Source organism: Peteryoungia wuzhouensis (assembly GCF_003205195.1).
Classification (GTDB): Bacteria; Pseudomonadota; Alphaproteobacteria; order Rhizobiales; family Rhizobiaceae; genus Allorhizobium; species Allorhizobium wuzhouense.
The window spans coordinates 1-105,403 of the sequence record NZ_QJRY01000011.1 but is presented as its reverse complement, the minus strand read 5'-3'; the positions used below and the strand labels follow the sequence as shown (position 1 = coordinate 105,403).

Annotated in this window: 112 protein-coding genes, 2 tRNA genes and 1 other RNA gene; 53 read left to right on the top strand and 62 right to left on the bottom strand. The window is 62.8% G+C overall.

The window, feature by feature from the left end:
• The first annotated feature begins 151 nt into the window (after positions 1-151).
• Positions 152-1,645, top strand: coding sequence for a glycerol kinase GlpK (glpK, locus tag DMY87_RS22760; RefSeq protein WP_110793917.1), 1,494 nt, complete (start codon positions 152-154; stop codon positions 1,643-1,645).
• A gap of 21 nt (positions 1,646-1,666) precedes the next feature.
• Here the strand turns inward: glpK and DMY87_RS22755 are convergent, their stop codons facing one another.
• Genes DMY87_RS22755 through DMY87_RS22735 form a run of 5 tightly spaced genes read right to left on the bottom strand, consistent with a single transcriptional unit; the run spans position 1,667 to position 6,015 of the window.
• Positions 1,667-3,277, bottom strand: a complete 1,611-nt coding sequence (locus tag DMY87_RS22755) for a cisplatin damage response ATP-dependent DNA ligase (protein WP_110793916.1) — start codon at positions 3,275-3,277, stop codon at positions 1,667-1,669.
• Positions 3,278-3,280: 3 nt separating this feature from the next.
• On the bottom strand, positions 3,281-4,294 hold the full coding sequence (locus DMY87_RS22750) for a ligase-associated DNA damage response exonuclease (protein ID WP_165826427.1): 1,014 nt from the start codon (positions 4,292-4,294) through the stop codon (positions 3,281-3,283).
• Between the two features lie 39 nt (positions 4,295-4,333).
• Positions 4,334-4,735: a DUF2177 family protein gene (locus tag DMY87_RS22745; RefSeq protein ID WP_110793915.1), complete on the bottom strand. Its 402-nt coding sequence runs from the start codon at positions 4,733-4,735 to the stop codon at positions 4,334-4,336.
• 39 nt (positions 4,736-4,774) lie between these two features.
• A complete protein-coding gene (locus tag DMY87_RS22740; RefSeq protein ID WP_110793914.1) occupies positions 4,775-5,449 on the bottom strand; it encodes a ChrR family anti-sigma-E factor in 675 nt (224 codons plus the stop codon).
• Entirely contained in the window at positions 5,446-6,015 is a 570-nt protein-coding gene (locus DMY87_RS22735) for a sigma-70 family RNA polymerase sigma factor (protein WP_110793913.1), read from the bottom strand. The genes DMY87_RS22740 and DMY87_RS22735 overlap by 4 nt, the downstream gene beginning before the upstream one ends.
• Positions 6,016-6,254: 239 nt before the next feature.
• Here DMY87_RS22735 and DMY87_RS22730 point away from each other — a divergent pair, with 239 nt between their 5' ends.
• The 3 genes from DMY87_RS22730 to DMY87_RS22720 are packed head-to-tail and all read left to right on the top strand — an operon-like array spanning position 6,255 to position 9,615.
• The gene (locus tag DMY87_RS22730; RefSeq protein ID WP_110793912.1) at positions 6,255-7,613 is read left to right on the top strand and encodes an NAD(P)/FAD-dependent oxidoreductase; all 1,359 of its coding nucleotides are present in this window, start codon (positions 6,255-6,257) and stop codon (positions 7,611-7,613) included.
• Positions 7,610-8,401, top strand: a complete 792-nt coding sequence (locus DMY87_RS22725; RefSeq protein WP_110793911.1) for a DUF1365 domain-containing protein — start codon at positions 7,610-7,612, stop codon at positions 8,399-8,401. The genes DMY87_RS22730 and DMY87_RS22725 overlap by 4 nt, the downstream gene beginning before the upstream one ends.
• Positions 8,398-9,615 (top strand): SAM-dependent methyltransferase, encoded by a 1,218-nt coding sequence (locus tag DMY87_RS22720; protein WP_110793910.1) that lies wholly within the window; start codon positions 8,398-8,400, stop codon positions 9,613-9,615. The genes DMY87_RS22725 and DMY87_RS22720 overlap by 4 nt, the downstream gene beginning before the upstream one ends.
• 37 nt (positions 9,616-9,652) lie before the next feature.
• Here DMY87_RS22720 and DMY87_RS22715 read toward each other — a convergent pair whose 3' ends face one another.
• Together DMY87_RS22715 and DMY87_RS22710 are read right to left on the bottom strand one after the other, a co-directional pair.
• The gene (locus DMY87_RS22715; protein WP_110793909.1) at positions 9,653-10,399 is read right to left on the bottom strand and encodes an SDR family NAD(P)-dependent oxidoreductase; all 747 of its coding nucleotides are present in this window, start codon (positions 10,397-10,399) and stop codon (positions 9,653-9,655) included.
• Positions 10,400-10,451: 52 nt separating this feature from the next.
• Complete coding sequence (locus tag DMY87_RS22710) at positions 10,452-11,876, bottom strand: phosphomannomutase (RefSeq protein ID WP_110793908.1); 1,425 nt, start codon at positions 11,874-11,876, stop codon at positions 10,452-10,454.
• 572 nt (positions 11,877-12,448) lie between these two features.
• On the opposite strand from DMY87_RS22710, the gene DMY87_RS22700 reads away from it, so the two are divergent.
• Positions 12,449-13,072 (top strand): ribonuclease D, encoded by a 624-nt coding sequence (locus tag DMY87_RS22700; RefSeq protein WP_110793907.1) that lies wholly within the window; start codon positions 12,449-12,451, stop codon positions 13,070-13,072.
• 14 nt (positions 13,073-13,086) lie between these two features.
• Here DMY87_RS22700 and DMY87_RS22695 read toward each other — a convergent pair whose 3' ends face one another.
• The gene (locus DMY87_RS22695) at positions 13,087-13,410 is read right to left on the bottom strand and encodes a DUF6665 family protein (protein ID WP_110793906.1); all 324 of its coding nucleotides are present in this window, start codon (positions 13,408-13,410) and stop codon (positions 13,087-13,089) included.
• A 158-nt stretch (positions 13,411-13,568) separates the two neighbouring features.
• Between DMY87_RS22695 and DMY87_RS22690 the strand changes: the two genes are divergently transcribed.
• Complete coding sequence (locus DMY87_RS22690; RefSeq protein ID WP_110793905.1) at positions 13,569-13,820, top strand: hypothetical protein; 252 nt, start codon at positions 13,569-13,571, stop codon at positions 13,818-13,820.
• Positions 13,821-13,824: 4 nt separating this feature from the next.
• Here DMY87_RS22690 and DMY87_RS22685 read toward each other — a convergent pair whose 3' ends face one another.
• Positions 13,825-15,222, bottom strand: a complete 1,398-nt coding sequence (locus DMY87_RS22685) for a nicotinate phosphoribosyltransferase (RefSeq protein ID WP_110793933.1) — start codon at positions 15,220-15,222, stop codon at positions 13,825-13,827.
• A gap of 247 nt (positions 15,223-15,469) precedes the next feature.
• Between DMY87_RS22685 and DMY87_RS22680 the strand changes: the two genes are divergently transcribed.
• Positions 15,470-17,140, top strand: coding sequence for a hypothetical protein (locus DMY87_RS22680; protein WP_110793904.1), 1,671 nt, complete (start codon positions 15,470-15,472; stop codon positions 17,138-17,140).
• Between the two features lie 81 nt (positions 17,141-17,221).
• Here DMY87_RS22680 and rpsA read toward each other — a convergent pair whose 3' ends face one another.
• From rpsA to DMY87_RS24080, 3 genes are all read right to left on the bottom strand, one after another.
• Complete coding sequence (gene rpsA / locus DMY87_RS22675) at positions 17,222-18,925, bottom strand: 30S ribosomal protein S1 (RefSeq protein WP_110793903.1); 1,704 nt, start codon at positions 18,923-18,925, stop codon at positions 17,222-17,224.
• 153 nt (positions 18,926-19,078) lie between these two features.
• Positions 19,079-19,717: a (d)CMP kinase gene (gene cmk, locus DMY87_RS22670; protein ID WP_110793902.1), complete on the bottom strand. Its 639-nt coding sequence runs from the start codon at positions 19,715-19,717 to the stop codon at positions 19,079-19,081.
• A 185-nt stretch (positions 19,718-19,902) separates the two neighbouring features.
• The gene (locus tag DMY87_RS24080) at positions 19,903-20,253 is read right to left on the bottom strand and encodes a hypothetical protein (protein ID WP_133253051.1); all 351 of its coding nucleotides are present in this window, start codon (positions 20,251-20,253) and stop codon (positions 19,903-19,905) included.
• A gap of 216 nt (positions 20,254-20,469) precedes the next feature.
• On the opposite strand from DMY87_RS24080, the gene DMY87_RS22665 reads away from it, so the two are divergent.
• A complete protein-coding gene (locus tag DMY87_RS22665) occupies positions 20,470-20,853 on the top strand; it encodes a TIGR02300 family protein (protein ID WP_062277405.1) in 384 nt (127 codons plus the stop codon).
• 155 nt (positions 20,854-21,008) lie between these two features.
• Positions 21,009-21,084: transfer RNA gene (locus DMY87_RS22660), tRNA-Ala, on the top strand.
• Between the two features lie 107 nt (positions 21,085-21,191).
• Here DMY87_RS22660 and DMY87_RS22655 read toward each other — a convergent pair.
• Positions 21,192-21,389 (bottom strand): hypothetical protein, encoded by a 198-nt coding sequence (locus DMY87_RS22655; protein WP_110793901.1) that lies wholly within the window; start codon positions 21,387-21,389, stop codon positions 21,192-21,194.
• 142 nt (positions 21,390-21,531) lie between these two features.
• Between DMY87_RS22655 and DMY87_RS22650 the strand changes: the two genes are divergently transcribed.
• Complete coding sequence (locus tag DMY87_RS22650; protein WP_110793900.1) at positions 21,532-22,323, top strand: YdcF family protein; 792 nt, start codon at positions 21,532-21,534, stop codon at positions 22,321-22,323.
• A 6-nt stretch (positions 22,324-22,329) separates the two neighbouring features.
• Here the strand turns inward: DMY87_RS22650 and DMY87_RS22645 are convergent, their stop codons facing one another.
• The gene (locus DMY87_RS22645) at positions 22,330-22,785 is read right to left on the bottom strand and encodes a hypothetical protein (RefSeq protein ID WP_165826429.1); all 456 of its coding nucleotides are present in this window, start codon (positions 22,783-22,785) and stop codon (positions 22,330-22,332) included.
• 146 nt (positions 22,786-22,931) lie between these two features.
• On the opposite strand from DMY87_RS22645, the gene DMY87_RS22640 reads away from it, so the two are divergent.
• Complete coding sequence (locus DMY87_RS22640) at positions 22,932-23,567, top strand: trimeric intracellular cation channel family protein (protein WP_110793898.1); 636 nt, start codon at positions 22,932-22,934, stop codon at positions 23,565-23,567.
• A gap of 3 nt (positions 23,568-23,570) precedes the next feature.
• On the opposite strand, the gene irrA is transcribed toward DMY87_RS22640, so the two are convergent.
• Entirely contained in the window at positions 23,571-23,987 is a 417-nt protein-coding gene (gene irrA, locus DMY87_RS22635; protein WP_110793897.1) for an iron response transcriptional regulator IrrA, read from the bottom strand.
• 309 nt (positions 23,988-24,296) lie between these two features.
• On the opposite strand from irrA, the gene fabA reads away from it, so the two are divergent.
• Both fabA and fabB read left to right on the top strand, forming a co-directional pair.
• Positions 24,297-24,812, top strand: coding sequence for a 3-hydroxyacyl-[acyl-carrier-protein] dehydratase FabA (fabA, locus tag DMY87_RS22630; RefSeq protein ID WP_110793896.1), 516 nt, complete (start codon positions 24,297-24,299; stop codon positions 24,810-24,812).
• Between the two features lie 44 nt (positions 24,813-24,856).
• A complete protein-coding gene (gene fabB, locus DMY87_RS22625; RefSeq protein ID WP_110793895.1) occupies positions 24,857-26,080 on the top strand; it encodes a beta-ketoacyl-ACP synthase I in 1,224 nt (407 codons plus the stop codon).
• 154 nt (positions 26,081-26,234) lie between these two features.
• Here the strand turns inward: fabB and DMY87_RS22620 are convergent, their stop codons facing one another.
• The 11 genes from DMY87_RS22620 to rimP all read right to left on the bottom strand — a co-directional run bounded on the left by DMY87_RS22620 (position 26,235) and on the right by rimP (position 39,130).
• Complete coding sequence (locus DMY87_RS22620; protein ID WP_245409016.1) at positions 26,235-26,495, bottom strand: helix-turn-helix domain-containing protein; 261 nt, start codon at positions 26,493-26,495, stop codon at positions 26,235-26,237.
• 211 nt (positions 26,496-26,706) lie between these two features.
• Complete coding sequence (locus DMY87_RS22615; protein WP_110793894.1) at positions 26,707-27,735, bottom strand: AraC family transcriptional regulator; 1,029 nt, start codon at positions 27,733-27,735, stop codon at positions 26,707-26,709.
• Positions 27,736-27,851: 116 nt separating this feature from the next.
• Positions 27,852-28,868 carry a class I SAM-dependent methyltransferase gene (locus tag DMY87_RS22610; protein ID WP_110793893.1) on the bottom strand — a complete coding sequence of 339 codons (1,017 nt, stop codon included), beginning with the start codon at positions 28,866-28,868 and terminating at the stop codon, positions 27,852-27,854.
• Between the two features lie 101 nt (positions 28,869-28,969).
• Positions 28,970-31,111 carry a polyribonucleotide nucleotidyltransferase gene (gene pnp / locus DMY87_RS22605; protein ID WP_110793892.1) on the bottom strand — a complete coding sequence of 714 codons (2,142 nt, stop codon included), beginning with the start codon at positions 31,109-31,111 and terminating at the stop codon, positions 28,970-28,972.
• Between the two features lie 316 nt (positions 31,112-31,427).
• Complete coding sequence (gene rpsO, locus DMY87_RS22600) at positions 31,428-31,697, bottom strand: 30S ribosomal protein S15 (protein ID WP_110793891.1); 270 nt, start codon at positions 31,695-31,697, stop codon at positions 31,428-31,430.
• Between the two features lie 163 nt (positions 31,698-31,860).
• Entirely contained in the window at positions 31,861-32,790 is a 930-nt protein-coding gene (truB, locus tag DMY87_RS22595) for a tRNA pseudouridine(55) synthase TruB (protein ID WP_110793890.1), read from the bottom strand.
• A 12-nt stretch (positions 32,791-32,802) separates the two neighbouring features.
• Complete coding sequence (rbfA, locus tag DMY87_RS22590) at positions 32,803-33,207, bottom strand: 30S ribosome-binding factor RbfA (protein WP_110793931.1); 405 nt, start codon at positions 33,205-33,207, stop codon at positions 32,803-32,805.
• A gap of 168 nt (positions 33,208-33,375) precedes the next feature.
• A complete protein-coding gene (infB, locus tag DMY87_RS22585) occupies positions 33,376-36,078 on the bottom strand; it encodes a translation initiation factor IF-2 (protein ID WP_110793889.1) in 2,703 nt (900 codons plus the stop codon).
• A 101-nt stretch (positions 36,079-36,179) separates the two neighbouring features.
• On the bottom strand, positions 36,180-36,863 hold the full coding sequence (locus DMY87_RS22580; protein ID WP_110793888.1) for an RNA-binding protein: 684 nt from the start codon (positions 36,861-36,863) through the stop codon (positions 36,180-36,182).
• Positions 36,863-38,476 carry a transcription termination factor NusA gene (nusA, locus tag DMY87_RS22575; protein WP_110793887.1) on the bottom strand — a complete coding sequence of 538 codons (1,614 nt, stop codon included), beginning with the start codon at positions 38,474-38,476 and terminating at the stop codon, positions 36,863-36,865. The genes DMY87_RS22580 and nusA overlap by 1 nt, the downstream gene beginning before the upstream one ends.
• 57 nt (positions 38,477-38,533) lie before the next feature.
• Positions 38,534-39,130, bottom strand: a complete 597-nt coding sequence (rimP, locus tag DMY87_RS22570) for a ribosome maturation factor RimP (RefSeq protein WP_110793930.1) — start codon at positions 39,128-39,130, stop codon at positions 38,534-38,536.
• 239 nt (positions 39,131-39,369) lie between these two features.
• On the opposite strand from rimP, the gene DMY87_RS22565 reads away from it, so the two are divergent.
• Positions 39,370-40,998, top strand: a complete 1,629-nt coding sequence (locus DMY87_RS22565; protein ID WP_110793886.1) for an MFS transporter — start codon at positions 39,370-39,372, stop codon at positions 40,996-40,998.
• Positions 40,999-41,011: 13 nt separating this feature from the next.
• Here the strand turns inward: DMY87_RS22565 and DMY87_RS22560 are convergent, their stop codons facing one another.
• Positions 41,012-42,271 (bottom strand): lytic murein transglycosylase, encoded by a 1,260-nt coding sequence (locus DMY87_RS22560; protein ID WP_110793885.1) that lies wholly within the window; start codon positions 42,269-42,271, stop codon positions 41,012-41,014.
• A gap of 23 nt (positions 42,272-42,294) precedes the next feature.
• Positions 42,295-42,900: a recombination mediator RecR gene (gene recR / locus DMY87_RS22555; protein WP_110793884.1), complete on the bottom strand. Its 606-nt coding sequence runs from the start codon at positions 42,898-42,900 to the stop codon at positions 42,295-42,297.
• 57 nt (positions 42,901-42,957) lie between these two features.
• On the opposite strand from recR, the gene DMY87_RS22550 reads away from it, so the two are divergent.
• Positions 42,958-43,578 carry an MOSC domain-containing protein gene (locus DMY87_RS22550; RefSeq protein WP_110793883.1) on the top strand — a complete coding sequence of 207 codons (621 nt, stop codon included), beginning with the start codon at positions 42,958-42,960 and terminating at the stop codon, positions 43,576-43,578.
• Positions 43,579-43,587: 9 nt separating this feature from the next.
• On the opposite strand, the gene DMY87_RS22545 is transcribed toward DMY87_RS22550, so the two are convergent.
• On the bottom strand, positions 43,588-44,181 hold the full coding sequence (locus DMY87_RS22545; protein WP_110793882.1) for a TetR/AcrR family transcriptional regulator: 594 nt from the start codon (positions 44,179-44,181) through the stop codon (positions 43,588-43,590).
• Positions 44,182-44,260: 79 nt separating this feature from the next.
• Between DMY87_RS22545 and DMY87_RS22540 the strand changes: the two genes are divergently transcribed.
• Positions 44,261-45,148 (top strand): alpha/beta hydrolase family protein, encoded by an 888-nt coding sequence (locus DMY87_RS22540; protein ID WP_110793881.1) that lies wholly within the window; start codon positions 44,261-44,263, stop codon positions 45,146-45,148.
• Here the strand turns inward: DMY87_RS22540 and DMY87_RS22535 are convergent.
• From DMY87_RS22535 to ffs, 3 genes are all read right to left on the bottom strand, one after another.
• Positions 45,145-45,468, bottom strand: a complete 324-nt coding sequence (locus tag DMY87_RS22535; RefSeq protein ID WP_110793880.1) for a YbaB/EbfC family nucleoid-associated protein — start codon at positions 45,466-45,468, stop codon at positions 45,145-45,147. The two genes, DMY87_RS22540 and DMY87_RS22535, sit on opposite strands and share 4 nt — an antisense overlap.
• A 48-nt stretch (positions 45,469-45,516) precedes the next feature.
• The gene (locus DMY87_RS22530) at positions 45,517-47,394 is read right to left on the bottom strand and encodes a DNA polymerase III subunit gamma/tau (RefSeq protein ID WP_110793929.1); all 1,878 of its coding nucleotides are present in this window, start codon (positions 47,392-47,394) and stop codon (positions 45,517-45,519) included.
• A gap of 81 nt (positions 47,395-47,475) precedes the next feature.
• An RNA gene (ffs, locus tag DMY87_RS22525) (signal recognition particle sRNA small type) lies at positions 47,476-47,572 on the bottom strand.
• Between the two features lie 90 nt (positions 47,573-47,662).
• Between ffs and DMY87_RS22520 the strand changes: the two genes are divergently transcribed.
• Both DMY87_RS22520 and nudC read left to right on the top strand, forming a co-directional pair.
• Complete coding sequence (locus DMY87_RS22520; RefSeq protein ID WP_110793879.1) at positions 47,663-48,070, top strand: HIT family protein; 408 nt, start codon at positions 47,663-47,665, stop codon at positions 48,068-48,070.
• Complete coding sequence (gene nudC, locus DMY87_RS22515) at positions 48,067-49,026, top strand: NAD(+) diphosphatase (RefSeq protein ID WP_110793878.1); 960 nt, start codon at positions 48,067-48,069, stop codon at positions 49,024-49,026. The genes DMY87_RS22520 and nudC overlap by 4 nt, the downstream gene beginning before the upstream one ends.
• A gap of 81 nt (positions 49,027-49,107) precedes the next feature.
• Here nudC and DMY87_RS22510 read toward each other — a convergent pair whose 3' ends face one another.
• Together DMY87_RS22510 and DMY87_RS22505 are read right to left on the bottom strand one after the other, a co-directional pair.
• Complete coding sequence (locus tag DMY87_RS22510; protein ID WP_110793877.1) at positions 49,108-49,959, bottom strand: prephenate dehydratase; 852 nt, start codon at positions 49,957-49,959, stop codon at positions 49,108-49,110.
• Positions 49,960-49,972: 13 nt separating this feature from the next.
• Positions 49,973-50,728, bottom strand: coding sequence for a 3-deoxy-manno-octulosonate cytidylyltransferase (locus tag DMY87_RS22505; protein ID WP_110793876.1), 756 nt, complete (start codon positions 50,726-50,728; stop codon positions 49,973-49,975).
• A gap of 155 nt (positions 50,729-50,883) precedes the next feature.
• Between DMY87_RS22505 and DMY87_RS22500 the strand changes: the two genes are divergently transcribed.
• Positions 50,884-51,570, top strand: a complete 687-nt coding sequence (locus tag DMY87_RS22500; protein WP_110793875.1) for a c-type cytochrome — start codon at positions 50,884-50,886, stop codon at positions 51,568-51,570.
• Between the two features lie 82 nt (positions 51,571-51,652).
• Here DMY87_RS22500 and DMY87_RS22495 read toward each other — a convergent pair whose 3' ends face one another.
• Complete coding sequence (locus DMY87_RS22495) at positions 51,653-52,597, bottom strand: AEC family transporter (RefSeq protein WP_110793874.1); 945 nt, start codon at positions 52,595-52,597, stop codon at positions 51,653-51,655.
• Positions 52,598-52,973: 376 nt separating this feature from the next.
• On the opposite strand from DMY87_RS22495, the gene DMY87_RS22490 reads away from it, so the two are divergent.
• Positions 52,974-53,966 carry an adenosine kinase gene (locus tag DMY87_RS22490; protein WP_110793873.1) on the top strand — a complete coding sequence of 331 codons (993 nt, stop codon included), beginning with the start codon at positions 52,974-52,976 and terminating at the stop codon, positions 53,964-53,966.
• On the opposite strand, the gene DMY87_RS22485 is transcribed toward DMY87_RS22490, so the two are convergent.
• Positions 53,959-54,501 (bottom strand): SH3 domain-containing protein, encoded by a 543-nt coding sequence (locus DMY87_RS22485; protein WP_110793872.1) that lies wholly within the window; start codon positions 54,499-54,501, stop codon positions 53,959-53,961. The genes DMY87_RS22490 and DMY87_RS22485 overlap by 8 nt on opposite strands.
• A gap of 200 nt (positions 54,502-54,701) precedes the next feature.
• Here DMY87_RS22485 and DMY87_RS22480 point away from each other — a divergent pair, with 200 nt between their 5' ends.
• A complete protein-coding gene (locus DMY87_RS22480; RefSeq protein WP_110793871.1) occupies positions 54,702-55,706 on the top strand; it encodes a 2-hydroxyacid dehydrogenase in 1,005 nt (334 codons plus the stop codon).
• A 21-nt stretch (positions 55,707-55,727) separates the two neighbouring features.
• On the opposite strand, the gene DMY87_RS22475 is transcribed toward DMY87_RS22480, so the two are convergent.
• From DMY87_RS22475 to recF, 3 genes are read right to left on the bottom strand one after another with little or no spacing between them, the layout of a single operon-like run.
• Positions 55,728-56,204, bottom strand: coding sequence for a GNAT family N-acetyltransferase (locus DMY87_RS22475; RefSeq protein ID WP_110793870.1), 477 nt, complete (start codon positions 56,202-56,204; stop codon positions 55,728-55,730).
• Between the two features lie 7 nt (positions 56,205-56,211).
• A complete protein-coding gene (locus tag DMY87_RS22470; protein WP_110793928.1) occupies positions 56,212-56,964 on the bottom strand; it encodes a molybdopterin-synthase adenylyltransferase MoeB in 753 nt (250 codons plus the stop codon).
• Positions 56,965-57,006: 42 nt separating this feature from the next.
• Positions 57,007-58,134, bottom strand: coding sequence for a DNA replication/repair protein RecF (gene recF, locus DMY87_RS22465; RefSeq protein ID WP_110793927.1), 1,128 nt, complete (start codon positions 58,132-58,134; stop codon positions 57,007-57,009).
• 158 nt (positions 58,135-58,292) lie between these two features.
• Here recF and DMY87_RS22460 point away from each other — a divergent pair, with 158 nt between their 5' ends.
• Both DMY87_RS22460 and DMY87_RS22455 read left to right on the top strand, forming a co-directional pair.
• Positions 58,293-58,580, top strand: a complete 288-nt coding sequence (locus tag DMY87_RS22460; RefSeq protein ID WP_110793869.1) for a hypothetical protein — start codon at positions 58,293-58,295, stop codon at positions 58,578-58,580.
• An 85-nt stretch (positions 58,581-58,665) separates the two neighbouring features.
• Complete coding sequence (locus DMY87_RS22455) at positions 58,666-58,878, top strand: SlyX family protein (RefSeq protein WP_110793868.1); 213 nt, start codon at positions 58,666-58,668, stop codon at positions 58,876-58,878.
• Positions 58,879-58,899: 21 nt separating this feature from the next.
• Here the strand turns inward: DMY87_RS22455 and DMY87_RS22450 are convergent, their stop codons facing one another.
• The gene (locus DMY87_RS22450) at positions 58,900-59,490 is read right to left on the bottom strand and encodes a TetR/AcrR family transcriptional regulator (RefSeq protein ID WP_245409015.1); all 591 of its coding nucleotides are present in this window, start codon (positions 59,488-59,490) and stop codon (positions 58,900-58,902) included.
• A 112-nt stretch (positions 59,491-59,602) separates the two neighbouring features.
• Here DMY87_RS22450 and DMY87_RS22445 point away from each other — a divergent pair, with 112 nt between their 5' ends.
• From DMY87_RS22445 to DMY87_RS22410, 8 genes are all read left to right on the top strand, one after another.
• Complete coding sequence (locus tag DMY87_RS22445) at positions 59,603-59,863, top strand: putative antibiotic biosynthesis monooxygenase (protein WP_110793867.1); 261 nt, start codon at positions 59,603-59,605, stop codon at positions 59,861-59,863.
• 134 nt (positions 59,864-59,997) lie between these two features.
• Positions 59,998-60,351 carry a hypothetical protein gene (locus tag DMY87_RS22440; RefSeq protein ID WP_245409014.1) on the top strand — a complete coding sequence of 118 codons (354 nt, stop codon included), beginning with the start codon at positions 59,998-60,000 and terminating at the stop codon, positions 60,349-60,351.
• A gap of 95 nt (positions 60,352-60,446) precedes the next feature.
• Entirely contained in the window at positions 60,447-61,121 is a 675-nt protein-coding gene (locus DMY87_RS22435; RefSeq protein ID WP_110793865.1) for a helix-turn-helix domain-containing protein, read from the top strand.
• A gap of 34 nt (positions 61,122-61,155) precedes the next feature.
• Positions 61,156-62,568 carry a PepSY-associated TM helix domain-containing protein gene (locus DMY87_RS22430; protein ID WP_110793864.1) on the top strand — a complete coding sequence of 471 codons (1,413 nt, stop codon included), beginning with the start codon at positions 61,156-61,158 and terminating at the stop codon, positions 62,566-62,568.
• Positions 62,569-62,760: 192 nt separating this feature from the next.
• Complete coding sequence (locus tag DMY87_RS22425; protein ID WP_110793863.1) at positions 62,761-64,536, top strand: N-acetylglutaminylglutamine amidotransferase; 1,776 nt, start codon at positions 62,761-62,763, stop codon at positions 64,534-64,536.
• Between the two features lies 1 nt (position 64,537).
• Positions 64,538-66,346 (top strand): N-acetylglutaminylglutamine synthetase, encoded by a 1,809-nt coding sequence (ngg, locus tag DMY87_RS22420; RefSeq protein ID WP_110793862.1) that lies wholly within the window; start codon positions 64,538-64,540, stop codon positions 66,344-66,346.
• Between the two features lie 123 nt (positions 66,347-66,469).
• Positions 66,470-67,444, top strand: a complete 975-nt coding sequence (locus DMY87_RS22415) for a glutathione S-transferase family protein (protein ID WP_110793861.1) — start codon at positions 66,470-66,472, stop codon at positions 67,442-67,444.
• Positions 67,445-67,551: 107 nt separating this feature from the next.
• Complete coding sequence (locus tag DMY87_RS22410) at positions 67,552-67,992, top strand: hypothetical protein (RefSeq protein WP_110793860.1); 441 nt, start codon at positions 67,552-67,554, stop codon at positions 67,990-67,992.
• 119 nt (positions 67,993-68,111) lie between these two features.
• Here the strand turns inward: DMY87_RS22410 and DMY87_RS22405 are convergent, their stop codons facing one another.
• Positions 68,112-71,297, bottom strand: coding sequence for a DNA translocase FtsK (locus DMY87_RS22405; protein ID WP_205908209.1), 3,186 nt, complete (start codon positions 71,295-71,297; stop codon positions 68,112-68,114).
• Positions 71,298-71,552: 255 nt separating this feature from the next.
• Between DMY87_RS22405 and DMY87_RS22400 the strand changes: the two genes are divergently transcribed.
• Together DMY87_RS22400 and DMY87_RS22395 are read left to right on the top strand one after the other, a co-directional pair.
• Positions 71,553-71,978 carry a hypothetical protein gene (locus DMY87_RS22400; RefSeq protein ID WP_110793859.1) on the top strand — a complete coding sequence of 142 codons (426 nt, stop codon included), beginning with the start codon at positions 71,553-71,555 and terminating at the stop codon, positions 71,976-71,978.
• 10 nt (positions 71,979-71,988) lie between these two features.
• Complete coding sequence (locus DMY87_RS22395; RefSeq protein WP_110793858.1) at positions 71,989-72,579, top strand: IMPACT family protein; 591 nt, start codon at positions 71,989-71,991, stop codon at positions 72,577-72,579.
• Positions 72,580-72,608: 29 nt separating this feature from the next.
• Here DMY87_RS22395 and DMY87_RS22390 read toward each other — a convergent pair whose 3' ends face one another.
• Positions 72,609-73,433 carry a tetratricopeptide repeat protein gene (locus tag DMY87_RS22390; RefSeq protein WP_110793857.1) on the bottom strand — a complete coding sequence of 275 codons (825 nt, stop codon included), beginning with the start codon at positions 73,431-73,433 and terminating at the stop codon, positions 72,609-72,611.
• 131 nt (positions 73,434-73,564) lie between these two features.
• Here DMY87_RS22390 and DMY87_RS22385 point away from each other — a divergent pair, with 131 nt between their 5' ends.
• The 4 genes from DMY87_RS22385 to DMY87_RS22370 all read left to right on the top strand — a co-directional run bounded on the left by DMY87_RS22385 (position 73,565) and on the right by DMY87_RS22370 (position 76,728).
• Complete coding sequence (locus tag DMY87_RS22385) at positions 73,565-74,956, top strand: leucyl aminopeptidase family protein (protein ID WP_110793856.1); 1,392 nt, start codon at positions 73,565-73,567, stop codon at positions 74,954-74,956.
• Positions 74,957-75,044: 88 nt separating this feature from the next.
• Positions 75,045-75,392, top strand: coding sequence for a MarR family transcriptional regulator (locus DMY87_RS22380; protein ID WP_110793924.1), 348 nt, complete (start codon positions 75,045-75,047; stop codon positions 75,390-75,392).
• Positions 75,393-75,402: 10 nt separating this feature from the next.
• Positions 75,403-76,263, top strand: a complete 861-nt coding sequence (locus DMY87_RS22375) for a C40 family peptidase (RefSeq protein WP_110793855.1) — start codon at positions 75,403-75,405, stop codon at positions 76,261-76,263.
• A gap of 75 nt (positions 76,264-76,338) precedes the next feature.
• A complete protein-coding gene (locus tag DMY87_RS22370; protein WP_133253050.1) occupies positions 76,339-76,728 on the top strand; it encodes a hypothetical protein in 390 nt (129 codons plus the stop codon).
• 3 nt (positions 76,729-76,731) lie between these two features.
• Here DMY87_RS22370 and DMY87_RS22365 read toward each other — a convergent pair whose 3' ends face one another.
• Both DMY87_RS22365 and DMY87_RS22360 read right to left on the bottom strand, forming a co-directional pair.
• Positions 76,732-76,947 (bottom strand): hypothetical protein, encoded by a 216-nt coding sequence (locus tag DMY87_RS22365; RefSeq protein ID WP_110793853.1) that lies wholly within the window; start codon positions 76,945-76,947, stop codon positions 76,732-76,734.
• Between the two features lie 171 nt (positions 76,948-77,118).
• A tRNA-Leu gene (locus DMY87_RS22360) sits at positions 77,119-77,205 on the bottom strand.
• Positions 77,206-77,451: 246 nt separating this feature from the next.
• On the opposite strand from DMY87_RS22360, the gene DMY87_RS22355 reads away from it, so the two are divergent.
• The gene (locus DMY87_RS22355) at positions 77,452-77,913 is read left to right on the top strand and encodes a BA14K family protein (protein WP_110793923.1); all 462 of its coding nucleotides are present in this window, start codon (positions 77,452-77,454) and stop codon (positions 77,911-77,913) included.
• A 73-nt stretch (positions 77,914-77,986) separates the two neighbouring features.
• Here DMY87_RS22355 and DMY87_RS22350 read toward each other — a convergent pair whose 3' ends face one another.
• Entirely contained in the window at positions 77,987-78,289 is a 303-nt protein-coding gene (locus DMY87_RS22350; protein ID WP_110793852.1) for an Rdx family protein, read from the bottom strand.
• A gap of 121 nt (positions 78,290-78,410) precedes the next feature.
• On the opposite strand from DMY87_RS22350, the gene DMY87_RS22345 reads away from it, so the two are divergent.
• The 5 genes from DMY87_RS22345 (at position 78,411) to DMY87_RS22325 (ending at position 83,379) form a co-directional block, all read left to right on the top strand.
• Positions 78,411-78,851 (top strand): DoxX family protein, encoded by a 441-nt coding sequence (locus DMY87_RS22345; RefSeq protein ID WP_110793851.1) that lies wholly within the window; start codon positions 78,411-78,413, stop codon positions 78,849-78,851.
• 110 nt (positions 78,852-78,961) lie between these two features.
• On the top strand, positions 78,962-79,663 hold the full coding sequence (locus tag DMY87_RS22340) for a type 1 glutamine amidotransferase (protein WP_110793850.1): 702 nt from the start codon (positions 78,962-78,964) through the stop codon (positions 79,661-79,663).
• 80 nt (positions 79,664-79,743) lie between these two features.
• Positions 79,744-80,346, top strand: coding sequence for a hypothetical protein (locus tag DMY87_RS22335; RefSeq protein ID WP_245409013.1), 603 nt, complete (start codon positions 79,744-79,746; stop codon positions 80,344-80,346).
• 97 nt (positions 80,347-80,443) lie between these two features.
• Entirely contained in the window at positions 80,444-81,760 is a 1,317-nt protein-coding gene (locus DMY87_RS22330) for a vanadium-dependent haloperoxidase (RefSeq protein WP_110793849.1), read from the top strand.
• The gene (locus tag DMY87_RS22325; protein WP_110793848.1) at positions 81,757-83,379 is read left to right on the top strand and encodes a CRTAC1 family protein; all 1,623 of its coding nucleotides are present in this window, start codon (positions 81,757-81,759) and stop codon (positions 83,377-83,379) included. The genes DMY87_RS22330 and DMY87_RS22325 overlap by 4 nt, the downstream gene beginning before the upstream one ends.
• 1,248 nt (positions 83,380-84,627) lie before the next feature.
• Here the strand turns inward: DMY87_RS22325 and DMY87_RS24675 are convergent.
• The 6 genes from DMY87_RS24675 to DMY87_RS22295 form a co-directional block, all read right to left on the bottom strand.
• Positions 84,628-84,993, bottom strand: coding sequence for a YegP family protein (locus tag DMY87_RS24675; RefSeq protein ID WP_110793847.1), 366 nt, complete (start codon positions 84,991-84,993; stop codon positions 84,628-84,630).
• A gap of 81 nt (positions 84,994-85,074) precedes the next feature.
• Entirely contained in the window at positions 85,075-85,374 is a 300-nt protein-coding gene (locus tag DMY87_RS22315) for a CcdB family protein (protein WP_110793846.1), read from the bottom strand.
• Between the two features lie 2 nt (positions 85,375-85,376).
• Positions 85,377-85,607 carry a type II toxin-antitoxin system CcdA family antitoxin gene (locus tag DMY87_RS22310; RefSeq protein ID WP_110793845.1) on the bottom strand — a complete coding sequence of 77 codons (231 nt, stop codon included), beginning with the start codon at positions 85,605-85,607 and terminating at the stop codon, positions 85,377-85,379.
• A 91-nt stretch (positions 85,608-85,698) separates the two neighbouring features.
• Positions 85,699-85,923: a DUF2188 domain-containing protein gene (locus DMY87_RS22305; RefSeq protein ID WP_110793844.1), complete on the bottom strand. Its 225-nt coding sequence runs from the start codon at positions 85,921-85,923 to the stop codon at positions 85,699-85,701.
• 74 nt (positions 85,924-85,997) lie between these two features.
• Positions 85,998-86,213, bottom strand: coding sequence for a hypothetical protein (locus DMY87_RS22300; RefSeq protein ID WP_110793843.1), 216 nt, complete (start codon positions 86,211-86,213; stop codon positions 85,998-86,000).
• 10 nt (positions 86,214-86,223) lie between these two features.
• The gene (locus DMY87_RS22295; RefSeq protein WP_110793842.1) at positions 86,224-86,439 is read right to left on the bottom strand and encodes a hypothetical protein; all 216 of its coding nucleotides are present in this window, start codon (positions 86,437-86,439) and stop codon (positions 86,224-86,226) included.
• Between the two features lie 397 nt (positions 86,440-86,836).
• Between DMY87_RS22295 and DMY87_RS22285 the strand changes: the two genes are divergently transcribed.
• Together DMY87_RS22285 and DMY87_RS22280 are read left to right on the top strand one after the other, a co-directional pair.
• A complete protein-coding gene (locus DMY87_RS22285; RefSeq protein WP_110793841.1) occupies positions 86,837-87,148 on the top strand; it encodes a helix-turn-helix domain-containing protein in 312 nt (103 codons plus the stop codon).
• A 1-nt stretch (position 87,149) separates the two neighbouring features.
• The gene (locus DMY87_RS22280; protein ID WP_110793840.1) at positions 87,150-87,686 is read left to right on the top strand and encodes an ImmA/IrrE family metallo-endopeptidase; all 537 of its coding nucleotides are present in this window, start codon (positions 87,150-87,152) and stop codon (positions 87,684-87,686) included.
• Between the two features lie 33 nt (positions 87,687-87,719).
• On the opposite strand, the gene lepA is transcribed toward DMY87_RS22280, so the two are convergent.
• The 3 genes from lepA to DMY87_RS22265 form a co-directional block, all read right to left on the bottom strand.
• Complete coding sequence (gene lepA / locus DMY87_RS22275; protein WP_110793839.1) at positions 87,720-89,540, bottom strand: translation elongation factor 4; 1,821 nt, start codon at positions 89,538-89,540, stop codon at positions 87,720-87,722.
• Positions 89,541-89,614: 74 nt separating this feature from the next.
• Positions 89,615-90,490 carry a carbon-nitrogen hydrolase family protein gene (locus DMY87_RS22270; RefSeq protein ID WP_110793838.1) on the bottom strand — a complete coding sequence of 292 codons (876 nt, stop codon included), beginning with the start codon at positions 90,488-90,490 and terminating at the stop codon, positions 89,615-89,617.
• Positions 90,487-91,080 (bottom strand): GNAT family N-acetyltransferase, encoded by a 594-nt coding sequence (locus DMY87_RS22265; protein ID WP_110793837.1) that lies wholly within the window; start codon positions 91,078-91,080, stop codon positions 90,487-90,489. The genes DMY87_RS22270 and DMY87_RS22265 overlap by 4 nt, the downstream gene beginning before the upstream one ends.
• An 81-nt stretch (positions 91,081-91,161) precedes the next feature.
• Between DMY87_RS22265 and DMY87_RS22260 the strand changes: the two genes are divergently transcribed.
• Positions 91,162-91,563 (top strand): ketosteroid isomerase-related protein, encoded by a 402-nt coding sequence (locus tag DMY87_RS22260; RefSeq protein WP_110793836.1) that lies wholly within the window; start codon positions 91,162-91,164, stop codon positions 91,561-91,563.
• A gap of 84 nt (positions 91,564-91,647) precedes the next feature.
• Here DMY87_RS22260 and DMY87_RS22255 read toward each other — a convergent pair whose 3' ends face one another.
• Positions 91,648-91,878: a DUF2171 domain-containing protein gene (locus DMY87_RS22255; protein ID WP_110793835.1), complete on the bottom strand. Its 231-nt coding sequence runs from the start codon at positions 91,876-91,878 to the stop codon at positions 91,648-91,650.
• Between the two features lie 168 nt (positions 91,879-92,046).
• Between DMY87_RS22255 and DMY87_RS22250 the strand changes: the two genes are divergently transcribed.
• Positions 92,047-93,744: an FAD/NAD(P)-binding protein gene (locus DMY87_RS22250; RefSeq protein ID WP_110793920.1), complete on the top strand. Its 1,698-nt coding sequence runs from the start codon at positions 92,047-92,049 to the stop codon at positions 93,742-93,744.
• Here DMY87_RS22250 and DMY87_RS22245 read toward each other — a convergent pair.
• On the bottom strand, positions 93,729-94,472 hold the full coding sequence (locus DMY87_RS22245; protein WP_110793834.1) for an MOSC domain-containing protein: 744 nt from the start codon (positions 94,470-94,472) through the stop codon (positions 93,729-93,731). The two genes, DMY87_RS22250 and DMY87_RS22245, sit on opposite strands and share 16 nt — an antisense overlap.
• A 107-nt stretch (positions 94,473-94,579) precedes the next feature.
• On the opposite strand from DMY87_RS22245, the gene DMY87_RS22240 reads away from it, so the two are divergent.
• The 3 genes from DMY87_RS22240 (at position 94,580) to DMY87_RS22230 (ending at position 96,197) form a co-directional block, all read left to right on the top strand.
• Positions 94,580-95,155: a helix-turn-helix domain-containing protein gene (locus DMY87_RS22240; protein ID WP_110793833.1), complete on the top strand. Its 576-nt coding sequence runs from the start codon at positions 94,580-94,582 to the stop codon at positions 95,153-95,155.
• Positions 95,156-95,197: 42 nt separating this feature from the next.
• Positions 95,198-95,716 carry a GNAT family N-acetyltransferase gene (locus DMY87_RS22235; RefSeq protein ID WP_110793832.1) on the top strand — a complete coding sequence of 173 codons (519 nt, stop codon included), beginning with the start codon at positions 95,198-95,200 and terminating at the stop codon, positions 95,714-95,716.
• A gap of 139 nt (positions 95,717-95,855) precedes the next feature.
• Positions 95,856-96,197, top strand: a complete 342-nt coding sequence (locus DMY87_RS22230) for a hypothetical protein (protein WP_110793919.1) — start codon at positions 95,856-95,858, stop codon at positions 96,195-96,197.
• Between the two features lie 96 nt (positions 96,198-96,293).
• Here the strand turns inward: DMY87_RS22230 and DMY87_RS22225 are convergent, their stop codons facing one another.
• Complete coding sequence (locus tag DMY87_RS22225; RefSeq protein WP_110793831.1) at positions 96,294-97,514, bottom strand: MFS transporter; 1,221 nt, start codon at positions 97,512-97,514, stop codon at positions 96,294-96,296.
• 54 nt (positions 97,515-97,568) lie between these two features.
• Positions 97,569-98,180, bottom strand: a complete 612-nt coding sequence (locus DMY87_RS22220) for a TetR/AcrR family transcriptional regulator (protein WP_110793830.1) — start codon at positions 98,178-98,180, stop codon at positions 97,569-97,571.
• Positions 98,181-98,384: 204 nt separating this feature from the next.
• On the opposite strand from DMY87_RS22220, the gene DMY87_RS22215 reads away from it, so the two are divergent.
• Positions 98,385-99,413 carry a histone deacetylase family protein gene (locus DMY87_RS22215; protein WP_110793829.1) on the top strand — a complete coding sequence of 343 codons (1,029 nt, stop codon included), beginning with the start codon at positions 98,385-98,387 and terminating at the stop codon, positions 99,411-99,413.
• 63 nt (positions 99,414-99,476) lie between these two features.
• Here DMY87_RS22215 and DMY87_RS22210 read toward each other — a convergent pair whose 3' ends face one another.
• The 4 genes from DMY87_RS22210 to DMY87_RS22195 form a co-directional block, all read right to left on the bottom strand.
• Positions 99,477-100,322 (bottom strand): class I SAM-dependent methyltransferase, encoded by an 846-nt coding sequence (locus DMY87_RS22210; protein WP_110793828.1) that lies wholly within the window; start codon positions 100,320-100,322, stop codon positions 99,477-99,479.
• Between the two features lie 96 nt (positions 100,323-100,418).
• Positions 100,419-101,108: a winged helix-turn-helix transcriptional regulator gene (locus tag DMY87_RS22205; protein WP_110793918.1), complete on the bottom strand. Its 690-nt coding sequence runs from the start codon at positions 101,106-101,108 to the stop codon at positions 100,419-100,421.
• Between the two features lie 129 nt (positions 101,109-101,237).
• The gene (locus DMY87_RS22200) at positions 101,238-102,335 is read right to left on the bottom strand and encodes a TRAP transporter substrate-binding protein (RefSeq protein WP_110793827.1); all 1,098 of its coding nucleotides are present in this window, start codon (positions 102,333-102,335) and stop codon (positions 101,238-101,240) included.
• A gap of 160 nt (positions 102,336-102,495) precedes the next feature.
• Positions 102,496-102,966 (bottom strand): group III truncated hemoglobin, encoded by a 471-nt coding sequence (locus tag DMY87_RS22195; protein WP_110793826.1) that lies wholly within the window; start codon positions 102,964-102,966, stop codon positions 102,496-102,498.
• A 129-nt stretch (positions 102,967-103,095) separates the two neighbouring features.
• On the opposite strand from DMY87_RS22195, the gene mbfA reads away from it, so the two are divergent.
• Together mbfA and DMY87_RS22185 are read left to right on the top strand one after the other, a co-directional pair.
• Positions 103,096-104,079, top strand: coding sequence for an iron exporter MbfA (mbfA, locus tag DMY87_RS22190; RefSeq protein ID WP_110793825.1), 984 nt, complete (start codon positions 103,096-103,098; stop codon positions 104,077-104,079).
• 71 nt (positions 104,080-104,150) lie between these two features.
• The gene (locus DMY87_RS22185) at positions 104,151-105,341 is read left to right on the top strand and encodes an MFS transporter (protein ID WP_110793824.1); all 1,191 of its coding nucleotides are present in this window, start codon (positions 104,151-104,153) and stop codon (positions 105,339-105,341) included.
• Positions 105,342-105,403 lie beyond the last annotated feature (62 nt).

Genomic DNA, 105,403 nt, shown 5'->3' with positions numbered 1-105,403 from the left:
AGATCGAGAACGAGAAGGAAAAGCCGATCACCGTCAACTACGACGAACTGGTCAAGAGCTGGCAGAAGTGATCCGGATCAGTCTCTGATCATTGACAACCGCCGGGGCGATATCTACGCCCCGGCTTCTTCTATAAGGGAGTTTCAGACGGATGAGCGGCTACATTCTGGCCATCGACCAGGGCACCACCTCGACCCGCTCGATGATCTTCGACCACGCGATGCATATCGTCGGCGTCGCCCAGCAGGAGTTCACCCAGCATTTTCCGGATTCCGGCTGGGTCGAACATGATGCGGACGAGATCTGGCAGAGTGTGCTCGCGACGATCGACAAGGCTCTCACTGCTGCAAAGATTACGATTGCCGATATCACCGCGATCGGCATCACCAATCAGCGCGAAACCGTCGTCGTCTGGGATCGCAACACCGGCAAGCCTGTGCATCGTGCCATTGTCTGGCAGGACCGCCGCACCGCCCGCTTCTGCGACGAGCTGAAGCACAAGGGCCTGGAAGCGCTCTTCACCGAGAAGACCGGCCTGCTGCTCGATCCTTATTTCTCCGGCACCAAGCTCTCCTGGCTTCTGAAGAATGTTGACGGCCTGAAGACGCGCGCCGGCAAGGGCGAGATCTGCTTCGGCACGGTCGATAGCTGGCTCATCTTCAAGCTAACCGGCGGCAAGGTGCATGCCACCGACGCCACCAACGCCTCGCGCACCCTGATCTACGACATCGGCAAAAACCGCTTTGATGACGAGCTTCTCTCGATCCTCGATATCCCACGCGCCATGCTGCCCGAGGTCAAGGACTGCGCCGACGATTTCGGCATCACCGACAAGGCCGTGCTCGGCGCCGAAATCCCGATCCTCGGCGTCGCCGGCGATCAGCAGGCCGCCGTCATTGGCAATGCCTGCTTCGAACCGGGCATGATGAAGTCCACGTATGGCACGGGCTGCTTCGCGCTGCTGAACACCGGCACCGACCGAGTCACGTCGTCGAACCGTCTCTTGAGCACGATCGCCTACCGCCTGAACGGCAAGACCACCTATGCGCTCGAAGGCTCCATCTTCATCGCCGGTGCTGCCGTGCAATGGCTCCGCGACGAGATGGGCTTCGTCAAGGTCGCCTCGGAAACCGATGCACTCGCCAGCAAGGCAGACCCGAACCAGCGCGTCTATCTCGTGCCTGCCTTTACCGGCCTCGGCGCACCCTATTGGGATCCCGATGCACGCGGCGCGATCTTCGGCCTGACCCGCGGCACCGGCCCTGCCGAATTCGCCCGCGCCGTGCTCGAAAGCGTCGCCTACCAGACCCATGACCTCCTGGAAGCGATGAAGAAGGACTGGACGGGCGCCAGCTCCAAGACGGTTCTGCGCGTCGATGGCGGCATGGTTGCCTCCGACTGGACGATGCAGCGCCTCGCCGACATCCTGGCCGCCCCGGTCGACCGCCCCGTCGTCCTTGAAACCACAGTCTTGGGCGCTGCATGGCTTGCCGGCTCCCGTGCCGGTCTCTGGCCCGACCAGGCCGGCTTCGCCGCCACCTGGAAGCGCGATCGCCGCTTCGAGCCATCAATGGCAACGGGCGAACGGGAAGCTGCCATCGCCGGCTGGCAAGACAGCGTCTCGCGCTGCCTCACCAGCCGCTGAGCCTGGAAAACACGCCGGTCGTCAAAGCATGGCGACCAGCGTCTCCAGCCGATCGGCATCCTTCGGCAGCTTGTCTTGCCTCAGCCGCGCAATGCGCGGGAAGCGCATCGCAATTCCCGATTTGTGCCGCGTTGACCGCGCCAGCCCTTCGAAGGCCACCTCGACCACGAAACCGTGCTCCGGCTCAGCCCTGAGGCTGCGGACCGGGCCGAAGCGCTCGACGGTATTGTTGCGCACGAAGCGATCCAGAACCTCCAGCTCCTCATCGGTAAAGCCGAAATAGGCTTTTCCAACCGGAACCAGCACATCACCTTCGCCCGGAACGGCCGTCCACACCCCGAAGGTGAAATCGGAATAATAGCTCGACCGCTTCCCATGTCCGCGCTGCGCATACATCAGCACCGCATCGGCATTCATCGGGTCACGCTTCCACTTGAACCACGGCCCCTTGACGCGCCCCGCCTGATAGACGCTGTCGTATCGCTTCAGCATGATCCCTTCGATGACGGGATCGGGTGGGTCTGCCCTGAGCCGCTCCAGTTCCTCCCAGCTCGAAAAGGGCACCAGCGGCGACAGGTCGAACCGATCAGGCACCTGCCGCTCGATCAGGGTGGTTAGGCGGTCCCTTCTGGCGAGGAAACCTTCGGGTCGAACATCCTCGGCCCCATCGAAGAGAATGTCATAGGCCCGGATGAAGACCGGATACTCCTCCAGCATCCGCGCCGTCACCGTCTTCCGGTTCAGCCGCTGCTGCAGGTCGGAAAATGTGCGCGTCGGCGCATTCGTTCGCGAGGTCCCGCCGACCAGCAGTTCGCCGTCGATCACCCCTTCGAACCGCGCCGCCTCGGTAATGTCCGGGAAGGCATTTGAGATGTCATCGCCCGAACGCGAATAGAGCCGGTTGCGCCCGCCCGCACACGAGAGCTGCACGCGGATGCCGTCCCATTTCCACTCGGCAGCGAAATCCACTGGGTCGAGCGTGGCAATGTCCCGGTCCTCGATCGGCGTCGACAGCATCACCGAATGAAAGATCGCCGGTGTTGCCAGGATCGGCTTGTCCGTGCGGTCCTCCAGCCAGGCAAAGAGATCGAGATAGGGTGGCTTCAGCCCATGCCACAGGCTCTCGATCTCGGTCACATCCTTGTTGCCGAAAATCGACAACGCCTGCTTCGTCAGCCGCGCCGAAACTCCGATTCGCAAACCTCCCGTCACCAGCTTGATCAGCGCAAAGCGCTCTGACGTATCCAGCCGGTCGAGCAGGGCCCGCATCAACCCGCGCGTTTCGCTCCGCCCCAGACGCTGCAACCGCTCCACGATCGTCGACAGTCGATCGTCCGCGTCCGTCACGACCTGAGTGTCGGACGGCTCCCACACCAGCGATATCGTCTCGGCGAGATCTCCCACATAGTCGTAGGAATATTGGAACAGCACCGGATCCATGCGTTCCAGCACCAGTTCCTTGAGCAGGGCTGGCTTCACGCCCTTGATATCAAGCCCCTCCGTCAGCGCCGCCAGCGCATAACCGCGGTCCGGGTCCGGTGTCGACTTGAAATAATCGACGAGCAGGGTGAGCTTGCCATTGCGGCTCGGCGTCAGCACCAGGCGGTCGAGAAGATTGGCAAAGGCCTTCATTGCTCAATCCCCCTCGTCTTCGTAGCCAACGAGATGCAGCGGCCGCGCCGCAATGCCCGAAAGCTCGCACCACCGCACCAGCGCTTCCTCACGCCCATGCGTGACCCAGACCTCTTGCGGCCCAACCTCGCGGATGGTGTCCAACAGTTCCGGCCAGTCGCAATGGTCGGAAATCACGAGCGGCAACTCCACCCCGCGCTGCTTGGCGCGCTGGCGCACCATCATCCAGCCGGAGGCAAAGATTGGCAGTGGGTCTTCGAACCGCCGCGCCCAACGATCGTTGAAGGCTGACGGCGGCCCGATCACCACGGCGCCCTTCAGGCTCCCGGACTTCTTGTCCTCGGTCGTTGCCGGCCGCAGTTCTCCAAGATCGACGCCCTGGCTCTCGTAGTAGTCGCAGAGCTTGGCGAGTGAGCCATGGATGTAGATTGGCTGGTCATAGCCTCCGCGGCGAATGAGCGAGATCACCCGCTGCGCCTTGCCGAGCGCATAGGCCCCGATCAGGTGGCTGCGCTCCGGAAATTGCCGCAGCGACGTCAGAAGCTTCTCGATTTCGCCGGAAGGTGGCGGATGATGAAAGACCGGCAGACCAAACGTCGCCTCGGTGATGAACACATCGCAGGGCACGGGTTCGAAGCTGGCACAGGTCGGATCTACGCCCCGCTTGTAATCACCGGAGACAACGATGCGTGTACCATCCTTTTCGATCTCGATCTGCGCCGATCCGAGAACATGACCTGCCGGATGAAACCGCACGGAAATCCCGTTGACATCAACCGTCTCGCCAAATCCGGCAGCCTGCGACGACCCGGCAAAATCGACGCCATAGCGGATCGCCATGATGTCGAGCGTCTGGCGCGTCGCCAGCACATGCGAATGCCCCGAGCGCGCGTGGTCGGAATGGCCATGGGTAATCAGTGCGCGCCCGACCGGCCGCACCGGATCGACGTAAAAATCGCCCATGGGGCAATAAAGCCCGCCCGGCGTCGGATGCAGCAGGAGGTCCGGTTTGATCATGGAGGAAACATAGGGCGGCCAGGCGGCGCCCGCCAGTCGTCAGGCGGCGTAACGCGAAACGACGAGATAGCCGGCGGCAGAAGCCGTTGCGGAGAGAACCGCACCCCAGGCCATGTCGACGAGGCTGACCGAAAGCGACCAGCCCTTGAGCGTTGCCAGATTGGTCATGTCATAGGTGCCATAGGCGAGCAGGCCGAGGAGAGCCCCATGCAGCAGCGCCGTTAGCACGCTGTTTGCCGTGAGCGCTGGCATCACGGCAAAATAGACGAGGCCCACAACATAGAAGAGGTAGAAAATCCCAGCCGCCGCGAAATTCGGCGTGGCGAGCAGAAGCTCGCCGATATTCTGCCGGTAAAATCCGATCGCAACGCGTGTAAGCCACACGTAGTCGAGTGCAAAGAAGACGACGGCCGTCGACACATAGGCGATCAGATAGGTCATTCGTCATCTCCGTGAAGGGCAGGTATAAGCCTGCCGGGTTCATATCCCGAGAACGGGTTGCACCAGCCTGACGATCAGACTCTTGAACTTGAGCGGCGCGTCGGTGACGGCCAGACAGATGCAATCCTCCTCCGGCGTCGCCACCGGCTGGTGCGTCAGCGTCTCGTCTGCTTCTTCCAGATCCCCACGCCGGAAGACGCTCGAGCCATCGGTGAAGGCGCCCTTGAGTACCAGCGTCAGTTCGCGTCCACCGTGAGAATGCTCCGGAACGGGCTTGCCAGCCGGGATCCTCAAAAGCCGCACTTGGCTCTCTGTGTCGCCGGTCTTGATCGGAATATGATAGGCGCCACGTCCGAGCGCCCGCCACTTCAGCCCGTCCACGTCGGCGCCGAGATATGACCGCAAGGGCTCCGGCAACACCGCATCGTTGGCAGCGGCCGCACGAGGCTTCGCCTGAGCCGCCGGCTTGTCCGTCTCTGCGGCAAGCCTGCGCTTCATCGCCTGCCAGCTGTCTGTTGCGCTGGATGTTTGATCGATGTCGACAGCCTCCAACAATTCGCCGCCGGCATGTTCCATGAAGGACAGCCGGTTGCGGCAACTGGGGCACAGCGCCAGATGCGTGGCAACGGCTATGCTCCAGCCTTCCGCAAGCGTGCCGCTGGCAAAATCGAGCAACAGCTCGTCGCTGATATGGTGTTGAACCTGGAGCGTCATGCCCGCTCCTCCAGCGCTGCGCGCAGCTTGGCAAACGCCAGGCGGATCCGCGATTTGACGGTTCCCATCGGCAGGCCGAGTTCGGCTGCAATCATGCTGTGGGATGCTTCTCTGTAGAATGACATTTTGAGGAGTTCGAGTTGTTCGGGTGGTAGGGTTTCCATGGCGCGCCGCAGACGATCTGCTTCCTGGCGCCCTTCGAATTCGATATCTGCGGCTGGCACATCGTCGGGGACGAAGGCCGGGTCCGACGGATCGAACACCGGACGCCTGGCGCGGCGGAAGGCGTCGATGCGCTGGTTGCGCGCAATGGTGAAGATCCAGCTTGAGACGTTTCCGCGTGAAGGGTCAAACTGCGCCGCCTTGTTCCAGACGGCAAGCATGGTCTCTTGCATCAGTTCTTCGGCGGCCTGCCCGTCACGCGCGAGCTTTGCCATATAGGCACGCACCTTGGGGCCATAATGCTTGAAGATTGTCTCGAACGCTTCGACATCACGATCACGACCGACGGAAGCCAGGAGTTGCGAGAAATTATGCGGCTCTAACTCATCAACCGATCCGGTCATCGAAACGTTTCTTATCCCTCGCTGGGGCTTGGCCACGGCAGTCTGCCGTGCGTTACGCCCGGGACCACTGTGGCACGCATCGGCCTGCATGGGAATCATGTTGATCATGAAGCCGACTACGCCGAGGCCGGAAAATCGGATCACCCGTGACGAATTTATTAGCTTCGGTCGATCCACTGGCCAACCTAGTGCGTAATCAGATGCAAACAGAATTTTCGCGACAAGGGAATGTGTGGTTTATGGATATTGGCGTTACGAGGGCCGCATTTGGCGGGAAGCGCAAGATTGCGGTCATTGGGTCGGGTATCTCTGGCCTGTCCTGCGCCTGGCTCCTCTCCCGCAGCGCCGAAGTCGTACTTTATGAGACCGAGGGCCGGCCAGGTGGGCATTCAAACACGGTCCTGGCGCCGGGGCGCGGCAAGGATACGCCTGTTGATACCGGCTTCATCGTCTACAACGATCGCAACTATCCCAATCTCGTAAAGCTCTTCGAGCATCTCGACGTGCCGACGCTGGCATCCGACATGTCCTTTGCCGCCTCGCTCGGTGATGGTGCCTTCGAATATTCAGGCTCTGGCCTCGGCGGTCTGCTCGGCCAGAAGACCAATCTTCTCCGTCCCCGCTTCTGGCGTATGGTGAAGGACATCCTGCGCTTCTACCGTGAAGCGCCTGCCTTGTTGGATCGCCCGGAACTGGATGGCGTCTCGCTTGGAGACTACCTCGCCTCCGCCGGTTATGCGGATAGCTTCGTCGAAGACCACCTGCTGCCCATGGGCGCTGCGATCTGGTCGACCACGGCGTCCGAGATGCGACTTTACCCTCTGCAAGCCTTCATCCGCTTCTTCGTCAATCACGGCCTGCTGACGCTCACCGATCGCCCGCGCTGGCGCACGGTGAAAGGCGGCAGCCGCGAATATGTCGCGCGCATCCTTGCCGATTTTCGCGGCACCGTCCGCCTGTCGACCGCTGTTGCCCATGTTCGGCGCCTGGCTGTTGGCGTGGAGGTGATTGACATCCACGGCCATGCCGAGACCTTCGACGACGTGGTGCTCGCGATCCATGCGAACCAGAGCCTCGATCTGCTGCAGGATGCGGATGCGCGGGAGCGTCAGCTGCTGGAAGCTTTCCAATACACGCCAAACGTCGCCGTGCTGCATTCCGATGAAGCCCTGATGCCGAAGCGGAAATCTGTCTGGTCGAGCTGGAACTATGTCGCGAGCCGCAAGGATGAAGCCGGCGAAATGCTCTGCGTCACGTATTGGATGAACAAGCTCCAGTCCCTCGATCCCGAAACGCCCTTGTTTGTCACGCTCAATCCCTGCCGCCCGATCGATCCGGCCAAGGTGATCCAGACCTTTAACTACGAACATCCCCTGTTCGACGCCGCTGCCATCCGGGCGCAGAAACAGATCTGGCAGCTCCAGGGCCATCGCAACACCTGGTATTGCGGCGCCTATTTCGGCAGTGGCTTCCATGAGGATGGCCTGCAGGCCGGCCTTGCGGTAGCAGAGGCTCTCGGCGGTATACGCCGTCCCTGGTCTGTCGAAAACGAGTCCGGCCGCATCGTCATCACCCGGCACCTTGAGGCGGCCGAATGAGCTTGCAGTCTGCCATTTATGCCGGCCATGTCGTGCATGTGCGTACTCGCCCCAGGCAGCACAAGCTGCGCTACAGCGTGTTTTCCCTGCTGATCGACCTTGATGAGATCGCGGATCTCGACCGGGATCTTCGCTTTTTCGGCCACAACCGCCGATCCCTATATGCCGTCTATGACGCAGATCACGGTGATGGTCATGTCGGCCAGTTGCGGCAATGGGTCGAAGGGCGGCTTGAGGCGGCCGGACTTGAGGCCAAGGGTTCGAGGATCCGCATGCTCTGCTATCCCCGCATCTTCGGCTACGTCTTCAATCCGCTCACCGTCTATTTTTGCCATCACCGCGACGGTCGATTGCAGGCCGTGCTCTACGAGGTCTGCAACACCTTCAACGAGCGCCACACCTATGTCATCCCGGTCGAGGAGGGGCAGGAGGTTTTGAGGCACCAATGTGCGAAGGAAATGTACGTCTCGCCCTTCCTGCCCATGGACTGCGTCTATGATTTCCGCATCAATCCACCCGATGAGAAGGTCGGCGTGCACATTGGTGAAAGCGATGGCGAAGGGCCAATATTGACGGCGCTCTTTTCCGGCAAACGCGCCCCCTTGTCGGATGCGAGCTTATTGCGCATGCTGGTGACCTATCCCCTGATGACCCTGAAAGTGATGGGGGGGATACATTGGGAAGCGCTGCGGCTCTGGCTGAAGGGGGTTCCGGTTTATCGCCACGCGCCTGCAGCCAAGCCGATCGCCTCGACGATCGTTCTGCAGAATGGGATGAACAAGCGATGAGTCACGCCGAACGAGAAATGCCGTCCGTAGTCGCCTCTCTGCCGTTCTGGCAGCGTCTGCTGTGCCGCTGGGCTGACCGTGTTACCGCTGGCCGATTGACCCTCCAGTTTGAAGGCTATGGTCAACACGTCGCCGTCGGCAGGCTGCCGGGTCCCCATGCCACGCTGTGCGTTCGCAACGCCAAGCCGGTGCTTCGCATTCTGACCGGCGGTACTCTGGGCTTCGCCCAGGCCTTCATCGATGGTGACCTCGACAGCCCTGATATTGGCAGTGTCGTGGAATTCGCCCTGGCGAACGAAGCCGAACTCGGCAAGATCCTCTCATCCTCGGCAATTTTCGAGGGCATCGCCCGCCTGCGCCACAAGCTGCGTCGGAATTCCAAAAAAGGTAGCCGGCGAAACATCGCCTTCCACTACGATCTGGGCAATGCGTTCTACAGCCAGTGGCTCGACCGCACGATGACCTATTCCTCGGCTCTCTACGAGGCGCCCGGCCTGTCGCTCGCCGAGGCGCAGGAAGCCAAATATGCCCGCATCGTGCGTGAGCTGAACATCGGACCGGATGACCACGTGCTGGAGATCGGCTGCGGCTGGGGTGGTTTCGCCGAACACGCAATTCGCGCCACCGGCTGCCGGGTCACGGGCCTGACACTGTCCGTCGAGCAGGCCAAGTTCGCCCGCGAACGTCTGGAGAAAGCCGGCCTTTCCGACCGCGTCGACATCCGGCTCGAAGACTATCGCGACTGTCAGGGACAGTTCGACAAGATCGTCTCGATCGAGATGTTCGAAGCCGTTGGCGAAGAGAACTGGCCGGTCTATTTCAAGGCCGTGCAGGAGCGCCTCGTCCCGGGCGGGAAGGCAATGATCCAGACGATCACGATCGACGAAAGCCGCTTCGAGCAATACCGCCGCAGTGCCGATTTCATCCAGACCTATATCTTCCCGGGTGGCATGCTGCCCTCCGTGACGATTTTCGAGCGCGATGCGAGCCGTGCGGGCCTTGAGATCGGCGATCGCTTCCGCTTCGGTCGGGATTATGATCGGACTCTGATTGCGTGGGACAATGCCTTCGCCAACAGCTGGTCGTCGATCGAGCCCCTCGGCTTCGACCGTCGCTTCTACCGGATGTGGCGGCTTTATCTGCACTACTGCGCCGTCGGCTTCCGCGTCGGCCGCATCGATGTGGTTCAATTCAGGCTGGACAAGCCAGCCTGAACAAAAAAGGCGGAGCCGGCCACCTCGCCACCTGCCTTCAGGAGCGCAGCATCTTGCGCGTCAGCGCGAAGCGAAGCTTGTGTGGCAGGGCATGCAGCAGGCGAATGGCAAGCGCCATCTTCCATGGAAAGATGATCTCGAACGTGTTGCTGGCCAAACCCCTGGCAATGATGTCGGCTGCCTCTTCGGCCGACACGAGGAAGGGCATCGGAAAGTCGTTCTTCTCTGTAAGGGGTGTCGCCACAAATCCCGGGTTCACGACGCTCAGCGTGACCCCATGGCTTGCAAGCTCTGGATGCAGCGCCTCGCAAAGGCTGTTCAGCGCCGCCTTCGTCGCGCCGTAGCTCGCTGCTCCCGGCAGGCCCACATACGCGGTGACGGACGCCACGACGGCGATATGTCCGGCTTTGCGCGCGATCATGCCCGGCATCACCGCTTCCAGGCAATTTGCGGTTCCCATGACGTTGAGATCGAACATTTGTCGCATCCGCTCGACGCTGAAGTCGGCGGCATAGTCGCGGGTATAGGAACCGGCAGCAAAGACCGCGAGATCGATTGGCCCCATTGCCGTCGTCACGGCATCGGCGACGCGACGCACGGCCTCGCCATCGGTCACGTCGAGCGGAAAGGCGACGATCCGGCCGGGGTGTTCGGCGGCAAGTGCCGCAAGCAACTCGGCATTACGGGCGCTGACGGCCACGCGGTAGCCGTCGTCCACCAGCCGTTTGGCCAGTGCCCGGCCGATGCCGGAGCTCGAACCGGTAATCCAGGCACATTTGGTCATGAGATCCTCTTGCGTTGTGTCATGACCAATACGCCAGGCATCGGCCGCCGGTTTAACCGGCCCAACCGCGCAGGAGTTCCAACCCGGTTTTCATCAGGGCCTCGGCCTCGCCATGGGTCTTGGCTTCGACATAACACCGCATCTCCGGCGCATTGCCCGACGGTCGGAAATGGATGACCCGCCCGTCGGCAAGCGTCACGCGAACCCCGTCGATATCGCTCACCCCAGCCACGGCGCCGATCGGCGCGAGGAAGCCGGCGAGGTTGTCGCGCGATTGCCGGATATGGGCCATCAGCGAAGTGCTCCGCTCTGTCGCGAAGTTCTCCAGCCGATCGCTCAATGCCACCGGCAGACTGAAGGCCTTGGCAAGGTCGGACAGCGACTGTCCGTTCTGGGCAGCCATACCGAGGGCCGCAAGGGCAGGAAGGAAACTGTCACGCGTCGGCAGCGCTTTAAGCACGGTGCCTTCCACGGTGAAGTCGGAACCCAGCATCAAGCCGCCATTCGCCTCGAAGCCGAGCACGCGCTCGCGGCCTTCCGCCAGCGCTGTCTCCATTGCGGCAATCACATAGGGTGAGCCGACCCGCGTGCGGATGACTGAAAAGCCGCCATCCTGTTCAAGGCCGGAATTCGACGTGACAGGGGTTGCGACAACGCTGGCCTTGAGAAACCGCGCCGCAATCAGCCCAAGCAGGTCGCCACGCAACGGCAAACCATGTTCGTCCGCCACCAGCGGTCGATCGCCATCGCCGTCGGTTGAAATGATTGCGTCAAGCGCCAGTTCGTCACTCCAGTGTGCGAGCTGGGTCACGGTGTCCACCGAAACCGCCTCTGTATCGACGGGGATGAACACGTCCGATCGGCCGAGCGGAAAGACGGTTGCCCCATAATGCTGGAACACGTCGACCATCATGTCGCGGGCCACCGTGCTGTGCTGGTAAATGCCGATACGTCTCCCCTCCAGGCACCCCGCTGGCAGAATATGGAGATTGCGATCTAGAAACAGCGCACTCGCCTGGCCTTCCTGTTCATCGCCGACGCCGCTCTCCACGAGGTTCGCCTCGGGATCGTCGGCCAACGCGTCAGCCATCCGTGTGATCGCCTGCTCGTCCTGCTTGTTGATCTCGCCGTCGGGCCGGTAGAACTTGATGCCGTTGCGGTCTGCCGGGATATGCGATCCGGTCACCATGATGCCGGCCGCCCCCAGCGAAGCGCCGTAAAGGGCCAGAGCCGGCGTTGCGATGGTCCCGCAGTCGATCGGCTCAAGCCCGGCACGCCGGAGGGCGGCCATGATCGTCGCGGCGATCTCGGGGCTTGACGGACGGAAGTCGCGCGCGATCACCACGGGTGATCCGGCCTGCGCAAGCCCTTCGGCCAGTAGGTAACGGGCGAAAGCGGTGGAGTAAAGGGCTGAAACGGCGCCGATGAGATCCGATGAAAGGCCCCTGAGGCCACTGGTCCCGAATTTTGCCGTCATGCTTGTCTCCCTCGCAGTGCCTCGGAGCAGCTTATATGGTGCCAACCGGCAAGGCATCAAGCGGAATACCGGCGAGCGGCGGGGAGAGGGCAATTTGGAAGTCGGCAGAAGCCGAAACGAAAAGAGCCTGGCGCGGGAGGAGGTGCGCCAGGCTCTTAAACTCGATCGGCAATTGGGAGGAGGAGGAGTATTGCCGATCCTACCGACCGGCGCTGGGAGGAGGAGTGCGCCGCTTCGATGCTTGTGTTTTACCCAAATGCCTCGCGGCTGCCAATCCTCGTTGTTGCAACGCAGCAGTGCGATAAATGCATGCCTCCTTCGCCCAGTCGTAACGCGAACCGCTCGCGCAGTCGAAAATGACTTTCGAGTCTTTCGCAATTTGAGCTTACACGATGAAGTGAACCTTCGTTTCCTGCGCGCCCTTGACTGATGCCGATATTTCCATGCGCATCAGGCATGGCTCAGATCTCGGTAACAGGGCTCTCGGCCAACGTCCGATGTCCGCTACGGGATGGTACCTCCTCCAGCTTTCCTTTATAGCGGGCAGAACCTGAGAATGTCTGGAGACTTAGATGGCGACGATCCGCTCCCACGAAGGCGATATTTCCGCAGCTGATGCAGCGCGGTACACCGACGCGATCGCGATCGATACGGAAACGCTGGGTCTGGTGCCCCGCCGCGATCGTCTCTGCGTGGTGCAATTGTCGCCTGGCGATGGAACCGCTGACGTGATCCGTATCGCGGCCGGGCAGACCGAAGCGCCGAATCTGGTTGCCCTTCTCGCCGATTCTTCCCGCCAGAAGATCTTCCATTACGGCCGTTTCGACATCGCTGTCCTCTACCATACCTTTGGTGTGACCACGGCTTCGGTCTTTTGCACCAAGATCGCGTCGCGCCTGTGCCGCACCTATACGGATCGCCACGGGCTCAAGGACAACCTGAAGGAGTTGCTGGAGGTCGACATCTCCAAGGCGCAACAGTCCTCGGATTGGGCGGCCCAGAAGCTGAGCCAGGCACAGCTCGAATACGCAGCCTCCGACGTGCTGTACCTGCATGCCCTGCGCGACAAGCTGACCGAGCGCCTCGTCCGCGATGGTCGCATGGAACATGCGAACGCCTGTTTCGAATTCCTGCCGACCCGCTCCAAGCTCGATCTGCTCGGCTGGGACGAGACCGATATCTTCGCCCACAGCTGAGCGTAAAGGCCGCTTCAGGCTTTGCGGGTGATGCCGACGCGGGCCATCACGTCTTTCGGGATGTCATATTGACGGATCATCGCCGCCTGGTTCCGCATGCCGCACAATTCCCGTTGCACCGAAAGAGCAAAAACTGCCTGCGCAGCCTCATCGACAGCCGCTGACAGGATCTCGGCGCTTTTGCCGCGCGCCTCGGCGCATTGAAGCAGGGCAATTTCGGCTTTCCGCCCGGCGCGTCCGAGCGCATCCGCCATCTCGCCGGCAAGCTCCTGGTCGAGTGCGGACAGCAGATCTCCGGAGGCGGACGCGAGCAGGGAAGCGGGCGGTCGAAAACTCATGGCCTAGCTGTTCTTGTAGACGATAATTGAGATGCAATGAAACGAATGCGCCAAGCTTTCATTAACTCCGACTTTGCATCATGACCGCAGTGAAATCGGCAACGGTGTCCCGTGTTTCAAGGGCCTCGTCAGCAGCAAAGCGTAGAAATAAAGCGACCATGACGGAAGCAGCCAATAGCCTTCTCGATAGCCTGTCCCGCTCGACCATCACGTATGATACGGACCGACCGGACACCGACGACCTTGATCAGCAGGATGAAGATGCAGGCCCGCATTATGCACCGGCCACCTGGCTCGATGCCCTCATGGTCGACGAGCGCAGCCGCCCGGACCAGCCGCTCGGCAAGCGCATCCCGGCCCCTTCGGATGAAGCCGGCCTCTACCCGATGTTCCTGCGCCTGATCGATTAGGCGATTACGAGGAAACGCTCGCGGCACTCGCTCGTGCGCGGATTTCGTCGAAGCTCCAATCCTTCAGCAATTGGCCATTTTCCCAGACCGGCTGCAGCAGGTTCGTGCGTGCGCCGAGCTCCGCAAGCGGAATAGCCACGATGTCCGTGCCGTCGGCAATCGCCGCCACCCGTCCCGCCATCGGCGGTTTCTCCTGCGGATGGGTGGACCGCCGACCGGTCTCCCGCCATTCCCCACCAGCATTTTGCGCCGCGCTCTGGCGCATGGTGAAGGACAGCGTGTCGCGGTTGATCTTGTGCAGCAGGCCGGATCCCATGCCGAACGAGATGTTCTCCGCGGAAAAGCCCATGCCCTCCAGCCGCCCCAGGATCATCTGGATGTCCTGGATGGACACGCCGTCGGACTGGATCACCCGCACATTCGCGTCCAGAACCTTGAAGCCCTTGCCGTTGAGCCGGGTGCCATAGGCGTAGGCGAGCTGCGCCACCACCTGGACCGGCGTGTCGATCGGGTCGCCACTGTCGGGGCGAACCACCAGTGTTGCACCGGCCGCCCGCACCTTTGTCTGCAGCTTCTTGCCCCAGATTTCGGTGACGGCATTGTGCAGGTCATAGCTGTCGGAGACGATGGAATAGGCGCCGAATTCGCTGAACCGGTCGATGAGATGCGAATAGGCTTCGACCTCACGGTCCGGACCCCAGGCAGTGATTGTCCCGTGTTCGGCAGCAGGCATGGATAAGGCCGGCATGGCCGCCCCGTAGGCCCGCCTCGCCTGCAGGATGCCTGGCAGCGAATCGGAGCTGTGAAAGTGGACGAGATGCGCCGCACCACCGATTGCCGACTGTTCGACGCTCGACGTGCTGCGGCAGCCATAGTCGCTGATCCGGCTCGGCTGCAAGCCGTGCGGGTCATCCGTGGTCCGCTCCAGGAAGGGCAGGATCGCCATGCGCAGCCGCCAGGCCGTGGTCGCCACCGTCGAGGGATACCAGACGGCACGCAGCAGCGACGTTTCGATGTGGGAGGTGAGCCAGGGCAGGGCAGGGTCCGTGTTGACCACCTGGACCACCGGAACGCCCCGGCGAAGCGCCGTGCCTTCGGGCACCGCCTCGATGCGGAGCGGCAGCAGACCGCCATGGGCCTCGACGATATGCAGCCAGCCGGCCTTGTCGAACGGCTGCCGATGTGCCGAAGCCACCTCCTCGGCCTCTGTCACATCCATCCGGGTCACCGGCCGCGACAGGTAATCCTTGAGGAACATCTGCAGCCCGAAGAACATCACCTCCGGGCGGAACGAGCTGCCGCGCGTCGTGACGAAGGCGCTGACGGAACGTGTATCTGCCGGGTACTGCAGAAAGGTCCCGAGTTTGTAGCTATCCGTGTTCAGGATGAGATTGGATGTCATGCTGGCGCCCATCAAAAGTTGCGCGGCAGAAAGCCGCCGGCCGGCATGGTGCCAGTCCAGGTATGTGCGAAGCTTGAGCCTTCGGCATTCCGCTCCGATAGATTTGCTTTTTGTTAACCATGTTTTGCCAATCTCCTCCTTGAAGAGCAGGCAGATCCGCCACCGTCCTTGGCGATCCCGCGCCCGATCGCTTCGGCGAGAGGCAGAGACCGTGTGGAAAAGGGCACCTTGAACGCGAGAGGTCGCCATGATCGGTCCCGTCAGCGCCCCGACGAACCTGTATCAGCAGCCACAGGAGAGCCGCACCCAGGCCGAGACCCGCACAACGGGACGCGCGCCGGTCGCAGCGGGCGTCGAGCCTTATCCCGCCAGTGCTGCCGGAAGCATCGCCGGAAACCTCAACATGATGCTGCTGAGTGCGCCGGAGCGCATGTCGCAGAATCTCGTGGTGCTCACCGAAGTTCTCGCCGCCGCGCTGAAGATGAAGCAGGAGCCGGGTGAGCCGCTGACAGCTTTCGCCGCCCGCCTGATCGAAGCCATCACGACACTGGCGCCTGCGGAACGGCAGAAGTTGAAGGTCATGCTCTCGGATGCCTTTGCCGGCTTGCAACTGAGAACTCTGCTCCAGGCGTTGCATAATCCGCAGGGTCCGGAGGCCGCGACGCTCGCGATTTATCTGGAACTCTATCGCCAGAAGGACCGCGATCCGGGCGCGCGCGCCGTGATCTCCTCCTATCGCCAGAATGGCGGAATGTCCCTTGGTCAACCGCCACGGGATGCCCGTGCCGCCGGACAGCAAGCTTCGCAGGCCGTGCCCATGCCCGCCAGGCCTTCGTCTCAATCCCCTGCGTCCCTGTCGAGCCAGATGACGCCGGCCGCCGTAGAGATCTCCGCGACCCGGGCTCCACCCGCTGCGGTTCGACGGGCTGGAGAGCAGGATGGGCGTCATGCAACTGGCGAACCATCGAGAGGGGGAGAACAGGCGTCAGCGAACGACGGCTCCGATAATCTGCGGGTACTCCGCCAGATGCGTGACCGGCTGAATGCTTCCGCCGAACCCGCGCAAACCGACCGCATTCCAGTCTCGGCGCGAAAAGCCGCAGACCCCGCCGCAGCGTTCATGGCCAATGCCCAACCCGGCGCCACGCGAAGCACCGGTCCGGCCTCTCCGACCATGGCGCCGTCCCTGACTTCACCGCCCAATGCGCAGGTTGAGCCGCACGAACCTGATGGAAAGCCCGAAGCTGGATCGCCGACACTTCAGCAAACGCTCTCGACCTTGCCGAGTGAGCTACTGGACGACATGGCTGAAAGCGATCTCATCAGAACGCTGCTGGCGCTTTATGGAAGCGAGGTTGAAACGGACGTCGTCGATCGCGCGCTCGACGCGCTGATGCCGTCGGAACCGGAAGAGACGGATGCGAAACGCCTGCCGTCCCAAACCACGCCGCCGGCCGAAACTCTGGCGGACGACAGCGAAGCGCCCGCCCTGGATCGCCCCATCCAGTGGGAGGAGCGTCTCGCTCTTGGAGCCTCCACGCTCCCCTCGCACCAGGGCGAGGCTGCGCGCAGAGCAGATGTCGGAGATGGTCTGCCGCTTGCGTTTGTCAATTATGTCATCGACAGCGAAGTCGAGACCAAGTCCGCCAGTCCGGTGCGCAGGGACGCTCACGAGGAGGAACACCCTGACGAGGCCGCAGACGAGGAGCCAAGCTCGGATGAGGACGCAGCCGAGGATCCGCCGGACCAGGATACGGAAACCCTGGTATTCGAAGGTGATGCGAGCGGCCCGGATGACCGGATCGATCTCGGCCTGGCCGCACCGCAGCTCGACGCTGCGGACGCGCGACCGGCCTTGCCCCATCCAGACGAAGATCCGGCCCAGGCGCTCTATCGACGTTTATCCGATTTCGCCTGACCCCGCGGGGTCAGGATGGCCAACAAAAAAACCCGCCGGGATCGCCCCCGGCGGGTTCTTGCATTCAGTCAACAGCGAGGATTAGTCGTTGTTGCGGTTCTTGAGCGCTGCACCCAGGATGTCGCCGAGCGATGCGCCAGAGTCGGACGAACCGAACTGAGCAACGGCTTCCTTCTCTTCTGCGATCTCGAGAGCCTTGATCGACAGCATGACCTTGCGGTCCTTCTTGGAGAAGTTGGTGACGCGGGCGTCGACAACCTGACCGACCGAGAAACGCTCCGGACGCTGATCGTCACGATCGCGGGCCAGGTCGTTGCGGCGGATGAAGGACGTGATGTCCTCGTGGTTGACCAGCTTCACTTCGATGCCACCATCGTTGATGCCGATGACTTCGCACGAAACGACAGCGTTCTTGCGCAGGTCGCCGGAAGCAGCGGCGTCGCCGACAGCATCCTTGCCGAGCTGCTTGATGCCGAGCGAGATGCGTTCCTTCTCGACGTCGACGTCGAGAACGACGGCCTTGACCACGTCACCCTTGTTGAACTCCTCGATGACCTGTTCGCCCGGACGGTTCCAGTCGAGGTCGGAGAGGTGAACCATGCCGTCAACGTCGCCTTCGAGGCCGATGAACAGGCCGAATTCGGTCTTGTTCTTGACTTCGCCTTCGACTTCAGTGCCGGCCGGATGGCTGTAGGCAAATGCCTGCCACGGGTTCTCGAGGGTCTGCTTGAGACCGAGCGAGATACGGCGCTTGGACGGATCGACTTCGAGAACGACGACGTCGACGTCCTGCGTGGTCGAAAGGATCTTGCCGGGATGAACGTTCTTCTTCGTCCAGGACATTTCCGAGATGTGGATCAGGCCTTCGATGCCCGGCTCCAGCTCGACGAATGCACCGTAGTCGGTGATGTTGGTCACGGTGCCGGAGATCTTCTTGCCAACCGGGTACTTGGCAGCGATGCCATCCCACGGATCGGACTCGAGCTGCTTCATGCCGAGCGAGATGCGGTGGGTTTCCTGGTTGATACGGATGATCTGAACCTTGACCGACTGGCCGATGGACAGGATTTCCGAAGGATGGTTGACGCGGCGCCATGCCATGTCGGTGACGTGCAACAGGCCGTCGATGCCGCCGAGGTCAACGAACGCACCGTAATCGGTGATGTTCTTGACGACGCCGTCAACAACCTGGCCTTCTTCGAGGTTCTGCACGATTTCCGAACGCTGTTCAGCGCGGGACTCTTCGAGAACCGTACGACGCGAGACAACGATGTTGCCGCGACGCTTGTCCATCTTGAGGATTTCGAAGGGCTGCGGGTTGTGCATCAGCGGGGTCACGTCGCGGATCGGACGGATGTCCACCTGCGAACGCGGCAGGAAGGCAACGGCGCCGTCGAGGTCAACCGTGAAGCCGCCCTTGACCTGGTTGAAGATAACGCCTTCAACGCGCTCGCCAGCTTCGAACTTGGCTTCGAGCTTGATCCAGCTTTCTTCGCGACGAGCCTTCTCGCGCGACAGAACAGCTTCGCCGAGAGCGTTTTCGATGCGCTCGACGTAAACTTCGACTTCGTCGCCGACCTTGAGCGTGCCGTCCTTGGCGCGTGCACCGAATTCCTTCAGCGCGATGCGGCCTTCGACCTTGAGGCCGACGTCAACGATGGCGACGTCCTTCTCGATGGCGGTGATGATGCCCTTGGCAACATAGCCTTCGGCCAGGTCGGTCTTGGCAAAGGATTCCTCGAGGAGGGCAGCAAAGTCCTCGCGCGACGGGGTAGAAACAGACATGAAATCTCCTAGTCGCATCCATGGGATGCGGATTGCGCCGGTGGTTCGTGTTGGTCGGGACCAAATCCTCCATCCGCTCTCTGTGGAGAGCTGTCCGGCGCGGGGACGGGGAAGTGGCCAACTGAAACGGAAAGCGGCTCGGCCGGTTCCGGATCAGCGCAGTTTCGTCAGGGCAGCGTCGATGAGTACCTTCGCCGCCGAGAATGCGGCCTCTATACTCATTTCGGAGGTGTCTAGCAAGTGCGCGTCTTCGGCTGGTTTCAAAGGGCTGTCGGCCCGCCCCATGTCGCGCTCGTCACGCTTCTTCACGTCGGCGAAAATCGCCTCGAAATCGGCATCCAGCCCCTTGGCGATGATCTCGTCGTAACGCCTGCGAGCACGCACCTCCGGAGAGGCCGTCACATAGAGCTTCACCGGCGCCTGCGGGCACACGACTGTGCCGATGTCGCGCCCGTCGAGTACCGTGCCGGGCAGCCGGGTAGAAAACGCCCGCTGCGCCTCGACCAGCGCCCGGCGCACAGCCGGCATCACGGCGATCTTCGACGCCGCTTCGCCGATCGCGTGCGCAGACAGCACATCACGATCCAACCCGCCGAGGTCGAGATCGCGCGCGACCGCCTCCGCGACCGCCTCGTCGTCGAGCGGCAGCCCGGCATCGATCAGCGCCTTGGCGGTGGCCCGATAGGTCAGCCCTGTATCGAGGTGGTGAAAGCCGTAAGTCTCGGCAATCTTGCGCGACAAGGTCCCCTTGCCGGCCGCTGCCGGCCCGTCGATGGCGATTGTAAGTTCCATAATTTATCCGTTCGAGCCACTACGACTTGATGGCAACCAACAGGTCGTGAGACTTCATATGCTTCGCTCATCTTTGTTTGTCCACATCGCGGCAGCGGCGCCCTCCTCGCTTCGAGGGGATGGATGCCGCATTGGTGCAAGCCATCCAACAAGGAAGGCGGCAACGTCTCCACCCAGGAGAGCAGTTAGCACCAGCAGGAGCCGTCGTGGACTGAGCCAGGATATGACGTCGTCAGCGGATTTCCCGCACTCAGCATCGCGCCAAGCGCAAACATCAGGAAAAAAGCGGCAGGACCGAGACTAAAAAACACGAAGCCGACAAGCAAGACCGCCGCGCCGAGCGTTCCAGCTGTCCATTCTTCTGAAGCGCCTGACAAGGATGAAAGCCAAATGACACCCGCAATCAATAGCAGGGGCGCAACAAGGAACTCAAAGCCGACAGAGACTGATATTCGACGTTTTGCTAGTCGTTTCCTAGCCATCAAATATGATGCAGCAAAAGACGTAGCGACTGCCGCATAGGTCGCGATGATCATCCATTCATGCCCGCGTTGCCGTCCACATGTCTTTACCAAGCGCCGGTTATCTTGCCAAGGGAAGCATCCCAGCCAACGCTTGCGAATTCGACGGTGCAGATTGCCTTTGACAGACGCAGTGCCAGCGATTAAGGGGACCGACTACAGTTTGGCCGGCCTCGCGCCGGGCGCTTGGCGCATGCCCCTTATTCTTCACGACTTCATGAGGCTTTGACAGTGGCGAAGGCAGAACTTGGAACGAAACGCACTTGCCCCGACACCGGCAAGAAATTCTACGACCTGAACAAGGACCCGATCGTGTCGCCGTACACGGGCAAGTCCTGGCCGCTTTCCTATTTCGAGGAAACCTCGGTCGCAGCCATCATGGAGAAGGCTGAGGAAGAGGAGGTCGCAGAAGTCGACACCGAAAACACCGACGTCGAACTGGTCTCGCTCGAGGACGCCGACGAGGCATCCGGCGACGACATCCCCGACATGGGCGATGACGACGTCGAGATCGATGGCGACGACGATGACACCTTCCTGGAAGCCGACGAAGACGACGACGATGACGACATGACCGGTCTCATTGGCGTGCCCGGCGACGACGACGAAGTCTGATTTTTCAAGGATTTCGAGCCCGGGCCTAAAAAAATGCCCGGGCTTTCATTTTTCGGCTTGCCATCTCCGACGACCGGAAGTATCAAGCCGCCACCCCACCGGAAGCGGTGCTTTCCACGGGGTTCCCGGAGCCGGAAATTACCCGGTACCCTGATGGGGCTATAGCTCAGCTGGGAGAGCGCTTGCATGGCATGCAAGAGGTCAGCGGTTCGATCCCGCTTAGCTCCACCAAATTTTCCCAGATCAAATTAGGCGACAGACGTTCCCAGTTTGGGTCTCGTGCACCACGAAAAAGCAATGCTATGCTTTGCTTTTGGCGGGGCCTCAGCCCCAGCCTCTCACCGCGGCAACAGTTCCACCGTCTCGCCATTCTCGCTGCGGTCGATCTGGAACCAATCAATAATCTTGCGGATCTCGAGTTTCACCTCGCCCTCACGCAGGCGCAGGCGCAGCGTGTTGTCGGTGACGTCGAGAGGGGTGCCGATATAGATGCGGTCATTGCCGGAATCGTCCACGGTGTCGATGGCGAAGCGCATGGTCCCCTCCTGAAAAAGTGCAAATCCAAATGATGACAGTGGCACGAGGGTTTAGTAACGCCTGCTTGAGCGAAGCTGACGTTACGGAAGCCTGTGGGTCGAACCTGCACGCGGAAGATTCGTCAAAGCGAAGGAGCGCGCCATGTTCGTGTTGTCGAAACTCTTCTGGATGGCCGTCCAGCCCCTGTCTCTGGTCTTCCTGCTGGGGCTGCTCGCGCTTCTGTTGATGCTGGTTCGATGGCACCGTGCAGCGGTTGGTGCCTTGGCAACGGCCCTCCTGCTGCTCTTCGTCACGCTCTACACCACGACCGGCTCATATCTTCTGCAGGTGCTCGAAGCCCGTTTTCCCCGCCCGGCCTCAGATCCCGCCGATGTCGCCTGCATGATCGTGCTCGGCGGCGCCTTCGAGACGGAGGTGACGACAGCAAGGGGTGGCATCGAGCTCAACCAGTCCGCCGACCGATTCGTCGAGGCGCTCCGGCTGGCGCTGCTCCATCCGCAGGCGAAGATCCTCGTGTCGGGCGGTGACGGCTCGCTGAGCGGCGCCTATGAGGGGGATGCGGCGGCATCCCTGCGCTTCTTCGGAGCTTTCGGCCTGCCCGCTGATCGTCTGGTGACCGAGACCACCTCGCGCAACACGGACGAGAACGCACAGAACAGCCGCCAGATTCTCGCGCAAAACGGCCTCTCTGATTGCCTGCTGATCACCTCGGCCTTCCACATGCCGCGCTCGGTCGGTCTGTTCCGCAAGGCGGATATCGCCGTCACGCCGTGGCCGACGGATTTTCGCACGACCGGCAAGGTCGGCCTCGGCCTCGATTTCACCCAGCCAACACTGAACGCCCAGCAGATGGCGACCGCCACCCGCGAATGGCTGGGTCTTCTGGCCTATTGGGCAATGGGGCGAATCGACACGATTTTCCCCGCGCCCTGAGGCCCGTCATTTCTTCGAGATGGTGAGGAATTTCGTGCCGCGCACGCGCACAGTCATTTCGCAGGGCTCGGCGCCCTCGTCGCGTTCGCAATAACGCGGATGCATCTTCAGAACGAAGACCATGTTGCCGAAGCGCTTGATGAAATCATAGGAATACATCTGTGCCGTGGCGATCATGAAATAGCCGCCCTCCTTGACCTGGAGGTAGAAGTTGAACGGGCAGCCCTCGGCGGTGCAATCCGGACCGCGAACGCCGTCGCACATGATCTCGCTGCTGTTGGTCACGGCGTCCGGAATGCCGTCATTGTTGATGTCGATCCGTTCGATGAAGCCCGCGCCGAACTTCGCTTCGCTGCAGCGCTTGGCGTAGTGGGTCTTCTCATACATTTCGGGATCCTTCAGCAGTTCCTGCTGGGCCACCGCATGCGATGCGACCAGCAGAACGGTGAAGGCAAGGAACAGGTGCTTGAGGAACGACACGATCGGATGCTCCGGATCAGATGGCGGCTGGTAGTGTCAAAACTCTAGCGCCTCCGGCTTGCCTCGGCGTTAACGGCGTGATTCAAATCTGGCCCTGCGCGCCAGTGGGAATGCCAGGGGAGGGATGAATGTCGCTGCTGTCTTATCTCGATTATGCCGGCGTTGCGCTGTTCGCGGCCACCGGCGCGCTTGCGGCCTCCCGCAAGCAGCTCGACATGATCGGCTTTCTCTTCTTCGCAGTTGCCACCGGCGTCGGCGGCGGCACCGTGCGCGACATCGTGCTTGGCCGCACGCCGGTCTTCTGGGTGTTGAATCCCAATTATATCCTGGTTTGCTGCGCGGTCGGCGTTCTGGTCTTCTTCACGGCCCATCTGGTCGAATCGCGCTATCGCCTGCTGATCTGGCTCGATGCCATCGGTCTCTCGGCCTATTGCGTCATGGGCGCGGTCAAGGGTCTGGCCGCCACCGGTTCGCCGACGATCGCGATCGTCACCGGCACCCTGACGGCGAGTTTCGGCGGTGTGTTGCGTGATCTGCTGGCCAACGAGCCCTCCGTCCTGCTGCGTCCGGAAATCTACATCACCGCCGCTCTTGCAGGCGCCGCCGTCTTCACGCTCGCCAATGAACTGGGCGCGCCGCTTTATCTGGCCTCGCTTGCCGGCGTGGTTGCGGCCTTCACGATCAGGGGAGGCGCACTCTTTTTCGGTTGGACCTTCCCGACCTACAAACGCAGGCCTGGCCGACATCCCGATGAAGTGATGTGAGGTTCAGCCCTGTTTGGGGCGCAGACGAATGACCACGTCGACATGAGCGATTTCCATCCCTTCCGGCGGAGCCGGCAGGTTGTCGATGGAAATATTGTTCACGGGAATGTCGAGCACGGTATTTTCGCCCTCGACGAAGAAGTGGTGATGGTCGGAGACGTTGGTGTCGAAATAGGTCTTCGCGCTCTCGACGGCGAGAACACGGATCAGGCCGGCCTCGGTAAACTGGTGCAGCGTGTTGTAGACGGTGGCGAGAGATACCGGGAAATCGGCAGCGATCGCCTCTTCATGCAGTTCTTCGACGGTCAGATGGCGATCACCCTTGGCAAACAGCAGGCCGGCCAAAGCAATGCGCTGCCGTGTCGGGCGCAAGCCCGAACGACGCAATTTTAGCTCGATGCCGGTTTGGCAGGGTGCCATCGTCAAAGACGAACTCCAAGTTGTCTGCGGGCATATCTGTCCCTTGCGATGGATATAGCCTCAAAGTCAGGCGGTTTCAATAGTTTGGGTGGGGACAAGCCGAAGCAGGCCCGGCATGTGCTGCTTTTTCGGCCCTTTGGGTCTGGTGATGGTCATTTGCTTCCTGTATGCGACGAGGAAGAAACCGGTCTGGCCGGCGATCGGCGCATATCCGCGTCTGCGGCCCGTCACTCGGAAAGGCTTCATTTTAGCGCCGTCTTGGTCTATTGGGTCCGGATACGTGAAGCAGAGGGGGGAAGAAGAAGAACGATGACAACGAAACAATCCAGCTACAATTACGACGAAATCCTCTCCTGCGGCCGTGGCGAACTCTTCGGTCCCGGCAATGCGCAGCTGCCGCTGCCGCCCATGTTGATGGTTCACCGGATCACCGACATCTCGGAAACCGGTGGCGCCTTCGACAAGGGTTACATCCGCGCCGAATACGACGTGCGCCCCGATGACTGGTATTTCCCCTGCCATTTTCAGGGCAATCCCATCATGCCCGGCTGCCTCGGCCTCGATGGCATGTGGCAATTGACCGGCTTCTTCCTTGGCTGGCTCGGCGAGCCCGGTCGCGGCATGGCGCTGTCCACGGGCGAAGTGAAGTTCAAGGGCATGGTCCGTCCGGACACCAAGCTCCTCGAATACGGCATCGACTTCAAGCGCGTCATGCGTGGCCGTCTGGTTCTTGGTACCGCTGATGGCTGGTTAAAGGCCGATGGCGAAACTATCTATCAGGCAACCGACCTGCGGGTCGGTCTGTCGAAGGACAAGGCGGCCTGAACCGGCCCCGTCCACACCTGAAGTTCATGAAAAAGGTCTGAGAGATGAGACGGGTTGTAGTAACAGGTCTTGGCATCGTGTCCTCCATCGGTGCTGATGCCGCCGAAGTCACCGCATCGCTGCGGGATGCCAGGTCCGGCATCACCTTTTCTCCCGATTTCGCCGAAAACGGTTTCAAGTGCCAGGTCTGGGGCAAGCCCACGCTCGATCCGACCGAACTGGTCGATCGCCGTGCCATGCGCTTCTTGTCCCAGGGCGGCGCCTGGAACCATGTCGCCATGAAGCAGGCGATCGCCGATGCCGGCCTCGAAGAGGCCGATTATCAGCAGAATGAGCGCGTTGGCATCATCATGGGCTCCGGTGGTCCGTCCACCCGTCAGATCGTCGAGGCGGCCGATATAGTCCGCCAGAACAAGAGCCCGAAGCGTATCGGCCCGTTCGCGGTGCCGAAGGCGATGTCGTCGACGGCGTCCGCCACGCTTGCCACCTGGTTCAAGCTGCACGGCGTCAACTATTCCATCTCGTCCGCCTGCTCGACCTCGGCGCACTGCATCGGCAATGCCTATGAGATGATCCAGTGGGGCAAGCAGGACATGGTCTTTGCCGGCGGCCACGAAGATCTCGACTGGTCGATGTCGAGCCTCTTCGATGCCATGGGCGCCATGTCGTCGAAGTACAACGACACGCCGGCAACCGCATCGCGTGCCTATGACGTCTCGCGTGACGGTTTCGTCATCGCCGGTGGCGCGGGCGTTCTGGTTCTGGAAGAACTGGAGCACGCGAAGGCCCGCGGCGCCAAGATCTATGCCGAAGTCGTCGGCTACGGCGCGACGTCTGATGGCTACGACATGGTTGCACCCTCAGGCGAAGGTGCGATCCGCTGCATGCGCCAGGCCCTGTCCACCGTCACCGGCGAAGTCGATTACATCAACACGCACGGCACCTCGACGCCGGTGGGTGATTCGAAGGAAATCGGCGCGATCCGGGAAGTCTTTGGCGACAAGATCCCGCATATCCAGTCGACCAAGTCGCTGACCGGTCACTCGCTGGGTGCAGCCGGCGTCCAGGAATCGATCTACGGCCTCTTGATGATGCAGGAAAAGTTCATCGGCGAGAGCGCCCACATCACCGAGCTGGATCCGGAATTCGAAGGCGTGCCGGTGGTGCGCAAGCGCATCGACAACGCCAAGATCGATACCGTGCTGTCAAACTCCTTCGGCTTCGGTGGAACCAACGCCACCCTGGTCTTCCAGCGCCACAACAGCTGAGATCTGCGATCTCTTCGCTGACAAACCGGATGGGGTGGCCTTTGCCGCCCCATTGTCGTTTGGGGACGTCGGACCGAGTCAAAGAAAAGGCCTGGCACGTTTCCGCGCCAGGCCATCGCCATCCGAAGTGGTCCGCCAGCCGTGCAAGCACGGCTTACTCCGGTTGAAACGGATCGGTATGCCGGATCACACCCATCAGCATCGCAATACTGACGGCATGAAACAGGTTGCGTGCCTCGAGCTTGATCTGCGCGGAGGCCAGGGCATCGCTCACGTCTTCCTGCGACAGCACGAGGATATTGCCCGCATCCTCCAGCCGCTTGCCCTCGGCGACGAGTTGCAGACAACGAATTTCCCTGTCGGTCAGCAAGGAGAAACCGGGCTCCTGCCCGAGCGCCGTTTGGGGATCGGTCATCATCATTTTCATTGCTGGAAAATACCATGGGAGAATGCCATGCAAGCCATGGCGTCAGCGCGCGGTTATACGGCGATCAAGGAGATTGTCGTTACCCCTGTGCGCCAAAAAATTATCGACACGCGCTAATTAAGCTCTTCCTGGAGAGGCTTGTTTCTCAGGGTCTGGGGATGACACAGCATCCAGCCAGACTTGTCAAGCAGGGTGCGGTTCACGCCGACTTTCGCTCCCGAACTTCAGTCGGCGTGGAGCCGAACCAGCGCGTGACGGAACGGGTAAAAGCGCTGGGTGCGGAATAGCCGAGCCTGTAGCAGATCTCCGATATCGGCAGCTCGCTCTCGGTCAGCAGATTATAGCTCACCTCGCGCCTGATGCCATCGCGCAGCTCGTTGAGACTTGTCCCGTGATCCGCCAGCCGTCGTTGGAAGGTCCGCTCCGAGAGGCCGAAATAGGGGGCGATCTCGGAGAGCGGGTATTCGTCCTGCGAAACATGCACCAGCAGGTGCCGGCGCACTTGATCGACGAAGTCGCTCTGCAGTTCCGCCGTCGCGGGCCTCAGGCTCCGGCATTGCAGATCCATCAACTCGAACAGCCGCCGGTCCCCGGTGGGATTGTGTGTATCCAGGAAGGCTTGGGGAAAATGCACGCAGTTCATGCTGGCGCCAAAACTCACCTTCTTCGTGAGAAACTGACGAAAAGGCTGCAGGTTGCGTGGTTTCGGTCGCTCCAGCTCGACCTCGACGAGATCCGCCGTGAGCCCGGCCAGATCTCGTACGCGCTGCATGACAAGCGCGACCGACATGTCCACATACTGGTCGCGTTTGACGATGAGGGGGGCGAATGTCCAGGCGAGATGGGCGCCCTGCGCGTCGATGACCAGCCGCGAATAGCTGGTATGGGTCACGTATTGGATATGCTGATCGACGAAGCGCACGAGGTCGAGGCCGGTCGGTGCAGACATCAGACCATAGCCGAACGGACCACTCGATCCCGCCTCATATGCCTTGACGCTGGTGACCCCGAAGGCTTCGTCATCCGACAGCAGCGCACAGGCCTCCAGAAGCCGGCACAGACGATCGAGACTGATCCGGGCGGTCATGTCCTGGAAGCAGGCTGGATCGATCTCCAGCGCCTTGCAGATGGGATTGATGTCGATCCCGTAGGACAGCGCATGCACGACCACGGCGGACGCAAGTCCGGCCACGGTTGTCAGTTCATCGGTGAGGTTCCGACCCGCCATCCCATTCCCTGTCGCCCAAAGGGAAGATCTTGGCATGAAATGGTAAGCCAAGGCGTAGCCGGAGTCGAGCACGTCGCCCGGGTCATTCCATCACTGAGGCGTGAGACTTCGGCGCCTCAGCGCTTGGCCCACAACACTTTGAAGCGGGCGTTGCGGCAGACTTCGCCGTGCTGCTTGAAATGCGCGGCCAGAACCGGCTCATAGGGCAGGCCGCGATTGGCGACCATCAGCAGGTTGCCGCCGTTGCGCAGCGCATCATAGGCACCCTTGATCATCGCTGCACCGATCGAAGGTTCGGCTGCATGGCCCTCATGGAAAGGCGGGTTCATGATGACCAGATCGTACTTCTCCTTGGTCGGCTCTGTCGCCAGGTCCTGCCAGAAGAAGCGGGTGGTAAGGTCAGGATGGTTGTGGGCGAGATTGCGCTTGGCATGCTCCAATGCGCTGTGGCTTGCCTCGAACAGGTCGATGCGGTTGGTGCGCGGCGAAGCCTCGGCCAGCATCACAGACAGATAACCCCAGCCGGCACCGAAATCGGCAGCATTGCCGTCGAAGTCGGTCGGAAGGCGGCTGGCCAGCAGTTCGGAGCCCTCGTCGACATGCGCATGCGAGAAAAGACCGGCCTTGGTCTCGAAACGCCCTTCGACGGTGACGGTCTTGGATGCGAGTGCCGCGATTGCGGCGGTCGCGTCATCGGGGACGATGAACCAGACCGCAACGCCGTGATATTTCGGGGTCGAGTCCGGGGCGAGGCCGAGCCGATCGAGCTGCTTGCGCAGCGGAAGGATCCCTTCCTCCTTGGCTCCGGCGATCATGACAAGGCCACCCGCCTTCACACGACGCAGGGCTTCGGCAACATGATCCTCGTTGAGACCCTTGTGTTTGCTGCACAGAACGAGCGCTCCGTCGAAATTGTCGCCCTCGACAGCGGCCACCGGCTTCTGGTGGGTCATTTCCAGACGGCGAAATTCCGGCCGGAAGTCCTGCACCACGGTCAGCGCCGCAGCAAAACCTTCAGGTTTTGCGAAGCCTGCCTCGGCGCCGAGGAAGAGATAGCGCTGATCCGCGCCAGGCAGCGGAACCGCCTCGGTGGTGAACGGATGGAACAGGGTCTTCAGCGTGTCGCGGCTCATGGCTTGGTCTTCTCTTCGGGCGGACGGAAACGGTTATGGTGCGTACGAAAAAGGCGCGGGATAGTCTCCCGCGCCTCGGATCGGGTAGAGCGAAGGCGCGCTTATTCAGCGGCCGCTTCGCCATCCTTCTTGTCGGCAACGATTTCCTTGCCGGTCGTCTGGTCGACGGCCTTCATGGAGAGGCGGACCTTGCCGCGCTCGTCGAAGCCCATCAGCTTGACCCAGACCTTGTCGCCTTCCTTGACGACGTCGGAGGTCTTGGCAACGCGCTCGGAAGCGAGCTGCGAGATGTGCACGAGGCCGTCACGCGAACCGAAGAAGTTGACGAAGGCGCCGAAGTCGGCGGTCTTCACAACGGTGCCTTCGTAGATCACGCCAACTTCCGGCTCGGCGACGATCGAGTGGATCCACTTGCGGGCCGCTTCGATTTCCTTGCCGGAGGACGATGCGATCTTGATCGTGCCGTCGTCTTCGATGTTGATCTTGGCGCCGGTCTTTTCGACGATTTCGCGGATGACCTTGCCGCCCGAACCGATGACTTCGCGGATCTTGTCGACCGGGATGTTCATCACTTCGATGCGCGGTGCGAATTCGCCGAGCTGGCCACGGCTTTCCGAAAGGGCGTTCGCCATTTCGCCGAGGATATGCTTGCGACCGCCCTGGGCCTGGCCGAGCGCGACCTTCATGATCTCTTCGGTGATGCCGGCGATCTTGATGTCCATCTGCAGCGAGGTGATGCCGTCGGCAGTACCCGCAACCTTGAAGTCCATATCGCCGAGGTGGTCTTCGTCACCGAGGATGTCGGAGAGAACCGCGAAGCGTTCGCCTTCGAGGATCAGGCCCATGGCGATACCGGCGACCGGCTTTGCCAAGGGAACGCCGGCGTCCATGAGAGCGAGCGAGGTGCCGCAGACGGTTGCCATCGAGGACGAGCCGTTCGACTCGGTGATCTCGGAGACGACACGCAGCGTGTAGGGGAACTGGTCGGCCGACGGCAGCATCGGACGGATGGCGCGCCAGGCAAGCTTGCCATGGCCGATTTCGCGGCGGCCCGGGGAGCCCATGCGGCCGGTTTCACCAACCGAGTAGGGCGGGAAGTTGTAATGCAGAAGGAAGCGTTCCTTGTACATGCCGGTGAGGCTATCGACATACTGTTCGTCTTCGCCGGTGCCGAGCGTGGCGACAACGATCGCCTGGGTCTCGCCACGGGTGAAGAGGGCCGAACCATGCGTGCGCGGCAGGATGCCGACTTCCGACACGATCGGACGAACGGTCGACAGGTCACGACCGTCGATGCGGCTCTTGGTGTCGAGGATGTTCCAGCGAACGATCTTCGCCTGCAGGTGCTTGAAGACGGCGCCGACGACTTCGTTGGTGTACTTCGGCTCTTCGCCTTCCGGGAAGAAATGCGCCTTCACCTTGGCCTTGACGGCGTCCACGGCAGCGTAACGATCAGCCTTCTGGGTGATCTTGTAGGCAGCGCGCAGCTCGGTCTCGGCAATCGACAGCATTTCGGCTTCGAGAGCGGAATGGTCTTCCGGTTCGAATTCGCGCGGTTCCTTGGCAGCCACTTCGGCGAGCTTGATGATCGCGTCGATGACCGGCTGGAAGCCGCGATGACCGAACATGACGGCGCCGAGCATGACGTCTTCGTTCAGTTCCTTGGCTTCCGATTCCACCATCAGGACGGCGTCGGAGGTGCCGGCGACGACGAGGTCGAGAACCGATTCATCCATCTCGTCGAGATGCGGGTTGAGAACGTATTCGCCGTTGATGTAGCCGACGCGTGCGCCGCCGACCGGGCCCATGAAGGGCACGCCAGAGAGCGTCAGCGCAGCCGAAGCGGCAACCATCGACAAGACGTCCGGATCGTTTTCAAGGTCGTGCTGGACGACGGTGACGACGACCTGGGTGTCGTTCTTGTAGCCTTCCGGGAAGAGCGGGCGGATCGGACGGTCGATCAGGCGGGAAACCAGCGTTTCCTTTTCCGAAGGACGGCCTTCGCGCTTGAAATAGCCACCCGGGATCTTGCCGGCGGCATAGGTCTTTTCCTGGTAGTTGACGGTGAGCGGGAAGAAGTCCTGGCCCGGCTTCGGCGACTTGGCCGAAACGACGGTGGCGAGAACAACGGTTTCGCCATAGGTGGCGAGAACGGCGCCGTCGGCCTGGCGGGCGATCTTGCCCGTTTCCAGCTTCAGCGGGCGGCCTGCCCACTCGATTTCAACGCTGTGAACATCAAACATATCTTGTCCTTCATATGCAGCACCGGGCCGCCGGTTAAGGGGGCTCGCAGCATCTGCAATGTGCTGACGCGATCACGGGCAAGACAGTGGGAGGCTTCGGATCCGGCGGGTCGTCCCGCAAATTCGCCCTTTTGGCGCGGAAGCATCCAACAATCCTGCCCCATGACAGGTCATCGGTTGGTATCGACAGGTCCGGCCCATCCGGCCTGTCATTCGTCCCTGGCAAATCCATGCGCGGGACGGGGTGCGGGTCCATTGGCCCGACCTGGAAAGGCAACCGGCGGATCTTCTGGACAGAAGACCCGCCGGGAACTGTTTAGCGGCGGATGCCGAGACGGGTGATCAGGTTGGTGTAACGAGCCTCGTCCTGCTTCTTGACGTAGTCGAGAAGCGAACGGCGGGTCGAAACCATGGTCAGAAGGCCACGACGCGAGTGGTTGTCCTTCTTGTGACCCTTGAAGTGTTCCGTCAGGTTGGTGATACGCTCGGTCAGGATTGCGACCTGAACTTCCGGAGAACCGGTGTCGCCTTCCTTGATGGCATATTCCTTGATGAGGGCGGCCTTGCGCTCTGCAGTGATCGACATCGTGGATCCTTTCTAAATAAGGAGAAACAGGTCGCCAAACGCCGGGATGTCGTCCAGCATTGGCCGTGAATGCATGCGCCAAGGGCACAAGCTGGTGCCGCCTATACTCCATTCCCAGGCATAAGGAAAGATGCCATGGAAAAGAGCAGGCGGCGGCAGTGCGTCAGTTGAAGACGCGGCGCGGATGAAACTCGCCGCTGGCAATTTCGCCGATCGCCACCAGCTTGTTGCCGGACAAGGCCACCGCCTCGGGTTCGGCCACCGGCGCATCGCGGCCGCGCACGATGATCGAATTGCCCATGCGCAGCCGATGCGCCTGGTCCTCGGTGATCCTCAGCTGCGGCAGAGCCGACAGGGCCTCCGCCGTATCCACCAGGAAAGCATCCAGCGCCGCGAGACGCTCGTCCTTGTCCTCGATCGCCTCAAGCGCCACGAGTTCGGCGAGCGGCACCATCATCTCCTCGGCAAAGGGCGCCACATAGCTGCGGCGCAGTTCGGAGATATGCCCGTAGCAGCCGAGTTCTCGTCCGAAGTCGCGGGCCAGCGAACGCACATAGGTGCCCTTGCCGCATTCGACCTCGAAAAACGCCCGGTCGGCCTCGCATTTCAGAAGCGTCAGGCGGTGAACCTCGACCTCGCGAGATGGGATCTCGACGGTCTCGCCTTCACGCGCCAGATCATAGGCCCGTTCGCCGGCGATCTTGATCGCGGAGAACTGCGGCGGGATCTGGTTGATGACGCCGGTGTAATCAGGCAGCAGCGCGCGGATTGCCTCTTCGCTCGGCCGCTGGGCGGAGCTCTGGGTCACTTCACCTTCCAGGTCGTCGGTCGAACGTTCTTCGCCCCAGGTCACGGTGAATTCATAGATCTTGCGGCCGTCCATCACGTAAGGAACGGTTTTGGTCGCATCACCGAGCGCGATCGGCAACATGCCTGATGCCAGCGGATCGAGCGTGCCGGCATGACCGGCCTTCTGGGCATTGAAGAGCCACTTGATCTTGCCGACCGCCTCGGTCGAGCCGAAATCCACCGGCTTGTCGAGGATGAGCCAGCCCGAAATCGGACGGCCCTTGGGCTTTCTGGGTTTGGACATCTATATGGTTTCTCAGTCTTTGTCGTCTTCGGAACCGAGGTCGCGCTGGACCTCCGGCGAGCGCAGGAGCGCATCGATCTTCTGGTAGTTGTCGAAGCTGGTATCGTCGCGGAAGCGCACCTCCGGCATGTATTTCATCTGCCGAAGCTGGCCGCCGATGCGACCGCGAATGAACTTCGCATGTTTGTTGAGCGCCGCGATAACAGCGTCATGGTCGGAAACCCCGAGCGGCGCCACATAGGCGGTCGCCATCTTCAGGTCCGGCGACATGCGCACTTCCGAGACCGAAATCACCGTCTTCTCGATGACGTCGTCATTCACTTCCCCGCGCTGAAGCACCTGGGTGATGGCGGCACGCACCTGCTCGCCGACGCGCAGCATGCGCTGCGAAGGTGCCGAAGAGGTTGGTTTTGTCATAGTCGTCTTGCCTTTCGCATCGGTCATGCAGTCCACAGGGCGGCTGCGTCCGGATGCATCGGATGAAGTCTGTCACGAAGTGTCATGCCCGAAGGCGACATTGTCTCAAAATACAGCGAGCGCCGGAAGATCCGGCGCCCGAAGTATATTGTTTCGAAGCGGCCGCTCTTAGAGCGTACGCGTGATGTGTTCGACGCGGAAGCACTCGATCGTGTCGCCGGCGCGGATGTCTTCGTAGTTCTCGAAGGCCATGCCGCATTCCTGGCCCATCGGCACTTCGGCCACTTCGTCCTTGAAGCGCTTGAGTGTCTTGAGCTTGCCTTCGTGGATGACAACGTTGTCGCGCAGCAGACGCACGCCGGCCCCACGCTCGACCTTGCCTTCGACGACGCGGCAACCCGCGACCTTGCCGGTCTTGGTGATGTTGAACACCTCCAGGATTTCGGCATTGCCGAGGAAGGTCTCGCGACGTTCCGGAGAGAGCAGGCCCGACATCGCCGCCTTCACGTCATCCACCAGATCGTAGATGATGTTGTAGTAGCGGATTTCGATGCCGCCACGTTCGGCTGCGGTGCGTGCCTGTGCGTTGGCACGGACGTTGAAGCCGATGATGGCTGCGTCCGAGGACTCGGCCAGAGCGATATCCGATTCCGTGATGGCACCTGCACCCGAATGCACGATGCGGGCACGCACTTCGTCGGTGCCGAGCTTGTCGAGCGCGCCGATAATGGCTTCGATCGAACCCTGCACGTCGCCCTTGATGACCAGCGGGAACTCCTTGAAGCCGGTGTTCTGCAGCTTGCTCATCATCTGTTCGAGCGAACCGCGCTGACCGGACTGGCGGGCAGCCGCCTTGTCGCGGGCCAGACGCTGGCGATATTCGGAGATTTCGCGGGCGCGGGCTTCGTTCTCGACCACGGCGAACTTGTCACCGGCAGCCGGCGTACCGGACAGGCCGAGAATTTCGACCGGCATCGCAGGTCCGGCTTCCTTGACGTGAAGGCCCTGGTCGTTGACCAGCGCACGCACGCGGCCCCACTGGTCGCCAGCCACGATGATCTGGCCAGGCTTCAGCGTACCCTTCTGCACGAGCACGGTTGCAACCGCGCCACGGCCACGGTCGAGCTGTGCTTCGATGACCGTACCTTCGGCGGTGCGGGTCGGGTCGGCCTTCAGGTCGAGGATTTCGGCCTGCAGCAGCACGGCTTCGAGCAGCTTGTCGAGGTTCAGCTTGTTCTTCGCCGAAACTTCGACGTCGAGCACTTCACCACCCATGGATTCCACGAAGACTTCGTGCTGCAGAAGCTGCTGGCGAACCTTTTCCGGGTTTGCCTCGTGCTTGTCGATCTTGTTGATCGCCACGATGATCGGCACATTGGCCGCCTTGGCGTGGTTGATCGATTCAATCGTCTGCGGCATCACGCTGTCGTCGGCGGCCACCACGAGGATCGCGATGTCAGTCGCCTGGGCGCCACGAGCACGCATCGCGGTAAACGCGGCGTGGCCGGGCGTGTCGATGAAGGTGATCTTCTGGCCGTTCTGCTCGACCTGATAGGCACCGATATGCTGTGTAATGCCACCGGCTTCACCCGAGACGACCGAGGTCTTGCGGATGGCGTCCAGCAGCGAGGTCTTGCCGTGGTCGACGTGACCCATGATGGTCACGACCGGCGGACGCGACACGAGTTCGCCTTCGTCGTCCTTGACGTTGAAGATGCCTTCTTCGACGTCGGATTCCGAAACGCGCTTCACGGTGTGGCCGAATTCGGTGGCGATGAGTTCGGCGAGGTCGGCGTCGATGACGTCGCCCGGCTTCATCATCTGGCCTTCCTTCATCAGGTACTTGATGACGTCGACGGCGCGCTCAGACATGCGCTGCGACAGTTCCTGAATGGTGATGGTTTCCGGCAGGATGACTTCGCGCATGACCTTTTCGCGGGTTTCCTGCATCTGGCTGCGGCGGAACTTCTCCTGCCGGCGGCGCATGGCAGACAGCGAACGGCCGCGCGACGTACCGTCGTCATCGACATTGGCGGTGGTGACGGTCAGCTTGCCGCGACGACGGTCTTCCTCGACCTTCGGACGGGCAGGAACCTTGGCAGGGACCGGCATGGCAACTTTGCCACGGCCAGGAACGGCACGCGGCGATGCGCGCTCTTCGTCTTCGTCGTTCGCCTTGCGGCCACGCACGAAGCCGGGAGCAGCCGGAGCGGCAGGCGCAGCGCCCGGACGGGCAGCCGCCGGTGCACTGGCTGCGGGAGCTGCGACCGGGGTCGGAGCGATTTCGGGTTCCGGCTGCGGCTCGGGCTGCGGTTCCGCGGCGCGGCGTGCGGCCTCTTCGGCAGCCAGGCGTGCAGCTTCTTCGGCCTCGGCCTTGCGGCGGGCCTCGTCGATCACGCGCTGCTTGGCTTCCTCGATTTCACGAACCTGCGCTTCGGCAAGGGCGCGACGGCGTGCTTCCATTTCGCCAGCCGACAGGTCGTGCAGAACGGCGCCACGCGGGCGCTCCTGCTGACGAGGCGGCTGCGAAGGCTGCGGGCGCTGCGGCTGCTGGGGACGCTGCGGCTGCGGCGTCGGCTGGTGCACGCGCGTCGGCGTCGGCGTTGGCGCAGCCACCGGACGGGCGGCAGCAACGGGTGCCGGTGCCTGAGCCTGCACCGGAGCAGGGGCCTGAGCTGCAGGTGTAGCAATGGGAGTAATCGGCTTTTCGTCCAGCGGGCGGGTCGGGCGGCGCTTCACCGTCTCGACGACGACCGACTTCGTACGGCCGCGCCCCATGTCCTGGCGCACGGTACCCTGGCTCATCCCCGAGGGCTTCAGGGTGAGTGTCTTCTTCACGCCGATAGTCTTGTCGTCTTTGTTGTCGGTCATTCCGTTCCCGTTCCTTCGAGCGAGGCCGGATGCCGAGCATCAGACCACGCCGTTCACATACTGTCCTAAACCACGGAGGCCGACTTTCGCCGGTGACCGCGTCATTGTGGTTTCGGGCCAGCGCTCGAGACCTGCAGCACAGGGCCGCGATAGGTTTCGAGCAGAGTTGCGCGTTTCACTACACCTTCACCCGCCTGCCCTGCAAGCGCGCAAGCATGGATAAACGCATTCTGGCCCATCAGTTCGTCCATTTCCGCCCCGGTCAGAAGGTGGAATGCGGGGATTTCCGCATCGGCTCCTGTTCCGAGGTGCCAGGCCTTTCGGGCCTGGTCGATCTTCCGTATGCCGTCCGCCGCCGCGTCCTTTGAATGGAACACCGCGATGACCTCGCCGCTTCTGACCGCGGCATCCACCTTGGCAGCGCCGCTGATGAACTGGCCGGCCTTGCGCGCCATGTTCATCATGCCCGTCAACTGGGCGATCAGCAGGCGTTCGACGGCGGCTCCGAGGTCCGGATCCGCCTTCACATCCCGCTTCAAGGCCCGGGCGAAGAGCTTCTTCGCCACAGCCTTGTCCACCGCCTCGCGGCGAGGACTGACCCAGCATCCCCGACCGGGAAGCGTCCGCTTCAGGTCGGGAACGATTGTTCCGTCCGGTGCCGCCACGAACCGCAGCAGCGTATCGGGCGACCCGCTGTCACGGGTGACGATGCACATCCGTCCGTTCGCATCGGAGAGGTCGAAGTCGTCTTCGGTCTCCGGCGCGTCGGGCGTCAGCGCGGTCATCACGCCTCCTGCTCGACGTCGGCTTCGCCTTCCACTTCGGCCTCAGCCGTTTCGGCAGCCAGGTCTTCCTCGGTGATCCAGCCGGCCGACAGGCGAGCCTGCACGATCATGGCTTCGGCTTCAGCACGCGAGATGTCGAACTTCGAGAACAGGCCCTCGAACTTCTTCGTCTCGCCGTCCTTGCGTTCGCTCCAGCCGATCAGGTCGTCGGCGGCGCAGCCGGCGAAGTCTTCGATCGTCTTGATGCCGTCTTCGCCGAGAGCAACCAGCATGGCCGAGGTCAGGCCGTCGATCTGGCGCAGCTCGTCGGCAACGCCGAGTTCGCGGCGCTTGGCATCCATTTCGGCTTCGATCTTGTCGAGATATTCGCGCGCACGGGTCTGGATTTCCTGTGCCGTGTCTTCGTCGAAACCGTCGATCGAGGCGATTTCGTTCAGATCGACATAGGCCACTTCCTCGACCTGGGCGAAGCCTTCGGACGCCAGAACCTGGCCGACCATCTCGTCGACGTCGAGCGCATCCATGAACAGGTTGGTGCGTTCGTTGAATTCCTTCTGGCGGCGCTCCGATTCCTCGGCTTCCGTCATGATGTCGATGTCCCAGCCGGTGAGCTGCGAGGCCAGACGCACGTTCTGACCGCGGCGACCGATGGCAAGCGACAGCTGCTCGTCCGGAACCACGACTTCGATCCGCTCTGCATCCTCGTCGAGAACGACCTTGGCGACTTCAGCCGGCTGCAGGGCGTTGACGATGAACGAAGCCGGATCCTGGCTCCACGGAATGATGTCGATCTTTTCACCCTGAAGCTCGCCGACAACCGCCTGAACGCGCGAACCGCGCATACCGACGCAGGCGCCGACCGGATCGATCGACGAGTCGTTCGAGATGACGGCGATCTTGGCGCGCGAACCCGGGTCACGGGCAACCGACTTGATCTGGATGATGCCGTCGTAGATTTCGGGCACTTCCATGGTGAACAGCTTCACCATGAACTGCGGATGGGTACGCGACAGGAAGATCTGCGGGCCGCGCTGTTCGCGACGCACGTCATAGACATAGGCGCGCACGCGGTCGCCGTAACGGAAGGCTTCGCGCGGGATCATCTCGTCACGACGGATGATGCCTTCGCCACGGCCGAGGTCGACGATCACGTTGCCGTATTCGACGCGCTTGACGGTGCCGTTGATGATCTCGCCCATGCGGTCCTTGAACTCGTCATACTGGCGATCACGCTCGGCTTCGCGCACCTTCTGCACGATGACCTGTTTGGCCGACTGCGCAGCAATACGGCCGAAATCCATCGGCGGCAGCGGGTCGGCGATGAAGTCGCCGAGCTTGGCGTCGACATTGCGGTCGCGGGCCAGTTCCAGCGCGATCTGGGTCGAGTAGTCCTCGACCTTTTCGACCACCTCGAGAAGACGCTGCAGGCGGATTTCGCCGGTCTTCGAGTTGATGTCGGCGCGGATGTTCGTTTCCGTGCCGTAACGCGAACGGGCAGCCTTCTGGATCGCGTCGGCCATGGCGGCGAGCACGATTTCGCGGTCGATCACCTTTTCACGGGCAACGGCATCTGCGATCTGCAAGAGCTCGAGCCGGTTAGCACTGACTGCCATTGTCTTAGGTCTCCGTCTTCACACCCGGGCAACTGCTCTCGGGCTATGGGTCAAACGTTATTCTTCGCTGTCGTCTTCGTCGTTCTGATTTGCCGCCTGCGCCTTGGCCAGCTTGTCGGCCCGAAGCGCGTCACGGATCAGATCGTCCGTCAGGATGAGCTTGGCTTCCGCCAGCGTATTGAACGGGATCACCACGCGCGGCTCCTCGCCATACGCGACCTGATCGCGCTCCAGGGTGAAACCGTCTTCATTGACCGCGGTGATCTTGCCGCGAAAACGCTTCCGGTTGTCCACCAGGATCGAGGTCTCGCACTTCACCAGATGGCCGTTCCAGCGGGTGAAATCGGACTTCCGCACCATCGGCCGGTCAATGCCGGGCGACGAAACTTCCAGATGATAGGCCTTGTCGACCGGATCCTCGACATCCAGCACCGGCGATACGGCCATCGATACGGCTTCGCAGTCTTCGACGGTCATCGTGCCGTCGGTGCGTTCCGCCATGATCTGCAGCGTCAGGCCGTTCTGGTTCATCATGCGCACGCGAACCAGGTTGAAATCCATCGCCACGAGCACGGGCTCGATGATGTCGGCGATACGACGGTCAAGCCCCGTCTCAGTGATGATCCGTGCTTCGCCGGGACCCGGCTGCGGCATCTCTTCGGACAATCGTTTTACTCCCGATTGGATACGATCGCCAATAAAAAAGAGCGGGTCCTTCCGGGCCCACCCTTCATCTGTCGATCAAGAATTTGAATGTCATATACGCCAACGACCCGCCAATTGCAAGCTTTTCGCCGGGCCCAAAAACAATCTTGCCTTTCGTGCGTTCCACGTTGCAAGTTCACCCCCGGCTGCTTCCGCCAGTTCTCCCCCGGTCAAAGGACGAGCCACCCGTGCCCGACAGACGTTCCCCGCTTTCTCCCCTCAGCAACGAATTCTACCGGCGCATCTGGCTCGCCAGCATATCCTCCAATCTCGGAGGTCTGATCCAGGGCGTCGGTGCTGCCTGGATGATGGCCTCCATCTCGACATCGGAAAACATGGTGGCCCTGGTCCAGGCCTCCAACACCGGGCCGATCATGCTGCTCTCGCTGGTCGCCGGCGCCATTGCCGATAGCTTCGACCGCCGCCGCGTGATGATCGCTGCCCAGCTCTTCATGATCACGGTGTCGGCGCTGCTCACCCTCTTTGCCTTGCTCGGGCTCATCACCCCCTGGATCCTGCTTGGCTTCACCTTCCTGATCGGCTGCGGCACCGCGCTCAACAACCCGGCCTGGCAGGCCTCGGTCGGCGATATCGTCCCGCGCGAAGATCTCGCCGCCGCCGTCTCGCTCAACAGCATGGGCTTCAACATCACCCGCAGCGTCGGCCCGGCGATCGGCGGCATGATCGTCGCCTTCGCCGGGGCGGCGGCCGCCTTTGCCGTAAACACGCTTTCCTATTTTGCCATTGTTTATGCGCTCATCCGCTGGCGCCCGGATTTCCCGAAGAACCCTCTGCCGCGTGAACAGCTCGGCCAGGCCATCTGGGCGGGCCTCCGTTACGTCTCGATGTCGCCCAATCTCGGCAAGGTGCTGTTCCGCGGCTTCGTCTTCGGCCTGACCGCTACCGCCATCCTCTCGCTCTTGCCCATCGTCGCGCGCGATCAACTGTCCGGTGGAGCCTTGTCCTATGGCGGCCTGCTCGGTGCTTTCGGCTTCGGCGCCATCCTCGGCGCGCTTGGAAACCAGCGCCTGCGTGAAATTCTGTCTTCGGAGGATATCGTCCGCGCCGCCTTTGCCGGTTTTGCCGTCTCAGCTGCCTTAACCGGCATCAGCACTTCGATCTGGCTGACGGCCGCAGCGCTTGTGCTCGCCGGCGCCTGCTGGGTGCTGGCCCTGTCACTCTTCAATACGGTGGTGCAGCTCTCGACCCCGCGCTGGGTGGTCGGCCGCGCACTCTCGCTCTACCAGACCGCCACCTTCGGCGGCATGGCAACGGGCAGCTGGCTCTGGGGCAGCGTCGCCGAGAGCGCCGGCTCGTCAGAGGCGCTGGTCGCCTCCGGCATTCTCATGATGGTGGGCGTTGCCATCGGCTTCGTTCTGCCCATGCCGGCCTTCGCCACCCTCGATCTCGATCCGCTCAACCGCTTCAATGAACCGTCGCTCCGGCTCGACATCCGCCCACGCAGCGGCCCGATCGTCATCCAGATCGATTTCGAGATCACCGATGCCGACGTGCCGGAATTCTTGAGGGTCATGGTCGAGCGCCGCCGCATTCGACTGAGGGATGGTGCCCGCAACTGGACCCTGATGCGCGACCTGGAAAACCCCGACATCTGGACCGAGACCTATCACGTCCCGACCTGGGTGGATTACGTCCGCCACAACCACCGGCGCACCAAGGCCGATGCCGAGATCACCGACCGCCTGCTCGAACTGCATCGCGGCACGTCGCCGCCACATGTGCATCGCATGATCGAGCGCCAGGCCATCCCGCCGTCGGATGACGTCTTCCACCAGCACCCGGTCGATCACCCGTGACGGGGCAGATCGATCAGCGCAGCTTGGCCTTCAGCCCCTCGTTCGGATAGCAGGTCGGCCGCATGCCCTGGCGGGTCTGCCATTCGCCGAGCGACCGGCGAGTCTTGTAACCCGGCAGCCCGTCCACTTTCCCGACGTCATAACCCTGCGCCACCAGCGCCTGTTGCATGGCAAGCACATCCGAGCGCAGCATCTTGCCGACGTCGCCCCAGGCGCCCTTGAACGCCCCGCCACCGGAGCCGATCCGGTCGGCCAGATTGCCGATGAACAGCGCATAGAGGTCGGAATTGTTGTATTCCTTGATCACGTAGAAATTCGGCGTGACGAGAAATTCCGGCCCGTTTGTGCCCGCCGGCACCAGCATCATCGCCTGCTGTTTCGTCTCGCTCGAGGGAAAGCCCTTGCCCGAAATCCGCTTTATGCCTTCGCCCGCCCAGACAGAAACCAGCTTTGCCCGGTCAGGCCCTTCCTGCGCACAGGACACCACGTCGGGAATGGAAACCTCGTAGCCCCAGTCGCGACCCTTCTGCCAGCCGCTCTTCACCAGGTAATTGGCGATCGAGGCCAGCGCATCCGGCACCGAGTTCCAGATGTCGCGCTTGCCGTCCCCGTCGAAGTCGACGGCATATTTCAGATAGCTGCCCGGCATGAACTGCGGCTGCCCGAGCGCCCCCGCCCACGACCCCATCATCCGCTCGGCCGGCACGTCGCCGCTTTCGATGATATGCAGCGCCGAAATCAGCTCCTGCTGGAAGAGCGGCTTGCGGGTCGACATGAAGGCCTTGGTCGCCAGAACGTCGATTGCCCTATAGGGTAGTTTCGCCTTGCCGAAGCCGGATTCGCGCCCCCAGATCGCGACAAGCACCGAACCCGGCACCCCATAAGTCGCCTCGATCTTGCGCAGCGTCGAGCCATATTGAGCGGCAAGCGACCGTCCGGTCGCCGCCAGCCCCTGCAGCCGCTTTTCGGAAAAATAGCTGGCCGGCGACGAAAATTCCGCCTGGCTCTGCGCCTGCTCCTTCGGCGGCTTGGTGCCGGGGGGCACGAGATCCGGCAGGTCCCATTTCAGCACCGCCCCTTGCATCGTCCTGTCGAAGACGGATTTCTCGATGCCCCCGGTTTTCGCGGCCTGCCAGAGATCGGTCGCGATCCAGCGCTGGAACTGCGCCTCGACCTGGCTTTTCGACGGCGCAGCCGAAGCACCGCTTGCCGACGCAAACAGAAGGCCCGCGATCGTCAGCAGACGGCCGGGTAGGGAAATCAGTCGCAGCATAAAAAACCTCCTCAAAGGAGCGGTCAGATCGCCGTCCGGGCGCGCAGCGCCGCCGACAGTGTGCCTTCGTCGAGATAGTCGAGCTCGCCGCCGACGGGAACGCCATGCGCCAGCCGCGTGATCTTGACGTCGAGCCCGGCGAGATGATCGGTGATGTAATGCGCCGTGGTCTGCCCCTCGACGGTGGCATTGACGGCGATGATGATCTCGCGGATCCCGCCCTTGGCCACCCGCTCGATCAGGCCTTTGATGTTGAGATCATCAGGCCCGACCCCGTCGAGCGGCGACAGCGTGCCGCCGAGCACATGATAGGCCGTGTTCATCGCGGTTGCCCGCTCCAGCGCCCAGAGATCAGAGACATCCTCAACAACGATGATCACGGAGCTGTCGCGCTGCACATCGGTGCAGACGCTGCAGGGATCGATCGTGTCGACATTGCCGCAGCAGGAGCAGATCTTCACCTTGTCATAGGCCTCGCCCAGCGCATGACCGAGAGGACCAAGCAACTGGTCCTTCTTCTTGATCAGGTGCAGCGCCGCGCGGCGGGCCGAGCGGGGACCTAACCCCGGCACTTTCGCCAGCAGCTGGATCAGCTTCTCGATTTCGGGACCGGTGACTCGTTTTGCCATGGCGGCGTTTCTAGCCCATATAGACCAAGAACGGAATCGCAGAACGGGAAATCTCCGATGAAAATCCTCGCCGTTTGCCTCGGCCGGCCGGAAGTCCTGGCGGGCAAGAAATACAAGACCGGCATCAACAAGCTCGCCATTCAGGGGCCAATCATGATCGATGCCGAAGGCCTCGTCGGTGATGCAATCCTCGACCGCAAACACCATGGCGGCGTCGATCAGGCCGTATACATCCAGGGCAGCCTCGATATCGACTGGTGGAGCAAAGAGCTCGGTCGGGAACTGCATCATGGCATGTTCGGCGAAAACCTCGTGATCGAAGGTCTGGAAAGCCAGATGCTCGCCGCCGGTGACCGCTTTTCAATTGGCGATGTCCTGCTCGAAATCACCTCGCCCCGCATGCCCTGTGCCACCTTTGCCGCCCACATGGGCGACCCGAAAATCGTCAAGCGCTACACACAGGCCGCCCGCCCCGGCGCCTATGCCAGGGTGCTCCAGGGCGGCATGGTCGAAGCCGGCCAGCCGGTCACCTACACCCCCTATGACGGCGAGCGCGTCACGATGGCGGACATGATGGCGACCTACGGCCGCAAGCTGAGTGAGGCAGATCGCGCCCGCTACCTCTCTGCCCCGGTCCACTACAAGACCAGGGACGCCATCCTCGCCGGCGAGATGTGAGCCTCCGGTTCAGGTCGAACCAGTCGACGGACCCGACACGGCAGAGCGGACCAGCGCCTGCGCCGCAAGCCCGGCTTCGTGGAAATAGCTCGGATCGCGGTAAAGCATCGCCTGGCTGAACGCGCCGTCGATCAGAAGCGAAACCTGTCGGGCGAGGCGCGCCGGCTCCGACACGCCGTTCTCCGCAAGGATCTCCGCAAACCAGTCTTCGACGCGTTTCTTGTGATCGACGCCGATCTTGAGGGCCGGATGCCCCGGCTGGTTGACCAGTTCTGCCGCCGTGCGCAAGAAGCCGCAGCCCTTCCATCCCGGCTTGCCCGCCTCGTTGGCAAGGTGGTCGAAAATCGCCCCGATCCGCTCGGTGACCCCGCCCTCTGCGGCCGCATACCACGTCGCATAGCGCTGCAGATTGGGATGGTCGCGCAGCCGAAGGTAATCGGCGATCAACTCGTCCTTGCTCTTGAAGTGATAATAGAGCGACCGCTTCGTCAGCCCGGCGGCCTCGGCCACGGCATCGACGCTCACCGCGCGGATCCCCTCGCGGTAGAACAGCCGGTTGGCGGCATCGATGATGGTGTCGCGGGTCGTTCGTTCGCTGGCCATGCGACCAATGTATACTGACCAGTGAGTATACACAACGGAAGAACCGGGTGATGATGGCGGCACGTTCGGGAGGCCGGCCATGGATGCGGAAGAGATCGAAATCAGCTGCGCGGACGGCATCCGCCTCGGCGGTCATCTCTGGCCGTGCCGTGAACCGGCCACGGCCGTCGTCATCATCAACGCCGCCACCGGTGTCGCGGCGCGGTTCTACCATGCCTATGCCCGCTTCCTCGCGGCCCACGGCTTCCACGCGATCACCTATGATTATCGCGGCATCGGTCAGTCACGACCGGAAACGCTGAAAGGTGTCGCCTTCCGCTGGCGCGACTGGGGCGAGAGGGATTTCGATGCGGTCCTGCAATTCGCAGCAGAACATTTCCCGCAAAGCCCTGTCCTTGTGGTCGGCCATTCGATCGGCGGCTTCCTACCCGGTTATGCGGCGCGTGCGCCGCGCATTCGCCGCATGCTCACGATCGGCGCGCAATATGCCTACTGGCCCGACTACCGTCCCGCCAAGCGCCTTCGCTATCTCTTGAAATGGCACCTCGTGATGCCGGCTTTGGCCATGACGCTGGGTTATTTCCCCGGCCGCAGGCTCGGCTGGCTCGAAGACCTGCCGAAGGGTGTGGCCCTCGAATGGGCCTTCCGCGGCCGCCGCATAGAAAGGGGCTACACCCCGCACGAAGCGTCAGACCTGCGGTCGCGCTTCTCGGCCGTCGCCGCCGAAATCCTGGCGGTCAGCGTGACGGATGACGATTTCGCCACCCCGTCCGCCATGCGCCGCGCCGCGTCCTATTATGACGGCGCGACCGTTGAGAAGGTCATGCTGAAGCCGGAAGATGCCGGAGGTTCCGAAATCGGCCATTTCGACCTCTTCCGGTCCCGCCATGAAAACGGCTTCTGGCTCGATACGCTTCTGTGGTTGCGGGAGGGCGTGAACCCCTGGCCGCATCGCCGCTTTGATTAAAACGGCAGCTTCATGCCCGGCGGCAGCGGAATGCCGGCGGTGACAGATGCCATCTTTTCCTGGGTCTGCGCTTCCACCTTGTCCTTGGCGTCCTTGTGGGCCGCCACGATCAGGTCTTCCAGGATCTCGACGTCGTCTTCCTTGAACAGCGACGGGTCGATCTTGACGCTGCGCAGCTCGCCCTTGCCGGTCAAGACGACGCTGACGAGGCCGCCGCCGGATTTGCCTTCGATTTCGAGTGCGGCGATTTCCGCCTGCATCTTCTCCATCTTGCCCTGCATTTCCTTGACCTTGCCCATCATGCCCATGATGTCGCGCATCGTCGTCTCCTTGGTCTCTTCTCGATTGATGTGGCGCGCGCAGCGCCTTTAGAATTCGATATCGTCGCCCGGCAGGATATCGCCCTCGGCCGATTCCGCCGCCGCAGGCGGGGTTACCAACGTGTCGTCGTCTTCGACAGCGCCCGCCTTGATCCGCACGTCGGTAATCTTGGCACCGGGGAAACGCGACAGGATCGCGGCTACGTCAGGATCCTGCCGCGCATCGAGCAGCCGCGCCTCACGCGTCGAATTTTCTGTCTGCACCAGCGTCGGCGAGCCGGCTTCGTTCGACAGCGTCACCCACCAGTTGATCCCGGTCCACTCGGTCAGCCGAAGCTTCAGCTCGTTGACGATGGTCGGTGGGCACTGCGTCTCCAGCCGGATCTCCAGCCGCCCCGGCTCGATCTTCACCAGATGCACGAACTGGCGAAGCTGTGCGCGCAGCACCGGGCTTCGGTTCTTCGTGCAGAGGTCGGCGATATCGTCGAGCGAGTTGACCTCGATCAGCGGCGCCGGCGCCTCCTGCACCCTAGGCTGAACGGTTTCCATGGTTCGCGGCAGCGCATCGCCAGCCGGCACGCTCTGCAGATGCGCCACAGGCTGGCTCATCGCCGGGCGCGGAGCGCTGTCCTGCGATGGCTGCGCCACCGCCTGAACCCGCATCGCCATCGAAGCGCCACCGCCGCCGCCATTCGGGCGCGGGGCAGACGGCGCGCTGTCGCCGCCTTCGCCATTCGACATCTCAAGCAGGCGTCGCGCCGCATCCTCAGGCGAGGGGAGATGCGCCGCATGCGCCAGCCGGATCAGCACCATTTCCGCAGCCCCGGCCGGCCGAGACGACGCCTCCACCTCCGGAATGCCCTTGAGCAGCATCTGCCACATGCGCGACAGCGTCGTCACGGCGACAGTGTCAGCCAGTTCACCACCGCGCACCCGCTCGGCTTCGGAGAGCGACGGGTCCTGCGAGGCAGTCGGAATATATTTGAGCCGCGTCACCAGATGGGTGAAATCGGCAAGATCGGTCAGCACCACCGACGGGCTGGCGCCCGCCTCATACTGGCTGCCGAACTCCGACAGCGCGGTTGCCACGTCGCCGCGCACCACATGCTCGAACAGATCGACAATACGCGCCCGGTCGGCAAGACCCAGCATGGCGCGCACGGCATCCGCATGCACCATGCCGCCGCCATGCGCGATCGCCTGATCGAGCAGCGACAGTCCGTCGCGCGCCGAACCTTCGGCCGCGCGCGCAATCATCGCCAGCGCCTCTTCCTCGGCCTGGATGCCTTCCTTAGATGCAATGGTCGAAAACAGCCCGACGAGATCGCCGGCACTGATCCGCCGCAGGTCGAAGCGCTGGCAGCGGGAGAGAACCGTGATCGGAACCTTGCGGATTTCGGTCGTCGCGAAGATGAACTTCACATGCTCCGGAGGCTCTTCCAGCGTCTTCAACAGCCCGTTGAAGGCCGCCGTCGACAGCATGTGCACTTCGTCGATGATATAGACCTTGTAGCGCGCCGAAACCGGGCGATAACGCACCTGCTCGATGATCTCTCTGATATCGTCGATACCGGTATGCGAGGCCGCATCCATCTCGATCACGTCGACATGCCGGCCTTCCATGATCGCCTGGCAATGTTCGCCGGGGATGCGAAGGTCGATCGTCGGCTTGTCGATTTCGGCGGTCTTGTAGTTCAGCGCCCGCGCCAGAATGCGCGCCGTCGTCGTCTTGCCCACCCCGCGCACGCCGGTCAGCATATAGGCCTGAGCGATACGTCCGGTCTCGAACGCATTCGTCAGCGTGCGGACCATCGGCTCCTGGCCGACCATCAGATCGGTAAAGTCTTTGGGACGATATTTGCGGGCGAGAACGCGGTATCCGCCGGGGGCGGCCTTGGCCTCTGCAGTGGGCTCCAAATCGCTCATCGCGCTGCCAGCTTCCCCTTGCCGCCCGAAGCCGGGCATGGCACGGCCCCTGTCGAAAGAGAGGCCGGAAATGAAGATGAGGTGGGAGGCTGGCACGATGACCCGTGCCGCGCTCGTTGGGGCTGCTTCCTTCCGGACCTGACCCGGTTGGCGAGTGGCTCGTCCACCACCAACCTCCCGAGGAGACATATCGGCAATAACGCCGCCAAATGCAAGCCAAGCCAGAAAAAAACTGCTAGGCTCGCAAAAAACGAAAGGGAGAAACACCTTGCAGCCATTCGTCCTCGACGCGCGCCTCGCGCAGGACAGCGTGTCGATCATGAAGCTCGGCCTGTGTGACCTCCGGCTGGCCAAGGACAGCCGCTGGCCATGGCTCATCCTCGTGCCCCAGCGCGCCAATGTCTCCGAGGTCTTCGATCTCACCCCGCTCGACCAAGCGATGTTGACCTTCGAGCAGGTCACTGTCGGCGCTGCCCTCAAAAAGGCGACCGGTGCGGAGAAGATCAACATCGCCGCAATCGGCAACATCGTTCGCCAGCTTCATGTCCATGTCGTCGCGCGTGTGGAAAATGACCCCAACTGGCCCGGCCCGATCTGGGGCTTCGGTCAGTCCGTCCCCTATGAGGAAGAGGCCCTCGCGGCCATGAAGAACAGGATTCTTGAAGCATTCCAATGAAGAACTCGATTTTCCTCAATCGCGCCCCCCATCTTGAACCGAGCGAACTCACCGCCTTTTCCGGCAACCGCCTGGATCGCGACAGCGAACATCGCGACGAAACTTCGCTTGAAACCGCGCTCAAGGTCGAAGGCACCCATATCCTCGCCTTTTCGGGCACCCAGCTGGTGCTGAAACATGACGGCCAGATCCTCGATCCACTCTTTGCGCCCTATGAACTCGCCGCCCTGCAGCCGGATTTCGACCAGGCGATCCTGCTCGGCCACCAGGCGAACGGCGAGCCGCGCCTCGCTGTCCCCGTCGCGCTGAAGCCGGAAGAATTGTCGGCCGAGTTCAAACCCGCCGACCCTCGCGCTTTGTTCCGCGACGCGCTCGTCGGCGAAGACCTGCTCGGCGAAGTCGCCCAGGCTTTAAGCCTCCTGCGCTGGAATGCCGACAACAAGTTCTGCGGTCGCTGCGGCTCTCTGATGGAAACCCGCATCGGCGGCTACAAGCGCATCTGCACGGCATGCGACAACGAGATTTTCCCGCGCACCGATCCGGTGGCCATCATGCTCATCGTGGACGAAAAGAAGGACCGCTGCCTGATGGGCCGCAGCCCACGGTTCCCCGCCGGGATGTATTCCTCGCTCGCCGGCTTCATCGAGCCGGGCGAAACCATCGAAAACGCCGTACGCCGTGAAACCCGCGAAGAATCCGGCATCACCGTCGGCCGCGTCCGCTATCACGCTTCCCAGCCATGGCCGATGCCGCATCAATTGATGATCGGCTGTTACGGCGAGGCGACGACGACGGAGATCACCTTCGATTCCGTCGAGCTCGAAGACTGCCGTTGGTTCGGCCGCGACGAGATCGGCACCATGCTGTCAGAGGGATCCTTCGATGGCCGCACGCTCCCCATCAAGGGCACGATCGCCCGTCGTCTGATCGAGGACTGGTACGAATGGCGGCACTGAGCAATTCCAGCAAAAGTGGGAACCGGTTTTGCGTCCGGAATCGCGCATCAATGGGGTAAGCCGCCATTTCGAAACTCAGCGTCAGAGCTTCCCCCGCATTTCATGTGCCTTGTACACCCCGAGAATATGCACCTTCTCGGAGAAGAAACGCAGTTCCTCGAGCGCGCGTTTCACCGGTGCGTCCTCCGGATGCCCCTCGATATCGGCATAAAACTGGGTCGCAATGAACTTGCCGCCGATCTGGTAGCTTTCGAGCTTGGTCATGTTGACGCCATTCGTCGCAAACCCGCCCATCGCCTTGTAGAGGGCCGCCGGAATATTGCGCACATTGAACACGAAGGTGGTGATGAAGCGTTCGTCCGGGCTCGTCCGCTTCGGTTCGTCCTGATCTCGGGACAGGACCACGAAGCGGGTCACATTGTTTTCCGAATCCTCGACGTTTTCTGCCAGGATCTCGAGACCGTAGAGCGAGGCCGCAAGCCGGGGTGCGAGCGCCGCCATGCTGCGGTCGCCCTTTTCCGCCACCTGCTTGGCAGCCCCGGCCGTGTCGCCCGCCACCACGGCCTTCCAGCCATGGCTGCGGATGATCTTGCGGCACTGCCCGAGCGCATGGATATGGCTGTGCACGGTCCGGATCTCGTCCAGCTTCACCCCCGGCAGCACCATCAGCTGAAAGCGGATCGGCATGAAATACTCGCCGACGATATGCAGGCGCGAGAGCGGCAGGAGATAGTGGATGTCGGCGACGCGTCCGGCCAGCGTGTTTTCGATCGGGATCATCGCGAGATCGACTTCGCCGGTCTCCAGCGCCACGAAGGCATCCTCGAAGGTCGGGCAGGGCAGGGGCTCCATGGTCGGGAACATGTCCCTGCAGGCCATGTCGGAATTGGCGCCGAAGTCGCCCTGGAAGGAAATCTTGTTGGTGGGAGCCAAGGGAATGAGGTCCTTAGTTGGAGGAGGCTGAAAGGATCAGCCGGGCCTTGTCGAGATCGGCGGGCGTGTCGACGCCGAGCGGAACCGTCTTCACCACTTCGACATCGATGCGCATGCCCGCTTCCAGCGCGCGCAGCTGTTCAAGCGATTCCCGCTTTTCCAGCGTCGAGGGTGAAAGCGCAACGAAACGTTCAAGGGCTTCGCGGCGATAGGCGTAAAGCCCGATGTGATGATAGAGCGGACCGGCACCATGCGGCGCAGTCGCCCGGGTAAAGTAGAGCGCCCGCAGACGACTGTCGGAAAGCGGCGAACCCACCACTTTGACGACGTTCGGATTGGTCTTCTCGTGGTCGTCGACGATCTCGACCGTCAGCGTCGCGATATCGACCGCCGGGTCCTCCAACGGCCGCAGCGCCGCGCGAATGGTCTGCGGATCGATCGTCGGCAGGTCGCCCTGCACATTGATCACAATCTTGGCGCGTCCTTCCGGGTCGACCTTGGTAAGCGCCTCGAAAATCCGGTCCGAGCCGGATTGATGGTCGACCCGTGTCATCACCACCTCGAAGCCGGCGGCCTCGACCGCGTCAAAGGTCCGCTGATCGTCCACGGCCACGATGATTCGCCCGACATCGGCTTCCTGCGCCCGTTTTGCCACCTGCACGATCATCGGCAGGCCGGCAATATCGGCCAGCGGCTTGCCTGGCAAACGGGTGGATGCCATGCGGGCGGGGATGAGGACGAGCGTTTCGTCGCTTTTGCCGGCATTCATTCTCGTAACCCCTTCAAATCACCGCACGGAAGTGTCAAAAAGTCCCAGTTGCGGGACCATAATCGTGTTGCAAGTGTTATGCAAAAGACATAGGTTCCGCGCGATTTCAAGATCGCCCGGTTGCTGATCGGCCGGCTGCATGGGGAGCTTTGCAGATGAACTCTAAAATGAATATGGCCGTCGGTGCCCTTCTGGGAACCGTCTTCGTGCTGATGTCCGTGTCTATCGCTTCGGAAGGCATCTTCCACTCGGAAACCCCCGAGAAGGAAGGCTTTGCCATCGTCGCTGAAGCAGGGGATGCACCGGCTGCCGAAGAAGCTGCGGCTGCAACGCCGATCGCCGTCCTGCTGGCGAGCGCCGATGCCAAGGCCGGCGAAGGCGTCTTCAAGAAGTGTGCGAGCTGTCATAGCATCGAGAAGGGCGGGCCGAACAAGGTCGGTCCGGACCTGTGGGGCGTTGTCGACCGTCCGATCGCCAGCCACGAAGGCTTCAGCTATTCGGCGGCCATCACCGAATTCTCCAAGGGCGGCACCGAGCACTGGACCTTCGACCACCTCAACGCCTTCCTGACGGCGCCGAAGAAGCACATCCCGGGCACCGCCATGGGCTTCGCAGGTCTGAAGAAGGACGACGAACGCGCCAACCTGATCATGTACCTGCACACCCAGGCCGATAACCCGGTTCCGCTGCCGTCTCCTGACGCTGCAGCGGCACCCGCCACCGAGGCCGCACCTGCCGCTGCCGCACCTGCGGAGGCTCCGGCCGAACCGGCGCCTGCCGCTCCGGCAGAGGCTCCTGCCGCACCCGCAGAACCGGCTCCGGCTCAGCCAGCAACGCCGTAATCGGCGCCGCAGACTGATCGTTTCAAATCTTGTGCAAGTTTTCGCCCGGCCCTCGTGGTCGGGCGTTTTCTTTGCCGAAGCGTCAGAGCAGCAACAAGGCCCAGAGCGAAACGCTGAGCACGCCGACTGCCGTCGACAGCGTGATGACGGAGGCGGCGAGCCCCTGGCCGACGCCGAACCGGTTGGCGATCAGCCAGGCATTGATGCCTGTCGGCACCGAGGATGTCAGCACGAGCGCTGCCGTCCATTGCGGCGAAAGTCCCAGCAGATGCGAGGTGAGCCAGACCGACGCCGGCATCACCACCAGCTTCACCGTCGATATCGTGCCGGCGATCCGCACATTGCCCAGCATTCCGTATTTGTTGAGCGTCATGCCGAGCGATATCAGGGCAAGCGGTGCTGCCGTGCCGGCCACCTGGCCCACCAGCCCGTCGATCATCTTCGGCAACGGCCCGCCAATGATCTGAACCACCATGCCGGCAATCAGGCCGATCACCAGCGGATTGCGCAGGAGGTTGAGGCCCACCTGCCGCGAGACGGCGAGAATGCCATGCGATGGCTGCCCGCTCGTCTTTTGCTCGGCCCGTTCCATCAGCACGGTCCCGATGATCATCATCAGCGGCAGATGGATGGCGAGCAGGATCGACATGGCGACGATCCCCTCCGGCCCGACCGTCCGTTCCACCAGCGGAAGGCCGATAAACACGTTGTTGGCAAAGGCCGAGGAGACGCCGGCCAGCACACCCTCCCGCCGGTCCCGACCGAAAAGTCGGGTCGCGATCAGGTGGCCGATGGTCCAGGCGACGAAGACGCCGGCAAAATACGATATCCAAAGGCGGAAAGGCGAGGCTCCGTGAAAATCGGCATTGGCGATGGTCCGGAACAGCAGCATCGGCACCGCCACATTGAACACGAACGCGCCGAGGCCGTCACCGACCGAAGCCGAGAGGATCTTCAGCCGCACCAGCAGCCAGCCGAACAGAATGAGGATGAAGATCGGCAGGACGTCTTGGGCAATGGCGGTCATGAAATGTCGAATCGTTGGGGAGAGAAAGCCTATTCATAGGAGCAGGGAGCTGCGGCGCCAATGACAAACCTGTCCCGGTGACAGGTCCGGTTTCCGAAAGCAAGGTGTTTGAAGGCTCCAGAACGTCAAAAAGCAGGCCATGCCTGCTTTTTCGCCCGGCTCATCCGGGATGAGGGTTGCCGCCAGTACATCCGTGGTCGGCACCCGAAAGGAAAGCCGTGATGGCCTTCGCGAGCGACAGGGGAGCGCTGCTCGCATCTCCGGATAACCCGGATCGGTGACATCGGCATGACAGTGCCGGGGAGGGCGTCTTTTCTCTTTCCTAACCCATAAAAACGACTATGACCGACGAGCGATAAATTCGGAGCCCCATTTCATGAGCCAGTTCGATGTCCTGACCGTCGGTAACGCGATCGTCGACATTATCTCCCGCTGCCAGGACCAGTTCCTGATCGACAACGGGATCACCAAGAGCGCGATGAATCTGATCGACGCCGAGCGTGCCGAACGACTCTATTCCCTGATGGGCCCGGCTGTGGAAGCCTCCGGCGGCAGCGCCGGCAACACCGCCGCCGGCATCGCCAATTTCGGGGGCAAGGCCGCCTATTTCGGCAAGGTTGCCCAAGACCAGCTCGGCCATATCTTCACCCACGACATCCGCGCCCAGGGCGTGCATTTCGAGACAGCCCCCGGCACCACCCAGCCGCCCACGGCCCGCAGCATGATCTTCGTCACCGAAGACGGCGAGCGCTCGATGAACACCTATCTCGGCGCCTGCGTGGAATTCGGCCCCGAAGATGTCGAGCCCGAGGTCGTTGCCCAGTCCAAGGTCACCTATTTCGAGGGGTATCTCTGGGATCCGCCGCGCGCCAAGCAGGCCATCCTCGATTGCGCCCGCATTGCCCATGAAAACGGCCGCGAAATGTCGATGACGCTGTCCGACAGTTTTTGCGTCGGCCGCTACCGCGAAGAGTTTCTGGAGCTGATGCGCTCGGGCACCGTCGACATCGTCTTCGCCAACGAGCAGGAAGCCCTCTCGCTCTACGAGACGGACGACTTTGCCGAAGCCCTCACCCGCCTGTCGGCGGATTGCAAGCTGGCGGCCGTCACCATGGGTGATCAGGGTGCTGTCGTGGTCAGGGGTGATGAGCGCATTCGCGTGCCCGCAACCGAGATTGCAAGCCTCGTCGACACGACCGGCGCCGGCGATCTCTTCGCCGCCGGTTTCCTCTTCGGCTATACGCAGGATCGCTCGCTGGAAGATTGCGCCCGCCTCGGCTGTTATGCCGCCGGCATTGTCATCCAGCAGATCGGCCCGCGGCCGATGATGTCGCTGAAGAAGGGCGCAGCCGAGATCGGCCTTATTTGAAGGCCTCTCCCGGATAGGCGCCCCAGATCTCTTCCTGCGAGACCCAGCCGGTGACCCCTTGGGTCTCGGCCTTGCACCAGTTGCCGTTGCATTCTTCGATCTTGACGACGACGCCCGGCTCGAGCTTGGCGATGACGGCGGCAGACGACATGGAATCACGCCGCATCATTACATAGACATTGTTGCCCTTGCCGCGCATCCAGGGCGCGGCCACGGCCGTGCGCTGGCCGGACAAGAGCGTCTGGCTCACCCAGCCTTCGGTGCCGTCGGCATCGCGGATCTGTCGCCAGTTTTCATATTCGCGGATGATCTCGACCGGCAGCCCTGACTTCAGGTAGCGCCAGGAGACGGCATAGTCCGTGCTCGGCCCGATCCTGAGATTGACCTTTTCGGCCTTGAGGCTCACGAAACGCGGAAGCGGCAGGCCGCTCGATCCTTTGGTGGTCGACTGGGCGAGACCCGGTGGTGTCCCCGCGATCAGGAACAGGGCGAGGGCACCGGAGAGAAGGCTGACTCGGGACAGGTTCACAGACATGATCGTTCCGGACTAAGCGATGGAAACAAAGGACGTATCTGCCCTTTTGGGGCGGGCTTGCGGGGAGCCCGGGACAAATCAGCAACGCCTCGACGAGTTTTGTTTGTCTTCCCCGACGGGTTTGCTAGAAATTGCCCTTCAAGGGAGAGAGTATCCTCCGCGTTGGTTAACGAGTTCTGAACAAGGCATCGAACCATCCCATGACGAACAGGAAAAGACCCTCGGTCTATATCACCCGGAAACTGCCTGACGCCGTGGAAACGCGCATGCGCGAGCTCTTCGAGGCCGAGCTCAACATCGACGACAAGCCCCGCACGCGCGAAGAGTTGATCGCCGCCGTCAAGTCCTGCGACGTGCTGGTCCCGACCGTCACCGACCGCATTGATTCGGGCCTGATCGAGGAAGCCGGCCCGCAGCTCAAGCTGATCGCCAGCTTCTCCAACGGCACCGACCACATCGATATCGATGCCGCCGCGAAGAAGGGCATCACGGTCACCAACACGCCGAATGTGCTGACCGAAGACACCGCCGACATGACCATGGCGCTGATCCTCGCCGTGCCCCGTCGCCTCGTCCAGGGCGCCCGCGTGCTGATGGACCGTCCCGGCGAATGGGAAGGCTGGTCGCCCACCTGGATGCTCGGCCGCCGCATCTGGGGCAAGCGCATCGGCATCATCGGCATGGGCCGCATTGGCACGGCGGTCGCCCGGAGAGCCAAGGCCTTTGGCCTGTCGATCCATTATCACAACCGGAAACGGGTCAATCCCGCGACCGAAAACGAGCTCGAAGCCACCTATTGGGACAGCCTCGACCAGATGCTGGCGCGCGTGGACATCGTCTCGGTCAATTGTCCCTCGACGCCCGCCACCTTCCATCTGCTCTCGGCCCGCCGCCTCGCGCTGCTGCAGCCGACCAGCTACATCGTCAACACCGCCCGCGGCGACATCATCGACGAGGATGCGCTCATCCAGTGCCTGCGCAACGGGCGGATCGCCGGCGCCGGGCTCGATGTCTTCGAGAACGAGCCGGCCGTCAATCCGAAGCTGGTCAAGCTCGCCAACGAAGGCAAGGTTGTCCTCCTGCCGCACACCGGATCGGCCACCATCGAAGGCCGCATCGACATGGGCGAGAAGGTGATCATCAACATCCGCACCTATTTCGACGGCCACCGCCCGCCCAACCGGGTCCTGCCGAGCCGGACGTAAGAGCCGGACCTGACGGTTGCGTCAGAGCAACGGCTTGCGCATCTCGATAAAGGTCATCCGGTCATAACCCGGATGGGCCTTTTCCGCCGTCTTGACGAAACCCCAGGCGCCGAAGCGGTTGTGGTTTCCGACAAGCTCTATCCGCGTCTCCAGCCGAAGCGCCGGCAGCGACAGCTCCGCCGCCAGAGCCTCCGCTTGGTTCATCAGCCGCCGACCGATGCCGCGCCCCTGGGTCCCAGGCTCGACCGCAAGCTTGCCGACATAAAGGCAATCCGCCTCCGGCCGCAGATAGATGCAGCCAACCGGCACACCCCCGTCGAGCGCCACATGGCCGATCTCGTCGCGCGCCTTTTGCTTGAGGCTCTCCACCGTCAGCCGATGCGCGGAGGAGGGTGGGTCGATCACCCCGTCCATATAGGAAAAAGACCGCAGGATGAGCCCTAGCAGCGCCTCATGATCCTCGTATCCGCCCGTGCCTATCCGCTGCAAAACTACCATTTCAAACTCAACCTCGTCTTTTGTAACGCACCGTCTCGAACCGTGCCGAAAGTCCGTCATACATCACCAGCTTGCCGACAAGCGGCTCGCCGATCTCGGTGATCAGCTTGATCGCCTCCATCGCCATCAGCGTGCCGATCACTCCGGTCAGCGCCCCGATCACACCCACTTCGGCGCAGGAGGGAATGAGCCCCTCAGGTGGCTGTTCCGGGAAGAGATCGCGGTAACGCGGGTAAAGCCCGCCATCCGGCCCGGCCTCATAAGGCTTCAGCACTGTCACCGTCCCGTCGAACCGCCCGACAGCCCCGGTCACCAGCGGCACCTTCGCCACTTCTGCCGCATCGGCCGCCGCATAGCGCGTCTCGAAATTGTCGGAGCCATCGATCAAAAGCGTCTGGCCGGGCAGATGGTCGCGAGCAAAATGCGCATCGAATCTTTCCTCGAAGCGGATCACCCGGCAATGCGGGTTGAGCCGTGCGATCGCCCGCGCAGCACTTTCCGTCTTCTGCTCCCCGAGCGTGCCGGTGTCATGGATCACCTGCCGCTGCAGGTTCGACAGCGACACCCCGTCATCATCAACGATCGACAGCGTGCCGACCCCGGCCGCCGCCAGATATTGCAGCACGGGTGAGCCCAGCCCGCCAGCCCCGATCACCATGACACGCGCCGCCTTCAGCAGCTGTTGTCCATGCCCGCCCACTTCGGGCAGCAGGATATGGCGGTGATAGCGGGAGATCTCGTCGGGAAGCAGCGGGTCCATGGTCACCATCATGCCACTCCATTGTGCTGGTTCAAAGTAAACTCACACATCCAAGCTGCCATCCTCGACAGTCACGATCTGCGCCCGGTCTCCGAGCGCCGAAAACATCGCGACGTCGGTGCCGGTCATGAAGGCCTGGCCCCCCAGCGCATCGATCCGGTCAAAGAGTGCTGCCCGCCGCCCCTCGTCGAGATGGGCGGCAATTTCGTCCAGGAGCAGGATCGGCGCAAAACCCGTCATCGTCGCCACCAGCCGCGCATGAGCCAGAATCAGCCCGATCAGCAGCGCCTTCTGCTCGCCCGTCGAGCAGCGCTCCGCATCCATGTTCTTCTCGATATGCCGCACGGTCAGGTCCGCCCGATGCGGCCCCTCCAGTGTGCGTCCCGCCGCCGCATCCCGGTGCCGCGATTGTGCCAGCACCTCGATATAGCGCTCCTCCAGTTCGAAGGCTGGCAGGTCGGAAAGTTCATCGAGAAAGCCGGTGAGCGACAGCTCTGCCGAAGGAAAAGGTGACGTCTGGCGGTCGGCCTCGATCAGCCCGGCCAGAAGCCCCAGCATCTCGCGCCGTGCGGCCGCCATCGCCACCCCGAGGGCCGCCATCTGCTGCTCGATGCCGGAAAGCCAGGACGGATCGAACCGCCCCTCCGAGAGCAGCCGGTTGCGGCTGCGCATTGCCCGTTCGAAATCATTCGCCCGCCGTCCATGCGCCGGGTCGAGCGAAAGCACCAGCCGGTCGAGAAACCGCCGCCGCTCGGCCGAAGGGCCGGTGAACAGCCCGTCCATCGCCGGCGTCAGCCAGAGTATGCGCAGATGGTCGGTCAGATCATCGACGGATTTGGCCGGCGACCCGTTGATCCTGAGCCGGCGAACCAGATTGCCGTCCTCGGTCGTCTCCGTCCCCGTCCCGATATCCGCCTCGCCATTCATGCCGTCGACGGCAGCAAAAATCGTGAAGCTCGCCTCTGCCCCGATTCGCGGAATGTCCGACAGCACAGCCCGCCGCAGTCCCCGTCCGGGCGACAACAGCGAGATCGCCTCCATGAAATTTGTCTTGCCGGCGCCGTTCTTGCCCACAAGCACCACATGCCGGCCGTCGAGGACAAGTCCGGCCTGGGTGTAGTTGCGGAAATCGGTGAGCTTCAGCCGCTGGATCTGTGTTTTCTGGGTCATCGGTCGCATCAGTTGTCGCGTCCTGAGCTAGGCCGATTGGTCGTCCAAGGCAAGGTGGCGCGCGTTTTTCCCGCCCCTCACCGGCTGCGACCCTTGGCGCCGTGAAGGCACGGTTGCTTTCTGCTATGGTCCTCGCCTGGGGATCCTGGGAGACAGCCATGCAACGACACTCCGACGACCAGACGCCGGAAGAGGCGCGGCGCGACCATTGGGAGATGCTGCGTTTCCTCGCGGTCAACGCCCTCGTTGGAGCAGGCCTCGGTCTCGTGGTCGGCTTCGCCATTCTCTGGCTCGATATCGGCGGTGTCGGCACCTCGCTGTCGCGCTCGCTTCATCCTGTTCTGCCGACCCTGATGATGGTCGTGCCGCTGGCGCTCACCTTCGCCGCCGCCGTGACCGCCTCGGCGGTCATGCTTATGCCCTACCGCAAGAAGAAGCAGCGCTGAGAGCTCCTGTCGCGCGCGCGCATTTGACGCCCGGCCTGTCTTCCGGCATGGAGAGCCGGCACGCAAACCCGATGGAGAGACGAAGATGGATGACGCGCAAAACGACCGCATCACGCGCCTCGAAGAGACGGTCGCCCATCAGACCCGCGTGATCGAGGAACTGTCGGACCAACTTGCCGAGCAGTGGAAGGTCGTCGAACAGACCCGCGCCAAGCTCGACCGGCTGACCGAACGCTTCCTCACCCTTGAGGAGCAATCGCTCGACGCGCCGGCGATCACCCGCCCGCCGCACTACTGAGCAGAGCCTTTCGGATCCTCGTCAGCGCGACGTCGACGACAGCCCGCCCATCAGGGCATCGACGATCGTTTCGATCTCGCCGGGCGAGACCTCCAGCCGTCCGGTCAGCAGCCGGTTCCAGCAGAAGCCCGACAGCAACTCCATGATCGGTTCCGGGTCGAAGTCGCCGCGCACTTCGCCGCGTGCCTGTCCGCGCGCCAGGATGACGCCGCTGGACCGGCATCGCGTCACCGCATAATCGCGCAGAGCGATCAGGGCCTCCGGATCGCTTTGTGCCGCCGCGATGATAGACCGGAAGATCTCGCCGCCATTGGTTCGCCAGAAACCGAGCAGGGCTTCGAGAAAGGCGACGAGGTCCTTCCGCGTGTCGCCGGTATCGGCGTAGAACGTCTCGCCCTTCTGCCGGTGGTAGACATCGAGCAGAAGTGCCGCTTTCGAGGGCCACCAGCGATAGATGGTCGGCTTCCCCGCCTTGGCGCGGCGGGCCACGGCCTCGATGGAGAAGCCGCCGAGACCGCTTTCGCGCAAGATCTCTTCTGCCGCATCGAGGATCGCCGTCTCGCTCGCCGGGTTTCGTTGCGCACCGATCGAGGTCCGTTTTGTGATATCCATCGAGGTCTTCGTCACATCTGTCGTTCTCATGATGGTCCATAACACGATTTCCTATTGAACGAAACGGTGCGTTTCAATATAAACGATACGTACCGTTCTGATGGAGCCTCCCATGTCGAATTCACCAGTTGCCCGTCCTGCACCGTCGAAACATCGGCTGGCCGCCTTGATGCTGCTTGTCATCTATCCCTTCGTCACGGCGATCCTCTACGTCCTGATGCCGCTCACGGAAGGCTGGCCCATCTGGGCGCGGACCCTCGTCCTTGCGCCGGTCATGGTCAGCTCCATCGTGTATGGAATCGCGCCGACTCTCCACCGCCATCTCGGCTGGTTCATACTCCGTCAGCCCCGCCCGGCCCGTATCCGCGCCTGAAGCCGTGTTGGTAACAGGCCTTGCGACAGTTTCGCGCTTGCGGCCGCCTGATCGCAATGCTATCCACTCGAAATCTATCGGGGGATAGCATGGCCGAAACGGGAATCCGGACAGGGTTTGATCGGGCGATACGCATGATCTGCGTGATCGCGCTCGTTCTGCTTGGCCTTGCCCATCGCCCGCCTGTTCCCGCCATCCCAGTGCTCGATCCCAGCGAAGTCGCGCGTCTGATCCTGCCGGATGGCACGCTTCCTGAACTCTGCCTTCCCGGCACCGATCAGGACGGCAAGTCCAAAACCCATACGGCAGCCTCCGATTGCGAAGCCTGCCGGATCTCCGCTGCCATTGCTCTGCCGGCTCCGGCGGATCTCGTCGGCATCCGTTTGCCGGTCGCCATCGCCGCCGTTCTGCCGCAGCCGGCAGAGGCGCATTACCGTCAACTCTTCCCGCCCAATAGCGCTCCTCGCGCGCCCCCCATCCTGACCTGATCGATCAACGGCCCTGCGTCTCGCCGGGCCATCTGTCTCATCAGGCCGGGCCGCATGCGCATGACGCATGTCCGGTCGCAATCCGGATGTAAGTCATGTTGACAATGCTTGCCGAAGGCGAGGCCCGCAAGGGGCCGCCTCTTCCTGCGATGATGGGTGCTGAACGCAAATCCAGAGCGGAAAACGCTCTGCTTCCACCGCGCACCACGCTCTTTCTCGAAGGCTTCTCCCGCTCCCCGCAATACCGGGTGCTGGAAGGCTGTGTCGCCACGTCCCAGACCCTGACCGATGGCCGTCGCCAGATCATTGATCTCGTCGGTCCCGGCCGTCTGGTCGGCTTGGGTTTCGGCGATCGCAATCGCTATTCCGCCGAAACCCTGGGCCTCACCCGGCTGGAGCCGGTCGCCGAAACTCTGTCACCGGGTGATCTCGAAGCAAGCCTCGGCGAAATGCTGGCCCGCTCTCAGGCGCTTGCCATGCTGCTCGGCCGCAAGACGGCGCCCGAACGGGTTGCCTCGGCGCTTCTCGATCTCGCCGGCCAGTTCGGTCGGCCCGCCCGGCAGCAAAAACGCGGTGCCGTCACCTTCCATCTCTTTCCCACCCGCACCGATCTCGCCGATTGGCTCGGGCTGACCGTCGAAACCGTCAGCCGGTGCTTCACCCGCCTGAAGAAGGCTGGCCTCATCGATTTCCAGCACAGCGACCGGGTGACCCTGCTCGAGCCGCTGCATCTGGCCCGTGTCGCCGCCGGCGACCGTCCTTTGTCCTGAACCGTCCAACCCTTTGCCTCAAGGATCCATATTGATGTCCGTTATATCCGATGTTTCCATTCCCCCCGCCCGAACCGCAGCCGTGTCGCGGCGCTTCTACATCACCGCCTGGCGCTGGCATTTCTACGCCGGTCTCTATGTTGCGCCGTTCATGTTGATGCTTGCCGTCACCGGCCTGATCATGCTCTGGACGGCAACGATCTCGGGCCGTGATGGCGAAAAGATCTACAGTGTTGCGCCCCAGGCCAGCCTTGCCCCTGTCTCTGCCCAGGCGGAAGCGGCCTTCGGCGAGGTCGCCGGTCAGATCGTCCAGTATATCGCGCCGCGTACGGCCGAACAGGCATCGCTCTTCCGGGTCAACCAGGGTGACGCCTCCTATATGGTCGCCGTCGACCCCTATACGGCAAAGGCACTTGGCCACTGGGACCGTCGCAATGGCCTCTACGATCTGGCCGACAGCATCCACGGCACCCTGCTGATCGGTGATGTCGGCGACCGGCTCATCGAGATCGCCGCCGGCTTCGGGATCGTCCTCGTGATCACCGGCCTCTATCTCTGGTGGCCGCGCGATAACAGCGGCTTCTCTTCCGTGCTCGTTCCGCAGCTGTCTGCCAAGGGCCGCCAGCTGTGGAAGTCGTTGCATCTGTCGATCGGCTTCTACGTCTCGCTGATCCTCGTTGTCTTCCTGCTGTCGGGCCTCACCTGGGCCGGCGTCTGGGGCGAGAAGTTCACCCAGGCCTGGAGCACCTTTCCCGCCGAGAAATGGGACAATGTCCCGCTCTCGGATCTGACCCATGCCAGCTTGAACTACAACGGCGTCAAGGAAGTGCCCTGGGCCCTGGAGCAGACCCAGATGCCGGCCTCCGGTTCGCAGGCGGGTATCTCAGGCACGCCCGAAGGCCAGCCCGTCACCCTCGATGCCATCATCACGCTCGCCCGCGCGCTGGGCTTCGATCAGCGGTTCCAGCTTGGTTTCCCCGCGTCTGAAACCGGCGTCTGGAGCATCTCGCGCGACACGATGAGCAACGACAGCGCCAACCCGCTGCATGACCGCATCGTGCATATCGACCAGTATACCGGCCGCATTCTCGCCGATGTCGGCTTTGCCGATTATGGTTTGGCCGGCAAGGCCATGGCCGCTGGCATCGCCTTCCACGAGGGGGACATGGGTCTCTGGAACCTCGTCCTGGTCACTGCCTTCTGTCTGGCGATCATCTTCCTCTCGGTCAGCGGGTTCGTCATGTGGTTCAAGCGTCGCCCGCGGGGTGCCACGCGCCTCGTCGCGCCCACGGTCAGCGAACCCGGCCCTCTCTGGAAGACCGGTGCCATCGTCATGCTGGGCGTCTCGCTGCTCTTTCCGCTGAGCGGCGCGGTCCTGGTTGCGGTCCTGCTCCTCGACCTGCTCGTCATCCGCCACATCGCACCGCTGAAGAAGACGCTGAGCTGACCGCATCGAGAGCGCGCGCGTGAACCGGCCTTGCCCGGTTCACGCGTCCGGCGAGAAGCCGGAAGCGCAAAAAAAGATGGAACAATGCGCACCCCCGGCCATTTGCAAAATGCGTGTCCGATGCGCCGGGGGTAAAATTCCGGCCGTCGGCACCTTTCGTTTCGTCTTTCAACGGAGGTTCCAGCCAGGCTCATGTGCGGCATTTGTGGAGAAGTAAGGTTCGATGGCGGCGCGCCGTCGGTTCAGGCAGTATCGATCATGGCGGATGTGCTCGCCCCGCGTGGACCGGATTCGTCCGGCGTCGTGGTGCGCGGCAATGTCGGCCTCGGCCATCGTCGATTGCGCATCCTCGATCTCTCCGACAAGTCGCAGCAGCCGATGGTCGATCCCGATCTCGGCCTCTCGCTCGTCTTCAACGGCTGCATCTATAATTTCCGCGAATTGCGCAGCGAACTTGAGCGCCAGGGCTATCGCTTCTTCTCCGGTGGCGACACCGAAGTCATTATGAAGGCCTGGCATGCCTGGGGCGAGGCCTGCGTCTCGCGCTTCCACGGCATGTTCGCCTTCGTCATCCATGAGCGCGACAGCGGCCGGGTGATCATGGCCCGCGACCGTTTCGGCATCAAGCCGCTCTACCTGGCCGAGGTCTCTGGAGGTCTGCGCTTCGCCTCGTCGCTTCCCGCCATCGTCAAGACGGGCGGCATCGACACCGCGATCGATACGGATGCCCTGCACACTTACATGACCTTCCACGCCGTCGTGCCGCCGCCGCGCACGATCCTCAAGGGCGTGCGCAAGCTGCCGCCGGCAACGCTGCGCGTTTATGCGCGCGACGGCAGTTTTCAGGACCGCCGCTACTGGAACCCGCCCTACCAGCGCCGCGCCGAAGACCGCTCGGTCACCCGTGAGGAATGGCAGGAACGCCTGCTCGACGCCCTGCGTCTGGCCGTCAAGCGCCGCATGATCGCGGACGTGCCCGTCGGCGTCCTGCTCTCCGGTGGCGTCGATTCCAGCCTCATTGTCGGCCTGCTTGCCGAAGCCGGACAGACCGGCCTCATGAGCTTCTCCGTCGGCTTCGAGGAGGCCAATGGCGAAAAGGGCGACGAATTCGTCTATTCCGACCTGATCGCCCGCGAATTTGCAACCGACCACCACAAGATCTTCGTGCCCTCAGCCGATCTGATGGGAGCCTTGCCGGGCACCATCGCCGCCATGTCCGAACCCATGGTCTCCTACGACAATGTCGGCTTCTATCTCCTGTCGAAGGAGGTCTCGAAACACATCAAGGTCGTCCAGTCGGGGCAGGGCGCCGACGAAGTCTTTGCCGGCTATCACTGGTATCCGCCCCTCGTCGGCTCCGACGACGTTGTGGCCGACTACGCCCGTGGCTTCCGCGACCGCTCGCACGAAACCCTGGCGACCCAGCTCAACGCGCGCTGGATCGCCGACCGCGACGTCAGCGGCGACCTCATCCGTGAGCACCTTCTCGCCGAAGGTGCCGATACCCCCGTCGACCGGGCGCTGCGTCTCGACAGCAGCGTCATGCTGGTCGACGACCCGGTCAAGCGCGTCGACAACATGACCATGGCATGGGGCCTGGAGGCTCGCGTGCCCTTCCTCGACCATGAACTGGTCGAACTCGCCGCCCGCATTCCGCCTGAGGAAAAGCTGCGCGACGGCGGCAAGGGCATCCTGAAGGACGTCGCCCGTAAGGTCATTCCAGGCGAGGTGATCGACCGCAAGAAGGGCTATTTCCCGGTGCCGCAGCTCAAATACATCGCCGGTCCCTATCTCGACATGCTGCGCGACACGCTCTCCTCCCAGGCCGCCCGCGAGCGTGGCCTCTTCCGGCAGGACTATGTCGATCGGCTGCTTGCTGCCCCCTCCGATCACATCACGCCCCTGCAGGGCTCCGAACTCTGGCAGGTCGGCCTGCTCGAAATGTGGCTCCAGGCACACGAGGTCTGAGATGAAGAATACGGACAAGCCCGCGCGGCCCGCCGCGCCCGTCACCCACAAGCCGCGCAACAGCAAGGCCCTGTCGCATCGGCTCGGTCGCCTGCGTCAGCCAGGCAGCGCCGGCACCCTGCCGCAGTTTCGCCCGGCCGATGCGCCGCAACCGGGCCGCAACGTCGTGCTCGATTGCGGCTGGGGCCGCCTCCTCTTTGCCCGCACCTTCGAAGACGATGCGACCCTTCTCATCGCGCTCAAGGACGAAGCCCCACGCAGCCGTGACATCGCCTTTTATGTCGGCGAACCTCATGTGCTGCTCTCCCGCGCCCCGCAGGAGATCTTCCTCGATCCGTCCCACACCTTCCGCCTCGATCTCTCCACCTACCGCCCCGGTGGTCGCCGCCCGCGTGGCATCACCATCCGGCGTCTCGGCGTCGAGGGCGATGCCGCCGGCATCAATGCCGTCTATGCCGCCTGCGGCATGGTCCAGGTCCGCGAGGATTTCTTCACCGGCGAACGCGACAACCGTCCGGTCAGCTATTTCGTTGCACAGGATGATAAGACCGGCGAAATCGTCGGCACGGTCACCGGCATCGATCACAAGCGTCTCTTCGACGATCCTGAACAGGGCGCCTCGCTCTGGTGTCTCGCGGTTCACCCGCAGGCCCGCCAGCCGGGCATCGGCGAAGGTCTCGTGCGCACGCTGTCAGAACATTTCCAGGCCCGCGGCCTGGCTTACGTCGATCTCTCCGTTCTGCATGACAACGACAAGGCGATCGGCCTTTATGAGAAGCTCGGCTTCCGCCGCGTGCCGCTTTTTTCGGTCAAGCGCAAGAACGCCATCAACGAAAAGTTCTTCGCTCAGCCGGTCGAATCCTACGAGGCGTTGAACCCCTATGCCCGCCTGATCGTCGACGAGGCGCTGCGTCGCGGCATCCATGTCGAGGTCACCGATGCCGAAGGTGGCTTCTTCCGCCTTGCCCATGGAGGCCGCACCATCCATTGCCGCGAAAGCCTGTCGGATCTGACCTCGGCCGTCGCCATGTCGATCTGCGACGACAAGGCCGTCACCCGCCGCTTTGCCGAAGGCGCAGGGCTTGTGGTCCCCGAACAGATCTCCGCCGATGCCCCCGATGCCGAGCGCCAGGCCTTCCTCGAAAAACACGGCAAATTGGTCGTCAAACCGGCCCGTGGTGAGCAGGGTCGCGGCATCTCCGTCGGCGTCTCAACCACCGAGGCTCTCGGCACGGCGATCAAGCAGGCCCGCCAGGTCTGCGACCGCGTCCTGCTCGAAGCCTGCTTCGAGGGCGAGGACCTGCGCCTCGTCGTCATCGATTACCGCCTCGTCGCCGCCGCCGTCCGCCGCCCGCCGCGTGTAGTCGGCGACGGCCACGCGCCGATCCGCAGGCTGATCGAGCAGCAGTCCCGCCGCCGCGCCGCCGCCACCGGCGGTGAAAGCCGCATCCCGGTCGATGTCGAAACGAAACGTTGCCTCGCCGAACAGGGTTTCGACCTCGACACGGTGCTGGACGAGGGGCGCGAGATCACCGTTCGCAAGGCCGCCAATCTCCACACCGGCGGCACGATCCACGATGTCACCGATAGCGTCCATCCGGATCTGGTCGACGCCGCCTGCCGGATTGCCAAAGCCATCAAGATTCCCGTCGTCGGCATCGACTTTATGGTCCGTGACCCGGCCGAGCCCGACTATGTCTTCATAGAAGCCAATGAGCGACCGGGTCTCGCCAATCACGAGCCTCAACCGACGGCAGAACGCTTCATCGAACTCCTCTTCCCCGGCAGCAGGGCTTATCCGGGTGCCTGAACGCTGTTCACCATCATCGAACAGTTTTTCAAGAAACTTCGGATTTCGCTGAACGACCGGGAGGCGCATAATCACGGCATGAAGAGAGGCAGTGGCCCTCTCGCCGTGATGGAGAGTTTGAAAATGCTGGTGAATGGCAAATGGACGGAAGACTGGCAGCCGGTGCAGAAGGCTGACGAAAAGGGCCGTTTCGTCCGCCAGACCTCTTCCTTCCGCCACTGGATCACGCCGGATGGCGCGCCGGGCCCGACGGGCGAGGGTGGTTTTCAAGCAGAGGCCGGGCGCTATCGCCTCTATGTCGCCTATATCTGCCCCTGGGCCTCGCGCACGCTGATGGCCCGCGCCCTGAAAGGACTTGAAGACGTCATCGCCGTCACCGTCGTCGCCCCGGCGCTGTCAAGCGAGGGCTGGCAGTTCGGCGGTTATCCCGGTGCCGATGTCGATCCGCTTTTCGGCGCCACCCATCTGCACGAACTCTATACCCGCGCCGATCCCGAATTCACCGGCCGCGCCACGGTGCCCGTGCTCTGGGACGAAAAGACCGGCACAATCGTCAACAACGAAAGCGCCGATATCATCCGCATGCTCGATACCGCCTTCGAGGGCCTCGTGCCCTCCGATCTCCGCCTCTACCCGGAGGACCTGGCTGCAGAGATCGACGCGCTCAACCCCCGCATCTATGACCAGTTGAACAACGGCGTCTACAAGGCAGGCTTCGCGCTGACGCAGGGCGCCTATGACGAAGCCGTCGATGGCGTCTTCGCCATGCTCGACGAGCTGGAGACCCGCTTGTCCGACGGTCGCGATTTCCTCTTTGGGTCGCGCTTCACCGAAACCGATATCCGCCTCTTCGTCACGCTGATCCGCTTCGACGCTGCCTATCACGGCCTGTTCAAGACCAACCGCCGCCGCATCGCTGACTACGTGGCCCTCTCCGCCTATATGGAGCGGGTCTTGAGGCTCGACGGCGTGCGCGCCACGGTCAACATGGACCACATCACGCGCGGCTACTATTCGATCAAGACGCTGAACGCGACCGGCATCGTCCCCACCGGCCCACAGCACATCATCGATCTCCTCGCCCGTACGGCACCATGATGACAGCCCGGAGTGGGGGATGGTCATTAGCCGGCTTATGTCCGACCATGGAACCACGCGTGTCCCCGGCGGTTGTTCAAGAACGACCGAACCGGAGGATACGGATCATGCACAATCCCACCAACGATAACAGCGCGAAGCCCGCCGATGACCAGACCGGCCGCCCGCTCGAAGTTGCCGCACGGCAGAGCGATGCTGCCACAATGGCGCAAGGCAACAGTCATCGACCTGAGAAGCTGAATATCTACCGTCTGGAGCCGATCGCCGAAGCCGACGATCCCCGCTGGGACAATTCTCCCTATCAGGGCACGGTCGTCGTCGCGGCCCGCACATCCGGTGATGCCCGCATCGTCGCCTCTGGCCGGGAGCTGGACTACATGGAGGTCGATGCCAAGCCCGCCGAAGACGTGACGACCACCATGGCCAGCGCCTTCCGCTCGGAAAAGCTCTATACAGTGATCGAGATCGATCGCGACCGATCGGATCTCACCCGCGGAATTCTGGAAGGCAAAATCGCGACGGATACAATCCGCCCCGTTCAGGTCTGACGATGTCGGTAAACCGCTGAGGGGTATGTTGGCCGCGCCTCCTGGCACCCGCAATCGTCGATCGCCTGGCCATGAAAGAGGTCAAGGCCGAGTTCCGGCCCTGAACCGTCTTACAGCGCTCAGCCTTCGAAATCGCCTTCGGCACTGACTTCCCGCCCGCCGACGATGATCGCCCGCTTCCCGACATGGTTGGCAGCGCCCACGATGCCTTCCTGCTCCATGCGCTCCACCAGCGAGGCGGCCTTGTTGTAGCCGATCGACAGCCGGCGCTGGATATAGGAGGTCGAGCACTTTTTGTCGCGCAGCACCACCTTGACCGCCTTGTCATAGAGATCGTTGCCGTCCTCTTCGCCCATGGCGCTCTTGTCGAACACGGCGACGTCTTCTTCCGGCTCGTCTTCCGCTTCGTCGGCGTCCTCGGTCACGGTGCCCAGATAGTCCGGTCGCGCCTGCATCTTCAGATGCGCAACCACCTTTTCGACTTCCTCGTCCGAAACGAAGGGTCCGTGCACGCGCGCAATCCGCCCGCCGCCGACCATATGCAGCATATCGCCCTGGCCGAGCAGGTGTTCGGCACCCGGTTCACCCAGAATCGTGCGGCTGTCGATCTTCGACGTCACCTGGAAGGAGACGCGGGTCGGGAAGTTGGCCTTGATCGTGCCGGTAATCACGTCGACCGAGGGACGCTGCGTCGCCATGATCAGGTGGATGCCCGCAGCGCGTGCCATCTGCGCCAGCCGTTGGATCGCGCCTTCGATCTCCTTGCCGGCCACCATCATCAGGTCGGCCATCTCGTCGACCACGACGACGATATAGGGCATCGGCGAAAGATCGAGTTCCTGCTCCTCATAGACGATCTCGCCGCTCTGCCGGTCGAAGCCGGTCTGGACGCTGACGGTAATCGTCTCGCCCTTCTCGCGGGCCTGCGCCGCACGGGCATTGTAGCCATCGATATTGCGCACGCCGAGGCGGCTCATCTTGCGATAGCGGTCCTCCATCTCGCGCACCGCCCATTTCAGCGCCATCACCGCCTTCTTCGGGTCGGTAACGACGGGGGTCAAGAGATGCGGGATGCCGTCATAAACGGAAAGCTCCAGCATCTTCGGATCGACCATGATCAACCGGCATTCGTCCGGGCGGAAGCGGTAGAGCAGCGACAGGATCATCGTGTTGATCGCCACCGACTTGCCCGAACCGGTCGTGCCGGCGACCAGCAGATGCGGCATCTTTGCCAGTTCCGCGATGACAGGCTCGCCACCAATGGTCTTGCCCAGGCAAACCGGCAGCTTGTACCGCGTCTCGGCATAATCGGGCGTTTCGATCAGCTCGCGCAGATAGACCGTCTCGCGCACCGGGTTCGGCAGCTCGATACCGATCACGTTGCGGCCGGGCACGACAGCGACACGCGCCGAAAGCGCCGACATCGAACGAGCAATATCGTCCGAGAGACCGATCACTCGGGACGACTTGACCCCCGGTGCTGGCTCGAATTCATAGAGCGTGACAACAGGGCCGGGGCGCACGTCGATCACTTCGCCCTTGATGCCGAAATCCTCAAGCACGCTTTCGAGAAGCCCCGCGCTCTGCTCCAGCGCTTCGGCTGTCATCGTCACACCCGTCTGCACCGGCGGCTGCTGCAGGAAGTCGAGATAGGGCAGCTCATATTCGCCTTCGCCCATCGCCTCCTGGGCGCGGAACAGCGGCTGGCGTGTCGAAGAAGAAGCCGTCGGGATCACGGAGCGGGCAGGGGCGGCTGCAATCGCGTCCGGGACGGTGGCAAGAGCGTCGGGAACACCGGCGGCAGGGATGGCATCCGCAACCTGATCGGCCCCGACCTCACGCCGCGCCACCTCGCGGTAGAGCGCCACGACAGATCCCGCCGGCGCATCGAACACGGGCTTCGGCAGCGGCGCAACGGCCGGCATCGCATCGGGCCGGTAGCGCACCACCTCGGCCCTGATCGCCGCGCTGCGCGTCGGGATCATCACGGGGGCCGCAACGGGAGCCACAGGGGCCACGGGCGCAGGTGCCATCGCGACCGGCTGTGGTTGCGCGTTAACAGGGACCGCGCGCGCCATCTCGGTCTCCACAGGGGCGTCGACCGGATCGATCATCGCCTCGAAGAAGATGTGGTCGGAAAGCAGCGCACTGATCGGCAGCCGCGCCGACGACGATGCCGCAGGTGCTGTCACCGGTGCAGGCGAAGGCGCAGCGATGGGGGTCTGCGGTAAGGACGAATACGGAGCAACGGCCGCCTGCATATACCCGGACGAAGGCTGCGTGATGGACGGCGCCGCTGTCGGCGCCGGTGTCGCCTGGGCTGGTTGCGCCATCTGCACGGGGGGCCGAAGGAATGCATTGCGAGCCATGGTCGGCCGCGCGACTGGGGCTGAAGTGGGAGCTGGCGTTGGGGCTGGCGTTGCAACCATCCCCGACGGCGCTGCGCCGGTCGCTTGCACCGTCGCATGGTTCTGCAAGGGCGGCCGGCCGGCAACAACCTGTCCGGTCGTCACCTGTGCGGAAGCTACCGGCCCCGAAGCAGCCGGAACTGTCGAAGCCTGCCTCGCATGTCCCACCGCAGCCGATGTCGTTGTCGCCATCACCGTGCGCATGCCCTGCACCAGCGGCGCCGGTTGGGCGACCGTCGGCGGCGGCGCGACGGGCCGCGTCGGGTCCTCGGCCATGGAGGCTTCCCAGGCGGCCTGTTCGGCCTGCTGGCGCGCCAGTTCACGGCGCAGCTTGTAGGTCAGCGCCCGGGCACCCACGGCGTCCGGCGGCTGCGGCAATGTCACGGAGGCCGGCACGCGCGGCTGGTGTTGCTGCTGCAGCGGCTGGCTGGCAATCGGAGGTCTGGCCGAAGCGGCAACCGGCTGCTGCGGAGCGCCGGTGCGCGGCAGGCCATAGGGCGACGCCGGGCGCTGTTCGGTCTGTGGGTTTTGCCGCGGAGCGTGAGCTGTCGGAACCGGGGACTGCGGAACGCGTGTTGTCGGAACAGAAGCCTGCGGCTGGGCCACCGGGGCACGTGAAACTTGCGGCGCAGCCGGTGCCGGTGCACTCATCGGCTCGATCGTCTCTGGCTTGGCAGGCGTCCGATCAGGGGTCCGGGTAAAGCGCACATTGGGACCCAGAACGAAAGCACTCTGCCAGACGGGCTGCTCTTCGCGCCCCTCGATCTGGTTGGCCGCCATCTGGTCGGCACCCGCCGGCCGAGCGGCCTGCTGGCCCTGCGGGGTCTGGGCGCTGCCCCCGTTTTGATCCCCGAACTGGCTGGCCTGGAAAGCGGAATTGGAACGGGGAGGATGCATCGAAAACCTGAACGCTGACGAGATACGGGAACGCGGATGACAAGCCTTTTCAGTAGAAAATAAAGGTTAACGACTGCTTGTCGCCCATTCGAAAATTCTGATGCGCGCCGTCCCGAAAAACCGTTGTGAGGGGGCCCGATCCCGCTGTTGTGGCTGGCGAATTCGTGTCCGCGGAAGAAGCGCATGAAGCCCAAGTTTTTTTCTCGCCCCCGTCCCTTGGGCAGGTTATGGACGGGTGCGAACAGAAAGCCGGACATGTCGAAGAAAGCCAAGCCAACCCCGCTGACGAAACTCTTGAAAGCCTGGACCGGCGCCTCGCCCGAGGAGCGCCAGGCCTTTCTCGATCTCGTCACCGTCGGTGCGCGCGCGAAGGGTGAGCAGGAGCATCCCGCGCCGGCAAGGCCCGCCGAATCGCTGCCCCCCGATCCGGTGTCGGCCGACCCGGAAATCCTGATCGCCAATGGCCGCTATCTGCTACCCTCCACCATCGCCCGCATTGAGGCGGTCATGCGGGCTCGCAATCTGGCGCCAACCGCGATCATGGCCGAACTCGGTTTTTCCCCGCGCGACACCTCGCTGACCCGCGCGCTTGCCATGAAGGCAGCCCTGCGACTGTCGGTGATCGCGGAACTCGCCCTCTGGCTGCGCGTCAACGAGGCCGCAGCGGTGCCGGAAGAGTGAGGACACGCCCATGGCGTTCACGCTGAACGCGCCCGTCGAACACGAGCAGGACATCAAGAAGAGCCGCTTCATCGCCTATGCGGCCCCGATCGCGTCGGAAGAGGAAGCCAAGGCCTTCCTCGCCGAAAAGTCCGATCCTTCGGCCACCCACAATTGCTGGGCCTGGCGGCTCGGCCAGGCCTACCGCTTCTCCGATGATGGAGAGCCCTCGGGCACGGCCGGCAAACCCATTCTCCAGGCGATCGACGGACAGGAGCTGGATGGCGTGGTGGTGCTGGTCATCCGCTTCTTCGGCGGCATCCTGCTTGGCAGCGGCGGGCTGATGCGCGCCTATGGCGGCACGACGGCCCAGGCTCTGAGACTCGGGACCAAAACCGAGATTATCCCGCTCGTCACCGGCGATCTCGCCTGCAGTTTCTCGGATCTGGCGCTGGTGAAGGCCCGCCTCCAGGCGATCCCGCATCTGTCGCTGGTCGAACATTTCGAAGCCGAAGGCGTGCGTTTCGATGTCACGCTGAAGCGCGGCGATGAAGCAAGCGTGCAACGCCTCGTCCAGGACCTGACCAGCGGCCGCTCACACCTGCGTTTCCCCGATCCCTGACCGCCGGCGCCCCTCAGATGGGAGTGGCCTCAACCGTTCTTCTTCTTGGATTTGTCTTCGGAAGCCAGCTGCTGCCAGGAATTCTGCTGGGACAGCATGCCGCGCAGATATTGCAGGTTGGCGGCCGCCTGTTGCGGGTTGAGTTCCTGCGCGGCCATCTGCTCGGCCTCCTGGAACCGCCCCTGCAGTCCGATCACCAGCGCCAGGTTCTGCCGCACGCGGCTGTCCGCGCCCGGCTGCTGCTGCGCCTGCCTGAGATAGGTCTCGGCCGTTTTCAGGTCGCCGGTCAGCACATAGGACATGCCGAGATTGGAAAGCACGCTCGGGTCGTTCGGCTGGATCTGCAGCGCCATCCGGTAGCGTCCACGCGCCTCGTCGGAACGGCCCAGTTGGTCGAGCACGGCCCCTTCTGCCGAATACAGCCGCCAGTCCGGACGATCCGGTGTCTGCGCCCGGTTGATCGTGCCGAGCGCCTTGTCCAGCTGGCCGGCCGCAGCCTGCGCCTTTCCGAGGGCGGCGAGCACCTCGCGATCGGTCGGGTTGGCAATCGCCACCTGCTGCATGACGGCCAGCGCCTGGGCATTCCGTCCCTGCATCATCAGCACATTGGCATAGGAAAGCCCGATGCTGCGGTCCTTCGGCTTGCGATCATAGGCCTGGCCCATGCTGTCTGCTGCGCGTGCCAGTTCCGGCTCGCTCATGCTGTCGACCGCCTTGTTCATCGTCGGGATCGATCCCGTCGTCAGCCTGTCGCGGCTCGTCGAGCATCCCGATGTCGCAAGCACCGCCAGAACGAGACCGGCGGTGGCCAGGATCTGCAGACGTCTATGCTGTGTCATGTGCCGGGTGAGCATGGCGTTTCGCTCCGAATATCGTGTCTTCGCCGGCGTCGAAGCGCGGCGTAATCTCCGCTCAAGCAATAATCTGTTAACCCTAACGGAGTGTTAATCGACCCATCGCGATTCCCCTCCAGAAAGCTCCTGCCATGCCCCCGTTCCAGTATATCGAAAGACCGACCCCCTTCAGCACCAAGGGCGGCAAGACCCTGCCGGTCTTCGCGGTCACGCCCGCCCATGTCGAAACGGGCACGCTCGATCCGCTGGCACTCGATTGGGCGAAAAAGGCCGGCTTCAAGGCCGAGGCCGGGTCGCTTCTGCTGATCCCGACGGAAGACGGCCATCTCGGCGGGGCTCTGCTCGGCCTGGGCTCGAACCCGTCGGAAAACCCCTTCCTCACCGGCAAGCTCGCCCGCCTTCTGCCGGCCGGTGAATGGCACATCGAAACCGCGCCGCTCACCGCAAACCGCCTGCTGCTCGGCTATGGTCTCGGTGCCTACAGCTTCGACCGCTACCGTTCGGAACGCGTCACCGAGCCGCGCCTGCTGATCCCGCAGGATGCCGATGCCGCCGATATCAAGCGTCAGATCGCAGGCGCCTATCTCGCCCGCGACCTGATCAACACCCCCGCCAATGACATGAGCCCGGCCGATATCGAGGATGCGGTCCGTCGCCTCGCCGCCCATTACAAGGCCGAGGTCACCACGATCGTCGGCGAAGAGCTTCTCGCGCAGAACTTCCCGCTGATCCATGCCGTCGGCCGCGCCTCGACCGTCGCGCCACGCCTGATCGAGATGCGCTGGGGCAAGAAGGGGCACCCCAAGCTGACGCTCGTCGGCAAGGGCGTGAGCTTTGACACCGGCGGCCTCGACATCAAGCCGTCCGCCTCCATGCTGCTGATGAAGAAGGACATGGGCGGTGCCGCCAATGTGCTCGGCCTCGCCTTGATGATCATGGATGCCAAGCTCAAGGTCGATCTCCACGTCGTCATCCCCGCCGTCGAAAACGCCATCTCAGGCAACGCCTTCCGCCCGGGCGACGTCTACAGGAGCCGCAAGGGCCTGACGGTCCAGATCGACAACACCGATGCCGAGGGCCGGCTGATCCTTGCCGATGCGTTGGCCTATGCCGATGCCGAAGCCCCCGATCTCCTGATCGACATGGCAACCTTGACCGGCGCCGCCCGCGTCGCGCTCGGGCCCGATCTGCCGCCCTTCTTCACCGATGACGAAGACCTCGCCCACGACATTGCCGATGCCGCGCTCGAAGTCGACGATCCCCTGTGGCGTCTGCCGCTGCACAAGGGTTATGAGCGCATGCTCAAAGCCCAGATCGCCGATCTCACCAATGCGCCTGCCGGCGGCATGGCCGGCGCCATCACGGCGGCCCTTTTCCTCAAGCGTTTTGTCTCGCCGGGTCGTGCCTGGGCGCATTTCGACATCTTCGGCTGGGCCCAGTCGGAGCGCGCCCATGGCCCTGCCGGCGGCGAAGCCCAGGCCATCCGCGCCCTCTATCGCCTGTTGCAGCGCCGCTGGGCTTGAGGCCTCTTGCGCAATCGTTCCTTTGCCGGAATGATAGCGTTGTAGGCCGGGGGCGCTCAAAGCCCCGGCCATGACGCGGGATCTCCAGATGGCCCTTGAACTGACGGCAACCCAGGCGCTTGGCCTCTGGCACAGGGTGACCCTGGAACAGGTCCAGCATGACGGGCCTGACCTCACCATGCGCCAGCTCGCCGTGCTGCTCGAAATCTATCTCGTGCCGCCGCCGCACACCGTGCGCGGCCTTGCCGCCACATTGCAGGTCACCAAGCCGGTCATCACCCGCGCGCTCGACACTCTCGGCGAAATGGGCCTGGTTGATCGTATCAGAGATGCGCTCGACCGCCGCAGCGTCATCGTCAAGCGCACCGTCGGCGGTGCGCTTTTCCTCGAAAAATTCGGCGATCGCATCATCGCCAAGGGCCGCACGTTCGGCTGACGGAGACGAAATGACCACCCTCGACCGCCGCCTTCATGCCTTCCGCCCCGATCTCGCCGATGCCGCCCTGCAAGGTCAGGTCCAGGCGACCCGTTTCGTCACACCGGAACCCGCCCGCATCACGCTTCCCGTCGTCGATCTCCATCCGACGCCCGATATGACCGCCGGCATCGACACCCAGCTCCTGCTCGGCGAAGAGGTCAGCGTCTTCGAGCGGGCAGGGGGCATCGCCTGGGTCCAGGCCGCGGTCGACGGTTATGTCGGTTACCTGCCCGAGGCAGCTCTCGGCGCCCCCGAGGCCACCACTCACGTCATCAGCGTCCCCCGCACCTTCCTCTATCCGGGTCCGGACCTGCGTTTCCCCCGCCGTGACACCCTCTCCATGGGAAGCCGCGTCAGGATCGTCGGCGAGGCGGAAACCCGGGGCACCCGCTACGGCCTGCTCGCCGATGGCAGTGCGCTCATCCTGCGCCATCTGCGCCCGCTGACAGATTCACCGGCAGAAGACTTCGTCTCGGTCGCAGCGCTCTTTCTCGAAACCCCCTATCTCTGGGGCGGCAAGTCCGGCCTCGGCATCGATTGCTCCGGACTCGTCCAGCTCTCGATGACCATGGCGGGCCTGAAGGCGCCCCGTGACAGCGACATGCAGGCGGCAGGCCTGGGAACGCCCATCACCCGAGAAGAGCTTCAGCGCGGTGATCTCGTCTTCTGGAAAGGCCATGCCGCGATCATGGAGGACGAGGAAATGATGATTCATGCCAACGGCCACACCATGACGGTGGCCCGCGAAACGCTCGCCGATGCCATCGAGCGCATCGGCTGGCTCTACGGCACACCCACCGGCTATCGCCGCCCCGTCGCCGAAACGTGAACTGAAGGTTCTTGGGTCTGCGCCGAAACATCCCTATATCGGGATCAGTCTAGACGTCAGAAGCGGAACGCCGCCATGCCAATGCCTGTTTCCCCTCGGCAAACCACCCGCCCCATGCGGCTGCTCGCAATGGCGCTCATCCTGCCGTTGGCGCTGCCCTTGGCTGGCGCGTCACCTGCCTTTGCGGCTGAGAATGGCATCGCCTGGAGCAAGGCAGGCTCTGAAACCTTCCACGATTTGCCCGGCGTGAAGCCGCAGCCGGCCGATCCGCTTGCGGATGGGTATTCCTGCGAGACCGCGACCGCCATGCCGTCGCTTGGCGGAAGAAGCCGCAGCCTGCGCGATTCATTGCCCTATACGGTCTATCGCTGCGAAAAGGACGGGGTCATCTACCAGGGCACGCAGCCGCCGATGCGCGGGCGCATGTGGTATCCGGGCGTGAATCCCCGCAACATCGACGGATGACGTTCAGCCTTCGCTGCCGAGCAAGCCGTCGAACACTTCCAGAAGCGCGTCGCTGATCGCCGCACCCAGCTTGTGGCCGGCCTCGCGCAGACCTTCTTCGTCCATGTCGCGGGCCGCCAGGGCGAGCGCGGTACCCTCCTGCGAGACGATTTCCTTGGCCCGTTCGATGGCCCAGAGGGCGAACTCGCTGCGGGTCTCAATGGCGACCGTGTCTTCCATGAAGCATCCTTTGCTGGGGTATTGGGCCACCTGCGAAACGCAGGAGAATGGGCGCCGGGCATGAACGGGCAGGCTTCCCGTTATCCGTGAAAAAGGCAACAAAAAAGCCCGGCGAACCGGGCTTTTTGTGATGCTTTCAGTTCAAGGCAAGGCCTTGTTCTGAAAGGAAATTGGTGCCCAGAAGAGGACTCGAACCTCCACACCCTTTCGAGTACCAGCACCTGAAGCTGGCGCGTCTACCAATTCCGCCATCTGGGCGACGAGGAGCCGTGTAAAGCGACTGCTCTGGCCTGTCAACCGACATTTTGAAGTTTTCATGTCATGGCGAACGATCCTCGTGACAGCGCCGCCCGCCTGCGTGCGGCCAATCCCTTGCACGGCAGGCGATGTGGGTGAATATTAGAATGACGCGGTCGTGAAAAAGCCGTGATCCGACCGCTGACTGCGTCGGTCGATGCACCGGCTGCAAATGCCGGTGCAGCAGGTTCGTGTAAGGATGTCGATATGAAAACAAGCTTCGCCGTCATGGCCCTGACGCTGATCGGCGCTCAGGTGCTCGGCACGGCTGCCGAGGCAGCGATGCCGGCGCCGATCGCACCGAGGGTCGCCGCGCCCGCACAGGCCGGCATCGCCGGTGTCGAGAAGGTCGATCTCGTCTGCGATTTCTCCGGATGTTACGAAACCTGGGATCGCCCGCGCCCGCCGCGCTATCGTCCGCCACCGCCGGACTATTATCCGCCGTCAGTCTATGACGAGCCTGCTTACCGGCCGCCACCGCCACCGCCGGTCTATCGCCCGCGTCCCCGCCCGCCGGTTTATGTCGAACCCGGCTACCGGCCGCCGCGCAATGTCTGGGCCCGCCACGTCGAATGGTGCCTCAACCGCTATCGGTCCTACAATCCGCGCACCAACGAGTTCCTGTCCTCCGGCGGTTATTACAAGACCTGCCGCTCGCCCTTCTATTGAGGCCTTCATGCCGGGGACGCGGACGGCAATCTGTGCCGCCCCGTGTCCCCGTCTTGTCCGGCTCGGCACCGATTCAGCTGTCCAGCCCCTCGCTCTTTGCCGCGCGATCGACATGGCCGAGATCCCGCTCCGGATCGATCACGTCCCGTACCCGCTGTTTCAGCTCCTTCGGGCCCGGAAATCCGCCGTCTCGGCTACGCTCCCAGATCATCTCGTCACCCAGCCGGATCTCGAAGATCCCGCCGGTGCCGGGGATCAGCGCCACTTCCCCGAGATCCGTACCGAAGGTCTGCAGCAGTTCCTGCGCCATCCAGCCGGAGCGCAAAAGCCAGTTGCACTGCGTGCAATAGGTGATCGAAATCCGGGGCTTATCCATTGGCGTCCTGTGCCTCACAATTAAGTCAACTGTCTTGGTCAAGTTTTGATCGCGCGCGTCTTGCCACGATCTGGCAGACGCGGCAATTGGCCGACATCCATTGTCCGCATAGGAGCGCCCCATGTCCATCCGCAACGAACGTCTCGTTTTTCCCGCCCTCGCGCCGCTCTACCGGTCGACCCATGACCTCGCCGAAACGTTGCTGCGGGTCGTCGCCGGCGGTTTCCTTGTCATCCACGGCGCGGGCAAGATCGTCGATCCCTTCGGCGCTGTCGACATGGTCGAGGGCCTCGGCTTCTATCCCGGTGTCTTCTGGTCGCCGCTGCTTGCAGCCACCGAATTCTTCGGCGGCATCCTGCTTGCGCTCGGCCTTCTCACCCGCCCCGCCGCCTTTGCGGTCACGATCGTGTTGCTGGTGACCGTCTATTTCCATTGGATCCAGATCGGGGAGGGCTTTTCCGGCGCCGAAAAATCCCTGCTGTGGAGCGCGATGACCCTCTATTTTGTCATCCGTGGTGGCAATGCCCATTCGGTCGATGCGCGTCTTCCCAGGACAGTCTGATCTTTCGCCGAAATGACGCAGGGCGCCCGGCAAATGCCGCCGGGTGGCCTTGCAGAGACGCATCGGTCATGCTTCTTCTGCAGTTCTTGCCATTCACTCGCCGGAACTCCATGCGCGTCGCCATCGTCGAAAATTCCAGGATCACCCATTCCGGCCAGGTCGGCATTGCGCTGGCCGAGGCCGGTGCCGAAACCACCACCATCAAGGCCTATGACGGCGAGCCCTTGCCACAGCCCGAGGATTTCGATGCTTTGGTGGTCTTCGGCGGCGAGCAGAATGCCCGCGACGATGAGAGGCATCCCTACCTGCCGCATTTGGCCGATCGAATGCGCCGCTTCGGCGACGCGGAAAAATCCGTGCTCGGCATCTGTCTCGGCAGCCAGTTGCTCGCCCGTGCCTATGGCGCCGACAATCTGATCGGCACGGCCCCCGAATTCGGCTGGTGCAGCATCGAAAAAACGGGCCATGGCAAGACCGATCCCGTGCTCTCTGCCGTTCCGGATGAATTCCTGTCGTTCCAGTGGCACGACGACACTTTCACGCTGCCGGCGGATGCCCTGCATCTCGCCGAAAACCAGAGCGCCCGGCATCAGGCCTTCCGTCTCGGCCGTGCATCCTATGGTTTTCAGTTTCATTTCGAGGCCAATCGAGCCGTCGTGCGCGATTGGCTCGTGCAGTTTCCGGATGCGGTCGAGCGCAAGGAGCCGGGCTGGGCGTTGCGCCACGACGGACTGGCCGAGCGCCATGGAGCCCTTTCCGACGAGGCAGGTCTGGCGCTCGCCCACGCCTGGGTCGCAACGATCGGCAGCTGATGCGAGGCAGCGTGACCGCTTGACCGAAATCAAGTCGGCCTGGCCCGCTCGCTGCTAGGGAGATCCAGCGCTTCTGGAGAATGCCCCTTTTGTCTCTGCCCGCCTTTGCCCTTGCCGTCCTGCTCCTTCTGCTCACCCCCGGCCCGACCAACACCCTTCTGGCCGTAGCCGGTGCCACGCGCGGCCTGAAAGCCTCCCTGCCGCTGGTTGGCGCTGAGCTTGCCGGTTATCTGGCGACGATCTCGACCCTTGTCTTTGTGGCTGCCCCCTTGCTGGCTGGCCAGCCGACCGCGGCCCTCGTCATCAAGCTCTTGTCCACCCTCTGGGTCCTTCTGCTGGCCATCCGGCTCTGGAGCAACCCACCGACCGCAACCGATCTCGGCGCCGTCAATGCGCTCGGCGTCTTTGCAACGACCGTCCTCAACCCCAAGGGCCTGATCATCGGCCTTGTCCTCATCCCGCCGGCTGCCACCGGCGCACCCGGTGGCCTTGCAGCGCCGCTCCCTTATCTCGGCCTGTTTTCCGCGCTGGTGATGCTGGTTGCCCTCTCCTGGATCACCTTCGGCGCTGCGGTTCTCCGTCGGGTGGCCGTCGCAAACCCGCTGCTTGTCAGCCGGATCGCCGCGAGTTTCCTCGTCCTCTTCGCCGCGGGCCTCGCAGGCCGGGCCATCGGCTGGATCTGATCCCGCCCGGACGCACCCCTTGCAGGCGACTACAACCCGTGCTTAATCGCTATTCAATCGTTTAATGACGGCTTCAGGGACCTCGGGGAGGGGGAAAATGAAAGCAGCATTGCCGCGCTTCTGCGCGCTCATAATTTTCAGTCTATCCATTTTCATCAGCGCTCCGGCCTCGGCAACCCCGATCGGCGCAGACAAGGTGATCCGCGACTGGTATCATCTGGTGCTCGAACTGGTGCGCCACACGCCCACCTATTCACCGCCCGTCGCCAGCCGCGCCTTCGCCTATCTCGGCGTCGCCGGCTATGAAGCGCTTGCCTCCGGCGATTCGACCATGGTCAGCCTGTCCGGCCAGTTGAACGGGCTTAGCCCCGTTCCCTCCCGTGTCGCCGGCGAAAGCTATGACGAGGCGATCGTCGTCAATGCCGCCCTGGGTTCCGCCACCCGCGCCCTCTTCGCCAATACCGGCCCGACCGGTCAGCGGGCCCTGAAACGGTTCGGCGAGAAGATGGCGGCGAGCCTTGATGAAGGTCTGGCGCCAGAACTCGTGGCGCGCAGCACCGCCTATGGCGAAAGCGTCACCGCCCATATCCTCGCCTGGTCCGAGGGTGATGGCGGCGCGAAGATCGAAAACATGGGTTTTCCGCTGGAGTATAAGCTCACGGAAGGTCCCGAACACTGGGTGCCGACCAACCTCATCAATCAGCAACAGATGCCGCTTCTGCCGAAATGGGGTGAGAACCGTCCCTTCGCCATGAAGACCGGAAACGGTTGCCCGCTCCCGCCACCGCCGGCCTATAGCGAGGAGAAGGGATCGTCCTTCTATCGGGAGGCCCTCGAAGTCTACGAGGCCGTTAAGGGGCTGACGCCGGAGCAGCGCGCCATCGCCCGCTTCTGGTCCGACGACCCGATGCTGTCGCCCACCCCGCCCGGCCATTGGATGGTCATCGCCTTGCAGCAGCTGGACGAGCGCAAGGCGAGTGCGAGCGACCATGCCGACCTGCTCGCCCGTCTCGGCGTGACACTCGCCGACGCCTTCATCGGCTGCTGGCATTCGAAGTTCGAATTCGATCTCGTCCGTCCGGTCACCTATATCAAGCGGGTGATCGATCCGAAGTGGGAGCCGCTCCTGATCACGCCGCCCTTCCCGGAATATCCGAGCGGCCATTCCACCCAGTCGGGCGCCGCCGCCACGGTTCTCACGGCCTTTTTCGGCGAGAATTACGCCTTCACCGACAGCACCCATGAAAAGGACAAGCTGCCGAACCGCCCCTTCAGGAGCTTCTGGGATGCGGCAGACGAGGCCGGCATTTCACGCCTCTACGGCGGCATCCATTTCCGTGCCGCCATCGAACGCGGCCTCGACCAGGGGCGATGTGTCGGCGCCTATGCCGTCGCCCTGAAGACGCGCCGATGAGCCGCTCCGGTCTTCCGTGCGCCCTCGCGCCGGCGCTGCTCCTGTCGCTGCTGGCATCGCCTGCGCTGTCGGCAGACGGCCCCCTTGTGCCGCACTATGCGGATGAAACCGCAACCAGCGGCATTTCCAGCACCTATCGCGGCGACTGGGAGTTCATGGTCGGCGGTGGTGCGGGCAGTTTCGACTGCAATGCCGATGGCTTTCCCGATCTGGTGCTCGCAGGCGGCGAGGACAAGGCGAAATTCTATCTCAACCGCAGCGAGCCGGGCGGCACCTTGAAATTCGAGGAAAAACCCTCGGGCCTCGAACTCGACAAGGTGATCGGTGCCTATCCACTCGATATCGACGGCGACGGTCTGCAGGACGTCGTCCTCCTGCGCTCCGGCGAAAATGTCGTGATGCGGGGCCTCGGCGAATGCCGCTTCGAGCGCGCCAATGAGGCCTTCGGCTTCGACGGCGGAGATGCCTGGTCGACCGCCTTCTCCGCCACCTGGGAAAAGAGCGCCACCTGGCCGACGGTCGCCATCGGCAATTACATCGACCGCTTCGAGGATTTCGAACCCTGGGGCTCCTGCACCGACAACTGGCTGCAGCGGCCGGCCTCGGCTACCGAGCGGCGCTTTGCCCCGCCGCTGCCACTCACACCCTCCTTCTGCCCGCTCTCCATGCTCTTCACCGACTGGGACCGCTCCGGCACGCCGTCGCTGCGCGTCTCCAACGACCGCGAATATTACAAGGGCGGCCAGGAGCAGATGTGGCACCTGCCGCCGGGCGGGCCGCCGGCGCTCTACACCCAGGCCGAGGGCTGGAAATACCTGCGCATCTGGGGCATGGGCATCGCCTCCCATGACCTCGATTTCGACGGCTATCCGGAATATTTCCTCACCAGCATGGCCGACAACAAGCTGCAGACGCTTTCCGAGATCCCGAAGGACGGTAAACCGAAACCGGCTTACAGCGACGTGGCCTTCGCCAGGGGTGCGACCGCGCATCGGCCTTATACCGGCGGTGAAATCCGGCCCTCGACCGCCTGGCATACCGATTTCGAGGACGTCAACAATGACGGCCGCGCCGATCTCTTCATCGCCAAGGGCAATGTCGCCAAGATGCCGGACTTTGCCGAAAGGGACCCGAACAACCTGCTGATCCAGGGCGCGGACGGCAAGTTCATCGAGATGGGCGACAAGGCCGGTATCGCCTCGATGGCGACCGGGCGGGGCGGGGCGCTGGCCGATTTCAACCTCGATGGATTGGTCGATCTCCTGGTCGTCAACCAGGGCTCGCCGGTCGAGATCTGGCGCAATGTGACCGAGGGGGCAGGGCATTTCCTGCAGCTGGCGCTGCACCAGGAGGGAGCCAACCGCGATGCCATCGGCGCCTGGATCGAGGTGAAGACCGGTGCCGTGATCCAGCGCCGCGAAGTGACCATCGGCGGAGGCCATGCCAGCGGCAAGACCGGCTGGCACCACTTTGGCCTGGGTGGGGTGGCGCAGACCGAGATCCGCGTGTTGTGGCCGCAGGGTGAGGTCGGGGAATGGCAGACGGTGTCGACGGACGGGTTTTATGTTGTGCGGCCCGGCGTGGCGCCCAAGGCCTGGAAGCCGGGCGAGGGGCTGTGAGGAGGCCCATCTCCCCCGCAAGGAGGGAGATAGAGTCTCGCAAGCGCTTCGGCTCCCTCATGCTGAGGTGCCCGCGTGAAGCGCGGGCCTCGAAGCATCCTGCACTGGTGGCCTCGTCCTTCGAGGCCGGGCGTTGCCCGGCACCTCAGGATGAGGGGTGGCGGGGTGGCCTCGCCCTTCGAGGCCCCAATGTGTCGGGCACCTCAGGATGAGGGGTGATGTATCACTGTCAAAAAACCCAAGCTTCGCCGCCGGTCGGGATCAACTCCCTCCGGGTGGGCTAAACTTGTCTCGGACGAGGCGCCAGAAGCAACCTGTCTAAGTAATGTATGTGGCTCCTTCCGGCGCCTCGTTCGGCGTTTTGTCCCGCTGCATGCGTCTCTCTGGCAAGGCGGCGACGGTCCTCGTCATCCTCGTCCTCGGGTTTAACCCGAGGATGACCCGAGGACCGAGGAATGACCGGGCGCGGGTCCGGCTGCGGCAGTCTCCCCCGAAGAGTGTTCTGCCAGAGCCTGGCCGGTGGCCCGGGAGGTTCCCGCCGGATGGTGCACCAATCCGACCGGGACCCTCGCCCGGGGGATGATCGTCTGGCCATTGGCGGCTTAGGCCGTCATCCCCGCCGTTTTCTCCGCCCCGCTGTCTGGATGTTCGCGACAGCGCGGGCGCCTTGTCTGTGTGCCTCTGAGGCACGTCCTTCCGATCAGGGTATCCAGGCTCTGGAGCGCATCCGACCCCATCACCCTCGTCAAGCCCTTCGTCCGGAGGGAGACCGTTGCAGCGGGCCGGGGTCTTGCACCTGCGACAGTGCTTAACCCCGGCGCCGGCCCCGCCTCGCCTGACATCGCATCGTCAGGTGTATCCGAGGGCGGGACGGGGACAAGTCTACGAGCGGAAAAAGGGTGGGGGATGAAAAAATGTGTCGGGGTTTGAATTTGTTGGGAAATGTTCGGAATTCATCCCCCTTTTTTGGAGATGGCGCTGTCTGGCGTGACCGTCTGGCCTCAGAAAGCTTGTGTTTGGATCCTCGGGCTTGACCCGAGGATCCAGACACAAGCCAATCTCGGGCTCCATGCCCCCCTTGGTGGGGGAGACTTCGGAGCGGCGGCTGAAGGCCAGAAATCGATCCCCTCACCAACAAAATCTGAAGTTTAGCCCTGATCGGGCTAAGCCCTCGATTTTGTAACCTCTCCCACAAGGGGAGAGGGGGGGAACCGCTGAGCGCTCAGTTTGACGGATAAAGCCGAGGTGTCACTCCACCTCTTCGACCGATGCCTCTGCCACCCGTTTCTGGATCGACTCGATGCAGTTCTTGGCGCTGGACTTCGACTTGTAGGTTTCCGAGCGCACCATGATCTCGCCATTGGCGGCGCGGAAGCGGACGAAGGTTTCGCCGTTCTTGGCTTCGTCGATCTCGAAGCGGTAGCCGCTGCCGGTTTCCTGCTTGGTGAGGTCGACGACGGGCGCGGCGGGCGCGTTTTTCTTCAGAGACTCGACGCAGTTCTTCGCGCTCGCCTTCGAGGCGTAGTTCTCCGACCAGACCATCACCTCGGCATTGTAGACGAACTGGACGCAGAACTCGCCCTTTTCGGTCTTCAGGATCTTGAACTTGTGCATGCCCGTCTCCCCTTCATCTGTTCATCGGCTTATGATTGCATTCAAATGCTAGCGCGATGGGCGCGGGCGGGCAAGCAGCGGTTAAAAGCCCTGGAAGAGGAAGTCGGTGGCGGCGGTGATCTCCTCGGCGCGTGCGGAAAGGTCGGCAATGGCGGGGCCGATGTGCGAGAGAGGAAGAGCGGCGAGACGTTGGGTTGCCATGACATAGGTCTTTCCGCCAACCTCGAAGCGAGGTGTCAGGCGCGCGATGACCCAGGAGACCGTTTCGATCGGCTGCAGCGGGGCGACCACCCGTGTCGGCAGGTCATGCAGGAAGTCGGATTGTAGATCCACGACCAGTTGGTCTTCCGATTTCAGGCGATGGACCCGAAATCGCGCCATCGTCAAAACATCCGATATTTGGCAAGTGGAAGGCCATGTTTGGCGACGTAGTCGTTGTCAGCCTTGATCGCCTCGGCATTCTCGATCTTCCAGCGCCTTTCTTTCTCGGCCTTGATGGCGCGGGCAATGCCCTGTTCGGCGGCACCCGTGATATCGAGGCCGAGAGCTTCGGCCTCGGTGACGAGGGCTTCGCTGACAGTCAGGTCATGGGCTTTGCGGGCTTCGATCGACATGGCGCAACTCCGAGAATGCAGAAGTATAGCGTGAAATATGCCGTCAATAAAGCGGGTGCCGAGGGCGGCGAACCGCCCCCCGGCAGAGGTTTCAGCCCTTTGGCGGATATGGATCATTGCCATAGGAGTTACGCTCGCGGATGCGACCGTTTTCTCCATGGATCAGCATTTCCGACTGCTGGTTCTGCGCGATGCCACGGGCAATGCCGATCGCTTCGCGCTGGGTTTCGACGACCTTGGTGGCTCGCTCGGAGCCTGCACCCTTGACCGCCCAGCCATCGGCATGGGGGACGACGTGTTGGTTACGTTTTGTCATTTTCAGCACCTTGGAAAATGGAGAGTGGGAGTGAGCACTCTTTTTCAAAAGTGCTCACTGTTGGCTCGGACGGGTCACTTCCCGAAGCGGTTGTTGAACCGCTCCATCTGAGTGGTCGACCCTTTGATCGCGAAGTTTCCGTCGGATTTTTTCGAGATCTGGACGCCGGCGCTTGAGGCCGCCTGACGTAGTTTGCGTTCCATGTCAGCCTTGAGGTCGCGTTCCACCGCCGCTGACATCGAACGTGCATTGGAAAAGGAACGGCCCTTGTACTTAAAAGATATTGGCATCGTGTTCTCCTCAGTTATCGCGGATCGTGGTCTTGGGATGCCGCTTCGCGTAGGCGTCCGAAACGAACTTGCCCGAAACCGCACTGCGATGGACGCCGTGCGTGCTTCCGCCGCCCACCTGCTCGGAAAGGGTCGTCCGAGGATTGTTTGCAGCCTTCCGTGCTGTGACGAACTGCCCATTGATGGCACTGCGATGACGAGTGCCGCTTCCATTACGTTTTGCCATAGCTGATCTCCTTAGCGAGTGTGGCAAGCGGTTGAACAATAAGCGCATCCATCAGCGCTCGGATCGAAAGTCTTGGCGACTGCGACTGCTCGAAAGCAGCTGTCAAATTCGCCGAGGTAGTGCTGGTTCGCCGGGAGAGGCATCCAGCCGCAGCCTTCGCGGTGAACTTCATGGTCACCGTTCAACTGCGCATTTTTGTTTCTGTAGTAGCTGGCCATCATGGCCCCCTTTCTTCCTTGGGAGGATTGCGACGACTCGTTGTGTCGGCACGCAAACATTGATCCACGATCTCCACGCAAACGTCAATATCCCAAACTAATTAGAGCCAAATGTTTGTAATCTTGACTTTTTGCTGCGATGCGTTATCTTGTCAGCGTGAGCGCGCGAGGAGAAAATCATGTTTGAAAACAACGATTTCTATGTGCGACTCGGTGAGCGCATCAAAGAATATCGAGATCTGAAGCTTAAAATTACTCAAGAAGAGTTTGCTGAAAGGGCGGGACTTTCTCGGCCCTCAATTGCAAATATTGAGCGAGGTCGGCAGCAAATCAGTGTTTTACAACTTGTGAAATTTGCCGCGATTCTGGGTATGAAGCCGGAAGATTTGATTCCGCACAGTGATAGTCCTCAAAGCGAGTCGCTCTTGGAATCGCTGCCAGAATCGGCGAGTCAATATAAAGACTGGATAACCCAGTTGCAGGGCGCCTGACATGCGACCCAAAATTTGGCTTAAGCCAACACGAGCTCAGGAAATTAGGCGCATCGTCGAAGATCTTTTATTGAAGGTCAAATTTGCGGAGCTACCGGTTCCGGTCGAAGCTGTTGCGAAAACGCTAGATATATCGGTGAAATTTGCACCGTATTCCGAAGGCGACCTAGCGGGTATGCTGATCTTGCAGCCGCGACCAACGATTGCGGTAAATTCTGCACATCACCGAAACAGACAGAGATTTACTATTGCTCACGAAATAGGGCATTTTTTGCTACATAAAAAAGAAAGTATTCACATCGACGAAAAGATGGCTGTACTGTATCGTGATAAAAATTCATCTATGGCTATCAACCCTCAAGAAGTCGAAGCAAACCATTTTGCTGCCGAGCTCTTGATGCCTAAGCGGATTTTATTGAAGGATTTGGCGAATAAGCAAATTGACTTAGAGGAAGACGAGATCCTGTTAAATCTTGCTAAGCGATATGGTGTGAGCCAACAAGCGATGGCATTCCGCATTGCTAATATTCTGAGCTAACTGGACTTAGCCCCAAGCATTCTCCCCCAGCCCTCACTCGTCGCTCATCTTCAGCGCCGCGATAAACGCTTCCTGCGGGATCTCGACCTTGCCGAACTGGCGCATGCGCTTCTTGCCGGCCTTCTGCTTGTCGAGGAGCTTGCGCTTGCGCGATGCGTCGCCGCCGTAGCACTTGGCGGTCACGTCCTTGCGCAGTGCCGAGATGGTTTCACGCGCGATCACGTTGCCGCCGATGGCGGCCTGGATCGGGATCTTGAACATGTGCTTCGGGATCAGGTCCTTGAGCTTTTCGCACATGTCGCGGCCGCGCTTTTCGGCTGCCATGCGGTGCACCATCATCGACAGCGCATCGACCGGCTCGCCGTTGACGAGGATCGACATCTTGACGAGGTTGCCCTCGCGATGGCCGTCGAGATGGTAGTCGAAGGAGGCGTAACCCTTGGAGATCGACTTCAGGCGGTCGTAGAAATCGAAGACCACTTCGTTGAGCGGCAGCTCATAGGTGATCATCGCGCGCTTGCCGACATAAGTGAGTTCCGTCTGGATGCCGCGCCGGTCCTGGCAGAGTTTCAGGATGCCGCCGAGATAATCGTCGGGCGTGAGGATCGTCGCCTTGATCCACGGCTCGTGGATTTCGGAGATCTTGACCACGTCGGGCATGTCGGCCGGGTTGTGCAGCTCGCGCTCGGTGCCGTCGGTCATGAACAGCTTGTAGACAACCGAAGGAGCGGTTGCGATCAGGTCGAGATCGAATTCGCGCTCGAGGCGCTCCTGGATGATTTCGAGATGCAGCAGGCCGAGGAAGCCGCAGCGGAAGCCGAAGCCGAGCGCGGCAGACGATTCCATTTCGAACGAGAAGGAGGCGTCGTTGAGGCGCAGCTTGCCCATGGCAGCGCGCAGGTCTTCGAAATCGGCGGCGTCAACCGGGAAGAGGCCGCAGAACACGACCGGCTGGGCCGGCTTGAAGCCCGGCAGCATTTTTGCGGTCGGGCGCTTGTCTTCGGTGATGGTATCGCCGACGCGGGTGTCGGCCACTTCCTTGATCGAGCCGGTGAAGAAGCCGATCTCGCCGGGGCCGAGTGAATCCACCGAGAGCATCTTCGGGGTCAGGACGCCGACGCGCTCGACATTGTATTTGGCATCCGTGCCCATCATGCGGATGACCTGGCCCTTGGTCAAAACGCCGTCGAGCACGCGGACGAGAACCATGACGCCGAGATAGGTGTCGTACCAGCTGTCGACGAGTAGGGCCTTGAGCGGTGCCTTGTCGCCGCCTTCGCTCTTCGGCGCCGGCAGCTTGTGCACGATGGCTTCGAGCACGTCGGGAATGCCAAGACCGGTCTTCGCCGAAATCAGCACGGCCTCGGAAGCATCGATGCCGATGACTTCCTCGATCTGTTCCTTGATGCGCTCGGGTTCGGCGGCGGGCAGGTCGACCTTGTTGAGGACGGTGACCAGTTCGTGATTGTTGTCGATCGCCTGATAGACGTTGGCGAGTGTCTGGGCTTCGACCCCTTGAGAGGCGTCGACGACCAGCAGCGAGCCTTCGCAAGCCGAGAGCGAGCGCGAGACCTCATAGGCGAAGTCGACGTGTCCGGGCGTGTCGATCAGGTTCAGCACATAGGTTTCGCCATTGTTGGCCTTGTAGTGCAACCGCACCGTCTGGGCCTTGATGGTGATGCCGCGTTCCTTCTCGATATCCATCGAGTCCAGCACCTGTTCGGACATCTCGCGCTCGGCAAGGCCCCCGGTCGTCTGGATCAGACGGTCGGCGAGGGTGGACTTGCCATGGTCGATATGGGCGACGATGGAAAAGTTGCGGATATGGCTCAGGGGCGTGCGATCGGTGCTCATGGTTCGCGCATATAGCAGCGACCAAACGCAACGACCAGCGGGAAATTGTCCCCAGCCGTTGCGAATAAGGGCATTCAGCGGAGAAACTGCTCCGGCCAATCACGCCGGGTGGCCACCTGGCCTTCCGTCCTGAGCCGCCGGACCGCGTCCAGATCGATTTGCGCGATCAGCCAATGGCTCTCCTCGACGGTGTCACTCTCGCTTTCGGCATAGATGCCATTCGGCGGCATGCCGTAGTCGGAGGGGACGTAGAGGGCGGCGCGGCCGCGGTTTTCGTCGAGCGCCGGTGACCAGGGGGCGGTGCCCGCCGTTGGGGAGGCGAGCACGGCAATCTGGTTCTCCAGCGCCCGGGCCTGGGCGCCGATGCGCACGCGATAGGCGCCGGCCAGCGTGTCGGTGCAGGAAGGGGCGAGGATGAGGTCGACGCCCTGTTCGGCGAAGTTATGGGCCAGCATCGGGAATTCGTTGTCGTAGCAGATGAGGATGCCGAGCTTGCCGAGCGGGGTGTCGAAGGCGGTGAGGCCGTCGCGTCCGGCCGCGATGCCCCATTGCTCACGCTCGAAGCGGGTCATGATGATCTTGTCCTGATGGCCGATCAGGCCGTCGGGGCCGAAGAGGAAGGCGCGGTTGCGGTATTGGCCGTCGGGATCGAGCACCGGGGCGGAGCCGGGCTGGAAGACGATTTCGTGGGTGCGGGCGAGTTCCTCGCAGAGCTCGACCCAGGCCGGGATCAGCGGCTGGATGCCGGCGATCGAACCGTGCAGATCCGAGCGGATGTCAGGGGCGAGCTGGCCGGCGAGCACGAGGCCTGCATATTCCGGCAGAAGCACAAGTTTGGCGCCGCGATCGACGGCCTGATGCACCAGTTGCGTCAGATGGAGAACGTAGTCCTCCCAGGTCTCGATGAGATCGATTTTGTACTGGCAGGCGGCAAGCGTGATGGCGGTCATTCGGTTAGATCCCGGATCCAGAAGGAAAGCGGCTTCGGGCTCTCGACTGATGCGTCGAGGTCGCGCCAGGTGAAGGTGGTCCGAAGCTCGGGGTGATGGGTATAGCCGCGCTTGTGCCAGAAACTGTCCAGCGGCACGTAGTCGGCCGGGCGGCGCGGGTGGTCGTGGGGGCGTTCGACGGCGCAGAAGGTGGCGTAGCGCAGTCCCAGTTTTGTCGCCTGCGTCTCGCGGCCCTCGAAGAAGGCAACGCCGATACCCCGGCCGCGATAGGCGGGCAGGAGCACGCTTTCGCCGAAATAGAAGAACTCTTGCGGGTCGAGCCCGGCCTCCAGGAAGGGGCGTTTGACCTCATCGGTCTCGCCCGCCATCGGCGTTCCCGTGGCAACTCCGACCACCTGGTCATCATCGCGGGCGATGACGAAGACCGAGCCCGCGGATTTCGCATAGGTCGAAAGATAGGTTTGTTCGTAGTCAGGATTTCCCTCGTAGAGATAGGGAAAGGCGCGGAAGACCGTCGTTCTGAGCCGCGCGAGGTCGTTGAAGAAAGGGGCGGCGTCGCTGCCGGAAAAGGATTGGATCGTGAGCGTCATAGAGTGTTTTCAGTCCGTTGCGGAGTGGTTATACCCTTCCCCGACAACCCGAGAAAGCAATTCCACGACGAGGAGTGATCGATGACCGCCGCCGCCACCATCCGTGCCTATTACGACGCCTTCAATGCCGGCGACATGGGCCGCTTCCTCGCGCTGCTGACCGATGACGTGGCCCACGACATCAACCAGGGGGAGCGCCAGACGGGCAAGGAAGCGTTCGCGAAGTTCATGGATCACATGAACCGCTGCTATCGCGAAGAGCTCACCGACATGGTGGTGATGGTGAACGAGGACGGCACGCGGGGTGCTGCCGAATTCATCGTCAATGGCACCTATCTCGCGACCGATGAGGGCCTGCCGGAGGCCAATGGCCAGACCTACCGCCTGCCGGCTGGCGCCTTTTTCGAGATCCGCGACGGCAAGGTGGCGCGTATTTCCAACTACTACAGCCTGCCCGACTGGATCGCCCAGGTCGGCGGCTGAGCCTCCGTCCGGGCGCAGAAAAGGGCCGTCACGCTGGCGCGGGACGGCCCTCTCTGTTTGCCGGCATCATGCCAGCCAGATCGATCAGTTGACCGACCAGTCGCGCTTCACGTCGTCGGAATTCTTCGACAGGTGGACGTGTTCGTCGATGTGATCGACCCAGTCCAGCGGAATGTAGTGATGCTGGCCGTCCGTCGAATCGGTCTTGGTGAGCTTGATGCGGCTCTGGCCGTCCATATGGTCGACGGTGCCGACATGGTTGCCATCGAGGCCGCGCACTTCCATGTGTTCACGGATCTGATCTGCAGAAATCATCGGGAGTTCCTCCTGTATCGGTTGCGATGACAGGAAAAGGCGGAAGCCACCGGAATTGTTCCGGCGATGGGCCGTCGTCGCTGCGGCATCGAGATTGGGAACATCCGGGCTTTCAGGACATTCTATCGCATCCGCATGCGAGATCCCTCGCACGGCAGCGAGACCTCCATGCTTCCCAGAATTGCGATCATTGGCACCGGGCCGACCGGACTTTATACTTTCAAGGGGTTGATCGGTTCATCCGTCCGCCTGTCCATTACACTGTATGAAGCCGACGACGAACCGGGCAAGGGCACGCCGTACCACCCCGATGTCAACGATCCGGCCATGCTGTCCAATATCCCGAGCATCGAACTTCCGGCCTTTGCCGAGACCCTGGTCGACTGGCTGCGGCGGCAAGGTGACGACCGGTTGCAACAGCTTGGCATCCAGCGTCCTGCGATCGACAACCGGGAATTTTACCCGCGCGTGGTGCTGGGCGACTACATGCAGGAGCAGTTCCGCCTGTTGCGCCTGGCGGCAGCCGAAAACGGCCACGAGGTGACGGTGCTGGGCCGTCATAAGGTGGTCGATATCGAACTGCAGCCGGAGCAGATCCGGTTGAGCGTCGAGAGCCCGGATGGTCGCCACGATGCCGTCTTCGATCACGTCGTGATGGCAACCGGACACAACTGGCCCGAGACCACCGAGATCCGCCCCGGCTACTTCGTCTCCCCCTGGCCGGCGACGGCGCTGAAGACGGTGCGCAACGAACGCGTCGGCATTCTCGGCACCTCGCTCAGCAGCATCGATGCGCTGATGACGGTGGCGACGGCTCGCGGCATGTTCTACGCAGATGCCGCCGGCGACCTGCAATATCAGCCGGCCGAGGGCACGGAGGAGTTCCACGCCACGATGATGTCACGCAAAGGCGTACTGCCGGAGGCCGACTTCTATTGTCCGCTGCCGTATGAAACGCCGAAGGTCTGCACGAAGGAGGCAATCGACGCGCTGATCGCGACCGGTCGCCACGACCTGCTTGATGACGTGTTCGACCTGTTTCGCCGCGAGATCGTTGCCGCCGACCCTGATTATGCCGCCCGCATCGGGTTGTCGCAGCTGACGGTCGAGACCTTTGCCCCTGCCTACTACGCCGACCGTATCCAGTCCGATCCCTTCGTCTGGGCGGCGCGCAATCTGGCCGAGGTCGAAGAGAACAGGGTGAAACAGTATACGGTGCCCTGGCGCTATGCGATCCTGATCACCCACGAGATCGTGGCGCGTGTCATTCCGCATCTGAACGAGGAGGACCTGAAGCGCTTCCACAAGCTCTTCAAGACGATCTTCATCGACGACTATGCAACCGTGCCGCTGACCTCAATCCGCCGTCTGCTAGCCCTGTCGCGGGCGGGCAAGCTGGATATCCTGAAGCTTGGCGACGACTACCGGATCGAGACGGACGAGACGGGTGCCGAGCGCGGAGCTCGTGTCATCGTCGGCGATGTCGAGCATCGCTTCGGTTCCTTCATCGATGCGACCGGCCAGGAAACCCTGTCGGCGACCGATCTGCCATTCCCGACCCTCGTTGCCCAGGGCGGCGTGCGGGAATCCGCGACGCCGCGCACGGGCGCGCTGCACACGCTGGAGGGCGGACCGGACATGGTGCGCACCGGCGGCATCGATGTCGACGAGCACTACCGTCCGAAGATCGATGGGCCGCTTAGCAACCGGCTCTATTGTGCCGCGATCGCCTTCCTGCTGCACAAGGAGCCGTTCGTACAGGGGATCACCAGCGCCTGCGAGATCGGCGAGACGGTGGCCGAGGCGATCCTTACGGATGTGGCGCCGGCAAGCGATGAGGCGCCACTGTTTCAGATCCCGGCATAGACGGGGTCGCCGACGGCGATGGTGACAGGCGCGCCCACGGTGGCATAGACGCCGAGATTGCGGGCATTGTGCCGCATGATGCCGCGCAGGATCTCCGGCTGTTCGTCGATATCGGGCTGGGCGATCATGGTCATGCCGCAGCGGCGCGTCGGCTCGGTGACGCTGACGGGCGTCAAGCCGATGGTGATGTCCTGGCCGATCCAGCTGTTTTCAAGGAAACCCTCGGACTCGTCCGTCTCGATCAGGATGGAGGGACGGAACCGGCGATGATCCGGATGAGGCACATTGGCTGACGCTGCCAGCTGTCGCAGCGATGCCGTCGTCACGAGATGCAGGGGCGCCGGCGCATAGCGGTTGGAGACGATGGGAAAGCGCATGTCCGCCCCGTCATCCAGCCCACCATAGGCGCCGATGCCGGCGGCAAAGCCGAAATGCGCCTCAAGCCGCGCGGCAAGGCGGGAATCGTCGAGCCAGACGCTGTCCCCATCCGGAAAGCGCAATTGCGGCAGCAGGGCGGAATCATCGCGCAGGGCCTTAAGGAAGAGAGCCGGCCGCCAGCGTGGTTCCCGCTCGGGGGCGGCGGCGAGACCGCTTGCGGGATCGAACAGGGCAAAGCGGCGATCTCCGGGGATCCCGGTGGGCGTGACCTCAAGCTGCTGCAGCGACTGCCCGCCGACGGAACTCACCGGATATCGCCAAAGCTCAACCACCCGCCCGATCTGTTTCATGCCGTTCCCTCTCATCTGTCGCGGCAGCATAAGGCAATCCGGGACGGATGTGTTCCCTGATATCGGGGACACTTGACTCCATGATGATACCAGTGAATTCTACTATCATGGAATCAACGGCAGACGACTTCGAAAAGACGGTGGGCGAGCGGGTGAGGGCACTCAGGATGCGGCGCGGTCTGACGCTCGATCAACTGGCGGAGGCCTCCGGGGTCAGCCGGGCGATGATCTCGCGGATCGAGCGGGCCGAGGCGAGCCCGACGGCAGCCCTTCTGGCGCGGCTGTGTTCGGCGCTTGGCGTCTCTCTCTCGGTCTTCTTTGCCGAAGAAGGCGGGGTCGCCGATCCGCTGATGCGCCGCGCCCGCCAGCCGGTCTGGCGCGATCCGGAAAGCGGCTATCTGCGCCGCGCCGTCTCGCCGCCGGGTACCGGCAGCGGCACGGATATCGTCGAAGTGGAGTTTCCGCCGCAGGCCCATGTGCGCTTCCCCGGCCGGCCGACCGGCCGCAGCCAGACCCAGCATGTCTGGGTCTTCGAAGGGGTGATCGAGCTGACAGTGGGCGAGACGGTGCACCGGCTGGAAGCGGGCGACTGTCTCTTCATGAATGTCGGCGACGTGCATGCCTATCACAATCCGACCGACGTGCCTGCCCGTTATGCCGTGGTGATCGCGCTGGGTTCCTGACCCTTCCGACGCAAAATCCGTAGACAGCAACTGGAACATCTTATGCCCGATATCCGCCAGCTCTCCCATGTCGAAGCCCTCGATCAGATCCCGGCCCTGACCGAAATCCTTGCCGATTGCATTGCAGACAATGCCTCTGTTGGATTCATGCCGCCCTTCACGACGCAGGAGGGTGAGGATTTCTGGCGCGGCGTGGCGGAGGCTGTCGGACGCGGTGAGGTCCTCCTGTACGGGGCCTTCGTCGAGGACCGGCTGGTGGGCACGGTGCAGATCGGCTTTGCGCTCAAGCCCAACCAGCCGCACCGGGCCGATCTGATGAAACTTCTGGTGCATCGCAAAGCGCGTGGCAGAGGTCTTTCGACCGCCCTGATGAAGGCCGCCGAAGCAGGTGCTGCCGCTGCCGGCCGCACGCTGCTGGTGCTCGATACGGCCAAGGGGGAGCTGGCGGAATCGATCTACGAGAAGCTCGGCTGGCAACGGTCCGGCGAGATTCCCGACTATGCGCTCTACCCCGACGGGCGCTTCTGCGACACGGTCATCTTCTACAAGCGACTGGCTTGAACCGGCGGACGCGATCAGCCCAAAAAACGTCCAAGCCGACTCTTTCCAGAAGTCTTTCCATCTGCTTATGGTCGCCCCCCGATAGGCTTTTTTCGGGGCAGAGGGGGCAAGCATGGCGGGACGGAAGACAATCATCGGCATGGCCGCCGGACTGGTGCTGGCCGCCGTCGCGCCGGCCTTTGCGGCAGACGTGACCTTCGTGATGCGCAACGACCATCCGAATGCGGTGGAAGTGGAGCTGTACAGCCAGGACCGGGACTATGTCTGGCCGGGCAACAACCAGGTCTTCTATCTCAACGACGGCGAAACCAAGCAGATCCCGCTCTCCTGCGAAGAAGGCGAGAAGATCTGCTACGGCGCCTGGATCGAAGGCGACAAGCAGAGCTATTGGGGCGTCGGCCCCGAAAATGCCGCGACCTGTGACGACTGCTGCTACACCTGCGAAGGTGGCCAGACCGAACAGATCAATCTGACCGAATAAGTTCGACTACGGCGGGGGCCGGGGGGAAGGGGCGGTTTTTCGGGTCTGAGGACCGGGAGAGCCGCCCCTTCGGGTTTTAGGCTTTGGCGTTGCGGTTCAGGCCCGCCGGGCTTCCGTCAGGAAGAGCAGCAGGGCGGCGAGCGGCAGGGCGCCGCCGAGGATCGCTGCGGCGGTCCAGCCGCCCTGGGCATAGCTGTAGGCGCCGATGGCTGAACCGATTGCACCGCCGGTAAAGAAGATCGCCATGAACAGCCCGTTCAGCCGGCTGCGCAGCTCAGCGCCGAGGCCGAAAATGGCACGCTGGCCGGTGACCAACGTGGTGGTGACGCCGAAATCGAGGAGAATGGCGGCAAAGGTCAGCAGGCTCAGGGCGATCCACGATCCTTCCGGCGACATCAGCGTGACGACGAAGGCCGTGAGAACGCTGGAGAGACCGAAGGCGGTGGCCGGGCCGGACAGACCGCGATCGGCAAGCCGCCCGGCAATCGGTGAGGCAATGGCGCCGGCGACACCGGCCAGGGCGAAAAGGGCAATGCCCGTCTGGGTCAGGCCGAAGGCGGGACTGACCAGATAGAGCGGCGTCACCGTCCAGAACAGGCTGAAGGCGGCGAACTGGAAGGCCTGGTAAGCGGCGCGCCGCTGCAGCACTTTCTGCGTGACGAAGAGTCGGCCCATCGAGCCGATCAGCGAGAGATAGCCGAGTTTTGCCTGCGGCCGCCGTTCCGGCAGCGTCATGGCAAGCGCGACGCCAAGTGCCACCATGACGGCGGCCGAGAGGAAGAAGATCGTGTGCCAGGAGCCGAGGCGGGCAACAAGGCTCGAGACCGGCCGGGCCATCATGATGCCGACCATCAGCCCGCTCATGACATTGCCCACCACCTTGCCGCGCGACTGTTCGGGGGCAAGGCCGGCGGCAAAGGGCACGATCATCTGGACCGCGACGGCGCCGAGCCCGATCGACAGCGATGCGGCCAGGAAGGGAAGCGGCGTTGTGGCAAGGCCGGCGGCGATCAGGGCGGCGGTGACGGCACCGATCATGACCAGGATCAGTTTGCGGTTCTCGACGAGATCGCCGAGCGGCACGAGGAAGAACAGCCCGAGACCATAGCCGACCTGCGTCAGCGTGACGATCAGGCCGCTGGCATGCAGCGGTAGCCCGATGGCGTCCGCAATGGGGCCGGCAAGCGGCTGGGCGTAGTAGAGATTGGCGGCGATCAGGCCGCAGGCGGCGGCCATGATGAAGGTGAGACCGGCCGAGAGGCGAGGGGCCTGCAGGGTCTCGAGGGCGGGTTCGGCGGTGGGGGAGGCTTGGGTCATGACGATGTTCCGGGGGAGGAGGGGAGGATCGAAGTGGCTTGGGTGTGCGAGGGATCAGTCGAGAAGGGCGAGCAGGGCATCCGCACTTGCGCGGGTGCGACCCGGGTCCTGACCGGATTTTCCGGCGATCCGGATGCCCTGGAGGAACGAGAAGATCGAGAGCGCCGCCGCTTGCGGATCGACCCTGCCGGAGACGGACCCGTCGGCCTGGCCCTTGACGATGAAACCCTCGATCTCAGCAAGCAGCGCGGCATGCGACCGCGCCACACGCTTGGCGACATCGGCATCGAAGAGGGCGAGTTCGACGGCGGCACCAATGGCAAGACAGCCGCGCCGCCCGGTCTCGCCGCAGGCGGCGTCGGCGTAGAAATGGAGGATGGCCTGCACCTGCGCGCGGCCGGTGGAGGCTTCGGCGAGTTTTTCCGCCAGAAGGGCGGCGCGCACCTGCTTGTAGCGATCGAAGGCGGCGAGGAAGATCGCCTTCTTGTCCTTGAACGCCTTGTAGATGCTGCCGGCCGTCAGCCCCATGCACGCCTTCAGGTCGGTGATGGAGGTACCGTGATAGCCCCGCTCGGTGAAGACGACGATTGCAGCATCGAGTGCGGTTGCGATCTCGAATTCGCGGGGGCGGCCGGCGGTGCGGCTGGACGTGGCACTATCGGGCATCGTCGGCTCCGGACAATTAGGAAATGATCGTTTCCAAATAGGCGCATTACCGGAAAAGGTCAAGCCCGCAGTCTGTCCGGAGGAGATTTGGTCGTGTGACCGAAAATGCGGCGACGGTCTCTTGCAGCCCCGCCCGGCCTGGCGCTAGGTTCGGCGTAACGACGGATCTGCGGCCCGACCGCGGACAAGAAAAGAGGGAACGTGATGCGCGTCTATTATTCGGAAAAGCACAAGCTCAGAGATGCCAAGACCGAGCTGCATGGCGGCCTCCTGGTGAAACCCTTCGAAGGACCGTTCCGCGCCGAATGGGTTCTGGCGGCGGTCAAGGAAGCCGGTTTCACCGATGTCGAGGCACCGGGAGAACACGGGCTGGAAACGGCACTCAAGGTGCATGACGCCGGCTATCTCGAATTCCTGCGCACCTGCTGGGACCGCTGGGAAGCCCATGGCTTCAAGGGCGAGGCGATCGCCACTTCCTTCCCCTGCCGCCGCAGCCAGACGGCGCGCGTGCCCAAACACATCGACGGTGCTGTCGGCTATTACACCAACTCCGCAGAGACCTCGATTTCCAAGGGCACCTATGAGGCGACGATCGCCTCGATGGGCGTCGCGCTGTCGGGCGCGGACTGGCTCAATGCCGGTCACCGCTTCGCCTTCTCGCTCTGCCGCCCGCCGGGCCACCATGCCGGCCGCGATCTCTTCGGCGGCTATTGCTTCATCAACAATGCCGCCGTTGCCGCCCAGCGGTTGCTGGATCATGGAGCGAAGAAGGTGGCAATCCTCGATGTCGATTTTCACCACGGCAATGGCACGCAGGACATCACCTATCGCCGCGGCGACATCTTCTTCGCCTCGCTGCATGGCGAGCCGGAAAATGCCTTTCCCTATTTCTTAGGGTATGCCGACGAGACGGGCGAGGGTGATGGCGAAGGCCTGAACGCCAACTATCCGATGCCGTCAGGCACACCCTGGTCGGTCTGGTCGGCAGCGCTTGAGGACAGCCTGAAGCGCATCAAGGCCTATGGCGCGGAAGCCATTGTCGTCTCGCTCGGCGTCGACACCTTCGAGCAGGACCCGATCAGCTTCTTCAAGCTGAAGAGCCCTGACTATATCAAGATGGGCGAAATGATCGCGGCGAGCGGCGTGCCGGTCCTGACGCTGATGGAGGGTGGTTACGGCGTGCCGGAAATCGGCCTCAACGTCGCCAATGTTCTGAGAGGGCTGGAGAGCTGAGAGGCGTGCGGCCCATCGTTCGGACGATCCCGGCAGCTGGCCCGCCGGGATCGTCAACGATCGTCAAGCCTTGGTGACGATGACCTCCAGATAGGCGCTCGGCACGACCATCGTCCCGTCGGTGGCGCGGTTGAAGCGGGCAATCAGTGCGAGGAGATCCTGCCCGAGTGCGGCCTGACCGGCGTCGGGGAGGGCGGCGAAGGCCTTGTGCACGGGTCCATACCAGGTGCGAAACACCTCCAGCCAATGGTCAGGCGAACGATAGCGGAAGGTGAAGACCTTCGGCTGGATGGAGACTGTGCCGGCGGGGGAGAAGAGCGCGTTCAGGCGGGCCTCTGTGCCCCACAAGGCCGGAGAAAGCGCGCCGGGTGGTGGCGGCAGGTGCTGGCCCATGGTGCGGAACAGCTGGCCGATGAAGCCATCCGGCGTCCAGTTGGCCATGCCGATACGGCCACCCGAACGGCAGACCCTTAGCATTTCCCGGGCGGCCTGATCCTGGTTCGGGGTGAACATCACGCCGAAGGTCGAGAGGATCACGTCGAAGGTCTCGTTCCCGAAGGGCAGCGCCTCGGCATCGGCGGTCTGGAAGGTGACCGTCAGGCCGTCGGCAGCCGCACGCGCCCGGCCGCGCTCCAAGAGGGCTGGCACATAGTCGGTCGATGTGACCACGGCAAAGCGGCGGGCGGCAGCGAGCGTGGCATTGCCGTTGCCGGCGGCGACATCGAGCACCGTCTCGCCAGCGCGCAGATCGATCGCTTCGCAGAGGGTTTCGCCGACGATCTGCAGGGTCGTGCCGACGACGGCATAGTCGCCCGACGCCCAGGCGCCCTGCTGGCGGGTCTTCAGCGCCGCGAGATCCGGTACTGGAACCGAGGCAACGGCGGCGGGCATTGCTGCAACATTTTGCATGGTCTCTCTCCTTGTGATGGAGAGAGGAGTGTCGCGGTCGCCGGGATCAGGGGCCAGTGTAGGAACTGTAGCGCTGCCGGTACAGAAAGTGGACCGTCAGGGGGGCGCTGTCGCATAGGAGCTGCGCACCATCCAGGCACCGATGCTGGCGGCCATCGCGGCATCGCCGACCAGCGTGATCTTGTCGCGTTCGATTTCGGCCTTCAGGCTCGAAAGCCCGATCCAGGCGGAGGTAAGGGCCTTGAGGTCGGCGGTGACGAAGAGATCGACCGCATGACCAGGGTCGGTGGAGCAGAGGTCGACGGGATTTCCCGGCCTGCACAGCAGCCAGTAGCTCTGCTCCTCGCGCGGCAATTCCGGATAGATGAAGCAGATGACGCTGCGGCGCGCGGTCGGCAGGGCGGCCGGATCGATCTTCCGGCGCATGTTCCACATCAGGAGCCGCGCATCGAGTTTCTCGAGCGTGACATCCGCATCGATGTTGCGATGGGCCCAGGAGCCGAGCGCCCGCACGATCGGCTCAAGCTCGTCGGCAATGGCGGTGGTCCGATAATGGATCTCGCCGGATCCGGGGTGGCGAAGACGCTGCACCAGACCCCGCTCCTCCATCTGGCGCAACCGTTTCGACATCAGCGTCGGCGACATGCCGGGCACGCCACGGCGGATCTCGTTGAAACGCGTGGAGCCGGACCACATCTCCGCCAGCAGCAGCAGCGTCCAGCGCGGCTCCAGCACCTCGCAGGCCTTGGCGACCGGACAGAACTGGTTGTAGCCGTCGTGCGCCATGGTGGCCTCCGCAGCCGCCATCATGCGCCCTCGGACCGGTAACCGTCCAGTACAGAGAGTGTAGCGGATGCAAACGCCCCGGCCTTGGACAGGCCGGGGCGTTTGCCGTCTCGGGTCGATGTCCGGCCTTTAGAGCGTGCCCTGGCGCTGCTGGATCATCTGGTAGGTGTCGAAGCTGTATTCGGCGATCTGGGCCCAGAGATAGGCGTCTTGCTTGAAGGCCTGCTGGCTGTCGAAGAGCTTCTTGAACCACTCGTTCTTGGCCGAGAGATCCGCATAGGTCTCCTTCGCCGCCTTGTGGCAGGTGTCGAGGATGTCGGTCGAAAACGCACGGAGCTGCGCGCCGCCGGCGACGAGTTCGCGCAGCGCCTGGGCGTTGGACGCATCGTAACGGGCGAGCATGCGGGCGTTCGCCGCAGCGCAGGCATCGGTCAGGATGCGCTTGTAGTTTTCCGGCAGCGCATTGAACTTCTCGAGGTTGAAGAAGGCATGCACGGTCGGGCCGCCTTCCCACCAGGCCGGGTAGTAGTAATAGGGCGCGACCTTGTAGAAGCCGAGCTTCAGGTCGTCATAGGGACCGACGAATTCGGTGGCATCGATCGTGCCCTTTTCCAGCGCCGGATAGACGTCGGAGCCGGCGATCTGCTGCGGGGTGACGCCGACCTTCGACATGATCTCGCCGGCGAGACCGGCAATGCGCATCTTCAGACCCTTGAGGTCGTCGATCGTCTTGATTTCCTTGCGGTACCAGCCGCCCATCTGGGCACCGGTATTGCCGGCCGGCAGCGCGTAAAGCTTGTACGTGGCCAGGAACTCGTTCAGCAGCTCGTTGCCGCCGCCGGCGGTGAACCAGGAATTGGTCATGCGGGCATTGAGGCCGAAGGGGATGGCGGTGCCGAGCGCAAAGGCCGGGTCCTTGCCGATATAATAGTAGCAGCAGGTATGGCCCATCTCGACGGTGTCGTCGGACACGGCGTCGGCGACCTGCAGCGGCGGCACGATTTCGCCGGCGGCATAAACCTGGATCTCGAACTGGCCGTCCGTGGCCTTCGACACGCTTTCTGCGATGTCGGTCGCAGCACCGAAGATGATGTCGAGGCTCTTCGGGAAGGAGGAAGCGAGGCGCCAGGTGACCTTCGGGTTTTCCTGGGCGAGGGCAGGGGCGGCGAGTGCTGCGGCGCCTACGCCGGCAACGCCGGCCTGCTTGAAGAATTGACGGCGGTTCATGATCTCTTGCCTTGGTTTTCCAAAATTGCTCCTCCAGCTCCCGCGGCGGGTCTAAAGGCGCAAACCCTGGCGTGCAAGGGGAAATGCTCGGCAAATTGCCAGGTGGTGCCGGCTGTCTTGCGTTTTCTTGCGCAGGAAGATTGTTCCACGCAAGGAACCGTCAGCCCCTTGGCTTGCGTGCCGGATCGTCGAAGGCCGGATTGTAGAACAAGGACAGCACGAGGCTCTTTGCAATGCGCTCGGCACTGGTCATGAACCAGCCATGGATGTCTTCGGTGGCCCCGACTTCGACCAGCGTATCGGAAAACAGCTGCAGCCACTGGCGAAACAGCCCTTCGGCCATGCCGTCGACGCCGTGATGCGCCTGCACAGGCTTGCCGCCATAGGCGCCGGTCTTGAAGGCGATCGACGACCAGAAGGATTTCATCTTCACCATATGCTCCGGCCAGCGACCGGCAAGCCGCCCCTCGAAGACCGGGCCAAGATCGGGATGCTGGCGGATATGGCCATAGAAGGTGTCGACCAGCCGGTCGATGAAGGCGGCATCGACGCCCATGGCCGCCATCTGGGCTTCGGCGCGGGCGGTGATGTCGGCGCGGTGTGCGGCGCGTCCGGAAAGCTCCATGGTCATGGCGTCGTCATCCCTGTGGTTCAGCCTCTGGCTACGTCCGCGTCGCAGGGTGGTCAAGTCGGAACTTCCCGCTTGAAAAAACCGGAGCAGAGGCATAGGTTTAGAATAATTCTAAAAAGGTGACAACAGATGTTTGGTTTCTCCCTGTCCGCCGGCAAGCGCTCCTTCGACAGTCTCAGCGAACAGGAGATTCTCGGGCTTGCCATTTCCTCCGAGGAGGACGATGCGCGCATCTATCTCGCCTATGCCGACCAGTTGCGCGCCAATGCGCCGCAATCGGCCAAGGTTTTCGAGGACATGGCCGAGGTCGAGCACACCCATCGCAACATGCTGATCGAGATGCATCGCGAGCGGTTCGGCGAGCGCATCCCGCTGATCCGCCGGGACCATGTCCGTGGTTTCTATGACCGCAAGCCCGACTGGCTGCGAAAGAACCAGACCCTCGACCAGATCCGCACCGAGGCGGAAATGATGGAGCAGGGTGCCTATCGTTTCTACATGGCGGCCGCCCAGAAAACCTCCGATGCCGGCATCCGCAAGCTGCTGGGCGATCTTGCGCTCGCCGAACAGGGCCACGAACAGATCGCCGGCATGCTCGGCGAAAAGCATGTAACCGAAGAGGCAAAGACCGAAGAGGACCAAGGCGCCCGTCGCCAGTTCATCCTGACCTATGTCCAGCCGGGGCTGGCAGGTCTGATGGACGGTTCGGTCTCGACGCTGGCGCCGATCTTTGCCGCGGCCTTTGCGACCGGCGACACCTGGTCGACCTTCCTCATCGGCCTGTCTGCCTCGGTCGGCGCCGGCATCTCGATGGGCTTTACCGAAGCGGCCCATGACGATGGCAAGCTGTCGGGTCGCGGTTCGCCGGTCAAGCGCGGTTTGGCCTCCGGCATCATGACGGCGCTGGGTGGCCTCGGCCACGCGCTGCCTTATCTCATCCCGCATTTCTGGACGGCGACGATCACGGCGGCCATCGTCGTCTTCTTCGAACTCTGGGCGATCGCCTTCATCCAGAACCGCTACATGGAGACGCCCTTCTGGCGCGCCGCCATGCAGGTGGTGCTCGGCGGTTCGCTGGTGCTCGCCGCCGGCGTCCTGATCGGGCAGGGGTGAGTCTGACGGCTTGACGGAAGGGCGTATGGCGCTGTCATCTGGTCATCATCTGATACGACTAGCAAGGCGCCATGAAATTCTCACCCGTGACCATCGGTCTGGGCGTCACGATGACCATCGGTTACGGAACGCTCTATTATTCCTTCTCGGTGCTGGCACCCGAAATCGCGAGCGAATTCGGCTGGAGCCGCAGCTTCGTCTTCGGGGTCTTCTCCTTCGGTCTCTTGGCAGGTGCAATTGCGGCGCCGGTGCTTGGACGCCTGGTCGACCGGGTCGGCGCGCGCCTTGTGCTCTGTTTCGGCTCGGTCGCAGCCGCGTTCGCGCTTTCGCTTTTTGCCGTCATGCACAATGCCTGGCATTTCGTCGCCATCACGCTTGCGGCCGAATTCATTGCACTTGCGGTGCAATATGATGCGGGTTTTGCCGCCCTTGCCCAGAGCCATGGCCGGGAGGCGCGGGCGCATATCACGCTCGTGACGCTGATCGCGGGTTTTGCCTCCACCATCTATTGGCCGCTGCTGCAATGGCTGCTGACATGGATGACCTGGCGGGAGATCTACCTGGTGCTGGCCGCCATGAACCTGCTGATAGCCCTGCCGATCCATCTTGGCCTGCCGAAGGCGCGGATCGACACGTTGGCCACGCCAGCGGCGGCGGAACGCACAGACGAGGCAAGCCTGCCGAAGGACCGCACCCGGCAGATGGTCCTGATGGCGATTGCCTTTGCCGCCGGCGGTTTCGTTATCTCGGCGATCGGCGCGACCCTGCTCGTGCTGATGCGCGATCTCGGCTACGCCACCGGCATTGCGACGCTTGCCGGCAGCCTGATCGGGCCGAGCCAGGTGGCGGCGCGACTGATCGAATATATCAGACGCAATCTGTTCTCGCCGCCCCTGACCGCCGTGATCGCGGCCGCCGTCATGGCGCTCGGCATCGCCCTTCTCGCCGGATCGCTGCTGATCCCCGCGACCGGTTTCGCCCTGGCATTTGCCTTGTTCTACGGTGCCGGCCAGGGCCTGACATCAATCGTGCGCGGCGTCCTGCCATTGCATTATTTCGGGGCCGCCGGCTATGGCCGGACCATGGGCACGCTGTCGGCGGTGCGCATTGTCGTTTCCGCGCTCGCGCCGGTCTCGGTGATCTGGATCAACGACTGGGCCGGGCCAGGCGCCGCCTTGGCATGTCTGGCGCTCGTGTCTCTGTTGGCCGTGTTGGCAACGACGGTTCTGACGGCAGGCGCAAGGCCTGCCGCGACCGGCTAGAGCGCGTCCATTGAACGCGGAATCGTGTTGATGATTCCCTTGGGTGCGGAATTCTGATTCCA

Bases quoted from the DNA above. Each gene is read 5' to 3' on its own strand.
- DMY87_RS22390 (WP_110793857.1), bottom strand. From the start codon at position 73,433: ATGCTCACCCGGCACATGACACAGCATAGACGTCTGCAGATCCTGGCC.
- DMY87_RS22700 (WP_110793907.1), top strand. From the start codon at position 12,449: ATGGCGACGATCCGCTCCCACGAAGGCGATATTTCCGCAGCTGATGCA.
- DMY87_RS22375 (WP_110793855.1), top strand. From the start codon at position 75,403: ATGACCACCCTCGACCGCCGCCTTCATGCCTTCCGCCCCGATCTCGCC.
- DMY87_RS22270 (WP_110793838.1), bottom strand. From the start codon at position 90,490: ATGACCGCCATCACGCTTGCCGCCTGCCAGTACAAAATCGATCTCATC.
- irrA (WP_110793897.1), bottom strand. From the start codon at position 23,987: ATGGCACCCTGCCAAACCGGCATCGAGCTAAAATTGCGTCGTTCGGGC.
- fabA (WP_110793896.1), top strand. From the start codon at position 24,297: ATGACAACGAAACAATCCAGCTACAATTACGACGAAATCCTCTCCTGC.
- DMY87_RS22530 (WP_110793929.1), bottom strand. From the start codon at position 47,394: ATGAGCGATTTGGAGCCCACTGCAGAGGCCAAGGCCGCCCCCGGCGGA.
- DMY87_RS22350 (WP_110793852.1), bottom strand. From the start codon at position 78,289: ATGGATAAGCCCCGGATTTCGATCACCTATTGCACGCAGTGCAACTGG.
- DMY87_RS22300 (WP_110793843.1), bottom strand. From the start codon at position 86,213: ATGCCAATATCTTTTAAGTACAAGGGCCGTTCCTTTTCCAATGCACGT.
- ngg (WP_110793862.1), top strand. From the start codon at position 64,538: ATGAAGAATACGGACAAGCCCGCGCGGCCCGCCGCGCCCGTCACCCAC.
- DMY87_RS22490 (WP_110793873.1), top strand. From the start codon at position 52,974: ATGAGCCAGTTCGATGTCCTGACCGTCGGTAACGCGATCGTCGACATT.
- DMY87_RS22640 (WP_110793898.1), top strand. From the start codon at position 22,932: ATGTCGCTGCTGTCTTATCTCGATTATGCCGGCGTTGCGCTGTTCGCG.
- DMY87_RS22580 (WP_110793888.1), bottom strand. From the start codon at position 36,863: ATGACCGCGCTGACGCCCGACGCGCCGGAGACCGAAGACGACTTCGAC.
- DMY87_RS22240 (WP_110793833.1), top strand. From the start codon at position 94,580: ATGGAATCAACGGCAGACGACTTCGAAAAGACGGTGGGCGAGCGGGTG.
- DMY87_RS22430 (WP_110793864.1), top strand. From the start codon at position 61,156: ATGTCCGTTATATCCGATGTTTCCATTCCCCCCGCCCGAACCGCAGCC.
- DMY87_RS22715 (WP_110793909.1), bottom strand. From the start codon at position 10,399: ATGACCAAATGTGCCTGGATTACCGGTTCGAGCTCCGGCATCGGCCGG.
- DMY87_RS22740 (WP_110793914.1), bottom strand. From the start codon at position 5,449: ATGACGCTCCAGGTTCAACACCATATCAGCGACGAGCTGTTGCTCGAT.
- nudC (WP_110793878.1), top strand. From the start codon at position 48,067: ATGAAGAACTCGATTTTCCTCAATCGCGCCCCCCATCTTGAACCGAGC.
- DMY87_RS22410 (WP_110793860.1), top strand. From the start codon at position 67,552: ATGCACAATCCCACCAACGATAACAGCGCGAAGCCCGCCGATGACCAG.
- DMY87_RS22215 (WP_110793829.1), top strand. From the start codon at position 98,385: ATGCGCGTCTATTATTCGGAAAAGCACAAGCTCAGAGATGCCAAGACC.
- DMY87_RS22205 (WP_110793918.1), bottom strand. From the start codon at position 101,108: ATGGCGCACGACGGCTACAACCAGTTCTGTCCGGTCGCCAAGGCCTGC.
- rpsA (WP_110793903.1), bottom strand. From the start codon at position 18,925: ATGTCTGTTTCTACCCCGTCGCGCGAGGACTTTGCTGCCCTCCTCGAG.
- DMY87_RS22615 (WP_110793894.1), bottom strand. From the start codon at position 27,735: ATGGCGGGTCGGAACCTCACCGATGAACTGACAACCGTGGCCGGACTT.
- DMY87_RS22260 (WP_110793836.1), top strand. From the start codon at position 91,162: ATGACCGCCGCCGCCACCATCCGTGCCTATTACGACGCCTTCAATGCC.
- DMY87_RS22230 (WP_110793919.1), top strand. From the start codon at position 95,856: ATGGCCGCCGGACTGGTGCTGGCCGCCGTCGCGCCGGCCTTTGCGGCA.
- DMY87_RS22485 (WP_110793872.1), bottom strand. From the start codon at position 54,501: ATGTCTGTGAACCTGTCCCGAGTCAGCCTTCTCTCCGGTGCCCTCGCC.
- DMY87_RS22365 (WP_110793853.1), bottom strand. From the start codon at position 76,947: ATGGAAGACACGGTCGCCATTGAGACCCGCAGCGAGTTCGCCCTCTGG.
- DMY87_RS22225 (WP_110793831.1), bottom strand. From the start codon at position 97,514: ATGACCCAAGCCTCCCCCACCGCCGAACCCGCCCTCGAGACCCTGCAG.
- DMY87_RS22735 (WP_110793913.1), bottom strand. From the start codon at position 6,015: ATGACCGGATCGGTTGATGAGTTAGAGCCGCATAATTTCTCGCAACTC.
- DMY87_RS22200 (WP_110793827.1), bottom strand. From the start codon at position 102,335: ATGAACCGCCGTCAATTCTTCAAGCAGGCCGGCGTTGCCGGCGTAGGC.
- DMY87_RS22195 (WP_110793826.1), bottom strand. From the start codon at position 102,966: ATGACCATGGAGCTTTCCGGACGCGCCGCACACCGCGCCGACATCACC.
- DMY87_RS22335 (WP_245409013.1), top strand. From the start codon at position 79,744: ATGCCCCTTTTGTCTCTGCCCGCCTTTGCCCTTGCCGTCCTGCTCCTT.
- DMY87_RS22220 (WP_110793830.1), bottom strand. From the start codon at position 98,180: ATGCCCGATAGTGCCACGTCCAGCCGCACCGCCGGCCGCCCCCGCGAA.
- DMY87_RS22400 (WP_110793859.1), top strand. From the start codon at position 71,553: ATGTCGAAGAAAGCCAAGCCAACCCCGCTGACGAAACTCTTGAAAGCC.
- DMY87_RS22245 (WP_110793834.1), bottom strand. From the start codon at position 94,472: ATGAAACAGATCGGGCGGGTGGTTGAGCTTTGGCGATATCCGGTGAGT.
- DMY87_RS22560 (WP_110793885.1), bottom strand. From the start codon at position 42,271: ATGCTGCGACTGATTTCCCTACCCGGCCGTCTGCTGACGATCGCGGGC.
- DMY87_RS22310 (WP_110793845.1), bottom strand. From the start codon at position 85,607: ATGTCGATCGAAGCCCGCAAAGCCCATGACCTGACTGTCAGCGAAGCC.
- DMY87_RS22695 (WP_110793906.1), bottom strand. From the start codon at position 13,410: ATGAGTTTTCGACCGCCCGCTTCCCTGCTCGCGTCCGCCTCCGGAGAT.
- DMY87_RS22445 (WP_110793867.1), top strand. From the start codon at position 59,603: ATGTCGAATTCACCAGTTGCCCGTCCTGCACCGTCGAAACATCGGCTG.
- recF (WP_110793927.1), bottom strand. From the start codon at position 58,134: ATGACCCAGAAAACACAGATCCAGCGGCTGAAGCTCACCGATTTCCGC.
- DMY87_RS22470 (WP_110793928.1), bottom strand. From the start codon at position 56,964: ATGGACCCGCTGCTTCCCGACGAGATCTCCCGCTATCACCGCCATATC.
- pnp (WP_110793892.1), bottom strand. From the start codon at position 31,111: ATGTTTGATGTTCACAGCGTTGAAATCGAGTGGGCAGGCCGCCCGCTG.
- DMY87_RS22235 (WP_110793832.1), top strand. From the start codon at position 95,198: ATGCCCGATATCCGCCAGCTCTCCCATGTCGAAGCCCTCGATCAGATC.
- DMY87_RS22255 (WP_110793835.1), bottom strand. From the start codon at position 91,878: ATGATTTCTGCAGATCAGATCCGTGAACACATGGAAGTGCGCGGCCTC.
- DMY87_RS22425 (WP_110793863.1), top strand. From the start codon at position 62,761: ATGTGCGGCATTTGTGGAGAAGTAAGGTTCGATGGCGGCGCGCCGTCG.
- DMY87_RS22330 (WP_110793849.1), top strand. From the start codon at position 80,444: ATGAAAGCAGCATTGCCGCGCTTCTGCGCGCTCATAATTTTCAGTCTA.
- DMY87_RS22355 (WP_110793923.1), top strand. From the start codon at position 77,452: ATGAAAACAAGCTTCGCCGTCATGGCCCTGACGCTGATCGGCGCTCAG.
- rpsO (WP_110793891.1), bottom strand. From the start codon at position 31,697: ATGTCGATCACTGCAGAGCGCAAGGCCGCCCTCATCAAGGAATATGCC.
- rbfA (WP_110793931.1), bottom strand. From the start codon at position 33,207: ATGACAAAACCAACCTCTTCGGCACCTTCGCAGCGCATGCTGCGCGTC.
- DMY87_RS22305 (WP_110793844.1), bottom strand. From the start codon at position 85,923: ATGACAAAACGTAACCAACACGTCGTCCCCCATGCCGATGGCTGGGCG.
- DMY87_RS22405 (WP_205908209.1), bottom strand. From the start codon at position 71,297: ATGCATCCTCCCCGTTCCAATTCCGCTTTCCAGGCCAGCCAGTTCGGG.
- nusA (WP_110793887.1), bottom strand. From the start codon at position 38,476: ATGGCAGTCAGTGCTAACCGGCTCGAGCTCTTGCAGATCGCAGATGCC.
- mbfA (WP_110793825.1), top strand. From the start codon at position 103,096: ATGTTTGGTTTCTCCCTGTCCGCCGGCAAGCGCTCCTTCGACAGTCTC.
- DMY87_RS22345 (WP_110793851.1), top strand. From the start codon at position 78,411: ATGTCCATCCGCAACGAACGTCTCGTTTTTCCCGCCCTCGCGCCGCTC.
- DMY87_RS22690 (WP_110793905.1), top strand. From the start codon at position 13,569: ATGACGGAAGCAGCCAATAGCCTTCTCGATAGCCTGTCCCGCTCGACC.
- DMY87_RS22325 (WP_110793848.1), top strand. From the start codon at position 81,757: ATGAGCCGCTCCGGTCTTCCGTGCGCCCTCGCGCCGGCGCTGCTCCTG.
- DMY87_RS22285 (WP_110793841.1), top strand. From the start codon at position 86,837: ATGTTTGAAAACAACGATTTCTATGTGCGACTCGGTGAGCGCATCAAA.
- DMY87_RS22415 (WP_110793861.1), top strand. From the start codon at position 66,470: ATGCTGGTGAATGGCAAATGGACGGAAGACTGGCAGCCGGTGCAGAAG.
- DMY87_RS22540 (WP_110793881.1), top strand. From the start codon at position 44,261: ATGGATGCGGAAGAGATCGAAATCAGCTGCGCGGACGGCATCCGCCTC.
- DMY87_RS22495 (WP_110793874.1), bottom strand. From the start codon at position 52,597: ATGACCGCCATTGCCCAAGACGTCCTGCCGATCTTCATCCTCATTCTG.
- fabB (WP_110793895.1), top strand. From the start codon at position 24,857: ATGAGACGGGTTGTAGTAACAGGTCTTGGCATCGTGTCCTCCATCGGT.
- DMY87_RS22455 (WP_110793868.1), top strand. From the start codon at position 58,666: ATGGATGACGCGCAAAACGACCGCATCACGCGCCTCGAAGAGACGGTC.
- DMY87_RS22340 (WP_110793850.1), top strand. From the start codon at position 78,962: ATGCGCGTCGCCATCGTCGAAAATTCCAGGATCACCCATTCCGGCCAG.
- DMY87_RS22685 (WP_110793933.1), bottom strand. From the start codon at position 15,222: ATGACATCCAATCTCATCCTGAACACGGATAGCTACAAACTCGGGACC.
- recR (WP_110793884.1), bottom strand. From the start codon at position 42,900: ATGGCAAAACGAGTCACCGGTCCCGAAATCGAGAAGCTGATCCAGCTG.
- DMY87_RS22460 (WP_110793869.1), top strand. From the start codon at position 58,293: ATGCAACGACACTCCGACGACCAGACGCCGGAAGAGGCGCGGCGCGAC.
- infB (WP_110793889.1), bottom strand. From the start codon at position 36,078: ATGACCGACAACAAAGACGACAAGACTATCGGCGTGAAGAAGACACTC.
- DMY87_RS22680 (WP_110793904.1), top strand. From the start codon at position 15,470: ATGATCGGTCCCGTCAGCGCCCCGACGAACCTGTATCAGCAGCCACAG.
- DMY87_RS22385 (WP_110793856.1), top strand. From the start codon at position 73,565: ATGCCCCCGTTCCAGTATATCGAAAGACCGACCCCCTTCAGCACCAAG.
- cmk (WP_110793902.1), bottom strand. From the start codon at position 19,717: ATGGAACTTACAATCGCCATCGACGGGCCGGCAGCGGCCGGCAAGGGG.
- DMY87_RS22730 (WP_110793912.1), top strand. From the start codon at position 6,255: ATGGATATTGGCGTTACGAGGGCCGCATTTGGCGGGAAGCGCAAGATT.
- DMY87_RS22370 (WP_133253050.1), top strand. From the start codon at position 76,339: ATGCCAATGCCTGTTTCCCCTCGGCAAACCACCCGCCCCATGCGGCTG.
- DMY87_RS22315 (WP_110793846.1), bottom strand. From the start codon at position 85,374: ATGGCGCGATTTCGGGTCCATCGCCTGAAATCGGAAGACCAACTGGTC.
- DMY87_RS22500 (WP_110793875.1), top strand. From the start codon at position 50,884: ATGAACTCTAAAATGAATATGGCCGTCGGTGCCCTTCTGGGAACCGTC.
- DMY87_RS22250 (WP_110793920.1), top strand. From the start codon at position 92,047: ATGCTTCCCAGAATTGCGATCATTGGCACCGGGCCGACCGGACTTTAT.
- truB (WP_110793890.1), bottom strand. From the start codon at position 32,790: ATGTCCAAACCCAGAAAGCCCAAGGGCCGTCCGATTTCGGGCTGGCTC.
- DMY87_RS22395 (WP_110793858.1), top strand. From the start codon at position 71,989: ATGGCGTTCACGCTGAACGCGCCCGTCGAACACGAGCAGGACATCAAG.
- DMY87_RS22610 (WP_110793893.1), bottom strand. From the start codon at position 28,868: ATGAGCCGCGACACGCTGAAGACCCTGTTCCATCCGTTCACCACCGAG.
- DMY87_RS22380 (WP_110793924.1), top strand. From the start codon at position 75,045: ATGGCCCTTGAACTGACGGCAACCCAGGCGCTTGGCCTCTGGCACAGG.
- DMY87_RS22545 (WP_110793882.1), bottom strand. From the start codon at position 44,181: ATGGCCAGCGAACGAACGACCCGCGACACCATCATCGATGCCGCCAAC.
- DMY87_RS22450 (WP_245409015.1), bottom strand. From the start codon at position 59,490: ATGGATATCACAAAACGGACCTCGATCGGTGCGCAACGAAACCCGGCG.
- DMY87_RS22720 (WP_110793910.1), top strand. From the start codon at position 8,398: ATGAGTCACGCCGAACGAGAAATGCCGTCCGTAGTCGCCTCTCTGCCG.
- DMY87_RS22620 (WP_245409016.1), bottom strand. From the start codon at position 26,495: ATGACCGATCCCCAAACGGCGCTCGGGCAGGAGCCCGGTTTCTCCTTG.
- DMY87_RS22265 (WP_110793837.1), bottom strand. From the start codon at position 91,080: ATGACGCTCACGATCCAATCCTTTTCCGGCAGCGACGCCGCCCCTTTC.
- DMY87_RS22710 (WP_110793908.1), bottom strand. From the start codon at position 11,876: ATGACGGCAAAATTCGGGACCAGTGGCCTCAGGGGCCTTTCATCGGAT.
- DMY87_RS22480 (WP_110793871.1), top strand. From the start codon at position 54,702: ATGACGAACAGGAAAAGACCCTCGGTCTATATCACCCGGAAACTGCCT.
- DMY87_RS22185 (WP_110793824.1), top strand. From the start codon at position 104,151: ATGAAATTCTCACCCGTGACCATCGGTCTGGGCGTCACGATGACCATC.
- DMY87_RS22750 (WP_165826427.1), bottom strand. From the start codon at position 4,294: ATGATCAAACCGGACCTCCTGCTGCATCCGACGCCGGGCGGGCTTTAT.
- DMY87_RS22475 (WP_110793870.1), bottom strand. From the start codon at position 56,204: ATGGTAGTTTTGCAGCGGATAGGCACGGGCGGATACGAGGATCATGAG.
- DMY87_RS22655 (WP_110793901.1), bottom strand. From the start codon at position 21,389: ATGCGCTTCGCCATCGACACCGTGGACGATTCCGGCAATGACCGCATC.
- lepA (WP_110793839.1), bottom strand. From the start codon at position 89,540: ATGAGCACCGATCGCACGCCCCTGAGCCATATCCGCAACTTTTCCATC.
- DMY87_RS22535 (WP_110793880.1), bottom strand. From the start codon at position 45,468: ATGCGCGACATCATGGGCATGATGGGCAAGGTCAAGGAAATGCAGGGC.
- DMY87_RS22435 (WP_110793865.1), top strand. From the start codon at position 60,447: ATGTTGACAATGCTTGCCGAAGGCGAGGCCCGCAAGGGGCCGCCTCTT.
- glpK (WP_110793917.1), top strand. From the start codon at position 152: ATGAGCGGCTACATTCTGGCCATCGACCAGGGCACCACCTCGACCCGC.
- rimP (WP_110793930.1), bottom strand. From the start codon at position 39,130: ATGCCGCAGCCGGGTCCCGGCGAAGCACGGATCATCACTGAGACGGGG.
- DMY87_RS22725 (WP_110793911.1), top strand. From the start codon at position 7,610: ATGAGCTTGCAGTCTGCCATTTATGCCGGCCATGTCGTGCATGTGCGT.
- DMY87_RS24080 (WP_133253051.1), bottom strand. From the start codon at position 20,253: ATGATCATCGCGACCTATGCGGCAGTCGCTACGTCTTTTGCTGCATCA.
- DMY87_RS22745 (WP_110793915.1), bottom strand. From the start codon at position 4,735: ATGACCTATCTGATCGCCTATGTGTCGACGGCCGTCGTCTTCTTTGCA.
- DMY87_RS22210 (WP_110793828.1), bottom strand. From the start codon at position 100,322: ATGCAAAATGTTGCAGCAATGCCCGCCGCCGTTGCCTCGGTTCCAGTA.
- DMY87_RS22440 (WP_245409014.1), top strand. From the start codon at position 59,998: ATGATCTGCGTGATCGCGCTCGTTCTGCTTGGCCTTGCCCATCGCCCG.
- DMY87_RS22295 (WP_110793842.1), bottom strand. From the start codon at position 86,439: ATGGCAAAACGTAATGGAAGCGGCACTCGTCATCGCAGTGCCATCAAT.
- DMY87_RS24675 (WP_110793847.1), bottom strand. From the start codon at position 84,993: ATGCACAAGTTCAAGATCCTGAAGACCGAAAAGGGCGAGTTCTGCGTC.
- DMY87_RS22550 (WP_110793883.1), top strand. From the start codon at position 42,958: ATGAAAATCCTCGCCGTTTGCCTCGGCCGGCCGGAAGTCCTGGCGGGC.
- DMY87_RS22650 (WP_110793900.1), top strand. From the start codon at position 21,532: ATGTTCGTGTTGTCGAAACTCTTCTGGATGGCCGTCCAGCCCCTGTCT.
- DMY87_RS22280 (WP_110793840.1), top strand. From the start codon at position 87,150: ATGCGACCCAAAATTTGGCTTAAGCCAACACGAGCTCAGGAAATTAGG.
- DMY87_RS22755 (WP_110793916.1), bottom strand. From the start codon at position 3,277: ATGAAGGCCTTTGCCAATCTTCTCGACCGCCTGGTGCTGACGCCGAGC.
- DMY87_RS22505 (WP_110793876.1), bottom strand. From the start codon at position 50,728: ATGAATGCCGGCAAAAGCGACGAAACGCTCGTCCTCATCCCCGCCCGC.